100 protein-coding genes and 3 pseudogenes (2 of these 103 cut by a window edge) are annotated in these 115,343 nt (G+C 60.3%); 59 read left to right on the top strand and 44 right to left on the bottom strand.

Annotated elements, in window-relative coordinates; genetic code table 11:
- The 5 genes and pseudogenes from HJB89_RS04830 to HJB89_RS04810 form a co-directional block, all read left to right on the top strand.
- On the top strand, positions 1 to 20 hold the final stretch of the coding sequence (locus tag HJB89_RS04830) for a transporter substrate-binding domain-containing protein (protein WP_221116831.1). Its footprint begins 766 nt before the window's first position; the window shows 20 of its 786 coding nt (coding positions 767-786); the start codon falls outside the window, past its left edge; its stop codon occupies positions 18 to 20.
- A gap of 80 nt (positions 21 to 100) precedes the next feature.
- Positions 101 to 772 carry an amino acid ABC transporter permease gene (locus tag HJB89_RS04825; protein WP_221116832.1) on the top strand — a complete coding sequence of 224 codons (672 nt, stop codon included), beginning with the start codon at positions 101 to 103 and terminating at the stop codon, positions 770 to 772.
- Positions 769 to 1,428, top strand: coding sequence for an amino acid ABC transporter permease (locus tag HJB89_RS04820; RefSeq protein WP_207585072.1), 660 nt, complete (start codon positions 769 to 771; stop codon positions 1,426 to 1,428). Before HJB89_RS04825 ends, HJB89_RS04820 begins: the two co-directional genes overlap by 4 nt.
- Complete coding sequence (locus HJB89_RS04815; protein WP_207585073.1) at positions 1,406 to 2,131, top strand: amino acid ABC transporter ATP-binding protein; 726 nt, start codon at positions 1,406 to 1,408, stop codon at positions 2,129 to 2,131. The genes HJB89_RS04820 and HJB89_RS04815 overlap by 23 nt, the downstream gene beginning before the upstream one ends.
- A gap of 398 nt (positions 2,132 to 2,529) precedes the next feature.
- Positions 2,530 to 3,410, top strand: a pseudogene (locus HJB89_RS04810) (alpha/beta hydrolase).
- Positions 3,411 to 3,476: 66 nt separating this feature from the next.
- On the opposite strand, the gene HJB89_RS04805 reads toward HJB89_RS04810, so the two are convergent.
- Positions 3,477 to 4,586: a substrate-binding domain-containing protein gene (locus HJB89_RS04805; RefSeq protein ID WP_207585075.1), complete on the bottom strand. Its 1,110-nt coding sequence runs from the start codon at positions 4,584 to 4,586 to the stop codon at positions 3,477 to 3,479.
- A gap of 325 nt (positions 4,587 to 4,911) precedes the next feature.
- Here HJB89_RS04805 and HJB89_RS04800 point away from each other — a divergent pair, with 325 nt between their 5' ends.
- The 3 genes from HJB89_RS04800 (at position 4,912) to HJB89_RS04790 (ending at position 8,565) form a co-directional block, all read left to right on the top strand.
- Complete coding sequence (locus tag HJB89_RS04800) at positions 4,912 to 5,874, top strand: sugar-binding protein (protein WP_207585076.1); 963 nt, start codon at positions 4,912 to 4,914, stop codon at positions 5,872 to 5,874.
- An 81-nt stretch (positions 5,875 to 5,955) separates the two neighbouring features.
- Entirely contained in the window at positions 5,956 to 7,497 is a 1,542-nt protein-coding gene (locus HJB89_RS04795) for a sugar ABC transporter ATP-binding protein (protein WP_221116835.1), read from the top strand.
- Positions 7,498 to 7,539: 42 nt separating this feature from the next.
- Complete coding sequence (locus HJB89_RS04790; protein WP_221116836.1) at positions 7,540 to 8,565, top strand: ABC transporter permease; 1,026 nt, start codon at positions 7,540 to 7,542, stop codon at positions 8,563 to 8,565.
- Between the two features lie 316 nt (positions 8,566 to 8,881).
- Here HJB89_RS04790 and HJB89_RS04785 read toward each other — a convergent pair.
- Together HJB89_RS04785 and HJB89_RS04780 are read right to left on the bottom strand one after the other, a co-directional pair.
- Positions 8,882 to 8,992 (bottom strand): annotated as a pseudogene (locus tag HJB89_RS04785) (fumarylacetoacetate hydrolase family protein); the annotation flags it as partial.
- Between the two features lie 53 nt (positions 8,993 to 9,045).
- Complete coding sequence (locus tag HJB89_RS04780; RefSeq protein ID WP_221149102.1) at positions 9,046 to 10,188, bottom strand: AraC family transcriptional regulator; 1,143 nt, start codon at positions 10,186 to 10,188, stop codon at positions 9,046 to 9,048.
- Positions 10,189 to 10,855: 667 nt separating this feature from the next.
- On the opposite strand from HJB89_RS04780, the gene HJB89_RS04775 reads away from it, so the two are divergent.
- Positions 10,856 to 11,056, top strand: coding sequence for a hypothetical protein (locus HJB89_RS04775; RefSeq protein ID WP_207585080.1), 201 nt, complete (start codon positions 10,856 to 10,858; stop codon positions 11,054 to 11,056).
- 260 nt (positions 11,057 to 11,316) lie between these two features.
- Positions 11,317 to 11,553, top strand: a pseudogene (locus tag HJB89_RS33100) (Curdlan synthase); the annotation flags it as partial.
- A gap of 234 nt (positions 11,554 to 11,787) precedes the next feature.
- Here HJB89_RS33100 and HJB89_RS04770 read toward each other — a convergent pair.
- Positions 11,788 to 12,378 (bottom strand): TetR/AcrR family transcriptional regulator, encoded by a 591-nt coding sequence (locus HJB89_RS04770; RefSeq protein ID WP_221116838.1) that lies wholly within the window; start codon positions 12,376 to 12,378, stop codon positions 11,788 to 11,790.
- Between the two features lie 102 nt (positions 12,379 to 12,480).
- On the opposite strand from HJB89_RS04770, the gene HJB89_RS04765 reads away from it, so the two are divergent.
- The gene (locus HJB89_RS04765) at positions 12,481 to 13,551 is read left to right on the top strand and encodes a trans-acting enoyl reductase family protein (RefSeq protein ID WP_207585082.1); all 1,071 of its coding nucleotides are present in this window, start codon (positions 12,481 to 12,483) and stop codon (positions 13,549 to 13,551) included.
- Between the two features lie 193 nt (positions 13,552 to 13,744).
- Here HJB89_RS04765 and HJB89_RS04760 read toward each other — a convergent pair whose 3' ends face one another.
- The 9 genes from HJB89_RS04760 to HJB89_RS04720 all read right to left on the bottom strand — a co-directional run bounded on the left by HJB89_RS04760 (position 13,745) and on the right by HJB89_RS04720 (position 22,262).
- Positions 13,745 to 14,788 (bottom strand): ABC transporter ATP-binding protein, encoded by a 1,044-nt coding sequence (locus HJB89_RS04760; protein ID WP_207585083.1) that lies wholly within the window; start codon positions 14,786 to 14,788, stop codon positions 13,745 to 13,747.
- A gap of 20 nt (positions 14,789 to 14,808) precedes the next feature.
- A complete protein-coding gene (locus HJB89_RS04755; protein ID WP_221149100.1) occupies positions 14,809 to 16,527 on the bottom strand; it encodes a GH32 C-terminal domain-containing protein in 1,719 nt (572 codons plus the stop codon).
- 4 nt (positions 16,528 to 16,531) lie between these two features.
- Complete coding sequence (locus HJB89_RS04750; protein ID WP_207585085.1) at positions 16,532 to 17,425, bottom strand: carbohydrate ABC transporter permease; 894 nt, start codon at positions 17,423 to 17,425, stop codon at positions 16,532 to 16,534.
- Positions 17,418 to 18,356, bottom strand: coding sequence for a carbohydrate ABC transporter permease (locus tag HJB89_RS04745; RefSeq protein ID WP_207585086.1), 939 nt, complete (start codon positions 18,354 to 18,356; stop codon positions 17,418 to 17,420). The genes HJB89_RS04750 and HJB89_RS04745 overlap by 8 nt, the downstream gene beginning before the upstream one ends.
- Complete coding sequence (locus HJB89_RS04740) at positions 18,295 to 18,546, bottom strand: hypothetical protein (RefSeq protein WP_207585207.1); 252 nt, start codon at positions 18,544 to 18,546, stop codon at positions 18,295 to 18,297. Before HJB89_RS04740 ends, HJB89_RS04745 begins: the two co-directional genes overlap by 62 nt.
- 32 nt (positions 18,547 to 18,578) lie before the next feature.
- Entirely contained in the window at positions 18,579 to 19,871 is a 1,293-nt protein-coding gene (locus HJB89_RS04735) for a sugar ABC transporter substrate-binding protein (RefSeq protein ID WP_207585087.1), read from the bottom strand.
- Positions 19,872 to 19,907: 36 nt separating this feature from the next.
- Positions 19,908 to 20,912: a LacI family DNA-binding transcriptional regulator gene (locus tag HJB89_RS04730; RefSeq protein ID WP_221116840.1), complete on the bottom strand. Its 1,005-nt coding sequence runs from the start codon at positions 20,910 to 20,912 to the stop codon at positions 19,908 to 19,910.
- A 153-nt stretch (positions 20,913 to 21,065) separates the two neighbouring features.
- Complete coding sequence (locus HJB89_RS04725) at positions 21,066 to 21,386, bottom strand: hypothetical protein (RefSeq protein WP_207585089.1); 321 nt, start codon at positions 21,384 to 21,386, stop codon at positions 21,066 to 21,068.
- Between the two features lie 171 nt (positions 21,387 to 21,557).
- A complete protein-coding gene (locus tag HJB89_RS04720) occupies positions 21,558 to 22,262 on the bottom strand; it encodes a transcriptional regulator NanR (protein ID WP_207585090.1) in 705 nt (234 codons plus the stop codon).
- 180 nt (positions 22,263 to 22,442) lie between these two features.
- Between HJB89_RS04720 and oiaX the strand changes: the two genes are divergently transcribed.
- From oiaX to HJB89_RS04620, 20 genes are all read left to right on the top strand, one after another.
- On the top strand, positions 22,443 to 23,699 hold the full coding sequence (gene oiaX / locus HJB89_RS04715; protein ID WP_221149098.1) for a 3-oxo-isoapionate-4-phosphate decarboxylase OiaX: 1,257 nt from the start codon (positions 22,443 to 22,445) through the stop codon (positions 23,697 to 23,699).
- 5 nt (positions 23,700 to 23,704) lie between these two features.
- Positions 23,705 to 25,039, top strand: coding sequence for a four-carbon acid sugar kinase family protein (locus HJB89_RS04710; protein ID WP_221139566.1), 1,335 nt, complete (start codon positions 23,705 to 23,707; stop codon positions 25,037 to 25,039).
- Positions 25,039 to 25,800 carry a triose-phosphate isomerase gene (locus tag HJB89_RS04705; RefSeq protein ID WP_221131330.1) on the top strand — a complete coding sequence of 254 codons (762 nt, stop codon included), beginning with the start codon at positions 25,039 to 25,041 and terminating at the stop codon, positions 25,798 to 25,800. The genes HJB89_RS04710 and HJB89_RS04705 overlap by 1 nt, the downstream gene beginning before the upstream one ends.
- 34 nt (positions 25,801 to 25,834) lie before the next feature.
- Positions 25,835 to 26,281 (top strand): RpiB/LacA/LacB family sugar-phosphate isomerase, encoded by a 447-nt coding sequence (locus HJB89_RS04700; RefSeq protein ID WP_207585093.1) that lies wholly within the window; start codon positions 25,835 to 25,837, stop codon positions 26,279 to 26,281.
- 79 nt (positions 26,282 to 26,360) lie between these two features.
- Positions 26,361 to 27,188, top strand: coding sequence for a phosphogluconate dehydrogenase C-terminal domain-containing protein (locus HJB89_RS04695; RefSeq protein ID WP_221149096.1), 828 nt, complete (start codon positions 26,361 to 26,363; stop codon positions 27,186 to 27,188).
- A 98-nt stretch (positions 27,189 to 27,286) separates the two neighbouring features.
- Complete coding sequence (locus HJB89_RS04690) at positions 27,287 to 28,228, top strand: D-ribose ABC transporter substrate-binding protein (protein ID WP_221116846.1); 942 nt, start codon at positions 27,287 to 27,289, stop codon at positions 28,226 to 28,228.
- Positions 28,229 to 28,300: 72 nt separating this feature from the next.
- Positions 28,301 to 28,945, top strand: a complete 645-nt coding sequence (locus HJB89_RS04685; protein ID WP_207585096.1) for a DUF2291 family protein — start codon at positions 28,301 to 28,303, stop codon at positions 28,943 to 28,945.
- A complete protein-coding gene (locus HJB89_RS04680; RefSeq protein ID WP_207585097.1) occupies positions 28,942 to 30,492 on the top strand; it encodes a sugar ABC transporter ATP-binding protein in 1,551 nt (516 codons plus the stop codon). The genes HJB89_RS04685 and HJB89_RS04680 overlap by 4 nt, the downstream gene beginning before the upstream one ends.
- The gene (locus tag HJB89_RS04675) at positions 30,489 to 31,553 is read left to right on the top strand and encodes an ABC transporter permease (RefSeq protein ID WP_221131328.1); all 1,065 of its coding nucleotides are present in this window, start codon (positions 30,489 to 30,491) and stop codon (positions 31,551 to 31,553) included. The genes HJB89_RS04680 and HJB89_RS04675 overlap by 4 nt, the downstream gene beginning before the upstream one ends.
- A 1-nt stretch (position 31,554) precedes the next feature.
- Positions 31,555 to 32,589, top strand: coding sequence for a Gfo/Idh/MocA family protein (locus HJB89_RS04670; RefSeq protein WP_221131327.1), 1,035 nt, complete (start codon positions 31,555 to 31,557; stop codon positions 32,587 to 32,589).
- A complete protein-coding gene (locus HJB89_RS04665; RefSeq protein WP_221149093.1) occupies positions 32,586 to 34,436 on the top strand; it encodes a hypothetical protein in 1,851 nt (616 codons plus the stop codon). Before HJB89_RS04670 ends, HJB89_RS04665 begins: the two co-directional genes overlap by 4 nt.
- Positions 34,437 to 34,492: 56 nt before the next feature.
- Positions 34,493 to 35,497, top strand: coding sequence for a dihydroxyacetone kinase subunit DhaK (locus HJB89_RS04660; protein ID WP_221131325.1), 1,005 nt, complete (start codon positions 34,493 to 34,495; stop codon positions 35,495 to 35,497).
- A 3-nt stretch (positions 35,498 to 35,500) separates the two neighbouring features.
- Complete coding sequence (dhaL, locus tag HJB89_RS04655) at positions 35,501 to 36,172, top strand: dihydroxyacetone kinase subunit DhaL (protein ID WP_207585102.1); 672 nt, start codon at positions 35,501 to 35,503, stop codon at positions 36,170 to 36,172.
- A 46-nt stretch (positions 36,173 to 36,218) separates the two neighbouring features.
- On the top strand, positions 36,219 to 37,472 hold the full coding sequence (locus HJB89_RS04650; protein ID WP_221149092.1) for an ABC transporter substrate-binding protein: 1,254 nt from the start codon (positions 36,219 to 36,221) through the stop codon (positions 37,470 to 37,472).
- 192 nt (positions 37,473 to 37,664) lie between these two features.
- Positions 37,665 to 38,564, top strand: a complete 900-nt coding sequence (locus tag HJB89_RS04645; protein ID WP_221116855.1) for a carbohydrate ABC transporter permease — start codon at positions 37,665 to 37,667, stop codon at positions 38,562 to 38,564.
- Between the two features lie 53 nt (positions 38,565 to 38,617).
- A complete protein-coding gene (locus tag HJB89_RS04640) occupies positions 38,618 to 39,445 on the top strand; it encodes a carbohydrate ABC transporter permease (protein ID WP_259671144.1) in 828 nt (275 codons plus the stop codon).
- A 32-nt stretch (positions 39,446 to 39,477) separates the two neighbouring features.
- Positions 39,478 to 41,004, top strand: coding sequence for a DUF5060 domain-containing protein (locus tag HJB89_RS04635; protein WP_221116857.1), 1,527 nt, complete (start codon positions 39,478 to 39,480; stop codon positions 41,002 to 41,004).
- Positions 41,005 to 41,017: 13 nt separating this feature from the next.
- Positions 41,018 to 42,088: an ABC transporter ATP-binding protein gene (locus tag HJB89_RS04630; RefSeq protein WP_221116858.1), complete on the top strand. Its 1,071-nt coding sequence runs from the start codon at positions 41,018 to 41,020 to the stop codon at positions 42,086 to 42,088.
- 253 nt (positions 42,089 to 42,341) lie between these two features.
- A complete protein-coding gene (locus HJB89_RS04625) occupies positions 42,342 to 42,851 on the top strand; it encodes a GNAT family N-acetyltransferase (protein WP_221116859.1) in 510 nt (169 codons plus the stop codon).
- Between the two features lie 298 nt (positions 42,852 to 43,149).
- Positions 43,150 to 44,043: a protein-L-isoaspartate O-methyltransferase gene (locus tag HJB89_RS04620; protein WP_221149091.1), complete on the top strand. Its 894-nt coding sequence runs from the start codon at positions 43,150 to 43,152 to the stop codon at positions 44,041 to 44,043.
- 1,415 nt (positions 44,044 to 45,458) lie between these two features.
- Here the strand turns inward: HJB89_RS04620 and HJB89_RS04615 are convergent.
- On the bottom strand, positions 45,459 to 45,596 hold the full coding sequence (locus tag HJB89_RS04615; RefSeq protein WP_207585110.1) for a hypothetical protein: 138 nt from the start codon (positions 45,594 to 45,596) through the stop codon (positions 45,459 to 45,461).
- A gap of 1,210 nt (positions 45,597 to 46,806) precedes the next feature.
- Here HJB89_RS04615 and HJB89_RS04610 point away from each other — a divergent pair.
- Together HJB89_RS04610 and HJB89_RS04605 are read left to right on the top strand one after the other, a co-directional pair.
- Complete coding sequence (locus tag HJB89_RS04610; protein ID WP_221149086.1) at positions 46,807 to 47,886, top strand: YihY/virulence factor BrkB family protein; 1,080 nt, start codon at positions 46,807 to 46,809, stop codon at positions 47,884 to 47,886.
- An 87-nt stretch (positions 47,887 to 47,973) separates the two neighbouring features.
- Entirely contained in the window at positions 47,974 to 49,257 is a 1,284-nt protein-coding gene (locus HJB89_RS04605; RefSeq protein ID WP_221149084.1) for a cystathionine gamma-synthase family protein, read from the top strand.
- A 48-nt stretch (positions 49,258 to 49,305) separates the two neighbouring features.
- On the opposite strand, the gene HJB89_RS04600 is transcribed toward HJB89_RS04605, so the two are convergent.
- A complete protein-coding gene (locus tag HJB89_RS04600) occupies positions 49,306 to 49,719 on the bottom strand; it encodes a cupin domain-containing protein (RefSeq protein ID WP_221149079.1) in 414 nt (137 codons plus the stop codon).
- A 37-nt stretch (positions 49,720 to 49,756) separates the two neighbouring features.
- Positions 49,757 to 50,521, bottom strand: a complete 765-nt coding sequence (locus tag HJB89_RS04595; RefSeq protein WP_221116863.1) for an SDR family oxidoreductase — start codon at positions 50,519 to 50,521, stop codon at positions 49,757 to 49,759.
- 384 nt (positions 50,522 to 50,905) lie between these two features.
- Between HJB89_RS04595 and HJB89_RS04590 the strand changes: the two genes are divergently transcribed.
- Positions 50,906 to 51,364 (top strand): carboxymuconolactone decarboxylase family protein, encoded by a 459-nt coding sequence (locus tag HJB89_RS04590; protein ID WP_207585115.1) that lies wholly within the window; start codon positions 50,906 to 50,908, stop codon positions 51,362 to 51,364.
- 118 nt (positions 51,365 to 51,482) lie between these two features.
- Here HJB89_RS04590 and HJB89_RS04585 read toward each other — a convergent pair whose 3' ends face one another.
- From HJB89_RS04585 to HJB89_RS04575, 3 genes are read right to left on the bottom strand one after another with little or no spacing between them, the layout of a single operon-like run.
- The gene (locus HJB89_RS04585; protein ID WP_207585116.1) at positions 51,483 to 52,688 is read right to left on the bottom strand and encodes a thiolase family protein; all 1,206 of its coding nucleotides are present in this window, start codon (positions 52,686 to 52,688) and stop codon (positions 51,483 to 51,485) included.
- Positions 52,666 to 54,189, bottom strand: coding sequence for a class I adenylate-forming enzyme family protein (locus HJB89_RS04580; protein ID WP_221149077.1), 1,524 nt, complete (start codon positions 54,187 to 54,189; stop codon positions 52,666 to 52,668). Before HJB89_RS04580 ends, HJB89_RS04585 begins: the two co-directional genes overlap by 23 nt.
- Positions 54,190 to 54,217: 28 nt before the next feature.
- Positions 54,218 to 54,628 (bottom strand): thioesterase family protein, encoded by a 411-nt coding sequence (locus HJB89_RS04575; RefSeq protein ID WP_221116866.1) that lies wholly within the window; start codon positions 54,626 to 54,628, stop codon positions 54,218 to 54,220.
- 54 nt (positions 54,629 to 54,682) lie between these two features.
- On the opposite strand from HJB89_RS04575, the gene HJB89_RS04570 reads away from it, so the two are divergent.
- Positions 54,683 to 55,651, top strand: a complete 969-nt coding sequence (locus HJB89_RS04570) for a zinc-dependent alcohol dehydrogenase family protein (protein WP_221149075.1) — start codon at positions 54,683 to 54,685, stop codon at positions 55,649 to 55,651.
- Positions 55,652 to 55,691: 40 nt separating this feature from the next.
- On the opposite strand, the gene HJB89_RS33095 is transcribed toward HJB89_RS04570, so the two are convergent.
- Positions 55,692 to 56,237 carry a hypothetical protein gene (locus HJB89_RS33095; protein ID WP_246762856.1) on the bottom strand — a complete coding sequence of 182 codons (546 nt, stop codon included), beginning with the start codon at positions 56,235 to 56,237 and terminating at the stop codon, positions 55,692 to 55,694.
- 412 nt (positions 56,238 to 56,649) lie between these two features.
- Between HJB89_RS33095 and HJB89_RS04555 the strand changes: the two genes are divergently transcribed.
- From HJB89_RS04555 to HJB89_RS04545, 3 genes are all read left to right on the top strand, one after another.
- A complete protein-coding gene (locus tag HJB89_RS04555) occupies positions 56,650 to 57,105 on the top strand; it encodes an SgcJ/EcaC family oxidoreductase (RefSeq protein ID WP_221116868.1) in 456 nt (151 codons plus the stop codon).
- Between the two features lie 248 nt (positions 57,106 to 57,353).
- Complete coding sequence (locus HJB89_RS04550) at positions 57,354 to 57,614, top strand: antitoxin (RefSeq protein WP_207585121.1); 261 nt, start codon at positions 57,354 to 57,356, stop codon at positions 57,612 to 57,614.
- Complete coding sequence (locus HJB89_RS04545) at positions 57,611 to 58,021, top strand: type II toxin-antitoxin system VapC family toxin (protein ID WP_221139385.1); 411 nt, start codon at positions 57,611 to 57,613, stop codon at positions 58,019 to 58,021. The genes HJB89_RS04550 and HJB89_RS04545 overlap by 4 nt, the downstream gene beginning before the upstream one ends.
- 77 nt (positions 58,022 to 58,098) lie before the next feature.
- Here the strand turns inward: HJB89_RS04545 and katG are convergent, their stop codons facing one another.
- The gene (gene katG / locus HJB89_RS04540; protein WP_221149074.1) at positions 58,099 to 60,285 is read right to left on the bottom strand and encodes a catalase/peroxidase HPI; all 2,187 of its coding nucleotides are present in this window, start codon (positions 60,283 to 60,285) and stop codon (positions 58,099 to 58,101) included.
- A 141-nt stretch (positions 60,286 to 60,426) separates the two neighbouring features.
- Here katG and HJB89_RS04535 point away from each other — a divergent pair, with 141 nt between their 5' ends.
- Complete coding sequence (locus tag HJB89_RS04535; protein ID WP_207585124.1) at positions 60,427 to 61,341, top strand: hydrogen peroxide-inducible genes activator; 915 nt, start codon at positions 60,427 to 60,429, stop codon at positions 61,339 to 61,341.
- Positions 61,342 to 61,354: 13 nt separating this feature from the next.
- Here the strand turns inward: HJB89_RS04535 and panB are convergent, their stop codons facing one another.
- Complete coding sequence (panB, locus tag HJB89_RS04530) at positions 61,355 to 62,176, bottom strand: 3-methyl-2-oxobutanoate hydroxymethyltransferase (RefSeq protein WP_221149072.1); 822 nt, start codon at positions 62,174 to 62,176, stop codon at positions 61,355 to 61,357.
- Positions 62,173 to 63,066, bottom strand: a complete 894-nt coding sequence (panC, locus tag HJB89_RS04525; protein WP_207585126.1) for a pantoate--beta-alanine ligase — start codon at positions 63,064 to 63,066, stop codon at positions 62,173 to 62,175. The genes panB and panC overlap by 4 nt, the downstream gene beginning before the upstream one ends.
- Positions 63,067 to 63,343: 277 nt before the next feature.
- Here panC and HJB89_RS04520 point away from each other — a divergent pair, with 277 nt between their 5' ends.
- The 3 genes from HJB89_RS04520 to HJB89_RS04510 all read left to right on the top strand — a co-directional run bounded on the left by HJB89_RS04520 (position 63,344) and on the right by HJB89_RS04510 (position 66,852).
- A complete protein-coding gene (locus tag HJB89_RS04520) occupies positions 63,344 to 63,826 on the top strand; it encodes a ProQ/FINO family protein (RefSeq protein WP_207585127.1) in 483 nt (160 codons plus the stop codon).
- A gap of 220 nt (positions 63,827 to 64,046) precedes the next feature.
- Complete coding sequence (locus HJB89_RS04515; RefSeq protein WP_221149071.1) at positions 64,047 to 65,036, top strand: cytochrome-c peroxidase; 990 nt, start codon at positions 64,047 to 64,049, stop codon at positions 65,034 to 65,036.
- Positions 65,037 to 65,046: 10 nt separating this feature from the next.
- The gene (locus tag HJB89_RS04510; RefSeq protein WP_221131317.1) at positions 65,047 to 66,852 is read left to right on the top strand and encodes a methyl-accepting chemotaxis protein; all 1,806 of its coding nucleotides are present in this window, start codon (positions 65,047 to 65,049) and stop codon (positions 66,850 to 66,852) included.
- Here the strand turns inward: HJB89_RS04510 and repC are convergent.
- The 9 genes from repC to HJB89_RS04465 all read right to left on the bottom strand — a co-directional run bounded on the left by repC (position 66,834) and on the right by HJB89_RS04465 (position 77,296).
- A complete protein-coding gene (gene repC / locus HJB89_RS04505; RefSeq protein WP_221116876.1) occupies positions 66,834 to 68,132 on the bottom strand; it encodes a plasmid replication protein RepC in 1,299 nt (432 codons plus the stop codon). The genes HJB89_RS04510 and repC overlap by 19 nt on opposite strands.
- Before the next feature lie 213 nt (positions 68,133 to 68,345).
- A complete protein-coding gene (repB, locus tag HJB89_RS04500; protein WP_221131316.1) occupies positions 68,346 to 69,323 on the bottom strand; it encodes a plasmid partitioning protein RepB in 978 nt (325 codons plus the stop codon).
- 69 nt (positions 69,324 to 69,392) lie between these two features.
- Complete coding sequence (gene repA / locus HJB89_RS04495) at positions 69,393 to 70,601, bottom strand: plasmid partitioning protein RepA (RefSeq protein WP_221116878.1); 1,209 nt, start codon at positions 70,599 to 70,601, stop codon at positions 69,393 to 69,395.
- A 272-nt stretch (positions 70,602 to 70,873) separates the two neighbouring features.
- Positions 70,874 to 71,935 carry an ABC transporter ATP-binding protein gene (locus tag HJB89_RS04490; RefSeq protein WP_221116879.1) on the bottom strand — a complete coding sequence of 354 codons (1,062 nt, stop codon included), beginning with the start codon at positions 71,933 to 71,935 and terminating at the stop codon, positions 70,874 to 70,876.
- Positions 71,936 to 71,957: 22 nt separating this feature from the next.
- Complete coding sequence (locus tag HJB89_RS04485) at positions 71,958 to 72,812, bottom strand: sugar phosphate isomerase/epimerase (RefSeq protein WP_221116880.1); 855 nt, start codon at positions 72,810 to 72,812, stop codon at positions 71,958 to 71,960.
- 48 nt (positions 72,813 to 72,860) lie between these two features.
- Positions 72,861 to 74,099: an ROK family transcriptional regulator gene (locus HJB89_RS04480; RefSeq protein WP_221116881.1), complete on the bottom strand. Its 1,239-nt coding sequence runs from the start codon at positions 74,097 to 74,099 to the stop codon at positions 72,861 to 72,863.
- A 40-nt stretch (positions 74,100 to 74,139) separates the two neighbouring features.
- On the bottom strand, positions 74,140 to 74,982 hold the full coding sequence (locus HJB89_RS04475; protein ID WP_007635896.1) for a carbohydrate ABC transporter permease: 843 nt from the start codon (positions 74,980 to 74,982) through the stop codon (positions 74,140 to 74,142).
- Complete coding sequence (locus tag HJB89_RS04470) at positions 74,979 to 75,908, bottom strand: carbohydrate ABC transporter permease (RefSeq protein ID WP_207585136.1); 930 nt, start codon at positions 75,906 to 75,908, stop codon at positions 74,979 to 74,981. Before HJB89_RS04470 ends, HJB89_RS04475 begins: the two co-directional genes overlap by 4 nt.
- Positions 75,909 to 75,997: 89 nt before the next feature.
- Positions 75,998 to 77,296 (bottom strand): ABC transporter substrate-binding protein, encoded by a 1,299-nt coding sequence (locus HJB89_RS04465; RefSeq protein ID WP_221116882.1) that lies wholly within the window; start codon positions 77,294 to 77,296, stop codon positions 75,998 to 76,000.
- A gap of 346 nt (positions 77,297 to 77,642) precedes the next feature.
- Between HJB89_RS04465 and HJB89_RS04460 the strand changes: the two genes are divergently transcribed.
- The gene (locus HJB89_RS04460; protein WP_207585138.1) at positions 77,643 to 78,722 is read left to right on the top strand and encodes a Gfo/Idh/MocA family protein; all 1,080 of its coding nucleotides are present in this window, start codon (positions 77,643 to 77,645) and stop codon (positions 78,720 to 78,722) included.
- Between the two features lie 99 nt (positions 78,723 to 78,821).
- Here the strand turns inward: HJB89_RS04460 and HJB89_RS04455 are convergent, their stop codons facing one another.
- The 8 genes from HJB89_RS04455 to HJB89_RS04420 form a co-directional block, all read right to left on the bottom strand.
- Positions 78,822 to 79,961, bottom strand: coding sequence for an ROK family transcriptional regulator (locus HJB89_RS04455; RefSeq protein ID WP_221149070.1), 1,140 nt, complete (start codon positions 79,959 to 79,961; stop codon positions 78,822 to 78,824).
- Between the two features lie 584 nt (positions 79,962 to 80,545).
- The gene (locus tag HJB89_RS04450; RefSeq protein ID WP_221149069.1) at positions 80,546 to 81,616 is read right to left on the bottom strand and encodes a GDP-L-fucose synthase; all 1,071 of its coding nucleotides are present in this window, start codon (positions 81,614 to 81,616) and stop codon (positions 80,546 to 80,548) included.
- Complete coding sequence (gmd, locus tag HJB89_RS04445; RefSeq protein WP_221149068.1) at positions 81,609 to 82,712, bottom strand: GDP-mannose 4,6-dehydratase; 1,104 nt, start codon at positions 82,710 to 82,712, stop codon at positions 81,609 to 81,611. The genes HJB89_RS04450 and gmd overlap by 8 nt, the downstream gene beginning before the upstream one ends.
- A 96-nt stretch (positions 82,713 to 82,808) precedes the next feature.
- A complete protein-coding gene (locus HJB89_RS04440) occupies positions 82,809 to 85,013 on the bottom strand; it encodes a polysaccharide biosynthesis tyrosine autokinase (protein ID WP_207585142.1) in 2,205 nt (734 codons plus the stop codon).
- Positions 85,010 to 86,152, bottom strand: coding sequence for a glycosyltransferase family 4 protein (locus HJB89_RS04435; protein ID WP_221117627.1), 1,143 nt, complete (start codon positions 86,150 to 86,152; stop codon positions 85,010 to 85,012). The genes HJB89_RS04440 and HJB89_RS04435 overlap by 4 nt, the downstream gene beginning before the upstream one ends.
- Positions 86,146 to 87,246, bottom strand: coding sequence for a glycosyltransferase family 4 protein (locus tag HJB89_RS04430; RefSeq protein WP_207585144.1), 1,101 nt, complete (start codon positions 87,244 to 87,246; stop codon positions 86,146 to 86,148). Before HJB89_RS04430 ends, HJB89_RS04435 begins: the two co-directional genes overlap by 7 nt.
- The gene (locus HJB89_RS04425) at positions 87,243 to 88,193 is read right to left on the bottom strand and encodes a glycosyltransferase (protein ID WP_221149067.1); all 951 of its coding nucleotides are present in this window, start codon (positions 88,191 to 88,193) and stop codon (positions 87,243 to 87,245) included. The genes HJB89_RS04430 and HJB89_RS04425 overlap by 4 nt, the downstream gene beginning before the upstream one ends.
- Before the next feature lie 9 nt (positions 88,194 to 88,202).
- Complete coding sequence (locus tag HJB89_RS04420) at positions 88,203 to 88,430, bottom strand: hypothetical protein (RefSeq protein ID WP_207585146.1); 228 nt, start codon at positions 88,428 to 88,430, stop codon at positions 88,203 to 88,205.
- A 395-nt stretch (positions 88,431 to 88,825) separates the two neighbouring features.
- Between HJB89_RS04420 and HJB89_RS04415 the strand changes: the two genes are divergently transcribed.
- Positions 88,826 to 90,145 (top strand): O-antigen ligase, encoded by a 1,320-nt coding sequence (locus HJB89_RS04415; RefSeq protein ID WP_207585147.1) that lies wholly within the window; start codon positions 88,826 to 88,828, stop codon positions 90,143 to 90,145.
- Positions 90,142 to 92,268 carry a right-handed parallel beta-helix repeat-containing protein gene (locus HJB89_RS04410; RefSeq protein WP_221117629.1) on the top strand — a complete coding sequence of 709 codons (2,127 nt, stop codon included), beginning with the start codon at positions 90,142 to 90,144 and terminating at the stop codon, positions 92,266 to 92,268. The genes HJB89_RS04415 and HJB89_RS04410 overlap by 4 nt, the downstream gene beginning before the upstream one ends.
- An 85-nt stretch (positions 92,269 to 92,353) precedes the next feature.
- On the opposite strand, the gene HJB89_RS04405 is transcribed toward HJB89_RS04410, so the two are convergent.
- On the bottom strand, positions 92,354 to 92,572 hold the full coding sequence (locus HJB89_RS04405; protein WP_221149065.1) for a hypothetical protein: 219 nt from the start codon (positions 92,570 to 92,572) through the stop codon (positions 92,354 to 92,356).
- A gap of 257 nt (positions 92,573 to 92,829) precedes the next feature.
- Between HJB89_RS04405 and HJB89_RS04400 the strand changes: the two genes are divergently transcribed.
- The 5 genes from HJB89_RS04400 (at position 92,830) to HJB89_RS04380 (ending at position 98,434) form a co-directional block, all read left to right on the top strand.
- Positions 92,830 to 93,687, top strand: coding sequence for a WecB/TagA/CpsF family glycosyltransferase (locus HJB89_RS04400; RefSeq protein WP_221117630.1), 858 nt, complete (start codon positions 92,830 to 92,832; stop codon positions 93,685 to 93,687).
- Positions 93,688 to 93,702: 15 nt separating this feature from the next.
- Complete coding sequence (locus HJB89_RS04395) at positions 93,703 to 95,196, top strand: sugar transferase (protein WP_207585151.1); 1,494 nt, start codon at positions 93,703 to 93,705, stop codon at positions 95,194 to 95,196.
- A gap of 39 nt (positions 95,197 to 95,235) precedes the next feature.
- The gene (locus tag HJB89_RS04390; protein WP_207585152.1) at positions 95,236 to 96,288 is read left to right on the top strand and encodes a UDP-glucuronic acid decarboxylase family protein; all 1,053 of its coding nucleotides are present in this window, start codon (positions 95,236 to 95,238) and stop codon (positions 96,286 to 96,288) included.
- A 129-nt stretch (positions 96,289 to 96,417) separates the two neighbouring features.
- Positions 96,418 to 97,227, top strand: coding sequence for a glycosyltransferase family 2 protein (locus tag HJB89_RS04385; RefSeq protein WP_207585153.1), 810 nt, complete (start codon positions 96,418 to 96,420; stop codon positions 97,225 to 97,227).
- Between the two features lie 214 nt (positions 97,228 to 97,441).
- Positions 97,442 to 98,434, top strand: a complete 993-nt coding sequence (locus HJB89_RS04380) for a glycosyltransferase (protein WP_207585154.1) — start codon at positions 97,442 to 97,444, stop codon at positions 98,432 to 98,434.
- A 221-nt stretch (positions 98,435 to 98,655) separates the two neighbouring features.
- On the opposite strand, the gene HJB89_RS04375 is transcribed toward HJB89_RS04380, so the two are convergent.
- Positions 98,656 to 99,417, bottom strand: coding sequence for a response regulator transcription factor (locus HJB89_RS04375; RefSeq protein ID WP_207585155.1), 762 nt, complete (start codon positions 99,415 to 99,417; stop codon positions 98,656 to 98,658).
- A gap of 562 nt (positions 99,418 to 99,979) precedes the next feature.
- Between HJB89_RS04375 and HJB89_RS04370 the strand changes: the two genes are divergently transcribed.
- From HJB89_RS04370 to HJB89_RS04345, 6 genes are read left to right on the top strand one after another with little or no spacing between them, the layout of a single operon-like run.
- Positions 99,980 to 100,486, top strand: coding sequence for an acyltransferase (locus tag HJB89_RS04370; protein WP_207585156.1), 507 nt, complete (start codon positions 99,980 to 99,982; stop codon positions 100,484 to 100,486).
- Entirely contained in the window at positions 100,483 to 101,520 is a 1,038-nt protein-coding gene (locus HJB89_RS04365; RefSeq protein WP_207585157.1) for a Gfo/Idh/MocA family protein, read from the top strand. The genes HJB89_RS04370 and HJB89_RS04365 overlap by 4 nt, the downstream gene beginning before the upstream one ends.
- Positions 101,517 to 102,620 carry a DegT/DnrJ/EryC1/StrS aminotransferase family protein gene (locus tag HJB89_RS04360; RefSeq protein ID WP_221117631.1) on the top strand — a complete coding sequence of 368 codons (1,104 nt, stop codon included), beginning with the start codon at positions 101,517 to 101,519 and terminating at the stop codon, positions 102,618 to 102,620. Before HJB89_RS04365 ends, HJB89_RS04360 begins: the two co-directional genes overlap by 4 nt.
- Positions 102,610 to 103,329 carry a DapH/DapD/GlmU-related protein gene (locus HJB89_RS04355; protein WP_221149064.1) on the top strand — a complete coding sequence of 240 codons (720 nt, stop codon included), beginning with the start codon at positions 102,610 to 102,612 and terminating at the stop codon, positions 103,327 to 103,329. Before HJB89_RS04360 ends, HJB89_RS04355 begins: the two co-directional genes overlap by 11 nt.
- Positions 103,326 to 104,297 carry an NAD-dependent epimerase/dehydratase family protein gene (locus tag HJB89_RS04350; RefSeq protein WP_207585160.1) on the top strand — a complete coding sequence of 324 codons (972 nt, stop codon included), beginning with the start codon at positions 103,326 to 103,328 and terminating at the stop codon, positions 104,295 to 104,297. Before HJB89_RS04355 ends, HJB89_RS04350 begins: the two co-directional genes overlap by 4 nt.
- The gene (locus HJB89_RS04345) at positions 104,294 to 105,523 is read left to right on the top strand and encodes a DegT/DnrJ/EryC1/StrS aminotransferase family protein (RefSeq protein WP_207585161.1); all 1,230 of its coding nucleotides are present in this window, start codon (positions 104,294 to 104,296) and stop codon (positions 105,521 to 105,523) included. The genes HJB89_RS04350 and HJB89_RS04345 overlap by 4 nt, the downstream gene beginning before the upstream one ends.
- Before the next feature lie 72 nt (positions 105,524 to 105,595).
- Here HJB89_RS04345 and HJB89_RS04340 read toward each other — a convergent pair whose 3' ends face one another.
- The gene (locus HJB89_RS04340) at positions 105,596 to 107,104 is read right to left on the bottom strand and encodes an O-antigen translocase (RefSeq protein WP_207585162.1); all 1,509 of its coding nucleotides are present in this window, start codon (positions 107,102 to 107,104) and stop codon (positions 105,596 to 105,598) included.
- Positions 107,105 to 107,296: 192 nt separating this feature from the next.
- Positions 107,297 to 108,607 (bottom strand): polysaccharide biosynthesis/export family protein, encoded by a 1,311-nt coding sequence (locus HJB89_RS04335; RefSeq protein ID WP_207585163.1) that lies wholly within the window; start codon positions 108,605 to 108,607, stop codon positions 107,297 to 107,299.
- Between the two features lie 578 nt (positions 108,608 to 109,185).
- Between HJB89_RS04335 and HJB89_RS04330 the strand changes: the two genes are divergently transcribed.
- From HJB89_RS04330 to HJB89_RS04320, 3 genes are all read left to right on the top strand, one after another.
- Positions 109,186 to 113,691: a N,N-dimethylformamidase beta subunit family domain-containing protein gene (locus tag HJB89_RS04330; protein ID WP_221149062.1), complete on the top strand. Its 4,506-nt coding sequence runs from the start codon at positions 109,186 to 109,188 to the stop codon at positions 113,689 to 113,691.
- Positions 113,692 to 113,903: 212 nt separating this feature from the next.
- Positions 113,904 to 115,088, top strand: a complete 1,185-nt coding sequence (locus HJB89_RS04325) for a GTP-binding protein (protein ID WP_221149058.1) — start codon at positions 113,904 to 113,906, stop codon at positions 115,086 to 115,088.
- Positions 115,089 to 115,313: 225 nt separating this feature from the next.
- Positions 115,314 to 115,343, top strand: partial view of a DUF4082 domain-containing protein gene (locus tag HJB89_RS04320; protein ID WP_221149055.1) — the 5' portion only. It continues 5,319 nt past the right edge of the window; the window shows 30 of its 5,349 coding nt (coding positions 1-30); it begins with the start codon at positions 115,314 to 115,316; its stop codon lies beyond the right edge, outside the window.

Below are 115,343 nucleotides of genomic sequence, written 5' to 3'. Positions count from 1 at the left end.
ATCTCCCGTCGGATCTGTAAGGAAACCGGTTTCACGGACGTCATCCCGCACTGGCTGGCGGGATGACATCCGCTCCGTCACCGCAAGAGGGGAGAATTTCTTGAGCTACCATTTCGAATTCGGCTGGCTGCTTCAATATTACCCTGAGATCATCAAGGGCATACTGATCACCTTGGAGCTTATCGCGGTCGGCGGAGTGCTCGGCATTTCGCTCGGCATCTTCTGCGCCTGGGTGCGCGCACTCGGCCCGATCTGGCTGAAGCCTGCCATTGCCACCTATGTCGAACTGATCCGCAACACGCCGTTCCTGATCCAGCTGTTTTTCATCTTCTTCGGGTTGCCATCGCTCGGCTTCCGGCTTTCCGAACTGACGGCCGCCAACCTCGCGATGGTCGTCAACCTCGGCGCCTATAGCTGCGAGATTATCCGCGCCGGCATCCAGGCAACCCCGAAGGGTCAGTTCGAAGCAGGCGAAAGCCTTGCCATGACGCGCTTCGAAACTTTCCGCTATGTCGTTCTCGTGCCGTCACTGCAGCGCATCTGGCCGGCGCTGTCGTCGCAAGTCGTCATCGTCATGCTCGGCTCATCGGTCGTGTCGCAGATCGCTGCCGAGGATCTGACCTTTGCCGCGAACTTCATACAATCGCGAACCTTCCGCGCCTTCGAGGCCTACATCGTCTCGACAACCATCTATCTGATGCTGGCAATCCTGCTCCGGCAGGTGCTGGGGATCGTCGGCGGCTTTATTTTCCCGCGGAGAGAAGCACGATGATCGAGTTCACATTCTGGGATATCCTGCGCAACCTGTTGCTCGCCACTCGCTGGACGATCCTGCTTTCGCTCGTCTCGTTCGTCGGCGGCGGTGCGGTCGGACTGGGATTGCTGTTCCTGCGCATCGGCAAGCGCAAGGCATTCAAGGTGCTCGCGAAATATTACATCGAACTTTTCCAGGGCACCCCGCTGCTGATGCAGCTCTTCATCGCTTTTTTCGGTCTCGGCCTTTTCGGCATCGATGTGCCGGCCTGGCTTGCTGCTGGGCTGGCGCTCACCCTGTGGAGCGCCGCCTTCCTCGCCGAAATCTGGCGAGGCTGCGTTGAAGCGGTCGCCGGGGGGCAATGGGAAGCCTCAGCCAGCCTTGGCATGGGCCGGCTGCAGCAGATGCGTTACGTCATCCTCCCGCAGGCGTTGAGGGTCGCCATACCGCCCACGGTCGGCTTCTCCGTGCAAATCGTCAAGGGAACAGCGCTGACCTCGATCATCGGCTTCGTCGAATTGTCGAAAGCGGGCACGGTGGTCACCAATGCGACCTTCCAACCCTTCATCGTCTACGGGCTCGTCGCCCTTATCTACTTTGCCCTTTGCTGGCCTTTGTCAAAAAGCAGCCAGATCCTGGAAAGGAAGCTTAATGTCGCTCATCGAAATCACTGAAGTCCGAAAGAGCTTCGGAACCACAGAAGTGCTGAAAGGCATCAATCTCGATGTGGAGGTGGGCGAAGTCATCGCCATTATCGGCAAAAGCGGTTCGGGCAAATCGACCCTGCTTCGCTGCATCAACGGCCTGGAGACCATCACCGACGGCTCCATCTCCGTGGCCGGTGCGCAACTCATCGGTGACGAGATGCATCTCAAGGCGCTGCGCCTTAAGGTCGGCATGATCTTTCAGCAGTTCAACCTCTTTCCCCACCTGACCGTTGGCGGCAACGTCATGCTGTCTCAGACCGTGGTCAAGAGGACTTCAAAGCCCGATGCCGAAGCCATCGCCCGCAAGATGCTGGAGCGCGTGGGGCTGGCCCACAGGTTCGACGCCTATCCCGATGAGCTCTCGGGTGGTCAGCAGCAGCGCGTCGCCATCGCCCGCGCGCTCGCCATGCAGCCGAGCGCGCTTCTTTGCGACGAGATCACCTCGGCGCTGGATCCGGAGCTGGTTGCCGAAGTTCTGGCCGTCGTGCGCGAGCTTGCCGCTGAGGGAATGACGCTGCTGATGGTAACGCACGAGATGAAGTTTGCCCGCGACGTCTGCAGCCGCGTCGTCTTCATGCATCAGGGCCGGGTCCACGAAGTCGGCGTCCCGGAGGAAGTCTTCGCCAATCCACAGACTGCAGAACTGAAACAGTTTCTTGGCGTCAGCTAAGACGCAGTGACAACAGCCACCGTGGTGGACGCGCATTTCGCGTGCTGCGTTTGTGCCTCGATTACTCGTTCGGTGCGAACACCCTTACTGTTCCAGCTGCCGCCAACCCGATATAGGCGCCTTGCTCGCATCCCATATCGGCGAGCGATGCCGCCCGAGTTTCTCGGCAATGATTTCAATTGATGCCGGCCATGCGCTGCCGAGCGATCTTGCAGCGTTTATCCAGGTTGACGTGAGAGTAGGTGAGGTTCATTGCGCTTTCCTTGCGGGTGATAAATCATTACCCGTCGCAAGTCAGGCTTCATCCTTGACCCCACCCTTCAAAAGCAACCAATGAATCGCACCAACATCAATTTTGCTCCTCCTATCCTCTCGTGCAAACATCAGAAAACCTTCTCATGACTAATCCTGTCAGCGTCTATTCATTGCCCGGAACGGGCTTTTTCGATCTGGCTCCGGCTGCGGGCGGCGAGCCTTATCGCATATTCCTGTCCATTCCGACGGAGAGACCGCCGGCAGGAGGATGGCCGCTTCTGGTTATGACCGAGGCAATGCCACTTTTCCCTTCGCGGTGGCCAGCCTGGTCACGCAGGCACCTTATCCCACGGGCACGAATGTCGATTGGGGGGTGATCGCGGCGATCGGCTACCCGTCTGACGAGCCCTATGATGCGCTCCGCCGGTCTTGGGACCTCGGTCCTCCGCCGGTTAAATCCTATCCGCCCTTCGTTGAGGGCGGTCCTCCGGTTGTCATCGGAGGGACCGGTAAACTGGTGGATTTCATCGAGAACGAGTTGATACCGCGGATTGCGGAGATGGTGACCCTGGATCCGCTGGGCCGATCGCTTTTCGGGCATTCCTTCGGCGGCCTCTTTACCCTCTATGCCTTGTTCGAGCGTCCGGGTCTGTTTGCCAATTGGATTGCGGCCAGCCCAACCATCTATTGGGAGAACAGTGAAATCCTCAACAATGAGGCGCAGCGTCAACTCATCCCGGGAAATTCCGCCTTCCTGCATTTGTCCGCCGGAGAATACGAAGGCGATGAACTGGCACCCTTTCAGTATCGGAACGAGGATGCCGCCATACGCCTGGAGAAGAGGAAGATGGAGCGGACGATCCTCCTGGCGCAGGAGATGGCGGAGCGATTAAATAGCACGGCCGACGGGTTGCGTGCCGAATTCGAGCTTTACGCCGGTGAGACCCACATGTCCGTTCTTGCGACCGCCGTGAAACGTGCGGTCAGCATCGCGTTCGCGGTCGGAGGATCGACCGACAGGTGAGGTTCTTTGCAAGGGTTTCGTCGGTGATCTGTTCCCGGCCACCGCTGCCGGCCTTCGGTCCGGCGCCTATGGCGAGGTATGTACGCCATCGAGCATCTGCCGCGCCTCGGCCCTTGGCGCGGCGACGGAATGACGCTTGACGAGCGAGCATTCGAGCTTGGCAATCGGATAGCGTTTGCCGGGCATGGTTTCCGGGTTGAGATGTTCGATCGCCCATTGCCCCATGGCAAGATGTGGAAGGACCGAAGTCGTCAGCGGGGGGACGAGATGCCGTGAAATTTCCTCGTCGTCATAACCCACCACCGACATGTCCTGGGGAATGCGAAGCCCTGCATCCTTGAGCGCTTCATAACACCCGATGGCGGTGCGGTCGTTCTGACAGAAGATCGCGGTCGGCGGCTCTTTCAGAGCAAGCAGCTTCATCGTGGAGGCATAGCCGGCACCGGCCGACCAGTCGCCTTCGATGACCAATTCCGGATCGAAGGGGATATCGGCGGTCGAAAGCGCGCGCCGATATCCGGTCAGGCGGTCCTGTGCAGCCTGCATCCAGATTTCACCGGTGATCGTCGCGATGCGATGGTGCCCGTGCGTGATCAGATGCCGGGTGGAGCTCTGCCCTCCGGCGATCTCGCTCGGCACCACCGCCGGAAAGGCATGGTCAGCCGTATAACAATTCAGCAGGACCGTCGGGATGTTGAGCTTGCTGACGTAAGAAGGAAGCTCTACCTGGCGGGTATAGATCGTCATATAGATGAGCGCCGAAATGCCTCCGCTCGTCAACGCCTTGATGGCTTTCGGCTCCATGACGGGATCACTGAGTGTCTGGGTTACCAACAGGACATTGCCGGCGTTCCATGAGGCTTGCCGCGCGCCTTCGATCGCAACGATCGCTTCCGGGCTGGTGGCGAGTTGATCCACCGCGAAACCGATCACATTGTCCAGCCCCGAATAAGAGGCTTTCGTCGTATAAGTCGTTCCCGTGTAGCCAAGTGCGCGCGCCGCCTCCCATACGCGGTCGCGGGTCTGCTGTGAGATACGGGTGCCGGGTGTATCGTTGAGAACGAAGGACACGGCCGCCTGCGAGCAGCCGGCGGCGGCGGCGATATCCATCATCGTCACGCGGGCAGGCTTGTCCGCGGCGGGCTTATTGCTCTTTTGGGTCGTGGGTTGTCGCATTCGCGGAAAACTGTCTTTGCCTGGATTTGCCGTTTTGGTAATTACTATTAGCATCCATCTGAAAGCGCTGGCAATTGCATCAATTGCTGCAACGCCGCCAGTTAATGGTAATTTCCAGTACAAAATCGCGTCCGTGTCGACGCACGATGAAATGTTTTGATCTGGATTGATAATACTATTTACTAATTAAAATTCTTCTATACCGTCACGGAGCGATCGGAACCAATGCCACTCGTCGCTTTGCGGCGGCCCTGGGAGGGGGCGCATCCGGCCGGCCGTAAGTCGAAAACGGGCCCATGCACTGCGGCCCCTCGGGAGGTGTATTATGAAACAGCTGAAACGCAATGCAGCCTTGTTCTTCGCCGGGTTGATGCTGAGCGCGGCCCCGATTGCCGTATCCCATGCCGCCGACAAACCGACGCTTGCATTCGTCGTCAACGGAGCGTCCGACTTCTGGAAAGCCGCAGAGGCCGGTGTGAAGAAGGCGCAGGCCGAAATGCCGGACTATCAGATGGAGCTGAAATACCCTGAGCAGGCATCGGTTGCCGTTCAGCAACGCCTGATGGAAGACTTGGTCAGTGCCGGCGTCAAGGGTGTCATGGTCTCCGCGGTCGATCCCAAGACCCAGACGGAGGGCTTGAGCAAGATCGGCTCGCAGACGGCTCTCTTCACGACCGATAGTGACGCGCCGCAGACCAACCGCGTCGCCTATATCGGCTCATCCAATGTCGACGCCGGGATGCAGGCCGCCGAAATCGCCAAGAAGGCGATGCCGGACGGCGGCAAGTGCATCGGCTTCGTCGGCCTGCTCGGCGCCGATAATGCCAAGGAACGTATCCAGGGCATGAAAGACGGCCTGAAGGGCACGAAAATCGAGCTGACAGATGTACGCGGCGACGATATCGACCAGACGCGTGCAAAGAAGAACGTCGAGGATGCGCTGGTGGCGAGCCCCGACGTCACCTGCATGGTCGGCTTCTATTCCTACAATACGCCGCGCATCTATGAGGCGCTGCGCGACGCCGGCAAACTCGGCCAGATCACCGTCGTTGGCTTTGATGACGATCCGATCACGCTGGGCGGCGTCAAGGAAGGCACGATCGCAGCGACCGTCGTGCAGCAGCCGTTCGAGTGGGCCTATCAGGGTATGAAGCTGATGGCCGCCTACCTCAAGGGCGACAAATCCGGCGTACCCAGCAACGGCTTGATCATCATCCCGACGGTGGTCATCGGCAAGGATGACGTTGACAAGTATGCCGCCAGCCTGAAGGCTATGTCTGGAAAATAGCCCTCCTTCGCGGCGGCGGCACTCGCCGCTGCCGCGATAGGCGTCTTATTCCGACACAGCATTAGCTGCCATGGACAGGCGATGAACCATAGCTCCGACATCACGTCACCGGACCCGCTTGCAACGCCGTTCCTCTCGCTTTCCGGCGTTGGCAAGACCTATCCGGGCGTCGTGGCGCTTGAGGGCCTGTCGCTCGACATCATGCCGGGAGAGGTCATCGGCCTCGTCGGCGAGAACGGGGCTGGAAAATCGACGTTGATGAAAATCCTTGGCGGCGTGATCGCACCCGACCGAGGCACGATCCTGCTCGACGGTGCGGAGCTTCGTTCTCTGACGGTGGAATCGAGTATCTCATCCGGCATTGCCTTCGTGCACCAGGAACTCAATCTCTTTGAAAACCTCGACGTTGCCGCCAACATCTTCCTGGGTCGCGAACCGCTGAAGGCGGGACCTTTCAAACTCGTCGATCGCGATCGGCTGCGCGACATGGTGAAGCCGCTCTTGAAACGCGTCGGGGCTCATTTTTCCGCCGACACACCGGTGGCGTCGCTTTCCCTTGCCGAGCAGCAGATGGTGGAAATCGCCAAGGCGCTGTCGATCAACGCCAGGCTCGTCATCTTCGACGAACCCACTTCCAGCCTGCCGCTGGCCGAAACCGAGCGGCTTCTGAGCATTATCAAATCGCTGAAAGCCGACGGAATCAGCGTCATTTTCATCTCGCATCGCCTCCACGAGGTAGAGCGCGTCGCAGACCGGGTCGTCGTCCTGCGGGACGGTACGCTTGTGGGCACGCTCGCCAGGAACGACATCGGCCACGACCAGATGGTCAAGCTGATGATCGGCCGGGTGCTTGCGGCCCGGACCGCAAAACCGCAGCGCTCGCCCGGCTCGGTTGCGCTGAAGGCAAGCGGCGTGCGCACTGAAGCCTATCCCGGCCGTCCCGTTGATCTGGAGATCAGGTATGGGGAAATCATGGGGCTTGCAGGCCTCGTCGGGTCGGGCCGCACCGAGCTTGCAAGGGTATTCTTCGGTATCGACCGGAGCTACGGCGGAACCATCCTGCAGGACGGCCGGGAAATTTCGGTCCGTTCTGCCCGTGACGCCGTCGCTCGCGGCATCTTCCTGGTGCCGGAGGATCGCAAGCGCAACGGCATTCTTCTCGATTTTCCGATCGCCCAGAACATAACCCTTTCCGATCTTCCCAGGCTTTCCAGCCGCTTCATGCTTTCTGCTGAACGGGAGACGGCGGCGGCCGAAAAGCAGCGGGTTCGCCTCGGGATCAAGGCGCCCTCCGTTTCGACGCGAACCGGCACTCTGTCCGGCGGCAACCAGCAAAAGGTCGTGCTTGCCAAATGGTTGTCGATGAGCCCGAGGGTGATGATCTTCGACGAGCCGACGCGCGGCATCGATATCGGCGCGAAGAACGAGATCTACGGCCTGATGCGAGCGCTTGCCGATGCCGGAGTGGCGATCCTGATGATCTCCAGCGACATGGAAGAGGTGATCGGCGTTTCCGACCGCATCGCCGTCATGCACGAGGGCCAGATCGCCGGCATATTGGAAGAGGACGCATTCAGCCAGGAAAACGTCCTTTTGCTTGCGGTCGGCAAAAGGGTAAAATAGCGGCTGCGGCAATACAAATAGGTATCGGGGAATGGATCTCGAATGATCAAGAAAGATCTCGGACTGCTGCTGTTGATCGTCGTCGTCGGCATTGTCGTCGCCGTCATCAATCCGCGCTTCCTGCTGCCGATCAACCTGGCCAACACCGCCAACCTGATCGGCCTGTTCGGCATTCTGTCGATCGGTCAGGCCTTTGTCATCATTACCGGCGGCATCGAGCTTTCCGTGGGCTCACTCGTCGCTCTTCTCGGTGTGCTGTTCGTCGATTTCATCGCCGTCCAGGATATGTCGTGGATGCTGGCGCTGCCGCTCATTCTCGTGCTTGGCGCAGTCGTCGGTGCCGTCCACGGCTGGTTGATCACCCGGCTCAACCTGCAACCCTTCGTCGTCACCCTCTGCGGCCTGCTGATTTATCGTGGGGCAGCGCGCTTCTATACGGCCGACGGAACGGCGGGCTTTGCTTTTGGCCAAAATTTTCCGGACCTCGAATTCCTGACCGCCGGACGGTTCTACGGCGTTCCTAACACCTTCACTGCCCTCGTGATCATTGCCGTGGTGATGTGGATCATGCTGCATCGCTCCGTCTTCGGGCGTTATCTCTACGCGATCGGGAAGAATGAGGAGGCGGCCCGCTATTCCGGTATTCGGACCAGCCGCATGATCATGTCGGCCTATGTCATCTGTGGGCTGCTGACGGCGCTTTCGGCGATTTATTTCGCCATGTACACGCGCTCGATCTCGCCGGCGAGCCATGGCCAGTTCTACGAACTCTATGCGATTGCCGCGGCCGTGCTCGGCGGCTTCTCGCTCCGCGGCGGCGAGGGATCGATCGTCGGCGTCGTGCTGGGCACGGTCCTGCTCCAGGAGCTGCAGAACCTCGTCAATCTGCTCGGCATCCCATCGTCGCTGAATTTCGCCGTCATGGGCGGCGTGATCCTCATCGGGGTCCTGATCGACCAGCAATGGCACGCCATCCGCGCAAAGCGCCGCGTCGTTTCTGCCGCCCGGCAGACCGAAACCCGTCATTCGAACGAAGGCAGTTTGCCGGTGGCTGCCAATCAGGATTAGGTCATCCGCTGCAGATCACGCTCGCTCATCGCTATCAATGCCATCTGCAATCTCCGCCGTCATCAAAACGGGCAGAGTGTGGCATTCCAACTTTGCAGAAACAGGACATTCTAACTTTGCGGCTACAAATAATGTCAAAGCTGATTAGAGATGCGACGCCGCCAGCCAGTTAGAGATGCGACACCGGCACTGTGGATCAGCCCCCGATCCGACCGGCTGGGCCGGGTTGCAAGGGAGGAGCGGGGCGGGTGAGGGAATTGCCTCTTCGGCTTCAGCTTTGAGACTGTGAATGCCAGTTCATTCGGCTGCCTCCCTACGAGCCAATGCCGCCTGGCGTGCCGCTGACAATGACATCGCCCGACTCCATGCGCGTGAAACTGGAGCAATATTCGATCTGCCGTGCGATGTCGAAAATCATCTGACCGAGGTGTATCCTTGGGTGGATGTCAGACTGAGTTGAGGAAAGCTTAGCCCACCGCATCAACGTGCGAGCGTTAGCCAATCGCCGATCGTTGTCCCAAAACGTTGCATGGAACGTGTTGTGGGGATGGCGGGGCGCTCAGTTGCTATGGTCTTTCTCACTTCACGCGGGCTGAGCCCGAATTCATGGCTGAACGCGCGCGTGAAATTGGCTGCAACGTCGAAGCCGGCGGCCTGGGCAATCTCCGAGATCGGCCTGTTGTCGGTCGGGTTGGTAAGATCCGCATATGCCTGCAGCAATCGACGTTTGCGAATGTAGTTGAAGACGCCCCCGCTCGTTTCGAACAATTGGTAGAGCCGCGTTCGCGAGATGCCCAGCGCACGGCACATGACGTCAGGCGTCAAGCTATCTGAAAGAAGATTGAGGTGAATATAGCGATGCGCCCGCTCCATCAGCCCCATATTGGTCTGTTCCTGACCGCGATCCAAACTTGTGGATGATGCAGCGCATGCAACGACCATATCGCCGATCGTCCGTATGATCCGCGGCACCTCCTCCACCGTCAAATTGCCCAGGTTCGCCTCCAGGCCGTTGATATAGCTGACGAGCAATTCAGCGAGGCTACCGGAGGGGGCGATGTTGTTGGCGCTCTGCAGAAGAGGCGTATCACGGGTCAACAGTTCATAGGGCAAGAAGACGAGCACAGCGACTGAATCGGTCATCCGCCCGCGGTATGGGTAACCAAGAGACCTGAAAAATATCTCACCCGGGCCGGTCTCCGTTACATGGCGATTGGCCTCGGTCCAGGCCCGGCCGCTGCGAAGTACGCCGACGTTCCAGTGATCGATTGGGCTCGATCGCAGCATGGCCTGATCGCGAACATAGCTGCATGCCTGCGTCCGCTGCTGGACGATGAGGATATCGCCGAGATGCCAGCCGGTCTGTTCCGCGAGAAAACCGTCGTCCTCTGGTTGTCCGTCCAGCAGATGAATATCCACAAGCGGCGCCATATGTGATCGCCAGGACTGGAATTGTTCTTTCGGCGGCAGGTCTCGCGTCGAAAATCGCAAGGGCACCAATGCAGGCGGAACGTCCACCCGATGTTCTTTCTGCGAGGACGGTTCGCGCGGCCAGCGCCGCCGCTCGAGGTGGGCCGGCCATTCCTGTCCAGCAGCGGGGTCATCTCCAGACTCCGTAACCATCCAATTCCTCCAGCGCATAAGCCGATCCGGGCTGTTGAAACTGAGGCAAAAAATCGTTTTCGCGGCTGAAACGTCCGCGCAGCCCATCCGACAAAACCGAATCGACTGAAGTCCTACGTGCATAAGCTACTTATCATATTCCTTTACGAGCAGAAATGGACGGACCGATAATTTTCGGGATGCGGCGATAACGACAATTGCGTCCTGTTCCTGTATCTAAATGAGCAAGGGTTAGTTCCGAAGGACGTTCGGAAAGCCCAAATACTCACTTGCCAGTGCAATGCAGTTTCAAAGCACTCTCAACGTGAAACGACACTAATTCACAACAAAATATGCAAGCAGAGGAGGATAGGTCGTGAACTATCGGGGCAATATTCGTGCGCGCTTTGCGCGAGCATCGGCTTACGACAGGAATTCTTCTCCGCATAACCCTCAGGCGCCGGGAAAAATTCCTATCGCCAATAGTGCGGGTTTCCTCTGCTCACCTTCGTGCGAGACGCTCCTGATGCCGGAAATCGGCAAATAAGGACGCGAAGGGGTTGCGCGCAGGCCGAGGCCGTCTGTGTCGATGCGTAATGAGGCCGAGGCTTGCACGCAACCCTTACCATATCCACCCATTGGCGAATTTTGTAACGCTGCCCATTTCTATGGCAGATCGGAGGCTAAGATGACCACCGCATGTGATGAGAAACATATCGAATTGAAGCCGATTTCGAGCTGCAGACGAGAGGTCGAAGTCGCGATGGTGGAAATGCTCGTCACTTTGCAGAAACGTGGATGGTCGGCTGCGGAATTGGCATTGGAGCTCGCAGATGCCTCCGAAGATCTCGTCATGCTGATCGCGACCAAAAGGGTTCGACCGCATTAGAACCGGATGATTTTAGACCGACCCAGCCTAAAATCTGAATCCTGTTCTAGATTAAAGAGTTAGAGCATGATGTCATGAGAAAACCGCTCACACTTTTCGGCATCATGCTCTAGAAAAAAGATCGCGTGGAATTATGCTGTTTCTGACTGAATGAGATGGCAGCACTGTCAGGCGCGGCGCAGTGATTTCCCACTCCATCATCACCCATCACGTCAGTCGCCGCGCCGGAGATGGCTTGACCATATTGGTCAAAGCGGGAGAAACTCCCCGGCTTCGCCCCGTTCAAAGCGGAGCTCGGACAGGTCACTCAGCGACGAAGGAGCGTAAGTCGCAGCGGCGACAAGCAAGCCTATTACCTGCACCTGTATTTCGAACTCAGCGGCGCTGCTCGCGACAGAATGATTGTCAAACTCTACACCGGTCAATATTCGCGGGATATTCGCGACATCGACAAGGTTGCCGTCTCTCTTAATCTGTTGTTGCGGTCATTCGGGTGAACGCGCACCTTGTAGCCCGGCTCATGCGAGGGTTCGTCGCGTCTTTGACGAAGTTGGCCCCGCTTGATCGCCTTGAAGGGATCCGAACCGGCGGCCAAAAGCGCCGACAGTAGATGTTGCGGTACAAATTTTGGCTGTGCCGCACGTCGACGAATGTCGGGAACTCTCGATCCCGATGCGTGGCCAGTTCCTATTGACCCATTTCCCAATTCTGGGAAATGTGCCTCCAGTGAATCAATTGCGGCCAGCGGCGATCAGGGCGTGCGCGGCATCGCGGAGCAAACCCGTCGCCTCGCCGGGTTCGAAGACCTGCATGCTGACAAAAGCGCCGTTGATCAGCACCGCGAGTTGCCCGGCAAGCCGGTCGGGTGCAGCAACCGCCAGTCTCCCGGCGATGGCCATCAAGCGCCGCCGCATTTCATGCATATGGGCTTCGGCGACTTTGCGGGCGGGGTGACCGGCTTCCGGGAACTCGGCCGCCGTGTTGATCTGCGGGCAGCCCCGGTAATTATCCCGCCCGACCCTTTCGCCGATCCACTCGAAATGGGCGTCGAGTTCGGCTAAGGCGTCATCCGCATGCCGCTCGGTTACCCTATCCCAGGTGTTCCAGAAATCCAGGTCCTCGCGCTTCAGGAAGGCCGCGATCAAATCGTCCTTTGTGCCGAAATGGCGGTAAAGGCTGGTTTTGGCGACACCTGATTTTTCCACCACCAGATCGACGCCCACGGCGCGTACACCGCGCCGGTAGAAGAGTTCCGATGCAGTCTCGAGAATTCTATCCCGTACCTCATTCACGGCCGGGGCGTTCGCTGTGTTTTTCGTCATTCGCTCATCTCCAATTCAGCCACACTAGCAGAAAGCGGATTGACACGCTACAGACCTGTATGTTTTATAGCTACAGACAGGTCGGTAGCGCAGGAGAGAGCAATGACCATTCATCAAACCGACAACACTGGAACACTCCACGCCGTGGTGGCAGTCCTTGGAGCGAACGGCCATACCGGCCGGTTTGTCGTCGCCGAACTGTTGCGGCGCGGGCTGACGCCGATTGCGATCGGACGGAGTGCCAGACGATTGGCAGAGGCGGGCTTTCCGGAACGCGGCGTCGAATGCCGCGAAGCAGCGATAGAGGATGACGAGGCGCTGGACAGCGCGTTCGCAGGAGCGGCGGCGGTCATCAACTGCGCCGGCCCGTTCATGGACACGGCCGACGCGGTCGTGCGTGCCGCGCTCCGGGCCGGCATCCATTATCTCGACGTAACGGCTGAACAGCCGAGCGTACAGGCCACATTCGACCGGCATGAGGTTGCGGCCCGGGAAGCGGGCGTAGCCGTCATCCCGGCCATGGGATTTTACGGCGGATTGGCAGACCTGCTGGTGGCAGCCCTGATGGACGAATGGCTGCATGCCGACACTGTCGAAATCCGGGTTGCGCTCGACAGCTGGCTGCCCACGAAAGGCACGCGCGTGACCGGGGAGAAGAACACCGCGCAGCGCCTGGCCGTCAGCGGCGGGCAGCTTGGACCCGTGCATCAGCCGCCGGCCGAGAAGGTATCCGTTTTACCGGCCCCGTTCGGCCAGCAGACATTCGTCGAGCTTCCATTTTCGGAAGTGCCGCTGATCGCCCGCCACGTCCGGACGAAGGAGTTGCACACCTTTCTCAGCACGACAGCCCTGCGGGATGTTCGGGATCCATCGACGCCCCCGCCCCAGGCCATCGATGAAACCGGACGTTCGGCGCAGCGCTTCGCCGTTGAGGTGATCGTCACGCAAGGCGACCTGCGCCGCCGGATTCTCGCCCAGGGACAGGACATCTATGCCGTCACGGCGCCGATCATCTGCGAAGCGGTCCAGCGTATCTTGTCCGGTGATATCCGCGATACCGGCGCAAAGCCGCCGGCTGCCATTTTCCATGCCGCGAGTTTCCTGGGCGCTCTCGGCCCCAATCTGTCGGTTGAGACATCAGAAACCTCAGATTTTCAGAAGGGCCATCCATAAACGGCGTGAGGGACCGCAAGTCTCCAGCGTAATCACGGAGCCCGTTGCTGCACAAATCCTGCGGAGCCACCCGCTTTGATCTTCCCGAACGATCTATGGAAGAAGTCCCTCGCAAAAGTTGGGCATTTTGCGAGGGACCTCTGCGACACTCACAATCGGCACGCCGCCCAAAGCGACCCACAGGGCATTCATCTTAATTTAGGCGATTGCCGCCTGTTCCAAACAAATGCACCTTCGACAGGTCAGGGGCGATCGAGATTTGTTGTCCCGGCTTGAAGTCGACCCGTTCACGCAGAAGCAGCGTGATATCGGCACTTCCAAGCCTAGCGTTGATGTGGGTTTCCGATCCGGTCGGCTCGACGACGACGATGGTGGCCGGCACGCCGTCCTCGCGGATCGCCATATGCTCCGGGCGGATGCCATAGGTGACGGCGTCCGCCTCTTGCCGGCCGGGCGGCAGAGGCAGGCTGGTTCCGCCCAAAACGAAGCTGCCGTTCCTGACTTCACCTTCGAACAGGTTCATCGCGGGCGAGCCGATGAAAGAGGCGACGAAGGTGTTTGCCGGACGGTCGAAGAGCTCGAGCGGCTTGCCGATCTGCTCCACGCGGCCGCTGCGCATCACGACGATTTTGTCGGCCATGGTCATGGCTTCGACTTGATCATGGGTGACATAGACGGTGGTGGTCTTCAGTCGCTGGTGAAGCTCCTTGATTTCCGCCCGCATCGTCACACGCAGCTTGGCGTCGAGGTTCGAGAGCGGCTCGTCGAAGAGAAAGACCTGCGGGTGACGGACGATCGCGCGGCCCATGGCGACGCGCTGGCGCTGGCCGCCCGACAGCTGTTTGGGCAATCTGTCGAGGAGAGGTCCGAGCGCCAGGATGTCAGCCGCCTCCTTCACCTGCTTTTCGATCGTCGACTTGTTCTGGCCCTGGAGCTTCAGAGCGAAGCCCATATTCTCCGCGACGGTCATGTGCGGGTAGAGCGCGTAGCTCTGGAACACCATAGCAATATCCCGCTCTTTCGGCGCCACGTCGTTCACGACCCGGCCGCCGATGCGGATTTCGCCGTCGCTGATCTCCTCCAGCCCTGCTAGCATTCTGAGCAGGGTAGACTTGCCGCAGCCAGAGGGACCGACGAGCGTGACGAATTCGCCGTCCTCGATATCGACGGAGACGCCGTGGATCACCGGAACGGCGCCATAATGCTTGCGGGCTTCGTCTATCGTAACCGATGCCATGTCGTTTTATCCTCCAGCGATTAAAGACCGAGCTGCCAGATTTCAGCGGCGATTATATTTCCCTCGGATGCGGTCAGACGCGCAGCACTTACCCCCTTGACGCCGGGCAGCCGCTTGGTTCCCGTCCAGCGGCCATCGTCGGCGAAGACCTCGATCGAGCCTGCATCGAGGAAGATCCGGATGGTCGATGGGCGTGCGCCGGCGGCGATATAGCGGGGCGATGCCTTGGCATTCGCCACCGAGAAGGGAATGCTCAGCCCGGCCTCATCCAACTGAACCGCGACCGTCGCCTCGGAATGTTCGAGATCGAGGCGGAACGCATTGCCGGCTTGCCTGAGAGTGAGAAGGATTTCGACGGAGCCGTTGGCAAGATCGACGGTCCGGCCATCGAGAAAACCTCCGGCATCCAGTCGCCGTTGCCGCAGGCTTTCGACACCTGACACCGGCGGCGTGATCAGCGCCCCACTTTGCAATGCCAGCCGGCGCGGCAGGGTCATCGCCGTCGGCATGTCGATCTCTCTGGAAATATCCGTCCAGTTCGCAAGCCACGCGATGCCGATCGGGTCGCCCTCGTCGACGAAGGCCTGGAACGCGTAGGCGTCGGTGCCGAAGTCCAGTTCCTGTTCGAATTCCATTGAGAACCGTTGGCCATCGAAACGGCCGACAGTCGCAAGCGTCATGTTGCGCCGGCCCGTTGCCGGGTCGCGGCTGGTGAGCAGACCGAAGATCAGGGCCCAGCGCGTCGTCGGATCATTGGCGGGACCATCGAGCGGCACCATGCAGGGGCACTCCGCCGCCGTCATCCCGAAGCGGTTCTCACGGTGAAGCATGCCGAGGAAGTTCCATCCCGTCGCCGCAGCCGGGTCATCGGTTTGGTAGAGCAGGATAACGCCGCCCTCGCGGTCTCGCGTGCCGAGCAACATCTTCCATTGGCCGTCGGGCCCGAGGAAGACATAGGGATCGCGGAAGTCGGTCGTCAGACCGAGCCCGGCGGGACGCGCCGGCAGGATCAGGCTCGCCGGCTCGACATTGACAAGATCGCGGCTGGTGGCCGTGAACTGAACCTGTTCCTCCGGTTCCCGATCCTTCATATGCTCGGTGAAGAAAATGCGAAGGCCGGCTTCATCGCCGGGAAGAGCGATCGCGGAGCCGGAAAATGCCCCGCCCCGCTCGTCGGCCCGCGCAGCGAGTTCATCCGAAGGGAAAAGAAAGATCGGCAGATGCTTCCAGCGAAGATAGTCCTCCGAGACCGCATGACCCCAATGCATGTTGTTCCACCGAAGGCTGTGGGGATAGTGCTGGTAGAAGAGGTGCAGCTTGCCGCCGAACCTTCCAAACCCGTTGGGATCGTTCATCCAGCCGAAAGGCGGGCGGAAGTGATAGCTGCCGGGGACCTCGGGTGTGGCATTGGCAGGGCTGATATGCAGCAGCCGGACGCCTTCTTCGAGAACGTGGGGCTGAAGGAAGGCATAGAGGACCGAGACGTCGGTCGTCATGGGATCGTAGGAGAAAGCAGCCTCTCCGCCTCTTTCCAGCGTCAGCAGCCGAAACTCAAACTCATGCGGATTTGAAGTTTCGACAGCACAGGCCGGATTCCCATCGACATGTGCCGTCAACCTTCCCGGAGCGTCGCCATGCGACGCCCTGATCCAGGCATGAATCGTGGACCCCGCGGGCAGGAAGGCGCTGATCGTCTCCAGCTCCGCTTCATCGGACGGAGAAGTCGCTTGGCTTGTCATCAATTCAACCTTTCACGGCAGAGCCGATAAAGGAACTCACGAACCAGCGCTGGAATGCGAGGTAGAGCCCCAGGATCGGGATCATCATTAAAACGGAGGCTGCCATCGCACGATCCCAGTAGATGCTGTCCTGCCCGAAGAAGGTCGCGATGGCGACGGCGATCGGCCGGGCATAGTCCGTCTGCGTCACCAAGATCGGCCAGAGATACTGGTTCCAGGTCTCGATACCCATGAGGATCGACACGGTGGCGAGTGCAGGCAGGCTGAGCGGCAGGAAGATGGAACGATAGGCCCGGAAAAAAGATGCGCCATCCATCTCGGCGGCTTCCAGCAATTCCTTCGGCAGTTGCGCGAAGAACTGGTAGAGCAGGAAGATATAGAGGGGGCTGGCGATCCACGGCACGATCTGCACCGCGAAGGTATCGGACATTCCCGCCCGCGAGACCATGATAACGAGCGGCATGATGATGCTTTCCTGCGGGATCACATAGAGTGCGATCACGATCGACAGGATGACGGCGCGGCCCCTGAGCGATCCCCAGGCCAGGACAAACGCCGCCATCGAATTGACAATCAGGCCGGAACAGACCGTCGTGACCAGAATGATCAGCGAGTTGATGAGGTAGCGTCCGAAGGCGAGTTCACCCGAGAGGTGGCCGACCTCGGCATAGTTGTTAAGCGTGGGGTTCGAAACCCAGAAGGCCCGGAAGCTGCCCATATCGGCCAGAATTTGGAACCGGTCATCCTTGAGGCTTGCCACGACCAGGAGCAGCAATGGAGAGACGATCACCAATGCGATGATGAAAATGCACGTCGTCTGGATGATACGAAGAACCTTTACGGCGGAACGGGGCCGCGCTGTGCGGGCCTGCGGGATCGAGAGTGCGATATCAGACATCGAAGCGCCTCAGCAGCTGGCGCTGGATCAGCGCGATGACGAGAACGATCACGAACAATATGACCGAAACGGCGGATGCGTAGCCCATCTTCTGCTCTTCGAAGCCGGCGCGGACCATGTAGTGCACCACCGTTTCGGTGCTGCTTTTCGGTCCGCCCTGCGTGAGGATGGCGACCTGGGTATAGAGCTTGAACGCCTGGATGGTGGTGATCACCAGGACAAAGACATGGGTCGGCCGCAGGCCGGGCATGGTCACATGCCAGAAGCGCCGGAAAGCGTTCGCACCGTCGATCTTGGCGGCATCGTAGAGTTCGTCCGGAATGCCCTGGAGGCCGGCGAGATAGACGATCATCTGGAAGCCGTAGGCCTGCCAGGCCGAGAGCAGGACGAGCGAGAACATCGCCCATTGCGGATCGCCGAGCCAATCGATCGGCTGGATCGCTCCGCCTGAGAGAAAGCCGAGGATTTGGTTGAACGGCCCCGTGGGATATTGGAACAGGGTGCCCCAGATGACGCAGACCACGACCATCGAGGTGATCGCCGGCAGGAAGAACATGCCGCGCAGCAGATTGCGGAACGGCAGCTTTTGATGAAGCAGCAGCGCCGTCGCGAAAGCGAGGCCGCACTGCGCTGGAATGATCCAGAAGGTGAAGCGCGCGACGTTCCAAAGGGCGGTCCAGAAAAGATCGTCCTGGAAGATGCGGATGAAATTGTTGAACCAGACGAACCGGACGGGCGTCGGCCGCGGCACCAGAGGCTGGTTGGTCATTGCCGTCCAGAATGACAAGAGGAACGGCAGGATCAGAAAGAGGGTCAACAGGATCATGGCCGGCGCGAGCATGGCGGCTTCCTGCATCAGCCGTCCCTTGTTATGCCGGCGCGCCGGAGCCTTTCGGACGGATGTCGAAGATGTCGATTGTTGCATGACCATGCAACTCCTCCTTTCCAAGCCTAAAGCATGTCGCGCAAAAGTGAGCAGCGGCTTTGCCAGGCAAAGCGCTGAGCGCTTTTGCCGCAAACGACATGCGTAAAAACAAAGAGCTAAAGCGCGAGGAGCGAATCTGAAAGATCGCGACGCGCTTTAGATGCCGGTCGCGCCCTGCGATATCTGCCTGAGACATCGCAGGGGTTCGCCTATCGGCAGCGATCACGCTTATTGCCCGTCGCCGAATGGCGGATAGCCGTCATTGTCCTCGATATCCTGATCGATTTTCTTGGCGGCTGACGTCAGCGCCTCCTTGGGATCGCCGCCATTGAACACCTGGTCGACGGCCTGCATGAAGGCCGAGGTGATTGTGGGATAGGCAGGATGTGGCGGGCGGGCGACGGCCGTCTTCGATGCCTGCTCGAAGGCGATCGCCATCGGGCCGCCAGTGGCATAGAGCGGAGATTCGGCAGCGAAGCTCTTCAAGCCGGGATAGCCCGACTGGCTTGCGGCGAAGGTCCGGAACTCCTTGTCCTTCAGCAGGAAGCTGATGAACTTGCCTGATATCTCGGGATGCGTCGAGGTCTTGGTGACCGCCCAGATCCAGGTGCCATTCGGGCTCGCGCCCTTGGCGCCGAACTTTGGAAGCGGCAGCACGACGATGTTGTCCTTCATGGTCGCGGCGGCCTCCGCATAGACCCAGTGTCCGCCGAGCGCCAGCGCCGCCGGATTGCCTTCGGCAAAGAACTGGTTGGTTCCGGCCGACTGCGGCACGACCCAGCCGTTCTTGACCCATTTCTGCATCATGGCGAGAGCATCGACGCAGGCGTCGCTATCCAGCGTGCCCTCGGATTTCCAAGCCTTGCGGTCGATGAGATCGCAGCCGGCCGATTGCAGGATCGGGCCATAGGCATAGGTGATCCATTCGGTCTTGATGCCGTAGCCGCGGAAGGTATCGATCGGCCACTTCACGCCGTCGAGCTTGGAAAGCTTTTCGAGATAGGTTTCGAATTCTTCCCGAGTCCAGGCATCGTCGACGGATTTCGGGATGCGGGCGCCGATCGCTTCGAGATATTTCTTGTTGCCGTAAAGGACGACCGACGAGTCGGTCAGTCCGAGTGCATAGAGGTCCTTGTCGATCGGGTATGTGCCCTGGGCGATATTGGACTCCGTCATATCGTCGAGGAGGTCCTTGTCGATCAGCGGCTTGATGGGTTGAAGATAGCCCGACCAGACGTAATTGGCGAGGAACGGCGCATCGAGTTCCATGACGTCGGGCAGTTGTTTGGCCATGACGGCCGCGCTGAACTTCTCGTTATAGGCATCGTGCGGCGCATAGATGAACTGCACGTCGACATCGGGGTTGGCCGCCTCGAACCGCTCGGCGACCTTGCCATAGGCGGCGACAAAGCCGGGATCGCCCTGATGCATGACCTGGATTGTGGTTTTCTCGGCTGCCTGCGCCCATGGCGCGGTCAACGCCGAGGACAGGATCAGAGACCAAAGTAAACGTTTACCCATTAGAATTCCTCCTCAATTGGATGGGCCTATCTCAATTTATACGGATGCCCGCTCCACCAGCTGGAACGGCAGTTTCTGCACCCCGACCGGGACCCGGTCTTCGGCAAGCAGGATTTGCGCCGCCTGGCGGCCCATGGCGCGGTGCGGCAGCGCCATGGTGGTCAGCGGCGGGTCGAGACGCGAGGCGATCTCGACCTGGTTGTCGAAACTCGCAATGGCGACATCGTCGGGAATGGCCGCGCCTGTCCGGTGCAGCGCGGCATAGACCTCCATGGCCACGCGGTCATTGCCGCACAGGATGGCATCGGGGCGCCGGGCGCCGCTCATCAGCTCATGCACATGTGTGGCCACGAGGCTGTGCGCCCGGTCGCTGTAGATCGCCTTGCTGACGGCAGGCAAGACGATGGCGCCGGCTCCGTCGATGCCCGCATGATCGAGCGCCTGTCGGAAGCCGAGTTCACGAAGGTCCCCGGCGAGCAGCCCCGGCAGATTGATGAAGGCGATATTGCGCCGGCCGGCATCGATCAGATAGTTGGTAATCTCGAGCGCTGCCCCCGTTTCATCCGGCACCAGCGAGGTCACGCGGTCGTTGGCATCACGGCAGTTGATCATGACTCCGACCGTGTCGGCAAATTCGGGCGGCAGGTCGACGCTCTTGTGATACATGGCGGCATAGGCAATCGCCCGCGGGCGAAAGCGGCGCATCTCGTCGAGGATCGACGCTACGCTGCGATGGCCGCCGAGCGTCATGGCGAAGACGGCCATGTCGGCGGCGCGCACGGCGCCATCGAGCCCCCTAATGATTTCGGTCGCGAAAGGCGAGGTGATCAAGTCGTCCGCGACCAGGCCGACAAGTGGCATCCAGCCTTGCCGCATGCTGCGTGCGGCGAAGTTGGTGACATATCCGAGCTCCGCGGCGATCTCCTTGATCCGCTGGCGGGTGTCTTCCGACATGCGCGCCGAGCCGCCATGCAATGCACCTGACACGGTCTTAACGGAGACACCTGCACGGGCGGCTATGTCGTTGAGTGAGGCGGTCACGGGATCTCTTTTGGGTTATCGATTACCCAAATTGATATCGCGCGTTTTGCAGTAAGTCAAGTTATGATGGAATCGCTGACGCAAATGCCGCCTGCCGGGGGGTCGGCTCGCGCAATAACCCCGCCGAAGCGGGGTTTTTTGTGGTGAGGCCGATCAGTTGTTATGGGCCGCGCAGGCCTCATCCATCGGTGTGGCGTTGCTGGTGCCGCCCTGGGTCTGGAGATTGGCGGAGTTGTTGACCGGGTTGGGGCACTTGGTCTTGTCCATTTTCATCGTGCCGCCGGTCGTCGAATTGGTCATGGTGGAATCGGTTGCCATCGGCTTTTTAGTCTTCGGGTCGCTGGTTGCACCACCACCCTGATCGGCCTGGTTCTTGTCGATCGTGGCACCGGCCGGCGCCGGATTGGATTGGGCGAAGGCTGAAGTGGCCATGCCGAGGGCGAGAAGCGAAGCTGCTACGAGTTTCATACGCATGTGGTGTCCTCCTTGGGGATCTTTGCGTGCTTGGCCTATCCACAACCTCGCCGGCACAGCATTGTTCCGCTGCTGCGGATAAATGCACGCTACCGTTCGGAAGCCGGGCCGGCCGAGGGTTGAGCGTCAGCAGGAAGGTGGGCGGCGCACCGCTCACATACAGAGTTGAGGCTATTTCGCGTAAAGCGCGCGCGAGCGTTCGAGATGCTTGAGCAGCGCTATTTCCGAGCCGTCCACGTCATTGGCTTCAAGGCGGCCGACGATTTCGTCGTGTTCGGCGAGCGTGAACTTTTCCTTGCCGGTCCAGATCAGCATTTCGGTATGATATTCCTTCAGCCAGGCGAGCATGGCTTCGCTGACGGCGACGTAGATCGGGTTGCCTGAGATTTGGGCGATGCGGGTATGGAACTCCATATCGGCATCGATGAATTCTTCGGGCTGCCCGAGTGACCTGCGCTGGCGCTCGATGATCTCCCTGAGGTCGCCAATATCATTTGCCGAGGCGCGCTGCGCGGCCTCGCGCGCCATGCCGCGCTCGAAGAAGATGCGGGCGCTCTTCAGATGCTCCAGCGAGTCAGCCGATTGTGCCAGCATGATCTTGGCGGTGAGATCGACCTGGCGGAAGATCGACTTTGCCGTCAGCCTCAGAACCTTCGCCCGCTCGCCGTGCGAAATGTTGACGAGACCCTTGTTGGCAAGCGACTGCATGGCCTCGCGGATCGCCGGCCGGCCGACCCCAAAGCGCTCCATCAGCACCCGTTCGGAGGGCATTTCATCGCCGGGCTGAAGCTCGCCTGAGGTGATCAATCGCTCAAGTCGATCAAACACTTCGTCAGAGAGTTTGCGGCGGACGATCTGTTCGAGGGGCTGGGTCATAACATCTCGCTGGCTCAAATCGTCTCCTCCTAACAGTTTTCCGGACCAAGGACAAAGCTTGCGACTGGAAATTTGCACACTCAAAAAATTCGCTTTTCATTGGTTGGAATACTCATTATACCAGATCATGAGTTGACGCCATGGCAATCTGCATTGGCGAGAGGAGCAGCCGTCCGTTTCATGATGATTACCCTGACCTACCGCATCGAAACGGCCGGCAGCGTCGAGGCGATGGCGGACAAGATCGCCAGCGACCAGTCGACCGGAACCTTCGTGCCGGTCCCGGGCGAAACCGAGGAGCTGAAAGCGCGTGTCGCCGCCCGCGTGCTGGCCATCCGGCCGCTCGACGATGCGCGCCATCCGACCTGGCCTGAGGTCGCTGCCGGCACGCTGCTCCGACGCGCCGATGTCGACATCGGCTTTCCGCTGGAGGCGATCGGCACCGATCTCTCGGCCTTGATGACCATCGCGATCGGCGGCGTTTATTCGATCAAGGGCATGACCGGCATTCGCATCGTCGACATGAAGCTGCCCGACGCCTTCAAGAGCGCCCATCCCGGGCCGCAGTTCGGCATTCCTGGAAGCCGCCGCCTCACCGGCGTTGAAGGCCGGCCGATCATCGGAACGATCGTCAAGCCGGCGCTTGGGCTGAGGCCGCACGAGACGGCGGAACTCGTCGGCGAGCTGATTGCGTCAGGCGTCGACTTCATCAAGGACGACGAGAAGCTGATGAGCCCGGCCTACTCGCCGCTCAAGGACCGCGTCGCGGCGATCATGCCGCGCATTCTCGATCACGAGCAGAAGACCGGCAAAAAGGTCATGTATGCCTTCGGCATCTCGCATGCCGACCCCGACGAGATGATGCGCAACCACGACATCGTGGCTGCGGCCGGCGGTAATTGCGCCGTCGTCAACATCAACTCGGTCGGCTTCGGCGGCATGAGCTTTCTACGCAAACGCTCGAGCCTGGTGCTGCACGCGCATCGAAACGGCTGGGACGTGCTGACCCGCGATCCGGGCGCCGGCTTGGATTTCAAGGTCTATCAGCAGTTCTGGCGGCTGCTCGGGGTCGATCAGTTTCAGATCAACGGCATCAGGGTCAAATACTGGGAGCCGGACGACAGCTTCGTCTCATCCTTCAAGGCGGTCAGCACGCCGCTGTTCGACGCCGCCGATTGCCCGCTTCCGGTCGCGGGCTCCGGCCAGTGGGGCGGACAGGCGCCGGAAACCTATCGCCGCACCGGCCGCACTGTCGATCTGCTCTATCTCTGCGGCGGCGGCATCGTCAGCCATCCCGGCGGCCCGGCTGCCGGCGTCCGGGCGGTGCAGCAGGCCTGGCAGGCGGCTGTCGCCGACATACCACTTGAGATCTACGCGAGAGATCATCCGGAGCTTGCCGCCTCGATTGCGAAATTCAGCGACGGCAAAGGCGCGTGACCGATATGGATCGACTTCTCGTCAGCTATTACGGGGATGATTTTACCGGCTCGACCGATGTCATGGAGGCGCTCGCCTCGAACGGTGTCGAGACGGCACTCTTCCTCGACATTCCGACGCCGGGATTGCTCGCTCGCTTCAAACACTGCCGGGCGATCGGCATTGCCGGAACGAGCCGCTCCGAGACGCCGGACTGGATGGAGGAGCACCTTGCGCCTGCTTTCGATTGGCTGAAATCGCTCGGCGCTGCCATCTGCCATTACAAGGTCTGCTCGACTTTCGATTCCAGCCCCGAGATCGGCAATATCGGCAAGGCGATCGAAATCGGCCGCACGATATTCGGGCAATCCATTGTGCCAGTTATCGTCGGCGCGCCGCAATTGAAGCGTTATACCGCCTTCGGCAATCTCTTCGCCGCTTATCAGGGCCGCGTCTTCCGCATCGACCGCCATCCCGTCATGAGCCGCCACCCGGTCACGCCGATGGACGAGGCGGACCTTACGGTCCACCTGTCGAAGCAGACCTCCCTCCCCGTCCTGCTTGCCGATCTTGTCACGATCACCGCGGCGGACGCCGATCAACGGATAGACGCGCTAGCGTCGAGCCCGGACGGGATCCTGCTCCTCGATGTCGACTCCGAGGCAACACAGATCGCGGCAGGCGGGCAGATGCTGCGTGTCACCAGCCGCTCGGCAAGCTTTGTCGCCGGCTCCTCGGGGGTCGAATATGCCCTGCTCAGCGCATGGCGGCGGGCCGGCTTGATCGGCGCGAGCAGCGGCGAATTTCCCGATGTCGGCCCCGTCGACCGCCTCGCCGTCGTCTCGGGTAGCGTCTCGCCGACGACCGAGCGGCAAATCCGCACCGCTGTCGAGAACGGCTTCGAAAGCATTGCGCTCGATCCGCTGACGCTGGTCTCGAATGGCGAAGGCGCCGTGGATGGAGCGATACAGGCAGGCATTCAAAAGCTGAAAGAAGGCAAGAGCGTCATCCTCTACACGGCTCTCGGCCCCTCCGCGGACCGCGGCGCCGATATCGACCGGCTGCCTGGCGCGCGTCACCGGCTGGGAAGCGCGCTTGGCACAATCCTCTGCCGGTTGGTCGAGGCGGAAGGGCTGTCGCGTGCGGTCGTCGCCGGCGGCGACACCTCCAGTCACGCACTCCGGCAATTGAAGATCGACGCGCTGACGACGCTTCTGCCGCTTCCCCAGACGCCGGGGTCGCCGCTGTGCCTCGCCCATGGCGACTTTCCGCCGACCAACGGCCTGCAGATCGCGCTCAAAGGCGGCCAGGTCGGGACGGACGGCTATTTCGCGCAGATCCGCGACGGAAGGAAAAGCTGATGGTCGTCTGGGTCGGCACCAGTTTCAAGATGAACAAGACCGTTGAGGAAGCGCTCGCCTTCGCGCGCCACCTCGCCCAGGCAGACAGCGAACGCGACATCCGCGTGCAGCGCTTCGTCATTCCCGCCTTTACCGCGATGCGCGAGGTCAAGCGTGTGCTGGCCGAGACATCGGTCAAGGTCGGCGCCCAGAACATGCACTGGGAAGACGCCGGCGCCTGGACCGGCGAGATTTCGCCTCTGATGCTGAAGGACTGCGAACTCGATATCGTCGAACTCGGTCATTCCGAGCGGCGCGAGCATTTCGGCGAGACCGACGAAACCGTCGGCCTCAAGGTTTCCGCCGCGATCCGCCATGGCCTGACGCCGCTGATCTGCATCGGCGAGACGTTGCAGGAGCGCCGGGAGGGTCGGGCCGACGCGGTTTTACGGCGGCAGGTCGAGGCCGCCTTGAGGGGCGTCGACGCCGGGGCCGAGGCTCCGGTCCTGCTTGCCTATGAGCCGGTCTGGGCGATCGGCGCCAAGGGTATACCGGCGACCGCCGACTACGCGTCGGAGCGACACGGAAAGATCGCCGAGGTGGCGAAGTCCATTGTTGGACGTGCGGTGCCGGTTCTCTACGGCGGCAGCGTCAATCCGGAAAATTGCGAGGAACTGATCACCGAGGCGCATATCGACGGCCTGTTCATCGGCCGCTCCGCCTGGGGCGTCGACGGTTACCTCGACATTCTTCGCCGCGTCAGCGCGGCGATCGAAAGGTGATTTCCATGCCCGAGGGCGATGAAAGGAAACTGCTATGAAGATTGCAATTGGCGCCGACAGCGCCGGCAAACCGCTCCTGGATGTTATTGCCGCCCATCTCGCCGGCAAGGCGGATCTCGAAGTTCACGATCTCAGTCAGGCCGGCTTCTACGCCGATCTCTCCCAGCGTCTCGCGCAGACGATTGTCGACGGCGAACATCAGCGCGGCATCCTGTTCTGCGGCACCGGCATCGGTGTGTGCATTTCCGCAAACAAGGTGCCGGGCATCCGCGCCGCGCTGACGCACGATACCTATTCGGCGGAACGCGCGGCCAAATCGAACAACGCCCAGATCATCACGATGGGGGCGCGCGTCATCGGGCCGGAACTGGCGAAATCGATCGTCGACGTCTGGCTTGCATCCGAATTCGACCCTGACGGCCCATCGGCAGGCAACGTTGAGGCGATCGACCGGCTCGACGCCGAAAAACATGGGTCTTGAACAACTAAAGTAGTGATATGGTGATTGACTCATCATACCAGTTTATGATCCTATCCAGAACTGAAAAAGTGAGGAAAACATGACCAAGATTGCTCTCTTCGGCGCCGGCGGCAAAATGGGATACCGGCTTGCCAAAAATCTCAAAGGCTCACGCTTCCAGGTGCGCCATGTCGAGGTGAGCGACGCGGGCAAGGCGCGTTTGAAGAACGATCTCGGTCTCGATTGCGTGCCTGTCGAGGCCGCGCTCGACGGCGCTGATGTTGTCATCCTCGCCGTACCGGATACGGCGATCGGCAAGGTCGCAGCCGGCATCGTCGACAAGCTCGCACCCGGCACGATGGTGGTTGCGCTCGATGCCGCCGCTCCCTTTGCCGGCCACCTGCCGAAGCGCGACGACCTCACCTATTTCGTCACCCATCCCTGCCATCCGCCGATCTTCAACGACGAGACGGATATGCAGGCCAAGAAGGACCATTTCGGCGGCCTGTTCGCCAAGCAGCACATCGTCTCAGCGCTGATGCAGGGGCCCGACAGCGCCTATGCACTCGGCGAGGAAATTGCCAAGCTCATCTGGGCGCCGGTCATGCGCTCGCACCGGGTTACTGTCGACCAGCTCGCCATGCTCGAACCCGGCCTTTCCGAAACCGTCTGCGCATCGCTGCTCGTCGTCATGCGCCAGGCCATGGACGAATGCGTGGCGCGCGGCGTGCCTGAACAAGCAGCCCGCGACTTTCTGCTCGGCCATATGAACGTGCTCGGCGCGGTCATCTTCAAGGAGGTCGACGGCGTGTTCTCGGACGCCTGCAACAAGGCGATCGAGTTCGGCATTCCGGCGCTGATGCGCGGCGACTGGAAGAAAGTATTCGAACCGCAGGAGATCGCCGAGAGCATCCGGCGCATCACCTGAACCGGCCCGGGGAGGCAAGTCCCTCCCCCTCTACCGCCCCGGAGACGGGGCAACCGCTCCGGGGAGAACGGGGCTTCATTCACAACGGGAGGAAAAAAATGAAACTGACGCGCAGACTAACACTTGCAGCCTTTGCCGGCGCGCTGGCGCTCGGAACTGCCATGCCGGCCTTTGCGGCCGACCTCATCGCCATCATCACGCCGGCACATGACAACCCCTTCTTCAAGGCCGAAGCCGTCGGCGCCGAAGCCAAGGCGAAGGAACTCGGCTACGAGACCCTCGTCATGACCCATGACGACGACGCCAACAAGCAGTCGGAAATGATCGATACGGCGATCGGGCGCGGCGCCAAGGCGATCATCCTCGACAATGCCGGCGCGGACGCTTCCGTCGCCGCCGTCAAGAAGGCGAAGGATGCCGGCATCCCCTCCTTCCTGATCGACCGCGAAATCAATGCGACCGGCGTTGCCGTCGCCCAGATCGTCTCGAACAACTATCAGGGCGCCCAGCTCGGGGCGCAGGAATTCGTCAAGCTGATGGGCGAGAAGGGCAATTACGTCGAGCTGGTGGGCAAGGAGTCCGACACCAATGCCGGCATCCGCTCACAGGGCTATCACGACGTCATCGACGATTATCCGGAGCTGAAGTCCGTCGCCAAGCAGTCGGCCAACTGGAGCCAGACGGAAGCCTATTCGAAGATGGAAACCATCCTCCAGGCCAACCCCGATATCAAGGGCGTCATCTCCGGCAACGACACCATGGCCATGGGCGCGATCGCAGCCCTTCAGGCGGCCGGCCGCAAGGACGTGATCGTCGTCGGCTTCGACGGCTCCAACGACGTGCGCGACTCCATCAAGTCGGGTGGCATCAAGGCGACCGTGCTGCAGCCCGCCTATGCGCAGGCCCAGTTGGCGGTGGAACAGGCGGACGCCTACATCAAGAACAAGACGACGCCGAAGGAAGAGAAGCAGCTGATGGATTGTGTTCTCGTCAATGCCGACAATGCCGGCAAGCTCGAGACCTTCGCCCTGACGAACTGATCAGCGCCAATTGCGGAGGGTGCAGTGTTGCGCCCTCCGCAATGCATTTTGCAAGACGTCGAGGTTCATCGCATGTTGAGAATGAAGGGCGCCCTGCTAGCCGCCGTCGTGGCGGCGGCCTTGCCCGGCTGCAAGATCATCAAGACGCCGACTACAGAGGAGAAGGCGGCGGCAGCGGCCAAGACCGCTTTCGACCCGAATGCCAAGGTCGAGGCGATCTGGCAGCCTGACGTCGTGCCGTATTTCGAAAAGCGCGCCGGCGAGCTGAAGGACGTCATGCAGCTTGCCGCCTCCAACCCGGATGCCGCCGGCGAGAAATACGGCAATACTCGCAAGCAGAGCAGCTCGCCCTGGACCTATGCGGTGAAGATCACCGGCACGGTCGTTGCGGCCGACACGGCGTCGCGCGCGGCAACGCTCGATCTCGACGCCGATGGCGACGGCAAGGCCGATGCCAAGGTGCAGATCGGGCCGGCGCTGCGCGGCACCGCACTGCGCGACACGCTAGACTTCGTCAATTTCAATGAATTCAAGAACCAGATCGAATGGGCGCAGTTCGGTAAGGCGTTCAACGAGAAGGCCAATGCCGCTGTTCTCTCCGCCGTTCCGCGCGACGGCCTGGCCGGCAAGACGGTGACGGTGATCGGCGCCTTTCCGCTGCCGAAAAGCGGCGAGCTTCCGCTCGTGACACCTTCGGAACTGAAGGTGGGCTCATGACAGCGGCAGAGGCACAAGAGGACGACATCATCCTGCGCCTCGACGATGTGTCGAAGGTCTATTCGGGCATCGTCGCCGTTAAGCGCGCCAATCTGGAGCTGCGCCGCGGCGCGGTGAACGTTCTGGTTGGCGAAAATGGCGCCGGCAAATCGACGCTGATGAAAATCATCGCCGGCGTCGAGCGCCCGACGCTCGGCCGCATCATCCTGGATGGCAAGCCCATATCCTTCGACAGTCCGGCCGACGCGCAGGCCAATGGCATCGGCATGATCTTCCAGGAGCTCAATCTCTTCGCCAACATGTCGGTGGCCGAAAACATTTTCACAAGGCGCGAGATCACCCGCGGCCTGCTCGGCATCGATCACAAGGCGCAGGTCGAAAAGGCCAATGAATTTCTGCGGCGTCTCGATGCCGGCATCGAGGCGGATACGATGGTCGAGGATCTGCCGATCGGCCAGCAGCAACTCGTCGAGATCGCCAAGGCGATGTCGCTCGATGCCCGCATCCTGATCATGGACGAGCCGACCTCCGCGCTTTCGGCGGCGGAAGTCGAAATCCTGTTCAAGGTGATCGCCGAGCTGAAAGCCCACGGTGTGGCGATCGTCTATATCTCGCACCGGCTGGAAGAGCTGATGCGGATCGGCGACTACATCACGGTGCTGCGCGACGGCCAGATCACCGGCCATGCCATGGTGCGCGATATCGACACGCGCTGGATCGTGCGCTCGATGATCGGCTCGGACGCCAAGGATTTTGCAAAATCCGTTACCCATTCCATCGGCCAAGAGGTCTTCCGCGCCGAAAATATCAGCCTTCCCAGGCCGACCGGCGGGCTTGCCGTCAACGATGTCTCCCTGTCGGTCAAGGCAGGCGAGATCCTCGGCATCTACGGCCTGATGGGCGCCGGGCGCAGCGAATTCTTCGAATGCGTGATCGGGCGCCATGCGCATTCGACCGGCAGGATCTTCATCGACGGCAAGGAAGTGCGCGCCCGCGACACCACGCGGCGCATCCGCCGCGGCCTTGCTCTGATCCCGGAAGACCGGCAGCGGGAGGGATTGGTGCAGGTGCTCTCCATCGCCTCCAACCTGACGCTTGCAAGCCTTTCGCGCTTCACCCGGCTCTTCCATATCGACAGCAGCGCGGAAAAGAACGCCATTCAGGAGGCGATCCGCGATCTCTCGATCAAGGCGCCCAATCCGGATTTCGAGGTTACCTCGATGTCCGGCGGCAACCAGCAGAAGGTCGTCATCGGTAAGGCGTTGATGACCAATCCGAAGGTGCTGCTGATGGACGAGCCGAGCCGCGGCATCGATGTCGGCGCCAAGGCAGACGTCTTCCGCACCATGCGCCGGCTGGCGGCAAACGGGCTCGCCATTCTGTTTTCGACCTCCGACCTCGAAGAGGTCATGGCGCTTTCCGATCGCATCGCGGTCTTGAGCAACGGCCAGCTGGTCGCTGTCTTCGACAGGGATGAGGCGACTGAGGAAGCGATCATCGCGGCTTCGGCCAAGGGACACGGACATCAAGGGAAACTCGCGTCATGATGGCGGCTACATCTACCACTCTTGCGCCAAAAGGCGCCAACGGCTCCGCGCTTCTGACACTGATGAAGCTCAGGACCTTCATCGCGCTTTTCGCCGTCATCATCTTCTTTGCGATCTTCGCGCCGAACTTCACCTCGACAGCGAACATGATCCTGATGTCGAAACATGTGGCGCTGAACGCCTTCCTGGCGATGGGCATGACCTTCGTCATCATCACCGGCGGCATCGACCTCTCCGTCGGTTCGATCGTCGGGCTGTGCGGCATGGTTGCCGGCGGCCTGATCCTCTACGGCATCGAACTGCCAATCGGCTACACCATCTATTTCAACCTCTTCGAGATCGTGCTGATCACGCTGTCGATCGGCCTTATCATCGGTCTGATCAACGGCCTCTTGATCACCAAGCTCAACGTCGCGCCGTTCATCGCGACGCTCGGCACGCTCTATGTCGCCCGCGGCCTGGCGCTGCTGTCGTCTGATGGTCAGACTTTTCCGAACCTCGTCGGCCGGCCGGAATATGCCACGACCGGCTTCGACTTCTTCGGCGCTGGACGCATTCTCGGCCTGCCTGTCTCGATCTGGATCCTGATCGTGCTGGCGCTTGTGGCCGCCTATGTCGCCCGCTCGACGCCGATCGGCCGCCACATCTTTGCCGTCGGCGGCAATGAGCGAGCCGCGCGCATGTCCGGTATCCGCGTCGATGTCGTGAAGATCTTCGTCTACATGTTCTCCGGTCTTTGCGCCGCCATCGTCGGCGTCGTCATCTCCTCGGAACTGATGGCCGCCCATCCGGCCACGGGCGAGAGCTTCGAGCTCAATGCGATCGCGGCAGCCGTGCTCGGCGGCACCTCGATGTCGGGTGGCCGCGGCACGATCGGCGGAACGATTATCGGCGCCTTCGTCATCGGCATCCTTTCCGACGGGCTCGTCATGATGGGCGTTTCCTCCTTCTGGCAAATGGTCATCAAGGGTCTCGTCATCATCATCGCCGTGGTCGTCGACCAGGCGCAGCGCCGCCTGCAGCAGCGCGTCACCCTCATGCAAATGGCAAGGGCAGGTTGAGATGACCGAATTGAAAGGCGCGTTGATCGGCTGCGGCTTCTTTGCGATCAACCAGATGCACGCCTGGAGCGATGTCGACGGCGCCACGATCGTCGCGATCTGCGACCGCGATCCGGAGCGGCTGAAGATCGTCGGCGACCAGTTCGGCATCGAGCGCCGCTATAGCGATGCCGAGGCCTTGTTTACCGATGGCGGCTTCGATTTCGTCGATATCGCCACCACCGTCCAGAGCCACCGCGCGCTGGTGGAAATGGCCGCCGGCAATAGGGTGCCGGCCATCTGCCAGAAGCCGTTCGCCAAGACGCTGTCGGATGCGAAGGCGATGGTCGAGGCCTGCCGCAATGCCGGCGTCGCCCTGATGGTGCACGAGAATTTTCGTTGGCAGGCGCCGATCCAGGCGGTTCGCAAGGCGCTCGCTGCCGGCGCGATCGGCACGCCCTTCTGGGGCCGCTTCTCCTTCCGCTCGGGCTACGACGTTTTTTCCGGCCAGCCCTATCTCGCCGAAGGCGAGCGCTTCATCATCGAAGATCTCGGCATTCATACACTCGACATCGCTCGCTATATCCTCGGCGACATCCGCTCGCTGACGGCTCGCACCAGGCGGGTCAATCCAAAAATCAAGGGCGAGGATGTCGCTACCATTCTGCTCGATCATGAGAACGGAGTGACTTCGGTCGTCGACGTCAGCTACGCCACCAAGCTCTCGAAAGAGCCCTTCCCCGAGACCCTGATCGAACTCGACGGCGCCGAGGGCACGATTCGCTTGACCCAGGGCTACAGCCTTGAAGTGACCAACGCCAAGGGCACCACCACCACGGACGTCTCTCCGAAGCTGCTATCCTGGGCCTCGCGGCCCTGGCACAATATCCAGGAGAGCGTCTACGCGATCCAGCAGCATTGGGTCGATCAGCTCAAGCGCGGCGCGGAGCACTCGACGTCAGGGGCCGACAATCTGAAGACCTTCGCTCTCGTCGAGGCCGCCTATGACAGTGCGGCGCGGGGGCAGACGATCGATGTCGGGGCGATGCTGCGATGACCGCCGATTCGTTCCAGCTTTACGGCACCCGCGCCCAGGAAAGGCCGCCGGTTCGCCTGACGGCCGGAAAGTTGACCGTCGATCTCGCCGACGGCAACCTCCGCACCATCTGCTACGATGGGGTCGAGGTGCTGCGGGCGATTTCCTACCTCGTTCGCGACCGGGACTGGGGAACCTACGGCCCCGAGATCGCCGATCTCAGGATTGAGCAGGATGACGATCGTTTCGAAGTTGGCTATCAGGCCCGCTGCAAGGGACCCGACGAGACGAGGCTCGTCATCGACGTCCGCATCGTGGGACGGGCGGACCGGCTCGACTTCGAAGCCGAAGCCGAAGCCACGAGCGAGACCGGCTTCGAGACCAATCGCTGCGGCTTCTGCATCCTGCATCCGATCGTCGGTGTGGCCGGTTCAGCGGCGACGGTCGAGCATGTCGACGGCCGGATCGTCGAGACACGCTTTCCCGATGTGATCGAACCCTGGCAGCCGTTCCAGGATATGCGCGCTATTTCCCATGAGGTCGTGCCCGGAGTTGCGGCGGAATGCCGGATGGAAGGCGACATTTTCGAAATGGAGGATCAGAGGAACTGGTCCGATGCCTCCTACAAGACCTATGTCAGGCCGCTCGCCCTGCCCTGGCCCTATCGGATTTTCGCCAACCAACCGGTTCGGCAGAAGACGTCGCTGATGATCAGCGACGCCAGCCGTTCCGCAGCGGTCTCAGCCGGGACGTCGAGCGATGTCATAAGGCTCGAACTTGGAACACGGACCGGCACCATGCCCGATATCGGCGTGGTCGTTACGCCGCAGGAGGCCGATGCGACGCTCTCGGCCCGGTCCCTCCTGTCGGAGATCGCGCCGCGCGAGCTTGTCTTCCATTTCGATGCGAACGCTGGACATGGCGCCGAAGCGCTGCAGAAATTTGCCGCGATCGCTGCCGCCCATCGGGGCCGTACGACGCTGGAGATCGCGCTTGCCTGCAAGTCGTCGCCATCGAGCGAAGCGGCCGAGATTGCCCGCCAGATGCAGCGCGCGGACTTCGAACCGGAAGCGATCCTGATCTCGCCTTCCGTCGATCGGCAATCGACGCCGCCTGGCAGCAAATGGCCGGACTGCCCTCCCCTCGAAGAGATCTATGCCGCGGCCCGCGCCGCCTTCCCCGGCACTCGCATCGGCGGCGGCATGCTGAGCTATTTCACCGAACTCAACCGCAAGCGCGTGCCATCAGGCGAGATCGATTTCGTCAGCCATTGCACCAATCCGATCGTGCATGCGGCCGACGATCTCAGCGTCATGCAGACATTGGAAGCGCTGCCGTTCATCACGCGATCCGTCCGCGCGGTCTACGGCGACAAGCCCTATCGCATCGGCCCGTCGACGATCCCGATGCGGCAGAACCCTTATGGTAGCCGCACCATGGACAATCCTGCGGGCGGACGCATCCCGATGGCCAATCGCGACCCGCGCCACAACGGGCGTTTCGCGGAGGCTTTCGCGCTCGGCTACGCGATCCGGGTGCTGGATGCCGATCTCGAATGCCTGACGCTTTCGGCCCTGACCGGCCCTTTCGGCCTGATCGCCGGCCCGGATGAACCGGTCGAGCAAGGCGGGCGGCGGCCGCTGTTCAACACGGTGCGGACCTTGTCGGCCCTCGCCGGCGCGTCCTGGCAGGAATGCGTCTCGTCTTCGCCGTCCGAAGTGCTGTCCTTCATGGCGCGGGATGCCGCAGGCGCCAGGATCTTTGTGGTCAATCTGACCAGCGAAGAGCGAAGGGTCGACGGCGGCGCACTGGATAAAGAGCTGCGGCTCGCGCCTTTCGGAACGGTCGTCTTGCCGCGGGCGGATTGACGTCCGGCGCGCCAGCCGCATCTATGCAGTCGGAGCTCGTTCTGGGGAGGATCGGCGTGAAGACGAAGAAGCTTATCAATGCAGGCGCAGATGCCGTCGATGAGATGCTGCAAGGCGTTCTCGCGGCCCATCCCGGGCACCTTTATGCCGTGGACGACATGCCGCGCGCCATCATTGCCCGAAACGGACCGCGCAAGGGCAAGGTCGGGCTGGTGATCGGCGGCGGGTCCGGGCACGAACCGACATTCCTCGGCTATGTCGGCAAGGGGCTGGCGGATGCCGCCGCGATCGGCAATGTCTTCGCCTCGCCGCCCCCCGATCCGATCATCGCCTGCGCCAAAGCCGTCGACGGCGGCGCCGGCGTGCTCTTCATGTACGGCAATTATGCCGGCGACGTCATGAACTTCGACATGGCCGCCGAAATGCTGGCGCTTGACGAGATCGAGGTGCGCACCGTCCTGACCACCGACGATGTCGCGTCCGCCCCCGCCGATCAGAGGGACAGGCGGCGCGGCGTGGCGGGCAATGTCTTCATCTTCAAGGCCGCTGGTGCTGCCTGCGATCTTCTCTATTCCTTCGACGAGGTCGAGCGCGCCGCCCGCCATGCCAATTCGCGAACCTATACGATGGGTGTGGCGCTCGCGCCTTGTTCGCTGCCGCAGACCTTGAAACCGAATTTCCTGATCGGCGACGGCGAGATGGAGATCGGCATGGGCATCCATGGCGAGCCCGGCATGGCTCGCGAGCCGCTGAAGGCGGCCGACGCGGTGACCGACGAACTGATGGACAGCATCCTCCGCGAGATGAAGGCAGAACGGGGCGACCGTGTCGCCGTGCTCGTCAACTCGCTGGGCTCCACGCCGATGATGGAGCTCTACATCATGATGCGGCGCGTGAAGGCGCGGCTCGACGAGGCGGGGCTTGTCATCCATAGCTCGCTCGTCGGGAATTACTGCACGTCGCTCGAAATGGCCGGCGCTTCGGTGACGCTCATGCACCTCGACGACGAGCTTCAGCGGCTAATCGACCATCCCTGCGATTGCGCCATGTTTACGAGGTGATCGATGCTGATCACGACGAAAGACCTGCAGCACCTCTTTGCCTTGATCGCCGAGGGCATCGCCGCGCAGCGCGATCATCTCTGCGAGTTGGATGGCGCCATCGGCGACGGAGATCACGGCCTTGCCATGGACGCCGGCTGTGAAGCCGCCGCCAAGGCCGTCGGCGGGCTCGATGCCGCGCAGACTGCGCCGACGCCTGCCTTCAACGCTGCGGCAAAGGCATTTCTGAATGCGGTCGGCGCGTCATCGGGCCCGCTCTATGCCACCGCCTTTATGCGCGCAGGCGCTTCGGTCAAGGACAGGTCTAACCTGAGCGATGACAATTTTGTGCGGGCTTTCGCGGCGATGGCGCAAGGCATTCAGGAACGCGGCAAGGCGGAGCCCGGCGAAAAGACCATGGTCGACGCCTGGAAGCCGGCGGCCGATGCGGCGCTCAAGGCCTGGGCGTCGGGAACCGCCCTTCCTGAATGCTTCGACATGGCGGAGCGGGCAGCGCGCCAAGGCTGCGAAGCGACCCGGGATATGACGGCGGCCAAGGGGCGGGCATCGCGGCTGGGGAAACGAGCGATCGGCCATATCGACCCCGGAGCGGCCTCGGCCGTCATCATCATCACCGCGATCGCAAAATTCGTTCGGCAGCATGATGGTTATCTCATCATACCAGTTGACATGTGAATGACTATCTGCAACAAGGGGGCCGCTTATCAAGAGGAGGACGGTAATGCTGACCCTATCCGCGAAATTGAAGACTGCGAGCATCGTCGCGATCGCCATGGCGTCTTTCGCCGCGACGCCGGTTCTTGCCGAAGACATCACGCTCTGGACCCTCAACTTCGACAACAACGCCGCCAACGGCGCGCTCAAGAAGGTTGCGATGGATTTTGAAGCGGCAAACCCGGGAACCCATGTCGAGATCGTTCAGCGCGCCGTCGACGAGCATAAGACGGCGCTCCGCGTCGCGGCCGGTTCCGACAAAGGCCCCGACATTTATTTCAGCTGGGCGGGCCTCGGCCTTGGCGGCGAATATGTGAAGGCCGGTCTCTCCCTGCCGCTCGACAAATATTATGCCGAATATAAATGGAACGACGAATTGCTGCCCGCCGCTGCGGCTTTCGCCGACCTCTATCCGGGTGGCAAGCATGGCGTTCCCTTCACCTTCAAGGGCGAAGCCGTCTATTACAACAAGAAGCTTTTCGAACAGGCCGGCATCAAGGAAGAGCCGAAGACCTATGAGGAATTTCTCGCCGCGGCCGACAAGCTGAAAGCCGCCGGCATCCCTGCCTTCACCTTCGGTGGCACGGTCAACTGGCACGTCATGCGCCTGATGGACGTCATCCTCGAAACCAAGTGCGGCGCCGAAAAGCATGATGCACTGAAGGCTATGACGCTGGATTGGACCAAGGAACCCTGTGCGACGGAGGCCTTCGCCGAGTTTGCGAAGTGGACGAAGGATTATACGCTGCAGCCGTTCATGGGCATCGACAACAAGCAGTCCTACAGCCTCTTCACCGCAGGCCGCGCGGCGATGATGCTCGAAGGCGACTGGTTGGTCAGCCAGCTCAACGGCTCCGGCGCCAATCTCGACGATTACGGCATCTTCCCCTTCCCGACCAATACCGACCGTCTCTATGGCTTCGCCGAGTACAATTACATCAGCACCAAGAGCAAAAATCCTGACACCGCCGCGAAATTCCTCGACTATTTCCTGTCGACGAAGGTGCAGCAGGATCTGCTCGGCCAGCTGAGCTCGACTTCCGTCAACAAGAACGTGCAGTACGCCAACCAGAAGCCGCTCGAGGCGGAATGGCTGGGGATCTTCCAGAAATTCGGCAAGGTCTACATGAACGGCGATCAGGCCTTCCCGCTCGATGTCACGACGGAATATTTCCGTGTCATCAACGACGTCGCCTCCGGCAACACCGAGCCGGCCGACGCGGTCAAGCAGCTGCAGAGCTTCATCGCAAGCAGAAGCTGATTCCTCCCAAGCGCCAGTCGATCGATCCTTGAGTTGATCGGCTGGCACATTCTTTCGTGAGCTGGCGCAAACGCCCCGCCAGCGCATCGGTCGAAAATCGGAATCGATTTTCGAAAGGCACGATGCGCAGATTCAAAGTGCTGCAGCGTCCTTTGCGCGTCTGAAGCACGCGCGGCGCTGTAGGAGGAAAGCATGTCACTTCGACAATCGACACATGATCCGCGCATGCAAGCGGCCATCCTGCTCGTGCCGGCGTTGGCGATCTATGCGGTCTTTGCGCTCTACCCGATGCTCAACGTCGTCATCCTGAGCTTCCAGAAGTGGAACGGGCTGGATGCCAACCGGCAGTTCGTGGGCATTGCCAACTATTCGGCGATCTTCACCCGGGACCCGGTCTTCTGGGTTGCCTTCCGCAACACGGTGATCTGGACTTTGATGAGCCTGATCTTCCCGCCTGTCGTCGGCCTGTTGCTGGCGCTCAGCCTCAATCAGAAGATCTTCGGCCGCAATGGCCTGAGGGCGATCTTCTATCTGCCCGTCATCATCGCGCCGATCGCCGTCGCCACCATGTGGAAATGGATGTACGATCCCTTCTTTGGCCTGTTCGCCCAGCTGCTGACCTCCTGGGGCATGCAGAGCTGGATCAAGGACTGGCTCGGCAACAGGGATATCGCCCTCTATTCTGTCTTCGTCGCCTATCTCTGGCAGACGGTGGGTTTCTCGATGGTGCTGTTCCTGGCCGGCCTGCAGAGTGTCTCGCAGACGCTGGTCGAGGCCGCGCGCATCGACGGCGCCGGCCGCTGGGCGGTGTTCAAGCATGTGACGCTGCCGGCATTGCGCCCGACGATCACCATCGTTCTCGTTCTTTCGATCATCTCCTCGCTGAAGGCCTTCGATATCGTCTACGGCCTGACCGGCGGCGGGCCGGCGCAGTCCACCCAGATGCTGGCGCTCTGGGCCTTCACGCAGGCCATGCAGATCTTCGATTTCGGCCGGGGTGCGGCGATCTCCGTCGTCCTGCTGCTGATCACCATGGCCGTCGTCATTCCCTATTTGAGATGGACCCAGAAACACGAGGAGGTCGAATCGTGACAGCAGTGCCGAGCGATACCGCCGCCGTGCATCTCGAAGTCCAGCCGTCGTCGATGAAGCGCGATCCCGTTCTGATCGGCCTCTGGATCACGCTTGTCGTCGTCGCCCTCGTCTGGGTTGCGCCCTTCGTGTTCATCGTCTTTACCTCGCTGAAGACGCCGGCGGCGGTGACGAGCACCGGCGCCTTCATGCCGCCGACCGAGCTTGCCTATGACAATTACAGCGCTGCCTGGAGCCGCGGCAATTTCGCCAACTCCTTTCTGAACAGCGTCATCATCACCGTCATCAAGGTGCCGCTCGGCCTGTTCCTGTCGGCCATGGCCGCCTATGCTCTGGCCAAGATCAAGCTGAAGATCAGCAAGGCCCTGCTGCTCGTCGTCGTCTTCGGCACGATGATCCCCTTTCAGGTGATGCTGGCGCCGCTCTTCACCCTGGTCAATTCCTTCGGACTGATCGACACCTATCCCGGCGTCATCCTGCCCTATATCGCCTTCGGCGTTCCCTACCAGGTCTTCATCCTGCACGGCTTCTTCAAGGGCATTCCCAAGGAGCTGTCGGAAGCAGCCCTCATCGACGGCGCCACCCACTTCACCATCTTCCGGCGGATCTTCCTACCGGTGTGCCTGCCCGTGCTTGCCGCGCTGCTCATCCTCGATTTCGTTTCCACCTGGAACGAATTCGCCATGGCGCTGGTGCTGCTGCAGGACCAGCACATGTGGACCTTGCCGCTCGGCTTGATGTCATTCCAGGGGCAGTTCTCCAGCAATTACGGCCAGCTCAACGCGGCGATCGTCATGACCGTTCTGCCGGCGACGATCGTCTATCTCATGTTCCAGCGCTACTTCGTCTCCGGCCTCACCTCCGGCGCCGTCAAGGGCTGATCGCGAAATCTTATCTCACGAGGAGAGACAGAATGTCTGATGCAACAGTCGAAAAATGGGGTGTGTTCGAGGCCGCCTTCGAGGGGCCTGCCGGCGGCAATCCCTATCTCGACGTGGCATTCGATGCCGTGTTCACCCAGAAGAGCCGCGATGTGCGCGTGCCGGGCTTCTATGACGGCAACGGCACTTATCGCATCCGTTTCATGCCCGACAGTGAGGGTGAGTGGTCGTTCAAGACGCGCTCCAAGACTGCGGCCCTCGACGGCAAGACCGGTGTTTTGACCGCGACCGCACCTTCGGCCGGCAATCACGGCCCGGTGCGCGTGCGCAACAAATTCCACTTCGCCTATGCCGACGGCACGCCGTTCCTCTCCTTCGGAACAACTTGCTACGCCTGGACGCATCAGCCGCTCGACATGCAGAAGCAGACGCTGGAAACCCTCAAGACGGCGCGTTTCAACAAGATGCGCATGGGCGTGTTTCCGAAGGACTATCCCTATAATGTCAACGAGCCGCTGCATGCCTGCTTCGAACGCGGCACGGACGGCGGCCAAGATTTCGACCGGCCCAACCCCGCCGCCTTCCAGCATTTCGAAAAGCAGGTCGCGGCGCTTTGCGAACTGGGCATCGAGGCCGATATCATCATCTTCCACCCCTATGACCGCTGGGGCTATGCCGACATGTCGGCCGCGCAGGATTTCCGCTATGTCGAATATCTGGCCGCGCGTCTTTCCGCCTACCGGAACGTCTGGTGGTCGCTCGCCAATGAATATGATTTCCTCATCGACACCAAACCGATGGCGCAGTGGGACCGCTACTTCCACATCCTGGAGGAAAACGATCCCTACCAGCACCTGCGCTCCATCCACAATGGCGACGTGACGGCGAATTTCGATCATCGCAAGCCGTGGGTCACGCATAGCTGCATTCAGAACCCCGACGTCAAGCGCACCCAGGAATGGCGCGATGCCTATGGCAAGCCTGTCGTCAACGACGAGCCGGAATATGAGGGCGACATCCTGCAGTCATGGGGCAATCTCCATGCCGGGGAACTCGTGCATCGCTTCTGGATCACCATGGCGCGCGGCGGTTATGCCGGCCATGGCGAGACCTATTCGCATCCCGAGGATCTGATCTGGTGGGCCAAGGGCGGCGAGCTGCGCGGCGAGGCCTGGAAGCGCATCGGCTTCCTGCGCGATCTGCTGGAGGCCGACGTCAAACATGGGCTCGAGCCGCTCGGCATCATCGGCGAATGGCCCTGGTCGCGCGTATCGGGGGCGCGTGACGGCGACGGCGATTTCCGGCTGATCTATTTCGGCGAACATCAGCCGGTCGTCTGGTCCACCGGCCTGCCTGTCGATGGCGACGATTACGATGTCGATATCATCGACACCTGGGAGATGACGATCACGCCGGCCGAAAAGGTGGCAGCGCCCGTTCCGCATCCGACCCGCCACGGCTCGGTCGTGCGCGGCGGAAAGCCGGACGCGGCCTTCGGCGTCAAAATCCCGCGCAAACCGTATCAGGCGCTGCGCGTGCGCCGGCGCGGGAAGCACTAATCAAGGGTCCAAAATGTCTGGCTTGAGCATCAGAAACGTCAAGAAATCCTTCGGCACGGTCGATATTATTCATGGCGTCGACGTCGAGATCGCCGATGGTGAATTCGCCATTCTCGTCGGCCCCTCCGGCTGCGGCAAGTCGACCTTGCTGCGCATGATCGCCGGGCTCGAAGACGTCACCGCCGGCCAGATCAGCATCGACGGCCGGGTGGTGAACAATCTGCAGCCGAAGGATCGCGATATCGCGATGGTCTTCCAGAACTACGCGCTGTACCCGCAGATGACCGTCTCCCAGAACATGGGTTTCGCGCTGGAGCTTGCCGGCGCCAAGCGGCCTGAGATCGAGAAGAAGGTCGGCGAAGCCGCCGCCATTCTCGGTTTGCAGCCGCTTCTCCACCGCAAGCCGGCGCAGCTTTCCGGTGGGCAGCGCCAGCGCGTCGCCATGGGCCGCGCCATCGTTCGTGATCCCAAAGTCTTCCTGTTCGACGAGCCGCTCTCCAATCTCGATGCGAAACTGCGGGTGAAGATGCGGGCGGAGATCAAGGCCCTGCACCAGCGGCTGAAGACCACCATCGTCTACGTCACCCATGACCAGATCGAAGCCATGACCATGGCCGACAAGATCGTCGTGCTGCATGGCGGCCGCGTCGAGCAGATCGGCAGCCCGCTCGAGCTCTATGACAGGCCGCGCAACATCTTCGTCGCCGGTTTCCTCGGCTCCCCCGCCATGAATTTTCTCGAAGGGACGATCGACGATGGGGGAAAGCCGGCATTGGCGCTGTCCAGCGGTTCGCGCGTGGCGCTGTCGCGGGCGCCGGCCAATTCAGCCAACCGGCCGCTGACGCTCGGCATCCGCCCGGAAGACATCGCCTTCGGCGGCGAGAACGGGGTGGATGCCGTGATCAAGGTGGTCGAACCGACGGGATCGGAAACCCATGTCGCCGTGGAAGTCGACGGCCGGGAGCTGACATGGGTCGTGCGCGAACGTGTCGAGCTCGTCCCGGAACAGCCGGTGAAGCTTTCCTTCGAAACGTCCAAGGTTCATTTCTTCGACCGGCAGACGCAGCAGCGATTGAACGCCTGATGACAGTTTGCGCGCAATCGGCGAACGCGAAACCGGTGTCGAGTGCGCTGGACGATGCCTCATCGTGGCAGACGAAATGGTGACTTGTCACCTCGAAATCTCGCCGATAGGTTGTTGACTAGAGCATGAGGCCGAAAAGTGAGCGCGGTTTTCTCATGACATCATGCTCTAACTCTTTAACTGAGAACAGGATTCAGATTTTAGGCCAACTGGGCCTAAAATCATCCTGTTCTAGCGACGAGGTAGCCAAGACATGCACATCCGAAAAGCCGTCTCCTCCGACGCCGAGGAGTTGAGCGCTCTCTTGAACGAGATCATTCGGACCGGCGGAACGACAGCGCTCGAGACCCCGCTTTCGGCCGCCGAATTCGCGGACTGGTTCATCGAGGGCGAGTTTCCGCTTGTCTGCCATGTTGCAGAGCACAATCAGGCGCTTGTCGGCTTTCAATCGCTGAGCTTATACGGCGATCCGCCGAAAGGCGTCGCCGACATTGCGACCTTTGCCCGCATGAACCCAAAGACCGCGGGCGTCGGCAGCGCGCTTTTTCCCGCGACCCGGGCGGCAGCGAAAGAGCTCGGGCTGGAATTCATCAATGCGACCATCCGCGCCGACAATATCAGCGGACTTGGCTATTACGCGAAGATGGGCTTTGAGACCTATGACAGGCTGGTTCAGGTTCCGCTTCAGGACGGAACGCACGTCGACAGGATCAAGAAGCGTTTCAGCGTAAACGCCATGGGTCGCGCGACGCCGCACGGCTGAATGCCTCGACGGCGCTCTGGGAAGCTGTTGAGGCCAGAGGCCGCCCGGCTCGGAATGATGCTGGCTTGCAGGCCAGCTTTGAGGTGCGTTCGTTTATGGCCCGCCTGTATTAAGCGTATGACCTAACAATGTAGTTTTCTGCAATGGAAGCTAATTAGCGCTTAACTTCCGTCACGAATGCGGAGTCTTGAGGATCTGTCCGCTATCTGTATTAACCAGATATCGGCAGATATGGATCCGCTTGATGTAAAGGCGTAGCAAAACGGAACAGATCGGAAGCCATGTCCGGAGATGAGTCATGCCGACTGCGATATTTACGCTCGACGAACTGGCGGTGGTCCGCCGGGCTTACGCCCATCAGGTGGCGGCAACCGCCGGAATAACGAACCCGCGGATCGAGGCCGCCTTTGCCGTCGTGCCACGCGAAAAATTCCTCGGTGCGCCGCCATGGCAGATCGCCAATCTGGGTGGCGGATATCGCCCGCTGCTTTCCTCCGATTTGGTTCTGGCCTATCAGGATGTGCTGTTCGCCTTGCAATCCGACAAGGGCGTCAACAATGGCAGCCCGTCGCTGCATGCGCGGCTCCTGGCTGAACTGGACGTGCAAATCGGCGATCGCATCGCTCATATCGGTGCCGGCACTGGCTATTATAGCGCCATTCTCGCGGAGTTGGTGGGTGCGGCGGGTCATGTCTTTGCCGTCGAGATGGATCCGGATCTCGCGGGTCACGCCCAAGCAGCGCTTGCCGATCGGGCCAATGTCAGCGTCATCATCGCCGACGGCAATCAATGGCCGCAGCAGGAGGTGGATGCGGTCTATGTGAATTTCGCCGTCGGGCGTCCGGCGGCACCCTGGATCGAAAGGTTGCGACCCGGGGGACGTCTGGTGTTGCCGCTTGGCGTACCGCGCCAGGGCCGACCGTCGAGTGGCGGCCGTCATGCCTCTCATGGCGCCGCGCTTCGTATCGAGCGCGGCGCAAGTGGATTTGCGGCGCGCTGGATCAGTACTGCCTATTTCGTCTGCGCCGATGGTGGATTGACGATCGACGAGAACGAGATTGAGGCGCTGACGGCTGCATTCAAGCGCGGCGGCATCGAGTTCATAAAAAGCCTGCTCTGGAAAACGGACCCGCGGGTAGGGCGCTGCTGGTATATCGGCGACCAATGGGCGCTCTGCTATGACGATCCCTGAAGCATTCCTTCCAGAGTGCCGACTGCTGCATCTCCGTTGCGAACAGCGACGCAGCCCACCACGCCGAAGATCGCGATGCCCCTCGCCCCTTCGCCCGGCGCGATCAGTCGGCCGCAGGTTTGATCAGCGACGACATCGCAACACCCGAGCATCCGGCGGAGATGGTATGGGCGATGACACGTTCGGAGTGTCGACCTTAGATCCGGCCTTCCCGAAGCTTAGCGCAAGCTCGCCAACGGCGCCTCTCCCCAGTTGAAGCGGGAAACTCTGCTGTTGAAATTTGCTGTCGATGATCTTCGAGATCGAGCCGGAGGCGCCGAGTATTCGAGCCGCGGCCATGCGGCGAAAGTTCATATGAATTGCGCACCACCGCCGGCGGCAAGGCGGCAGCTTCGGCGCAGGTTGGCGACGCAGGCAATGAACTTTGCCGCCGGCTCCGCCGATCCCGTTTGAGGACCGGATCGATAGGAGCGGAAGAAATGGAGGATGTGGCCTGTCCGGCTACTCCAGTGGTTTGCCGAAACAGCGAAAGCCCGGCGCGGGAGAGGCACCGGGCTTCGATAGTGAGCGACAGCCTGGGAGGAGGAATGACTGTCTGTCGGACCCAAGCGGCTCGGAGGGGTGAAGCGCTTCGGTCCATCACGAGGTAGTGCCGCGACGCGGCAAATTCAAGCTTGGCGGCTGGGTGGCAAGACGGGTGACGCTGCAAGAGGGTCGAATTGGGCGCAGCTTTTGATTATTGCTCGCGGCCGGATTCGGCGGCGTTGTCCGCGGACAACTTGCGCTGCGCCGCCACTCATTCCCGAAGCGAGCAGGTCGCTGCGTCCTTTGAGGCGTTTGCGGGGAGCGCCTCAGGCTCAATTGGACGACAGCGTAAGGTGAAGTGTTCTCGAGAACTTGTTCTGTCTCGATGGTCACCGGGTTGTCCGCGGACAACCCATTTACGATCAATCCCGTATTCTCGACGCTCAGGCTTTTGCATAGCTGATCCTTCCTCACCTTTAGCGCGCGGCGCCGACGCTGCTCCTTGCATTTCCCTCGACGTCGGCGCACCCGCATCGCCCGTCGAGGCCCCGAGCGGCGCGCTTCAGGGTGAGGCTCTCGGGGGTAGTATCGGAATCTTCAACGCCTGAAATTGAGACGCAGGAAATCTACCGCCCCTTGTTGGGGGCGCATCCTCCAGCGTGCGCCTCATCTTGAGACACGCAGGCCGACAGCCGGAGCCTCGAAGGACGTGCTCAGCGCCGTTCCTTGCACTCCTTCGGCGTCGGCGCACCGGCCTCGCCCTTCGAGGCCTCTTGCGGGGCGCCTCAGGATGATGCTCTCGTGTGCGGTGGCGCGGGTTCTTCAACGCGCACTATTGGAGCGCAGATCCGCAGTGTCCCTTGTTGAGGACGGCACCCTCAGGGCGTTCCTCATCCTGAGGCGCGCAGGCCGACGGCCGGAGCCTCGAAGGGTCCGCTCCAGCGCTGCTCCTTGCATTCCTTCGACGTCGGCGCGCCCGCCTCGTCCTTCGAGGCGGTGCGCCTCGGGATGAGGCTCTCGTGGGCCACGGCACGGCATTCTCCAGCGCTCGTTGTTGGGCGCAGATTCCTGGCGTCTCCTATGGACGGCGGCACCCTCTAGGCGTCCCTCATCCTAAGGGGCACAGGCCGAAGGCCATTGCCTCGAGGGAGACGCCGCAGCGCTGCTCTTTGCATCCATTCGGCGTCGGTGCGCCCCTCGCATTTCGCTGCCATGCACACCAGTTGCGGGGCGTGTTGAATAGGCTTTGCGGCCATCGTCTGATTGGAAGTTGTCCGCGGACGACGGGCAATCAGGCAAGCGGACCTACATCCGAGTTCAGGGATTCGCCTGGTGACGCGCCAGGCCTCGTGCCGGGAAGAGCCTTTGGCCGAGGTCTGACCCGGCCGAGGCTCGGCTGTCGCACGCCCGTGACGAGGCGAGCGTGCATCGTCGGACGTGCATTTTTCATCGGTCGATGCTTGGAGATATCGAGCCGATTGCCCTTCCGCCATGTGACACCGCATCCATCGCGCGATGGCTGGTCGAGGCGCACGGCAGTCTGGCCGGCCTCGCCATGCGGCCGAACCGAATGACCATGAAGCAGGGGAGGGGCTGGTTCTCAAGCAGCGCCGACCCGGTCTGCAGACGAGACTTTCGGGGGCGTATCGTGAATGCGTTGTCCGGCTGCGACCGAGGTATTGAGATCTCGATCTCGATCGCGGGCAGGCAATGCTCCGGCTTCGGCGGCGGGCAACATGGATGATGCCGGGCAGAAGCACCTCCGCGTCCGGTTCCCGATATTCGCGGTCGATAACGAGAGCAGCTATTGCAGGGGATTGCCACTGGCGTTATTGTTTTGTCGATCGCTGAAGGCGCTGTGGTCGCAACATTGCAGACGCTTGGAGCCAGAATTCGCTGCCTTTGAGACCGAAACGATGGTTGTCGGGCAGGCTTGTCGAAAAGACCGCCCAGTCAGTAACGAAACTAAAGTGCGAATTCACTTCCATAACTGGAAGTGATAATAACGAGATCAATGGCTTAGAATTTTGTAAGCTGCACCATACCCCCCGCCACCAGGCGATAGATTCCCCCGCAGCGACCGGTTTGACAAGCCCGAATCGGTCAAAATTGCCGTTACTCGACAGGCTCGAGGAACGGAATGATTTTGCCCCCCGCTCGAATGGTCGCGGGAGGCAGCGGCTTGCATCCTTTAGCGGCACTCTGCGTTATCCCCGCACCAGAGCGGAGAGCATCCTCATGCCAGATGTGCTTCACCTCAAGAAGATGTCGATCGCAGCGGCGATGGTGGCTGCGGCGATCGGCGCACTTGCGTTGATGCAGGCAACGGAGCGCAGTTCCGTTCCCCCGAGTGCCGAACCCCGCCGCGCGGTTGACGATCATGGCCGCAGCGCCGCGACGCCCGAGGCTATTCCGCTCCGCGGACTTCGCGATGTGTTCTGGCGCGTCTACCATGAAGTCCTGAACGACCGGGTCACACTCATTGCCGCGGGTGTGGCCTTTTATCTGCTGCTGGCGCTGTTTCCCGCCATGGCGGCTCTGGTGGCGCTCTACGGGCTGGTTGCCGATCCGATCACCATATCCGAACATCTTCGCGAATTGGCCGGCCTCATGCCGCCGGGAGCGTTCGATCTACTTGCCGATCAGATCAAGGAACTCGTCAATAAGCGCGACAGTGCACTTGGCATCACCTTTTTCGTCGGTCTCGGCATCGCGCTATGGAGCACGCATAGCGGCACGCTGGCGATCTTCGATGCGATGAACGTGGCCTACGAGGAGAACGAAAAGCGCGGTCTTATCCGGTTGAACCTCATAGGCCTCTGCTTCACCTTGAGCGCGATGCTTCTGACGGTGGTCATGGTGGCGCTAGTCGCGGTCATGCCTGTCGTGCTCTCCTATCTCTGGCTCGATCAATTCAAGGAACACATGGCGCTCCTCCTGCGGTGGCCGCTGCTTCTGCTGGTCGTTGCGGTTGCCGTTACCGCGGTCTACCGCTTCGGCCCCAGCCGGGAGCCTGCCAAGCTCCGGTGGATGACGTGGGGCGCGGGTCTGACGACGGTCGCCTGGGCGGCCATGTCGCTTGTCTTCTCTTTCTATCTCGATCATTTCGCCAATTATAACGCGACCTACGGCACGCTCGGCGCGCTGATCGGCTTCCTCGTCTGGATCTGGCTGTCCGTCGTCATTCTCGTCATCGGCGCAGAACTCAACGCCGAGCTGGAGCATCAGACCGCGCGGGATACGACGACGGGCACGCCGCTCCCGATGGGCGCGCGCGGCGCCTATGTTGCGGACACTTTGGGCGAGACCGTGAGTTGACTGTTAAGGAGCGGCATCGATCATTGCATTCTCCGATGCGGTTTTGATGTAATTTATCCTTGGGCAATCCCGACAGAGGAGACGATCATGACGGCCCCGCATCCTTCCAAAACCCATATCGGCAATCATGCACTGCATCCCGAAACGCAGATGCTGAATTACGGCTACGATCCAGAACTCTCGGAAGGGGCGGTCAAGCCGCCGGTATTCCTCACCTCCACCTTCGTCTTCAACTCCGCCGAGGATGGCCGCGACTTCTTCGATTACGTCTCCGGCCGCCGCGAGCCGCCGGCGGGGAAAGGCGCGGGTCTCGTCTATTCGCGCTTCAATCATCCCAATAGCGAGATCGTGGAGGACAGGCTCGCCGTCTATGAGCGGACGGAAAGCGGCGCGCTGTTTTCCTCGGGCATGTCGGCGATCGCCACCACCCTGCTTGCCTTCGTTCGGCCGGGCGATGCGGTCCTGCATTCGCAGCCGCTTTACGGCGGAACGGAAACATTGCTGGCCAAGACCTTCCTGAACCTCGGCGTCGCCGCCATCGGTTTTGCCGACGGGGTCAGCGAGGGATCGGTGCAGAAGGCGGCTGAGGAGGCGATGGCCAAGGGCCGAGTCTCTGTCATCCTGATCGAAACACCCGCCAACCCAACCAACAGCCTGGTCGATGTCGCGATGATCCGGCGCGTGGCCGACACGATCGGCGCAAAACAGGGACATACGCCGATCGTCGTCTGCGACAACACGCTGCTCGGGCCGGTTTTCCAGCGGCCGATCGAACACGGCGCCGATATCTCGCTTTATTCGCTGACCAAATATGTCGGCGGCCATTCCGATCTGATCGCCGGCGCCGTTCTCGGGCGCAAGGGGATCGTCAAGCAGGTCAAGGCGCTGCGCGGTGCGATCGGCACGCAGCTCGATCCGCATTCCTGCTGGATGCTCGGCCGGTCGCTGGAAACGCTGCAGCTGCGCATGGAGCGGGCAAACAGCAATGCGCGGGCCGTCGCCGATTTCCTGCGCGATCACCCGAAGGTCGAAAAGGTTCACTACCTGCCCTATCACGATCCGGACTCGCCGCTGGGACGCACCTTCGCCGGACAATGCACCGGTGCCGGCTCCACCTTCTCCTTCGACATCCGCGGCGGTCAGCCGGCCTCCTTCAAGTTCCTGAACGCGTTGCAGGTCTTCAAACTTGCGGTCAGCCTCGGGGGTACCGAATCGCTTGCGAGCCACCCGGCCACCATGACGCATTCCGGCGTGCCCGCCGATGTCCGCCAGCGCATCGGCGTGCTGGAATCGACGATCCGCCTGTCGATCGGCATCGAGCATCCGGACGATCTGATCGCCGACCTGGAACTGGCGCTACAGGCGGCCTGATACGACGGGGAAATCGATGCCCGGCGGCGCCGGGCATCGTGGGTGACGTCACTTGTCGTCGGTCGTCAGTTCCGTCTCGTCGGTATTCAGCACGAAGACCGCAAGCAGGCGGGCCGGCTTTGTCTTGCTGGCATTCTTGCTGACGGCGTGATGATCGCCCGGAAATTCGGAAAAGCTTTCGCCGGCCTTATAGACCTTCTCCGGCCCGTCATTCACCTTGCTGGTGATCGCCCCTTCGAGAACGGTGGCGTAGATGAAGGCCGAGGCCGGGTGCGTATGGCCGGGCGACGAGCCGCCCGGCGCATATTCGACGAGCACCGCCCGCATGCTCTTGCCGGGAACATTGGGAAGCTTCTGGTCGAAAACGACGCTGACCTTCGCGTCGCCGCCTGCAGCATAAGCCTGAGTGCCGGCGGCAAGGACAATGGCGAACGCGGCCGCCGAGATCATTTTCCTGAGCATGTGTGGTCTCCTGCGTTGATGGGACGTGGTCTCGCTGTTAGGCGCTCTTTTTCTGCGGCGGCTGCCGGCTGAGCCAATCGTCGAAGCGGATCCGGCCGAGCCGCGCCTTGGGACCCGTTACCAGCGAGTTATCCTCAAGCTCGACGCCGAAATAGCGGGCGTGGGGATCGGCCGTCACCTGGCGCGGATCGTTCGTCGCTTTCAGGAGGCGCGTCACGATGTCGGTGAGGCGGATTTTCTCCGGTCCACCGATCTCGATCGTACCGCTCAGAGGCGCGGCGAGCGCCACCTCGGCCATGACATCGGCGACATCGTCCGAAGCGATCGGCTGCACATAGGCCGGCGACAGATGCACCATCTGGCCGACGGTGCCCGACTGGGCGATGCCTGCCATGAATTCATGGAACTGGGTGGAATGGACGATGGTGTAGGGTATGCCAGAACTTTTGATCAGCTGTTCCTGGGCCATCTTGGCGCGCATGTAGCCGCTGCCCTGAAGGCGCTCCATGCCGACGATCGAGAGCGCGATGTGATGCTTCACGCCGGCGGCGGCCCCTGCCTTGAGCAGGTTGCGGCCCGAGGTCTGGAAGAATTCGAGAACCGCCTTGTCCTCGAAGGAGGGAGAGTTGGCCAGGTCGAGCACCACTTGGGCGCCTGCAAGCGCTTCGGCGAGCCCTTTGCCGGTGATCGTGTCGACGCCCGAATTCGGCGAGGCCGGCAGAACGTCGTGTCCCTTGCTGCGCAATCTTTCCACGGTCTTCGAGCCGATGAGGCCAGTGCCGCCGATAATGACGATCTTCATGGGTAGTCTCCTTGACCTTGCGAGGATTTCCTCTGTTGACTTGAGGTGGCTGCCGAAATCGCGTCCTCGGCGAGGCAAGCGACGTCATCGATCTAGGGACCGTCGCCGCGGGGATTTTCCGGCGCGGCCGGCCGGAACCGACGGGCTGCAGAATGCGCCGGATCGCGGCCCCGAACCATTCTCCCCCAGTCGCGGTCACCCTATGCGTAGGCAGTAGCCGGGCTCGCCCTGCGCTCGATCCATCCGGCCGAAATGGAGGAGTTTCACGTCATCCGGGATCGGCCGAACCTACCCTCGGAGCAGATAGGCGAGCCTGATGGCACGGCGTATCCACTGTCGGGCAAGCCGTGGCTTGCGTCATCAACCCTCTCGATGGAGACGAGAATGATCAAGCGTTTGAACTTCATAGCCCATAAGAACAGCGGCGTTGACGGTCTGGTCGCCGTCGAAGCCTGGATCGCCAAGAGCTTCGACCCGAAGCTGCTCGAACTTGTCAAAGTGCGCGTTTCCCAGATGAACGGATGCGCTCACTGCCTGCATATGCACCGTCAGGACGCCCTGAAGCTCGGCGAAACGGACGACCGGCTGCTGCTTCTGAATGCGTGGCGCGAGTCGCAGCTCTTCACCCAACGGGAGCGGGCCGCCCTCGCCTGGGCCGAGGCGCTCACAGAAATCGCGAAAAGCCATGCGCCTGATAATGTTTATGAAGAGGCGCATAGCAATTTTTCGGATGACGAACTCGTGGCCCTTTCGATCGGCATTGCGATGATCAACGCCTGGAACAGGCTGGCGATCGGCTTCCGGCTTCAGCACCCCGCGGATCACAAGCGCATCGCCGCCTGACGGGATCGCAGCATGAAGAACGGACCGGGCGAAGAGCTTCGCCCGGCTCAGTTTGCTAAAAACCTGGTTTGTTACTCGGTGTCATGTTTGGTGGCGACGACACACGATACCCTTATGATCAGGAAAGCGTGGCGGTCTCGAACATGGCGGTCAGCCCGATGCCGCCGCCGATGCCGATCATTGCCAGGCCGGTCGCGCCGGCAGCTGAGCCGCTTTTATGGGCGCGGATCAGCTGGCTGTAGAGCCGGGTGACGAGGATTGCACCGGATGCGCCGAACGGATGACCCAAGGCAATGGCGCCGCCATTGCTGTTGACCGCGTCCGCGGAAACTTCGAGTTGATCCAGCGATGCCAGAACCTGGGCCGCGAAAGCCTCGTTGAATTCGATGGCATCGACGGCGGCGAGCGAGAGCCCGGGCTGACGCTGAAAGAGCTTTTTGGTCGAGGCAACCGGACCGATGCCAAGCAGGTTGGGGTCGACACCGGCCGCCGCGCTGTCGATGAAGGCGAGGCCCTTGTCGATGCCGAGACTTTTCGCCATCCCGCGGCTCATGACCAGCACCAGGCAGGCGCCGTCATTCACAGGGCAGGCATTGCCTGCTGTCACCGAACCGCCGGGGAGAAAGACCGGCCGGAGGTTTGCGAGCGCCTTGAGCGATGTGGATGGGCGCGGGCATTCGTCGCGTTCGACCAGTCCGTGGCCGGTGGAGATTTCGACGATCTCGGGCCGAAAGATGCCGGCATCGGCCGCCGCGGCGGCGAGCTGGTGGCTGCGGAGCGCGAATTCATCCTGTCTCTGCCGCGATATGCCGAATTGACGGGCGACGTTTTCGGCGGCAATTCCCATCTCAGGATCGCCGACGGCATCAGGCGAAAACCGGGCGCGCCCATAAAAGCGCGGTAGTGCCCCATTGGCTTTTGGTCGTTCGACACGCCATGGCGCGGTGCTGACGCTCTCGACGCCGCCGGCCAGAAAGCAGCAGCCCGCTTTCGCCTGGATCAGGCGGGCGGCCATGATGATCGCTTCCAGGCCTGAACCGCATTGCCGGTCGATCGTCACACCCGGAACCGCCATGGGCAGGCCTGCGGCGAGTGCCGCCAGCCGCGCGATGTTGCCACCACCGCCGGCGGCGTTACCGACCAGGACGTCGTCTATAACGTCGGGCGCAATTGCCGTTTCGGAAAGGATCCGACGGATGATCGGCGCGAGCAGGTCTTCCGCCGCAACTGTCGAAAGCGATCCGAAAGCCCGCCCGATCGGCGTGCGGTAAGCGGCAACCACGACCGGCTGCCAATCCTCGTCAGGCTGATAGGCGTAGGACAAGATCGTCTCCCGAGATCACAGCCGTTTCCACGTGCCCCCTGGCAATCTTGCCGCTGCTCGTCATCGGCCAGGATCCGATATGGTAGAATTGCCTGGGGATCTTGTACCTGACGAGCTTATCCGCGCAATAATCGGCCAGGATTTTTGGATCTGTCGCCTCTCCCGACACGACCGCGACGATCCGCTGGCCGTAATAGGCATCCGGCAGCCCGAAGACGACGGCATCGTCGACCCCCGGGCAAGCTTTTAGGGCGCTTTCGACTTCGGCGGGATAAACATTATTGCCGCCGGATATCATCATGCCGCCTGCCCTGCCGATCACCCGCAGCATGCCGTTTTCATCGAGTTCGCCGAGGTCCCCGACCGTCGCTCCCGCCTCGGTGACCCGGAATGCCTGACCGTCGTCACCCCAGAGATAGCCGTCGGCGATCAGGTCGCTCCTGACGAATATGGTTCCCGGCACATCGGTCCCGACGTTGTTTTCATCAGGGTCGCGAATGGAAATTTCCACGCCGGGATAGGCTTGTCCCACCCGATCGATCGGAAAATCGACCGCGCCGCCGACGAGCGTCGAGACCGTCATGAAACCGATTTCGGATGCGCCGTAATATTCCCTTATGCGCGCCTTCGGAAAAAGACGGCGCATGGATTCGACCCCGTTCACGTCCAATTTTGCGCCGGCGGTCAGGACATCGCGCAGGGATGTCAGAGCCGGTTTGGCGGCCCAGGCCCTGGCAATGCCCGCTATATGGGTGGGCACGGCGACCAGCCGCTCGATCTCTTCGGCCGAGAGCGTGCGCGCGACGGCCTCGGCATCCCATTTCCTCACCGAATAAAAGGTGCCGCCGGCATCCAAGGCTTCGACCAAGGCGTAAAGCGCCAGCCCATGCGCCAGCGCTCCCGGGCATAGGGTCGATGGCGCGTCTTCGAGCTCGAAAACGAGACGGCCCCGGTCGAGGCTGCTGCGCCATTGCTCGCGCGAGCGATAATAGGCTTTCGGCTCGGCGGTGGTGCCTGAGGTAAAGCCGATCAGAAAAATTCCCTCGGCATCATCAGGCAGGTCGCCTGCCGCTGCGCCAACATCAAAGGGTTCGGTTCCGGCGACGACGACGGGAACGCCGAACCTGCGGCCGATCTCGGCGTTCGGCCCGGCATCGTCGTCGACAACAAGCACGTCCGGCGCCAGCCGCTCGATGATGCGCTCGATCCTCTCCGGCGGCATCATCGGGTCGATCACTGCGCAGGCATTCGGGATGGCGGTGGCGGCGACAAAATACTCGGCGAAGCCGATATGATTGCCGAGGCTGAGCGCAGCAAGCTTCTCCACCCAGGGCAGCTCGAGCTTGCGGCGGCTCGAGCGCGGCAATTCCTGGAGAAAACGGTAAATCGCCTTGGCGCGCGAATAGAGCTCGCGGTAGCTCAAGGAGCGGCCGTCGATCACCAGGGCCGGTTTATCCGGCCTTTCCGTTGCATGTCGAAGAAGCTGCGCATGGATCGGCATGGACACCCGCTGGTTTGAAGATCTGCCGTCAGCCCAAAGCGGCTCTGGTCGCTTCCGGAATCGGCGTCGGGCGGCCGTCGGAAAGGCCGACGCAGACCCAGACAAGGCCGGCCGAGGCGCAATGGGCGCCGTCGCGCTGGCGAAAGAGCTCGAGCGCGAAGGAGAGGCTCGTGCGCCCGATTTTCCCGACGGCCACCTTCGCTTCGACGACATCGTCGACGTCGATGGGGCTGTGAAAAATGATTTCCGCCTTCTTCACGTGATAGGCGACACCCGAGGAGGTGTGGCGGAAGTGGCTGAGAATTTGCCGGTGCCGCAGGAATTCGACGACGGCATCCTCGCAATAATCGAGATACACCGAATTGTGGACATGACCATAGATGTCGATGTCTCGCATCGAGACCCGGAACGATGCTAAAGGCCTGTCGTCAACACTCATTCGATCACCGAAATTTCGAAGGCGTGTTCTAACCGCTGTTGTCTGGGGGATGCAATGCAATATCAGGCGGTCGTGCGAAAATTCGGGCCGGCCGAGGAGGTCGTTGAGATCGAGCGGGCCGCACTGCCGGTGCTGCGGCGCGACCAGGTGCGCGTGCGGCTGCTTGCGCGGTCGATCAATCCGTCCGATATCATCACCATATCGGGCACCTATGCCGGACGCACCACCCTGCCCTTCATTCCCGGCTTCGAAGCCTTCGGGGTGGTCGAAGCGTGCGGCGAAGAGGTCCATGGGCTTGTCCCCGGCACACGCGTGCTGCCGGTGCGCAGCGTCGGCGGATGGCAGGAATACAAGGATACCGATCCCAGCTGGTGCCTGCGTGTTCCGGACGAGCTGTCCGACTTCGAGGCTGCGACGAGCTATGTCAACCCGATGACGGCCTGGCTGATGCTGCACAAGAAGATCGGGCTGAGGCCGGGCATGCGCATCGCCATCAATGCCGCTGCCTCTTCGATCGGATCGATCCTGATCGGTCTGGCCAATGCCGTCGATGTTGAGCCGGTCGCGATCGTCCGCAGCGAGGAATCCCTCCAGCGCCTCCGCGGCCGCCTCGAGGCCGTCATCGTCGACAGGGCGGACGGCGACCTGGCAGCGGGGACGGCTGGCCGGCATGGGCTCGACGCGGTGCTCGACTGCGTCGGCGGCACGCGCGCCGGCCTCCTTGCCGTTGCGCTCAAACCCGGCGGGCATTTCGTGCATTACGGCCTGCTCTCGGGACAAAGCATCCCGCCGTCTTTCTGGTCGTCGCATCCAGATGTCGCTTTTTCCTTCTTCCATCTTCGCGAATGGGTTCATTCCGAAGCCATGGGCGACGTCCAGCGCGCCTATGCCGAGGTGGCGGCGCAGATCGCCTCGAAGGTCATCGCGACCGAGGTGCGGGAGGTTTTTCCCTTGGAAAATATCCGCCAGGCGCTGCAATCCGCCCTTCCCTTCCGGACGGGCGGTAAGGTGCTGCTCGCCTAACGCGCGAGCGCGCAAACCGCCGCCGACGGCCAACGCCCCTTCAAGATAAGGGTGGATCGACCCACGGCCGTTCCGACTTCGGCGTCGCCAGCCCGTGTCTGGCGAGCTCCAACGTCAGAATGCGAGTTTCAAGAAGGTTGAAGATGCGCAGGACCGCCTCGATCGCATCGAAGGGTTTCGTCAGGAAATCCTTGGCGCCGAGGGACAGCGCCCGCCTGCGCGTCGGCAAGGTCGCGTCGGCGGTGAGAACCAGGATCGGCTGCGCCGAGCCGTCATGCAGATCGAGCGCCACCCGTTGCCGCTCCTGCTCCTGTGCCTGGATCAGCTGCGCGACCAGGGCGGCAAGCTCGCTGCGCTGCCGTTCGAGATCGCCGAGCAGCGCCTGCTTTTCTGCCGCCTGACGTTCGAGATTGCAGGCGTCGGCGAGCTGGCCCGCCACCACCTCCAAGGTCTGCCGGTCGTCGGCATCGTATGCGCGTGCCCTCGAAGGACCGATGAGCGTCAGATGGAGAGCGGAACCATCCTGCGAGGCAAACAGGATGCCGTCGCTTTCCGAGCTCCTCGATTGCACGACCGTAAGCTGCACGGGCGCCTCTCCCTGCAAGGGCGGAAAGACGAGCCTGGCAAGCGGCGCTCCGGCGAAATCGGCAAGCCGGGACAAGACCTCTGGGGCGGCCGTTTCGAAGGCGTGTGTGTCGAGAAGGTTCCGCACTTCGATGATGAAACGCAGACGTGCCGCCCGCGCTGTAAAGGGCTCTCATCTCCGCGACATCAGGCGAATGCGCCGTATCTGTGTTATGCTCCAGACCCAACGGGACTGCTCCTGAAATGAATGACGCGGGCACGATAGTCATTCCGGTGGGAATGTCATCTATGCCGTTCGGCAAATCGGATCGGAGCCACCCGGCAGATGGGGCCGCAGCGCCGGCCGCTTAGATATTGGTCATGCGGTTGACCGATGCGATGTCCGCTGGAGCCGCCATAAAGGAAAGTCAAACATGCGTACGATCATCGCTGCCGCCCTCGTCCTCGGTTTCGTTCAGGTCCAGTCGGCGGCAGCGGCCGAAACGGCGACTTGCGCGCCAGTCAGCGAGGAGGAAGTGGCAAAGCTTTTCGACCGCTGGAATACGTCGCTGGCGACGCTGAGCCCGCAGGAAGTCGCAAAGAACTATAGCGAGGATTCCGTGCTTCTCGCCACCCTGTCCGACAAACCTCGCCTGACCCAGGCGGAACGGATCGATTATTTCGAGCACTTCCTGGCGAAGGAGCCCAAGGGCCACATCGACAGCCGCGACATCAAGACCGGCTGCAACTGGGCAGTCGATACCGGCACCTATACATTCGCGCTGAAGGACGGTTCGAAGGTGCCGGCCCGCTATACCTACACCTATGAGTTCAAGGATGGCACCTGGCTGATCACCTCGCACCACTCGTCGATGATGCCGGAGAAGTAAGGTTTCATCGACTTATTGGTCCGGCAGGGAGATCCCGTGTTCACCCCACACGGGGTCTCCTACTGCTGACTGCATATTCGTTGTGCGCGGCTTGTGCCTCGAGCATCTGTCATCGATCGATGGCAGATGCTCGAGGCACGGAGCCGGCATGACACAGGAGGGGTGTGCCTGGCACGCCTTCTCCTTCTTTTAAAAACATGGCGCACCGCGTATATACGTTCTAATATATACAAATCGCGGAGGCTCCTATGCCGCAATATGCACGAGTGTTTCAATCCGGCAATTCACAAGCGGTTCGTCTGCCGAAGGAATTCCGTTTCGACGTTGACCAGGTAGAAGTGACGCGGGAAGGCGATGCCATAATCCTGCGGCCGCGGACCGATCACGGCAGGCGCTGGGCGTCGTTGCAGAGCGCCTTGGAGCGCGGCTTCAGTGACGATTTCATGGCGGAAGGACGCGGGCAGCCGGAGGATCAGGAGAGGCCTGGGCTACAGGACCTGTTCAAGTGATCACCCATCTCGTCGACACCAATGCAGTGATCGCTTTGATCGGCCGGAAGTCCAACATACTCTTGAGCCGCGTGATTGAGAGCGACGAGGGATCGATCGGACTGTCGACGATCGTGATGCACGAGCTTTATTACGGCGCCTATGGGAGCGCGAAAATTTCCTACAATCTTGAGACCCTGCGCCTGTTCATGGCGGATTTCCCAGCCATTGGTTTCGAACGCGAGGATGCGCTGGCCGCCGGCGAGATCCGCGCGGCATTGGCGGCAAAGGGAAGGCCAATCGGTCCCTACGATGTTCTGATCGCCGCCCAGGCGAAGGCCCGGGATCTGTTTGTCATTACCAACAATGTCGGGGAGTTCCGGCGCGTGGATGGCTTGCGCGTCGAGGATTGGATGGTCGGGCGGTAGTTCCCGATGCGCGGCATTCCATAAAGAAAGAAATGCCCGGGTGCAGCCGAAGCTGCGCCCGGGGGAATGCTTACCGATCAGACGAGGTCGAAACGGTCGGCGTTCATGACCTTGGTCCAGGCCGCGACGAAGTCTCTCACGAACTTCTCCTTGGCGTCGGATTGGCCGTAGACTTCGGCAAAGGCGCGAAGCTGCGAATGCGAGCCGAAGATCAGGTCGACGCGGGTGCCGGTCCACTTGACTGCGTTCGTATTGCGGTCGCGGCCTTCGTAAACGCCTTCTTTGCCAGCTGCGGGCGACCACTGCGTGGCCATGTCGAGCAGGTTGACGAAGAAGTCGTTCGTCAGCGTTTCCGGGCCGGAGGTGAAGACGCCATGATCGGGCGTGCCGGCTTTCAGGACTCGCAGGCCGCCGACGAGGACCGTCATTTCGGGTCCAGTCAGCGTCAGAAGCTGGGCGCGATCCACCAAGGCTTCCTCCGGCTTCATGAACTGCAGGCGCTTGCCGTTCACATAGTTGCGGAAGCCGTCGATGCGCGGTTCAAGGGCAGCGAAGGAGGCAGCATCGGTCTGTTCCTGCGATGCATCCGTGCGGCCCGGCGTAAACGGCACGCTGACGGGATGACCCCCGGCGGCTGCCGCTTTCTCCACACCGGCAGCACCGGCGAGAACGATCAGGTCGGCGAGCGAGATCTTCTTGCCGCCGGTCTGGGCAGCGTTGAAGTCCTTCTGGATGCCTTCAAGAACGCCGAGCACCTTGGTGAGCTGTGCCGGCTGGTTGACGTCCCAGTCCTTCTGCGGGGCAAGGCGGATGCGCGCGCCATTGGCGCCGCCGCGCTTGTCGGAACCGCGGAAGGTCGAGGCCGACGCCCAGGCGGTCGAGACCAGTTCCTGCACGCTAAGACCGGTTGTCAGCACCTTTGCCTTCAGCTCGGCGATGTCCTTGTCGTCGACCAGCGGATGATCGACGGCCGGGATCACATCCTGCCAGATCAGGTCTTCGGCCGGCACTTCAGGGCCGAGGTAACGGACCTTCGGTCCCATGTCGCGGTGGGTCAGCTTGAACCAGGCGCGGGCGAAGGCGTCGGCGAACTGATCTGGATTTTCGAGGAAGCGGCGCGAGATCTTCTCGTAGACCGGATCGAAACGCAGTGCCAGGTCGCTGGTCAGCATGGTCGGCTGATGTTTCTTCGAGGCATCATAGGCATCCGGAATGGAGGCGGCGGCGTTCTTGGCCTGCCACTGATGCGCGCCGGCCGGGCTCTTCGTCAGTTCCCACTCGAAAGCGAAGAGGTTTTCGAAGAAGTAGTTGCTCCACTTGGTCGGCGTCTGCGACCAAGTCACTTCCAGACCGGCGGTGATGGCATCCTTGCCGACGCCGCTGCCGAACGAGCTCTTCCAGCCGAGGCCCTGATCCTCGATCGCGCCGCCTTCCGGCTCGGCGCCGATAAGGGACGGATCGCCTGCGCCATGCGTCTTGCCAAAGGTGTGGCCGCCGGCGATCAGCGCCACGGTCTCTTCGTCGTTCATCGCCATGCGGGCAAAGGTTTCGCGGATGTCGCGCGCCGAAGCGATCGGATCGGGATTGCCGCCAGGGCCTTCCGGATTGACGTAGATGAGACCCATCTGCACGGCGCCGAGTGGCTCTGCCAGCTGGCGTTCACCGCTGTAGCGCTCGTCGCCCAGCCAGGTTCCCTCAGGACCCCAGAACAGTTCCTCGGGCTCCCACACGTCGGCACGGCCGCCGGCAAAGCCGAAGGTCTCGAAGCCCATGGATTCCAAGGCGACGTTGCCGGTGAGGATCAGAAGGTCGGCCCAGGAGATGCGGTTGCCGTATTTCTGCTTGATCGGCCACAGCAGGCGGCGGGCCTTGTCGAGGTTGGCATTGTCAGGCCAGCTGTTGAGCGGCGCAAAACGCTGCTGGCCCTGGCCGGCGCCGCCGCGGCCGTCGGTGATGCGGTAGGTGCCGGCGCTGTGCCAGGCCATGCGGATGAACAGGCCGCCGTAATGTCCGAAGTCGGCCGGCCACCAATCCTGCGAATCCGTCATCAGCGCATGAAGATCCTGCTTCAGCGCCTCGAGATCGAGCTTCTTGAACTCCTCGGCATAATCGAAGGCTTGGCCGAGCGGGTCGGCGCGGCCGGAGTTGTGGTGAAGAATCTGCACGTTCAGCTGGTTCGGCCACCAGTCACGGTTCGACCGGGCGGCTGGAGCCTTGTGATGCGCAACAGGACATTTGCCTGTGCTGTCAGCGGGGTTGTCCATGATTGTCTCCTTCATTGCTTGATCTGTCTGCCATTCAAACGTTGAGCCGAGTGGGCGCCCCGCTCTCCCTTGCTGTCTTCATATCGGAAGCATATGATAATTTTAAGTTGGATTTACTGATTGCTGCGATAAGCTGAGCTTATGAAGAACCTGACCTTGAAACAGCTGCGTTATTTTGAAGCCCTGGCGAGGGATGGCCGCTTCCGGCGCGCTGCCGACGCCTGCGCCATCTCCCAGCCGGCACTCTCAATGCAGATCAAAGAACTTGAGCAGGAGTTGGGCAGCGCGCTTTTCGAGCGCAGCGCGCGTGAAGTAAAGCTGACGGCCTTCGGCCAGACCTTCGCTCTCAAGGTCCGCGCGATCCTGCGCGGCGTGGACGAGCTGGGGGAGCTGGCGCGCGCCTCCAGCGACTCCTTCCTGACGCGGCTGCGCATCGGTATCATACCGACCATCGCGCCTTATCTGCTGCCGGTCATCATAAACGATCTGAACAAAACTTTCGCCGGAATTCAGATCGAGGTGCGCGAGACGCAGACGGCAAAGCTTGTTCAGGAGCTTACCCAAGGCCAGTTGGACACGGCAATCGTCGCCTTGCCCGTGTCGGAACCGTCGCTGACCGAGCTCGAGCTCTTCAAGGAAGAATTCGTGTTGGTGCGGCGGCCAGAAGACGAGGGCAAGCCGGTGCCCGAACGCGAGGCGCTGCGCGAAATGCGGTTGCTGCTGCTGGAAGAAGGCCATTGCTTCCGCGACCAGGCCTTGTCGTTCTGCAAGATCGGGTCGGCCCGCCCCCGGGAAGTCATGGAAGGCAGCTCGCTCTCCACCCTGGTCCAGATGGTCAGCGCCGGCATCGGCATCACATTGATCCCGGAGATGGCGGTTCCTGTGGAAACGCGCTCGGCGCACGTTTCGATCTCCCGCTTCCAGTCTCCGCAGCCGTCGCGAACGATCGGCATGGTCTGGCGCAATTCGACCCCCATGGCCAAACAGCTCCTGCAGGTCTCCGAGGCGGTTCGCCGGTCGGCCGACATTATGCGCGAACGACAGGTCGCACGGTGATGGCCGGATGTCCTCAGGATCGCCGCTTGAACGTGTGCTCTGCTGCCGGAAACGTTCGCGATCGCACCTCGGCGGCATAGGCGGCGGCAGCCTCGGTGACCCGCTTGCCGAGCTCGTCGTAGCGTTTGACGAAACGCGGCGTGAAATCGTTGAAGAGCCCGAGAATGTCGTCAGAGACCAGAACCTGGCCGTCGCAGGCTGAGGAGGCGCCGATACCGATGCTCGGGATGTGCATGGCTGAAGTCACCTCTCGGGCGAGCGGTTCCACCGTGCCCTCGATGACAACGGCAAAGGCGCCCGAGCCGCCGATGGCGTGCGCGTCACGCCGGATCTTCGACGTCTCGTGTTCGGAATGGCCGACGGAACGATAACCGCCTGCGGTATTAATCTGCTGCGGCATCAGGCCGATATGCCCCATCACCGGGACCCCTCGCTTCGTCAGAAAGGCGATGGTCTCGGCCATCTCTTCGCCCCCCTCCAGCTTGACGGCATCACAGCCAGTTTCCTGCAGGATGCGGACGGCGTTGCGGAAGGCAACCTCTTTCGATTCCTGATAACTGCCGAACGGCATGTCGACGACGACGCAAGCCTTGCCGACGCCGCGCATCACCGCCTTGCCATGTGCGATCATCATGTCGAGCGTGACGCCAATGGTGTTCTCCATGCCGTAGAGCACCATGCCGAGCGAATCCCCGACCAGGAGCAAATCGCAATGCTCATCGAGCAGCCGCGCCATCGGCGTCGTATAGGCGGTGAGGCAGACGATCGGTTTGCCGCCCTTCATTGCTAAAATGCGGGCTGGCGTAAGGCGCTTTTGAATTCCGGCCGCACTCATCTGGTCACTCCCTTTCCCGGCAAGCCCCGCCCGCCGATCACTCTGTTACCCCCGAGGACCCGGTTGTCGAGAAGCCGTGTCGTGCCGAGCCGAACGAAGAGCGCCACGACGACGGGTTCTGTGATCGACGCGACCGGCTGCAGCGTCGAAGCATCCCTGACGGCAACGACCTCGGGCTTTGCCAGAGGCTCTCGACCGAGAAACGCCTTGAGCTTTTTCTCGAGTTCAGCTGGATCCGTCAGGCCGCCGGCGATGAGACGCTCCGCTTCGTCGAGGGTCTGAGGCACGATCACCGCGGCACGCCGCTCCGCCTCGCTGAGATAGACGTTGCGCGACGACAATGCGAGGCCGTCGCCGTCCCGAACCGTCGGCACCGATATCACCCGCACCGGCACGGCCAGATCATCCACCATGCGCTTGATGATGACGACCTGCTGATAGTCCTTTTCTCCGAAATAGGCGGTCTGCGGCTGCACGATGTTGAAGAGCTTGTTGACGACGGTGGCGACACCGGCAAAGTGCCCAGGCCTGACCGCCCCTTCGAGCTCGTGTCCGAGATCGGGAACGTCGACGACGGTCAGCATCGGCTGGGGATACATATCCTCGACGTCGGGCGAAAAAAGGAAATTGACCCCGACCTGCTTCAGCATGGCTGCGTCGCGTTCCGGATCGCGCGGATATTTGCTCAGGTCTTCGGCCGGGCCGAACTGCAGCGGATTGACGAAAATCGAGACGACGACGATGTCGTTCTCGGCGCGCGCGCGCGAGACGAGTTCCATATGACCGGCATGAAGATAGCCCATCGTCGGAACGAGGCCGACAGTCCTCCCCTGCCGCTTCAGCGCATCCAGCGTGTGGCGCAGCTCGTCAATACTCGAGAAAACCCGCATACATCCTCCCCGCGGCCGGTCACTCTATCTTGGGCGCGGATAAGGACTGTAATCGATGCTGGAGGTCAATGCATATTGCTCGATAAAAACGATTAGATGAAACGGCATTCCGAAAACACCGAGCGACATCAACCCAGGAAACGGCATTTCGCCACAGGGCTGCCGCACCGCTTCAGTGCGGCTTGCAGCCGGACCGACGATGTGCCACGTCCGTTACTCGCCCTTTTCGTCAAAATACCATCATAGTCGGTCGCTATGGACGTTATATGGAGGACGCATGGACAAGCCCTGGAAGATCAGCCGCGGACCGATTGCGGCAACCGAGCTCGACGTTGAGAAGGCAACCGCGATCAACATGCTGTTGATCCGGTCGGTCGCCGTCCTTCCGGCCAAAGCAGGAGATCCGATCCTTCCCTTTGCCGTCGGCCTTTTCAACGAACTGCGTCCGCTGCTGAAGCCCGAAGCCGGCGTGACGACGCTGCGTCGGGCGACCGCCGCCTATGTTCACTGCCGGCGCTACTATTTTGCAAGCGCCCAGCCCGATTCCATGCGCCACGGCCTCGAGGGCGAACCCGTCGAACCAATGACGCCCGAAGACCGGCTGGTCGCGCAAAAACGCTTCCTGAGTCTCAAGCAGAGCACCGGCAAGGCCGAAGCGCCCGAAGCGCCAGTACCGGTTCCCCTTCCCCTGCTGAGCAAGAGCGAACAGATCCGCGCAGCTCTTCTCGGCAAGAAGGGCGCGTCGGCCAGAGCAGGATGACATTGGGTTTGCCCATATCCGGCTTCCTTTAAGTCGTTCGTGCATCCGCAACATCGATATAAGTAGACCTGGTATTGTATTTCGCTGGGATAAATATCCGCATTGCAATGCTGGCTGGCAAAATCTTCACGTCGGCCTCAAATATATTTTGCTTTACATACCATTAATGCAATTGCGCTAATTTTAGCATCAGCCAGAAACGTTCTCCGGACCTGCTAGAATGACGCGTCTCCTGATTGCAGCTTCCCTCTTTGCATTGGCCGCAGTCCAGCCCAGCGCGGCCGCGGATCTTTCCGCCTATAAAAGACCGCTGACGGTCCCTTTCGAGGGGGTGACGGCCTATTCCCCGCAATTGGCGACGCTCGGCAAGATGCTGTTCTTCGATCCCCGGCTTTCCGGCAACAAGAACATGACCTGCGCCAGCTGTCATAATCCTTCCTTCGGCTTCGAGACGCCGGTGACGACGCCGATCGGCGCCGCCAATACCCCGTTGGCGCGCCAGGCGCCGACGGTTCTGAACGTTGCCTGGGTGTCGCCCTTCTTCTGGGACGGGCGCGCGCCGAACCTGGAGCAGCAGGCGGCAGGTCCGATCACCGCTGCCGCCGAAATGAACGGAAAGCTCGACGACGCCGTGATCGAAATGCAGGGCATACCCGATTACAAGAACTGGTTCGGTGAGGTGTTTCCCGACAAGGGCATCAGCAAGGAGACCCTGCTGACGGCGATCGCCACATATGAGCGGACGGTGGTTTCCAACTGGTCGCCGTTCGATCGCTGGGTGGATGGCGACGAGAAGGCGGTTTCGGACAGCGCCAAGCGGGGCTTTGAGTTGTTCACCGGCACTGTGGGCTGTTCCTCCTGCCACACGGGCTGGAATTTCACCGACAACAAATTCCATGACATCGGTCTGCCAGGCGACGATATCGGCCGCTACAAGATCGACGCGAGCAGCCCGAACAATAAATACGCCTTCAAGACACCCGGCCTGCGCAACACGCTCTACCGTGGTCCCTATATGCATGACGGAAGCCTGAAGAGCATGGACGAGGTGATCGCCCATTATGAAAGCGGCGGCGTCAACCGTCCGTCGCTCGATCCGGCGATGTCGCCCTTCCTGCTGACGGAAGAGGAGAGCAAAGATTTGATCGCCTTTCTGGGAACTTTGACCGCGGAAAAGCAAGACATCCCCTTGCCGACGCTGCCGAACTGAGGTGCAGGCAATGAAACTCTCGATACGCATGCAGATTCTCGTGCCGATGGTGGCAACGATCGTCGTCGGCTTCGGCAGCGCATTCCTGATCGGCTACCAGGCGGTCACCGGCCAGACCCGGGTCGCCGCGGTGGTGCAGGAGGCGGTGAACGCCAAGCTGGCCTCCGCTCATATCGAACAGCAGTTCCGGCAAGCCACATCGGTGGTCGAGCGGGTGCTGTCGATGACGAACTTCGTGCCGGCGACCGAGGTCAAGGCCGAGTTTGACGCGACCGACAGCGTGCTCTCGCAATCGCTCGATGAGCTTGGCCGCATCGATCTCGCCGCTTCGCTGACCGAGGGGGTACGATCGCTCCGCCAGGCGCATGAGGTCTGGGATAAGAATGTCAGGATCAGCCTTGGACTGCAGCAGGCGGAAGAGGTCCCGACGGCCGAAAAGCTGGCGCGTTCGCAGCAGGCGATCCTGACCGGAATTGCCGCCGTCAATGCCATCGTCGATCAGATTGCGACGGAGAGTGTGGCTGACGCCGGCAGCGCGTTGGAGACGAAGATCGAAATCGAATTGGCCTTGGCGGGCCTTGCCGCCATCATCGGTCTCGGCATACTGATCGCCATCGCCCGGCACGTGTCGCGCCCGATCCAGCGCATCACGCACTCCATGCAGGAGCTCGCGAGCGGCGAGACGGACAAGGCGATCCCCTATGCGGGGCGCCGCGACGAGATCGGCCTGATGGCGGGCTCGGTGGAAGTCTTCCGCCAGAACGCCATCGCCCGCACCCGGCTCGAAGGCGAAGCCGCGGAAAACCGGCGGCTGGCGGAAGCAAACCGGCTGGCTGACCAGGAGCAGGCGGAGGCGAGCGCGGCCGAGCGGCTGACGGTTGCCACGTCGGGTCTCGCGGCCGGGCTGAAGCGGCTCGCGGAGGGCGATCTCGCCTTCAAGCTCTTGGACCGGTTCGCGCCGGAATTCGAGCCCCTCCGAAATGATTTCAACGCCTCCGTCGAGCAGCTCGGCGGCACGCTCCTTTCCGTTTCCGAAAGCGTATCGATCATCAATTCCGGCACTCGCGAGATCAGCAACGGCTCCAACGAACTCTCCGGCCGCACCGAGCGGCAGGCGGCGACGCTCGAACAGACCGCCGCGGCGCTCAGCGCCGTGACTGCCAAGGTCAATGAAGCCTCCAAGATCGCCGAAGAGGCCCGCGGTGTCGCCGACAGTGCCAATCGCAGCGCCGTAGGCTCGGGCAAGGTCGTGGCCCAGACAGTCGATGCCATGGGGCAGATCGAGGAATCGTCCAAGCAGATCAACAACATCATCAGCGTCATCGACCAGATTGCCTTCCAAACCAACCTCTTGGCGCTCAATGCTGGTGTCGAGGCTGCCCGGGCCGGCGAGGCCGGCAAGGGTTTTGCCGTTGTCGCCCAGGAGGTGCGCGAACTCGCACAGCGCTCGGCCCAGGCCGCCAAGGAGATCAAGGACCTTATCGGGCGGTCGTCCGCCAAGGTCACCACCGGCGTCGAACTGGTCAACCAGACCGGCGCAGCACTTGGTGATATCGGCCGCTTCATCGTCGATATCAATCGGTTCATGGAAGCACTGGCAGGCGCGGCGCGCGAACAGTCTACCAACCTGTCGGAAGTCAATGCGGCCATGCACCAGCTCGACCAGGTGACCCAGCAAAACGCCGCAATGGTGGAGGAAACCACAGCCGCCAGCGTCACGCTTGCCGGCGAGGCCGAGCGCCTGCGCGAGCTGGTTACCCAGTTCGAACTGGGCAGGGCGGCGTCCGGCACGCGGGCCTATCGCAATGCTGCCTGAGCGGGGTGCGAGGGAGATGAGCCCCTCGTGCGCAACTGCGCCATCAGCACCGGACCGAGCGCGAATTCGCCGCGTTCGGCGCGTCGCGTCAGGTCCCTGAGATAACCGCCGGCGGAGTTGATGCTCTCTCCCCGCTGCAGAATGCAGGCCATGACGGCGGCGGTGTTCTCCGGTCCCATCACCTTCGCCGCTTCCTCATAGGCCGACGGGCCGACGCCCAGCATCGAGCGCACGACGACCGCCGCCATCATCAGGTCCCGCCAACTGGCGATCGCGGCGCCTGGCCCATAGTCGACAATGTCAGGGCAGGCCTGCAGAACCATGCCGAGCGGGAAAGATTTCAATCCCGCAGCATTCGTCCGGGCGATGGCCCGCGATCCCTCCCCGTCCTTCCCCACCATTCTGGGTTCGCACCTTTCCAGCCCTGCCCTCGGCTCGCAATCTCGGTTCGCCTTCTGCCCCGTTTCCAAGCCCGGTTCAGATTCAGATGTGGATTCAGGGTTCGAATTCTGTATGTGGCGCTCAATCTGGGATTCATTGGTGCTCGCTATCTGAATTTTATCGTGCGATTCCAATGTGTTGATGATGTTTCGGCGCGCCGTCTCGAGCTCTTCGAGGACCGGCGAGAGGTTTTCGGGCGTTGCTGCCCTCGGAATGCGCTGCAGGAGCGCCTGGAACATCGAAGAGGTGCGCTCCCAGTCACCGGGAACCGCTTCCGCGACGGCTGCGGAAACGAGCTTGGCGATATCGCGCCGGCAGATCGTCAGCCGCTCCTTCATTGCGCGCAGCATCTGTCGGTCAGCGGCGATGCGGGCGGCGATCGTTTCGATCTCGGTGGCGCGGGCAAGAAGCGGCGCCAGGCTGAAGCCATAGGCCTCGTCGAGCCCGCCTTCCCTGTGGCGCCTGATATAGCGCTTGCCGTTCGGGCTGTCCTTGCGGGAGATGAGGCCGGCTTCAACGAGACCTGCGAGATGCCGGCGCAATGTCGCGGCGGCCATGCCGCGTGCCCTGAGGCAAAGTTGCGCGTTCGAGGGAAAGACGACCAGTCCTTTCCCACCGGACAGCTCGTCGTCGGGAAAAAATGTCAGCAGGGCATCGAGCACCGTCAGCGCGCGGTCGCTCACGCCGAGACGCGCGCGGGCCTCGCAGACAGATCTGAACAGTTTCCACTTGTTGCGTCTCGTCCCGGGCTCGATCGCTTCGCCTCGCCGCTGTTTCAGCAGCATGGCAAGCGACATTGGCCGCCGCCCGAAGGGCGTCGTCACACATTCACTCTCCATTTCCTTCACCTTTCATCAGGCAAAAGAAATCCGCTCACCAAACGGCGCGTAGCTTCAAAGCGCTACAGCGTTCCTTGCGTGTCTGAAAAAGACACGGGCGGCGCTGCAGGACTCTTGACTGGGATTCGTGAAAATGCGATTCTCTGTCTTGCTTAAGGATAGGAGAAGGGCTTCCACGACCTGGTCGTTTGGGGGCCTTTTTCTTTTGCGGTTTCAGTCTCCTTGATTGCTCTCCTCGGCGAGGAATTGCTCATAGAGCACATCCAGCCTGCTGGAGAGAAATTTTCCGAAGCGGCCGGCATTCCTGGCTTTCATCGAAAGCGAAAATGCCTTGCCGTCATTCTTCATTTCTGCCTGAACTGCCTTGTCCCGCGGCTGCCATTTGACCTTGCCTGCCGCGGCTTGGGTTTTCTTCACCGGCCGGGCGCTTTTGTTCAGCGCCGTGTAGAGCGCTTCGAAACGTTTGTCGGAGGGCGATCCAAGAAAATCGTCGTCTTCCAGGATCTTGGCGATATCGGCCGCATTGGCCGACTTGCCGGCGAGCAGCGAAAGCTCCACCCAGCGTTCACGGCCGATGCCGGGCGCCGCGCCGATCGCCTGGACGACCTCCGGCGAGATGCGATCCATTACCGTTATCATCTTCGAAATCGACGCCGCATTGGCGGCGAGTGCGGTCGAGATGACCTCCCTATCGTAGCCAAGCTCCTCCAGCCGGCTGGCAAAGAGGGCGCGCTCGATGAAGGTAAGGTTGGCCCGGGCCGAATTCTCCTGCCCTTGGGCGATGACATGGGTCCGATCGTCGATCGCCTTGACGACGGCCCTGACATTGCGGCCGAGTTGGCGGGCCGCGCGCAGGCGCCGATGGCCGAAGACAACCTGATAGCGTCCGTCGATCTTGCCATGGGGACGCACCAGGATCGGCGTATCCTGCCCGCGGGCGCGGATCGCTTCGACCAGCGCTCGGAATTCCTCGTCGTCCTCGGACAGGCGGTCCTTGACGAAGGAGACATCGACGACATCCGGGTCGAGATCGACGACCGCCTCGCCCTCCAGGAACTTCTCCGCCTGTTTGGCCAGTTCATCCAGCGAGCGGACAAGCGACCGGCCTGCCCCGCGCATCGGATAGTTCGGCGCGCCTGCGCCCTCGTCAGGCATGTCGCCCAGCCCTTCCAGAAGATTCTTTCGTGCCATCACGTCCCCCGATTGCGGTCAATCAATTGATTCAGTTTAAGGAAACGATGAATTTGTCAGCCGACAAGTTCATCGCCCCCATGCCTGGTGAATGAGATCGGCAATCTCTGCGTTGACCGAGCCCATCGCCTCCAGCGCCCGATCGTAGGTTCCCCGGTTCATCGACGAACGCTCGACCTCGTAGAGCGTCTGCTTGGTGATCCCGGCATCCGAGATCGCCGTCGATTTGACCATCTGGTTCCGGAGCATGAACTCGTGGAACATCGTCGACATGAAGCCGACCATTTGCGCCTGCGGCACGTCGGTCGGCTCGTAGCGGGTGATCAGATAGCGGTACCAGGAGAGGTTCACTTCGGCGCCGGCCGCGCGGATCGGCTTCAGGATGCCGCCGAGCATCAGCAGGAACTGGCCCATCGACATGACGTCGAGCATCTGCGGATGGATGGTGATCAGCACGCTTGTTGCCGCCGTCAGCGCCGTCAAGGTGAGGTAACCGAGCTGTGGGGGGCAATCGATGACGACGACATCGTAGCGATCGTCGACTTCGGCAAGGGCGCGCGAGATGCGGGTGAAAAACGTCTTGCCCTCATTGGTCGATTTGTCGGCCATGGCGAGCGGCGTGTCGTATTCGTATTCCTGCAGATCGAGATTGGCCGGCACGATATCGAGGCCGGGAAAATTCGTCCTGTGGATGATGTCGGCGAGCGACTTCTTCTCGCCGTCGTAGCGGATCGCTTCGTAGATGGATGCGGCCTGGTCGAACTCCGGCTGGAACCCATGCAGGGACGAGAGCGATGCCTGCGGATCGAGATCGACGGCAAGCACGCGGTGGCCGGTCAGCGCAAGATGCTGGGCAAGATGGGCGGCCGTCGTCGTCTTGCCGGAGCCGCCTTTGAAATTGACGACGGCCAGCACCTGCAGCTTCTCATTGCCGCGGCGATGGGGAACATACATGCGGCTTTCGGAGCGGCCGTGGACATCGAGATATCGTCTCAGTTCCAGCATCTGCTCGGCGGTGTAGGAGCGGCGTCCGGAGGGCGACGTCTGCGGGCAGGGGCCTTTGCCTTCGAGATGGAGTTTCTTCAGCGTGCTTTGCGAGGCACCGACGAAATTCGCGACCTCCGCCAGGGAGAAGTTGCGCAGCGTTTTCTTCGCATTGGGCGGAAAGCGCTGCACGCTGAGCAGATGCAGCTTCTTTGAAATCACGTCGCCATGTTCGAGGATCTGATCCTCGAATTGCAACGGCGCCTTGTTCAAAGGCATCAAACTAGCGTTCATTGGCAGCAATCTCTCGGATAACGATTTTCGGGACCAAAAGCCCTTCTAACCGTTATTATCCGCGATTCTCCGATGCCAGCCAAGAATTTTAAGGTTAACGCATATTAACCTTTTCGGCGTTGGTTCAAGCACTTGGCCGGTGCTGCAGCAATTCCAAGTTACAGCGTCCTTTGCGCTGTAGTGCCTGAAGACTTAAGAGTTTTCGCGGCCGGGGGCGCGGAAAACGCGCCCCCGGCCGACACCCGGCCGAAGGGGAGGGGCAATCGGCCGGCTTAATTCACCGGGGTTTCGCCTGATGTGATGCGTTGCTCGCCGGCGGCAAACAGGTGAACGGCATCAGGGACCGGAGCAACCCTCAGCACCTCGCCGGGGGCCGCCCTGATCCGCTCCCGGAAGACGCAGGTGAGCGTCTGCGTTCCTAACCGGACGATAACCAGCGTTTCCGAACCCGTAGGCTCCACGACGACGGTCGTCACTTCGATGCCGTTGGAATCCAGCAAAATATGCTCGGGACGGATGCCATAAGTCACGGCATCATCCGGGCGGCGCTCGCTCGGCAGCAGCAGCCCGTCGGCGGTTCGGAACCCGTCTTGCGTCATGTTGCCGCTGATGAAATTCATCGCGGGTGAGCCGATAAAGCCAGCAACGAAAAGGTTGTTGGGGCGGTCGTACAATTCCAGCGGCGAGCCTGACTGTTCGATCACTCCGTCCTTCATCACGACGATCTTGTCGGCCATGGTCATGGCTTCGATCTGGTCGTGGGTGACGTAGATGGTGGTCGTCTGCAGCCGTTGATGCAGTTCCTTGATCTCTGAGCGCATCTGTACTCTGAGCTTGGCGTCGAGGTTCGACAACGGCTCGTCGAAGAGGAAGACGGCCGGGTCGCGCACGATCGCCCGGCCCATGGCGACACGCTGCCTCTGGCCGCCCGACAGCTGTTTCGGATATCTCTCCAGCAGACTTTCCAGGCCGAGGATCTTGGCGGCATTGCCGACCCGCTGATCGATCTCCGTCTTCGGCATTCGTTTCAGCCGCAGCGAAAAACCCATATTCTTTGCAACGGTCATGTGCGGATAGAGCGCGTAATTCTGAAACACCATGGCGATGTCCCGATCCTTGGGCGCAAGCTCGTTGACGATATGCCTGCCGATCTGGATCTGCCCTGAGGTGATGCCTTCCAGGCCGGCGATCATCCTGAGCAACGTGGATTTTCCGCAGCCCGAGGGGCCGACCAGAACGACGAACTCGCCGTCGCCGATGTCGACCGATACGCCTTTAATGGCTTTGAAAGCGCCGTAATCCTTGCGTGCATTGTTGACCGAAACATGGGCCATTGCAGTCCTCCTGAAATCGCTATCAAAGCCTGCTCAAGACATTTCTGAGATAATCGAGGCCGAGACGCTCGCCCTCCTTACGCGCCGACAAATCCTTGCCGGGCCAGCCATAGGCGGCGTCCTCGTGCTCGATCGACAGCGTGCCGTCGAAGCCGGCCCCACGCGCCTGGCGCAGAAAGCGCGGCCAGTCGATGAGGCCGAGACCCGGCAGCTTGTATTGCCACCAGCCCTTGCCGTGATACCCCACAGCCTCCAGCACATCTTTATCGATCGCCGTATCCTTGGCGTGCAGGATGGCGATGCGATCCTTCACTGCTTCCATCGCCTGATAAGGATCGACTCCGATGCGGATGAGATGCGACGGGTCGAATTCCAAGCCGAAGCGAGGATCCGAGATTCGCCGAAAAAGCTCCTGCCATCCTCTCGGCGTCGTGCCGATGAAATTGTCCTTCGGACCCGGCCAGTTTTCGATCGCGAAGGTCAGGCCGGCGGATTGCGTCTCTCCGATCAGCCTGATTGCGAATTCGGCGAAGTCGTCATAATTGGCGTCTTCGCTGGCGCTGTCGTCGCGGCCGGGAAAAATCACGAAGATCGGGACGCCGGCCTCACCGATTGCCTTGGCAAAATCGGCGGTTTTCGCCCGAAGCTCCCGGCGCTTGTCGCGGTCGGCGTCGAGCTGATTGCCGAAATAGGTGATCGAGGAGACGAAGAGGCCGCGGCTGCGGGCGAGGGCGACGGCGGCCTCAACCCGGTCGGGCGTTTTGATATGGCCGCCGACATCGATTTCGATGGCATCGAACCCCGCCAATGCGGCGAAATCCACCACTTCCTCCAGTGGGCGATCATTGAATGTCGAGGTGTAAAAGCCGATCTTCACCAAAATCCTCCCATCTTCACCAAATGCCTGGGGCCGTGCCGGCCGTTTTCAGCTGTTCAGGCGATCCATGTTTTTGAGCGGCGACCGGGTGCGTTGAGCCGCGTCGGCCGATGCGAGCATCAGTGCTGCCGCCATCGGCATGGCCGCCGCCCCCATCGCCGAGGCATCCTCGCCGAGCGAGGCGCGATGAAGCGAGGGCAGGTTGGTATCCTCGGGGTCGAGATGCTCGTGCACATAACGCAGCAACTCGTCGACGATGCGGATCGGCAGTCTGCCGCCGACGAGGACGGCGTCGGGATCGACGATCATGCCGATATGCTTGACGGCGACGGCCAGGTGCGCGCTCATTTCCTTCAGCCACTGCGAAACCAGGCGCCTGCCATGCGCATCCAGGCTCAGGAGGTCGTGCGGAACACTCACCTCGACGGCGTGCCGCGCAAGAAAATCGTAAAGGGAAAACAGCGAAAATATCTCGCCGAGAAGCTGGACCTTTTGGCTCTTTTCGTCTCTGCCGTCGGCAATTGGAAGCCAGCCAATCTCGCCGCTGAGGCCCATGGCGCCGCGATGACCGTTGCCGTCAAGCACGAGACCTCCGCCGGGGCAGGCATTGATGGCGATGTAGAAGAAGCTGCTGCTTTCGGCCCCCAGTCCATAATCGAGCTCGGCAAGGGCTGCGGCATTGGCTTCATTTTCGATGAAGACAGGATGCTGTGTCAGGTTTTCCAGTGCCGCGCGCACATCGAATGCCGTCCATTCCTGATAGGCCTTGGGCTTACCGAGCAGCGAAATCTCCCCAAGCCAATCCGGCATCGCCAGACCGATGCCGGCCAGGCGCGCGTCGTCGATCAGCCGGCTGCGCTGGAAATGCGAAATCGCATCTGATGTCAGCTGCAGGAATTCTACCGGCAGGATGAAGCGCTTTTCATGATGCACGCGGGCACGGACATTGCCGACGGCATCGACGGCCAGGACTGTCAGATGATCGCGATCGATATTGATGCCGATCGCAAAACAGGCGTCCGGATTGATCTCCAGTTCAATCGCCGGCTGCCCTCTCAGCCCATGCCGCCGACGGGCTTCCATGATCAGGCCCTCATCCAGCAAACGATCGACGATGCGGGCGATTGCCGGTTTGGTAAAACCCGTCTGCCGAGCGATTTCGGCGCGTGAAATCGGTGCCTGGCGATGGATGCAGCGCAGGACGACGGCCCTGTTGTGCTCGCCTGCATCTTCGACATTGGCGCCGGTCAAATCCGGGGAAAGCCTGGCGCCGAGCGTTTGGTTCATGGGGTCGTATCCTTCCTCACGCATGGAGATTGACCGTCCCTCATCCCTTCACCGCGCCGCTGGTCATTGCGCCGAGGATCAGCCTCTGGAGCGACAGGAAGGCCACGATCGCCGGAACGACCGAGATCAGGCAGGCGGCGGCGAGAAGCTGGATGGACGAGTCGGTCTGCATGCCGCGGAAGTTAAAGATTCCGACGCCGATCGGCATCAGGTCATTTTTGGTGAGTAGCAGGAAAGGCACCAGGAATTGCGACCAGCCGGCAATCACCGTGATGATGAAGACCGAGGCGATGCCCGGCGCCGACAAGGGCAGAACAATACGCCAGAACACCGAAAACCTGTTGCAGCCATCGATCATGGCGGCCTCGTCGAGGCTGCGCGGAATGCCGTCCACGGTGCTCTTTAAAAGCCAGGTCGCCAGCGGAACGCCGAGGGCGATATAGACCATGACGACGGCAAAATGGGTGTCCAGCATTCCGAGGCGGTTCATGTAGCGGTAGAGCGGCACCATGATGACAAGCGGCGAAATCATCTGGAAAAGCAGCAGACCCATCATCGACAGGCCCTTGCCGCGGAATTGAAAGCGGGAAAAGGCGTAAGCCGCGGGCAGTGCTACGATCAGCACGCCGAAGCCGCTCAAGGCCGCAAGCTTGAGACCGTTCCAGAGATAGACCGGGAAATAGCTGTTGTTCAGAACGGTGATGAAATTGTCGATGGTGGGATTCTGGGGAATATAGCGCGCCGCGCCGCGATAGATCTCGCGCTTGTCACGCATCGCCATCGACAGGAGATAGGTGAGGGGGCCGGCGAAGAAGATGAACATCACCAGCATGAAGAGATAGCTGAAGGCATCGCCGAGCCGCGTTCCGGTCCGTCCGCTCATTGCTCTTCCTCCTTCGGTAGGAATGACGCATAGACGAAAGCAAGCCCGAGGCTGATGATCAGCATGAGCACGGAGAGCACGCTGCCGCCTGATAGATCGTAGTTTCTAAAGACGATATTGAAAACGTAGAGCGAGATGACCTCGGTCGCGCGCCCCGGACCACCGCCGGTCAGCGTGATGATCGCATCGAAAGTATTCACCGTCTGAATCGTGATGAGGATCATATTGACGAGGATCGCCGCGCGCAGCTGCGGCAGGGTAATGAAGAAGAACTGCTGCGATGCGGTTGCGCCATCGACCTCGGCGGCTTCGTAGAGCGAGGGATCGATCGCCTTCAGCGCCGCATACATGACGACCATCGAAAAGGCCGTGCCGCGCCATATGTTGGAGATCAGCGTCGACCATGGGGCGATTGCGGGATCGGAAAGCCAGGCGACAACAGGCATGTGCATCAGCCGCAAAATGCTGTTCAATGCGCCGTAAGGCGCTTCGGAAAACAGCATCTGCCAGATGATGCCGCCGGCAATGCCGGGGACGACCCAGGCGATCAGCGCCGTCGTTCTCAGGATCGTGGTGCCGAACAGGCCGCGTTTTTCGCCGCGGATAACCACGACGGCAACGGCAATGCCCAGAATTTGCTGGCCGATAACGCTGCCGCCGACGAAAATCAGCGTCGCCCATAAAATGTCGGGCAGCTGCGGCGAACTCAAGGCATTGGTGATCGAGCCCAGCGTATATTGCTGATTGTCGCCGATCAGCGTCGCATTGGTAAATGACAGCCTGAAAACGTCGATGACCGGATAAAGATAGAAAATGCCGATGACGATGATCACGGGCATGATCCAGGGCAAGGGCGCGCCGGCGAAACGGCGCATGAACGTTCTGCTTTGAGGCGGGCTGTCAGCCTCGATGGCAATGGGGCTCATTAGCTCTCTGTCCGGGTTTGGCAAAGTCGGCGACGCCTGAAGGGCAGGCGTCGCCGCTGTCTGAAGCGTTACGATTGCTTGGCGCGGGGTTACAGGCGCTTGTAAGCCTCCATTGCCGCGTTGAAGGCGGCATTCAAAGCGTCCTCCGGCTTTTTGGTCCCGGAGAGCACGTCGCCCATCATGATCTGGATCTGGTTGGAGATCTCCGGATAGATCGGCACACCGGGGCGTGCCTGGCCGTCGACCAGAGCCGCGGCGAAGGTCTTGTTGGCCTCCGTGGAGAACACCTCATATTTGTCGAAGAGCGATTTGCGGGTCGGCAGCTGCTGCTGCAGCGCGTTTGCCGGCCCCATATAGACCTCGCGTGCGAGGTTGGCGCACATCTCGACCTTGTCCTTGTCCTTGCTGAAGGAGGCGATCGTCCAGCCGCCGGTGCCGGTCGAGCGCTGATCGGCACTGGGACCGGGGATTGGCGAGAAGGTCCAGTTCTTGAATTCGTCCGCGTCGAGCGTCGTCTTCAACTGCGCATATTGCCAGTTGCCGCCGATGAAGAGCGCCGTCGTCGCCGCTGCGGCCGCAGCATTCATGTCGTCGTAATTGGCGATCGTGCTGACGCGCTTGGGCGCTGCGCCGGAATCGACGAGATCCTTGAAGTAATTCAGCGCTTTGAGGAATTTCTCCTTGTTCTCGCCTTCGCCGAAGACCGGCTTGCCGGAGTCGTCGACGAGCTTGCCGCCGAGCGCCCAATAATTTGCGAGCCAGTCGAACGTCGTCCCTTCCCAGCGCCCGCCATTGAAGAGCACGCCTTCCATTCCTTCCTTGGTGGAGGCGAGCGCGGCCTTTTTCAGGTCGTCCCATGTCTGCGGCGCATCCGCGACGATCGACTTGTTGCGGTAGAGCACCCGAAGGTCCGTGTCCCACCACCATGCCCGGACCGTCTGGTCTTTGTCGGTGATGCCGCTGCGGATGAAGGGGAAGAGGTCAGCCACTTCTTCCTTCGAGAAGTAGGGTGTGAAGTCCGCAAGCACGTGATTGACCATGAACTGTGAAAGCACGAAGGAATCGACGGCGGCGCAATCGGGCGCATTGCCGGCCTTGGCCTGCTCCAGCATCTTGGCTTGTTCGGTGCCGATGTCCGACGACATGAACTGCATCTGCAGTTTCCAGTCGGGATGCTTCTTGATGAAATCGACGAAGAGCTTCTGATAGCCCTCGGCGATCGCCGGATCCGCATTGTTCGGACTGTCGTTCGTCAGACGGACGACGAGGGATTTCGGGGCATCGGCCAAGCCGATCCTGTCCTTGGTAGCGAGTTCCTGGGCAAATGAAACGGATGCTGAAAATAACATTGTGCTCAGCGCAAATGCGCTGACGGTGGCGCTCTTCATGATGGGTCTCCTCCCCATTTGGAACGAATACAGCCTGGCGGTCAGTTGACCTCTCCTCATTTCCGTGCTGCATTAAATAGATTAAGTTACTTTGATTTGATGTCAAGCCAGAGCTTTTGGGAGGATCGAAATGCTGGCGACATTCAACAGCAGCTAGCGCGCACGCTGGTTTTCGGAAGGGATATGCGCCAATTAAAGTGACGGAGCGCGTGCCTTTCGGACACGTGGCGCATCCATCCGCAATTTTCCTGAAGAAGAGCACGAGGCGATCGCGGATGGCCGCGATGGCAAGGCAAAGGTTTTGTCCGGCTGCGCGGTAGCCGGAAGCGAACTCATGGAGGATAAGATGCGGTTACTCATTCTCGGCACAGGCGGCATGGCCAACCAGCACGCCGCGAGATTCAAGGCGATCGAAGGCGTCAGCGTCGTTGGAGGCGTCGATGTCGTTGCGGAAAGGCTTACTGCCTTTTGCACCGAACATGGCATCGCCAATCAATTCACTTCCCTCGAAGAGGCTCTCGCCTGGGGCGAGTTCGATGCGGTCGCCAATGTCACGCCTGATAACATCCACCACCCGACGACGCTTCAGGCGATCGCCGCCGAAAAACACGTCTTCTGCGAAAAGCCGCTTGCCACCGATGCGGTCAAGGCGATGGAGATGACCGAGGCGATCGAGCGATCGGGCAAGGTCGGCATGGTCAATTTCACCTATCGCAACTCGCCGGCGCTGCAGAAAGGTCGGCAGATGGTGCTCGCCGGCGAAATCGGCGCGGTGCGCCATGTCGAGGCCTCCCACCTTCAAAGCTGGCTGGTCGGTCGACACTGGGGCGACTGGAAGAGCGAAAGCAAATGGCTGTGGCGGCTGAGCAAGAAGCATGGATCGAACGGCGCACTCGGCGATATCGGCATCCACATCGTCGATTTCGCCTCATACGGCTCGGGGCTCGACGTCGCCCATGTCTTCGCGCGGCTGAAAACCTTCGACAAGGCGCCAGGCCACAAGATCGGCGAATATGATCTCGATGCGAACGACAGCTTCACGATGAATGTCGATTTCACCAATGGTGCGATCGGCACGATTCAGGCCACACGCACGGCAGCCGGCCAGATGGATCAGTTGCGCCTCAGGGTCTACGGCGAAACCGGCTCGATCGAGATGATTTACGATACGGGACAATCGACGCTGCGCGCCTGTCTCGGCGAAGACGTGCATACTGCGACCTGGAGCGACGTGCCGTTCGATCCTGTCGAGACCAACTACCAGCGTTTCGTCCAGGCCGTGCGAGCCGGCAGGACGCAGGAACCGTCGTTCCGCCGCGCCGCCAATATCCAGAAGATCCTCGACAAGGCGCTGGCATCCGATCTCAGCCATGCCGACGAAGCGCTAGAACAGGATGATTTTAGGCCCGGTCGGCCTAAAATCTGATTCCTGTTCTACATTAGATAGCTAGAGCATGATGTCGTCCGAAAACCGCCCAGACTTTTCGGCATCATGCTCTAGCGTGATGCATGATACGCAATGGCGTCAGGCGGAAGCTGGCGGCAGCAGTAAAGTGTTGAGGAAGGGCAGGAGGGCGGCACCGAGTGCCACCCCGCCGCCGCTGAAGCTCGCCGGTTTCATCGGCGAAATCCATGGTGTCAGCAACGGCCTCGTCGAGGTGTCGCGCCGCTCGATGGAAAGTTGATGGATCAGGGCTTCGATCACGCCTTGTGGCAAATCGCTCCCGATCATGACGACGCTGGGCGCAAGAAAGCCGGCCATGGCGATGATCGGGTCGAGCAGATGGCCGGCGGCCTCGCGTATCCATTGCGACAATGATGGCGAGGAGAATTCTTCCCCGTCCAGCAAGCGCGTGAATTCCTGGTCGCCGATCCTCGACCGCAGGGACTCGAAACCGACGACGGTGTTCAGCTGGACATTGTCGGGGCCGGTCAGCATTTCGCCGATGCTGCCCGCCCTGCCGTGGACGCCGGAATAGGGAATGCCGCGAATGAGAAAACCAGCCTGAACGTCGTCATCGATGATGATCATCGCCAGCCCGCCCTCCCGCGTAGAGCTGCCGATCGTGCGCTCTGCGAGTAGGCTCGCGGTGCACTCGTTCTCGGCATAGGGACGGGCGATCGCCGACAGTGCGGCGATTTGATCGCTTTGCTCGTCCGTCCAATCGTTGGCGGCGATGCCAAGGCCGAGGATCGGCATGGCGGCGTGGCGATCGGCGATGTCCTTGACGGCGGCGTGCACCGCGCCGACCCTGTCTGTGGGGCCCAGGCTGAAATAGACCCGATCATGAGCCTGGCCGCTGAGATCGATGAGCACGATCTCGCCGCGCCGCTGGCGGAGTTTGACGCCGATCGAAAAGGCGCCTTCCGGACGCAAGGCGAACTCGGTGGCGGTCGCCCCGCAACCGGGACCGCTGCGGCGATGGGAGGTGACAAGCTTCTGGTCGGCCAATCGGCGAAGAATATTGGTGATGCCGGGGCCTGACAGGCCGCTATGCCGGCCAAGCTCCATCCGCGTCAACGGACCATGGCGGCGGATGGCTTCCAGAATGACGCGAATATTTCGATCGGCGATTTCACCGGACCTGAGGCCAATTGTTTTGGCGCGCGGGGCACCCATGTCCTGGGTTTGAAGCCGACGCGGCCCTGATCGAAGATACCGCATGATCGTCTTCCCTGGAGCATGATGCCGAAAAGTGTGAGCGGTTTTCTCATGACATCATGCTCTAACTATCTAATGTAGAACAGGATTCAGATTTTAGGCCGACCGGGCCTAAAATCATCCTGTTCTAAAGCACCATTTCGATTGTGTACCACGCTTCCGGTCGATGCTCGTAACAATTTTTCCTGTGGATGCGCGTAACTAACTGATTCTATTGCTCCAGAAACCACCCTGTCTCAAGGCGCAGCCCGGCAAAGTCGGAGCTGGTTTGGCAAACTGGCTCGAGCAACGGTTTGCATGTGGGTGCGGCCGCGCCTGCCGACTTTACCGTAGCAATCGTCGTCCGACAGCCCGGCCGAAGGCGATCTCGTGGAGCCATCCGACGTGGTTATCCGTTTAATAGAGCGACAAGCGATATCGGCATCTCGACCGCGAAAAAATCCATTGCCGCACCGATAATCAGCGCCCACACGACTATCAGGAAAATGAGCGCTACAATCCTGATTTCTACCGGTCGCATTGTTTGCTCCATCCCCGCATATGCGTCCCCCCCGAGACAAAAGCTCATTGTGCCTCGCGCAAATTCGCTATGCGCGAGGATGATGTGCGACCGAAGAGAGCGTGGACGCATGCAGCGCCGAAGTCTCGGCTCTCTCAATACAGATGTCGCTTTGGCCGACCAGGTCGCCGGAAATAATCCTGTTGCTGCGTTCGAGATAATGACCGTCACGGAAAGAGCGATAGGCGTCTTCGATACCCTCCTTCAGACCGATCTTGGGAGACCAGCCGAGCGCGCGAAGCTTGTCGATGCTCAAGAGTTTACGTGGCGTTCCATCTGGCTTGGTGAGGTCGTGCTTGATCTTGCCTTCGAAGCCAACGACCTTGGAGACGAGTTGTCCCAATTCGAGGATGGAAATGTCTTCGCCGGAACCGACATTCACATGACTTTCGGCGGAATAGGTCTTCATGAGATGGAGGCAGGCGTCGGCACAATCGTCAACATGCAGGAATTCGCGCCGCGGCGTGCCAGTACCCCAGATGCAGATCTCTTGCTGCTGGTTGACCTTGGCTTCATGCGCCTTGCGTATGAGCGCCGGCATGACATGGCTTGACCCGAGGTCAAAATTGTCCTCGGGACCATAAAGATTGGTCGGCATGGCCGAGATGAAATCTCTACCGTGCTGTTTGCGATAGGCGTGGCAGAGCTTTAATCCGGCAATTTTGGCGATCGCATACCATTCATTCGTGGGCTCAAGCGATCCAGTCAGAAGGGAGTCCTCCACGATCGGCTGGTCGGCGAATTTCGGATAAATGCAGGACGAGCCCAAAAACATCAGTTTTTCGACGTGAGTTCTATGGGCTGCGTGGATGACGTTCGCTTGGAGAATCAAGTTGTCGTAAAGAAAGTCGGCCGGATAGGTAGCGTTCTCCAGAATGCCGCCGACCCTCGCCGCAGCCAGGAAGACGGCGTCGGGACGATTCTTACTCATCCAGGCCTCCACCTGCTCCTGCCGTCTGAGGTCGACCTCGGCGCGGGTGGCCGTCAAAATCTCGCAACCCTCGGAAGCGAGACGCCGCACGATCGCAGAGCCCACCATGCCGCGGTGGCCCGCGACATAGACCCTTTTTCCGGCAAGGCTGTAGATCACCTCAGGCATGAGCAAAGCCTTTGGTTGCGCCTAGCGACGGAACATTTCGTGCCATGACTTTCAGATCCTCGCGAACCATCTCCGCAACCAGCTGATCAAGGCTGGTCTCGTGTTTCCAGCCAAGCTTGGTGTGCGCCTTCGTCGGATCGCCGATCAAAAGATCAACTTCAGTCGGACGAAAGTAAGCTGGATCGATCTCCACCACACACTGACCGGATGTCTTATCGTATCCCTTTTCCTCAACCCCGTTCCCACGCCAATCAATTGGCATGCCCACCTTGGCAAAAGCCTTATCGACAAAGGAACGAACCGAGTGCGTTTCGCCTGTCGCCAGGACATAATCCTCCGGTTCGTCCTGTTGCAGCATCAGCCACATGCCGCGGACATATTCTCGTGCATGTCCCCAGTCGCGCTTGGCATCCAGATTGCCGAGATAGAGCCTTTCCTGCAGGCCAAGATGGATCGCCGCCGCCGCCCGGGTGATCTTGCGTGTCACGAATGTTTCGCCGCGGATTGGGCTTTCATGATTGAACAAAATGCCGTTCGAGGCGTGCATGCCGTATGCCTCGCGATAATTGACCACAATCCAATAGGCGTAGAGCTTGGCCGCCGCGTAGGGTGATCGGGGGTAGAAAGGCGTCGTTTCGCTCTGCGGGACTTCCTGGACTTTGCCGTAGAGCTCTGAGGTGGACGCTTGATAGAAGCGGGTCTTTTTGGTCAGCCCCAGGAGGCGAATTGCTTCAAGTAGCCGAAGAGTGCCGGTTCCATCCGCGTTAGCCGTGTATTCCGGCGTCTCGAAAGAGACTTGAACGTGGCTCTGTGCGGCGAGATTATAGATCTCGTCCGGCTGCGTTTCCTGAACGACACGGATGAGATTCGTTGAATCGGTCATGTCCCCGAAATGCAGAATAAAGCGAGGATTCTCGATGTGGGTATCCTCGTAGAGATGCTCGATACGACTGGTGTTGAAGGACGATGAGCGTCGCTTGAGGCCGTGAACGATATAGCCCTTCTCCAAGAGCATTTCGGCCAGATACGCGCCGTCCTGACCTGTTATACCGGTAATCAGCGCAACTTTTCGGTTCTCTCTCATTCTCGTATCCATGGGTCCTCCAACTTGGATGCCAATGCAGAAGCAAATTATGCTGTGTAGTTCGTGCAATTTCAAAAAATGAGCATTTAATCAGTGCGTGTGATGTATTCACACTTTGAGTTTGTAGTATTTCATCAGGGATTTTGAAAAAAGCTCCGAGTCGCTGAAATTATACAGTGCGTGCTTTTCGGGATTTACCTTGTTGATCGCGACAACGATTTCCGAGTTCCGCGAGCTTTTCATTTGCTGCAGGCTGAACTCGACGGCGCGGCGGCTCGTCTTTCCCCATCCAACGATTGCCAGTGTTCTTTCCGCCAGGGCAGTCAAATGCACGGTATCTGTCGAGGCGAGCACAGGCGCGCTGTCGAAGATGACAACCTGGCCGGCCGCGACCGCCATCTCGATGATTTCTGCGAGGCCGTTCGGACGGACGCGCCGCTGGAGACTGAAATTTCCAGACGGAATGAAATCGATACCGCTTGGATGGTGGTAGACGATGTCGCGGAAATCGGCTTGACCATTCAGGAATTCGTTCAATCCGTGCGTTAGCTCCGACCTGAAAAACGAATCGAGTTTTCCCCGCCGAAGGTCGCCATCGACCAGCAGCACCGGAATCGCGGCGGCGGCAAGTTCGATAGCCAGCGATCGCGCGACAAGCGACTTGCCGTCCCCGCTGTGAGCCGACGTAACGACGATGCTGTTCGGCAACTTACCGCCATTGGACTGCTTGAGTGAAAGCACCACGGTACGGATTGCTTCGTCAAACATCGGGACCGGTATATGTGTGAACATCGTCTTCGAATGTTCCCTTCGCGCCAGACGCGGGATAAGTCCAGCCGGTATCGTGCGCGCCATTCCAGATATCTGGTCGAAGCTCCGGACCGTCCGGTCCCACATTTCGATCACGAAAGCGGCCGTTATGGCGGCCGAGATTGCGGCCAGGAGGGCGCCCACCAGATAGGAAAGCCGTCCACGTCCCTGTGATGCAAGCGGCACTGTAGCCGGTGTTAAAACTTCCAACTCCGCCCCCGGCAGCAGGGCCCTCGCGGCGAGGTCACGGCGCTGGTTCTCAAGCTTGTCGAGTGCCGTTTGTTCCTTTTCCGCGATCTTCTGAAGTCGCAACAATTCCGTCTGCACCAGCGCATCGCGTATGCGTTTTTCATTAGCAACAACCAACCTGGATTGTACTGCTTCAGCTTCATGATCAAGTGCGACGAGCTTGATCCGCATTGTCTGGAGATATTGTTTGGTCGCAAGTTCGAGATCGGCACGGGATTCTTGGATCTCTCCACGTAGCTCCACCACGGCGTCGGCATTGCCGTCATATGTCTCGAGAAGACGGGCGAGATCCTGTTCCTGTCCGCGAAGATCGCGTTGCTTTATGGCAATGCTGTCGGGGACGACGATGTTCTGCGCTGCGACCGAAGCGTTATCGGCTGTTTCCAGCGTCGAGATCGCCGCCTCTACCTCAACCCGGCTTTCTTCGATTTTCCCTTCTCGGCCAGTGAGTTCCAGAAATGACTTGATCCGTTCCTCCTGAGCGTCCTCTTTCGAGACGACGTCCATCGATTCTTGATAGTTGCGGGCAGCGTCTCGAGAAGTGTCAGCGCGAACCTGCTGTTCCGTGATGCGCTGTCGTATCCACTCTTCCGCCGCATCCAGGCGGCCACGGACACTCTCCTTCCGCTCATCGAGGTAAATGCCGATGACCCGGTTCGGAACCGCGGCTGCGAGTTCAGGATCAGTCGAATTGAAGCTGATCTGGATAACGTCACTCTTATCTTCATGCCACACGCCGAGCGCCCTAAAATATTCCGGGATGATGGCGTTGATGTTGTCCCGTAAAGGCGAGGTGGGGTTTTTTGTGTCGAACAGGGCGCGCACCTTTGTCCGGATCCTTTCGATGAACGAGGTCTCCCGCAGCGCTGGATTGAATTCCTCCCGCACGTCAAGCTGCAGTTCGCGGACAACTCGCTCTGCGATACTTCTGGATAGAAGCCGCTCAGTCTCCGATTTCGCGTCAAGTAGATCACTGTGGTTGGCATCGTCCGTATCAAGCGATGTTGCGAGGGGCTGGTGGACAATCAACCGGGCCCAGCCCTGGTAGGTGGGCTTCAGCCCAAAGATCATAATCGCCGCGGGCGCCATGAGCAGCATGGTTATCGTGATGATCATGATCATTCTTCGGCGAACGAGACGGTAAATGGATGCCAGATCGAAGTTGTCCGCCTTGGTCTCTACCTGAAAGCGTGGGTCATAGCGCATCGGCGAGATCGGAAGATTGCGGTCCGGCGGAAGAGTGGAAATCGTCATCGTGCGCCAACCATTGCTTGAGGTTTCGCGGAAACGGTTTCGTATAGTTTCTCGAGCGACCGCATGTAGGCCTTCATGCTGAAATGGTTGAGGTAATGCGTGCGCCCCCGGACTGAGAGGCGGATGCAGGTTTCTGGATCGGTCACCAGTTTCGCCATGGCTGCAGCCAAGGCATTCGGATCTCCGACGGGCACGAAAATCCCGGTTTCACCGTCGGTAATGACTTCGTCATGCGCTCCGACACGCGTGGTGACGACCGCGAGCCCGTGGGACAGCCCTTCGAGCAGGGCCATTGCCAGACCTTCGGCGTGCGAAGGCAGAACCAGGATATCTGCACGCGCACACAGGGCTCGCGCCTCACCGGCGTCGAGCCAGCCGGGCATCTCTACCAGATCGGAAAGCGCCATGGCGTCAGCCTGACGGCGATAATCCTCGACAGGTCCGTCGCCTGCCAGTACAGCCCGCCACTGGAGTTCTTTCATGAGCGGGTGGCTCAGGGCCAACAAAAGCTCCGTGACGCCCTTGCGTTCGCTCAACCGGCCGAGGAATACGATCAGCGGTGTCTGGCCGACGCGAATATCGTGCGCCCCGGGATCGGGGACGCAATTATGGGCAACGACCGTGCGACGCTCGTCAACGCCCAGAAGTGTGGTCAGCGTCATGCGATCGCGCCGGCCGAGCGCCACAACGCAATCGGCATTCTGAAACATCCGACGGATGAGCCGTTGCTGGCGCGGCGAGCGTTGCGCAAAGTCGCCGGCATAGTCGTAGTCGTGCAGGTGCAATATGTGGCAGCACCCGAACAAACGGGCAGCCTCGGTCAGGATCAGTTTTCGGGAGGTGCTGCCGCGGCCGGCGATATGGATATGGTGAATGCGGGCCGGCGCGACAATCCGGTCCTTTGCCATCGTCAGGATGGCGCCGAGCAGGCGTGCGGGTGACGTCACCTTGGACCATCGAGCCCCTCTGGTATCGGTGACGAAATGTTCGGTGCCGGTCTCGTTCGCTGTCTCTGTTATATAGCCGACCAGCCTGCCAATGCCGCCGCCGTTCTCGCAGCCGCCCGGAACATAGTGGCGGACGCTGGCCGTGCTCCGTAGTGCCATTCGACTTCTGTCCGTCACGGCCTCCATCAGCATGACCCGATCACCTCCCGATAAACGGCCGCGGCCTGGGCGCCGACCCGTTCAGGCGAATTCGGTCCTTTGGCCCATTCGAGCGCATTGGCGCCGAAATTGTTTCTCAGTTCGCCGTTGTCTGCCAATGTCCTGATTGCTGCCGAGAGCTCTTTGGCATCTCCGGGAGGGACCACCATTCCCAACCCGTTGGGCTGAACGGTGCCCCGCAACTCGCCGACATCCGTGACGATCACCGGTTTGCCAAATGCGGCAGCAAGGTTGAGTACACCGCTTTGGGATGCTTCAGTATAGGGAAGCACGACAATGTCGGTGTCCAGGAAAAGCTGGGCGACCTCTGCATCCTCGATAAAACGATTGCGAATGTCGTAGCGGCCGGCATCCCCCATAAGCGGCTGGAATATCAGCGGATTGTCGCCACGGCCTGCGACCGTGATGCGCAGGTTGGGAAGGGCGTCCTTGAGCATCGCCTCGGCCCGAACCAGATGTTCCAGGCCCTTGTAGGCGAAAATCCGTCCGAAGAGCAGGACGCGTATGGTACCATCCGCTTCGCGCGGTGCCATCTTCTGTCGCCGCGCGAGTTCCGCATAGCGAAGGATGGAGGGATGCGACAGGACATGGACACAGTCCGGCGATTTTGAATATCGATCGAGGACAAGCCGCTTCAGTCCCTCGCCGTGGACGACAACATGTCCGGATTGTTTCACCATCAATTCGGGGGCCCAGTCGGGCAGCGTACGCGTATCGGAATCGCCGGGATGGATTTCCACGTCATGAACGGTCGTCACAAGCGGGATCGGGCGCCAGAACGGCACGGCAAGGTTCAGCCAAAGCGTAGAATTGCTGAGGAGATGGATGAGGTTTGGCTGTTCCCGCCGGATCAGACGCGTAAGCTGGTAGAGAAACCAGGGATTGGAGAGAGAACGGTGTCTCGGCCAGTCCAGAAGGTGCAGATCGACAGCCGGATCGAAAGAAGAGGCGAGATGTGCATAGCGCCGGCGAGGCACGGCAAGCACAACGTTCAGGTGTTGGGCAACGCCGCTGGCGAAGGAGATGGTATAGTCTTCCAGTTCGGAAACCAATAGCAGCGCCTTCATTTCGCTGCCTCCGACAAGCCGACGTCCAGGCCGAGCCGTGACAGGCCGCGCGCAGAGCGCAAACTATCGCGCGTCCGTCGGAGCAGGTTCGGTTCGCCGGCAAAGAAGAGGCCTTCGACGGCAAGCCTGAACCGGGTGCGTGTATCGGCTCCCTGCAGCTTTGCCGACGCGATGCGATAGGGATGGTGATCCGTCAGACGTAGTCTTGCCGGCAGTTGATGGGTTGAGAGAAACAGGTTCGTCGCTTCAACGGTACGCTGCCAGTGCGTCATCCGCCTCCTTAGCGTGGTGGCATCCTCGGTCGAGCGATACCAGTTGTTATTGTGGATGCGGTAGAATCCAAGCGGATCCGGCATGGCAATGACGTCCCCCAGAAACGGATAGATCCCCACGAGCCAGGCGTCGGCCGATATGCGGAATTGTTCGGGAATGCTGCCGGCAGCATTCCATGCGCTACGCCGTACCGCGACGGCTGACGTCATCGGAAAAGGCCACCAGCCAGCCGATCTGGTGAGTAGCGGCGACAAAGCGCCCGAACACAGGGTTCGAGGGATCGGCTTGGAAGTCGGCGTGCCATCGACAAGCGTTGGCTGCAGTCGGTGATAGACGAGCGATGCTTGCGGGTTTGCGCGGAACGCTGCAGCCGTCGCCGACAGCTTGCTCGGCGCCCACCAGTCGTCAGCATCCAGAAAACAGAGGATCTCGCCCGTGCTTGATCTCACAGCGGTATTGATCGCAGCCGCCTGTCCTGCGTTCTCCTGGAAGATCACCTTTACTCGGTTGTCATACACTTCCAGAACAGACCGCGACTGGTCGGTAGAGCCGTCATCGACGACGATTATCTCGACGTTGCGCGCGTCCTGGCTCAACACGCTGTCTATCGCCCGCCCAACGAAGCGAGCGTAGTTGTAATTATTGATGAGGACACTGAGGGCCGGCCGCTCCATGGCGCGCGCTCAGGCGGGTTGCCGCGATGCGCTGCTGTGCAGCAGCGCAAAGTTGCTTGAGAGGTCGACCTTTAGGTAGCCATCGAGGCTTGGAGCCTCGGTGATGGTGATATTCAAAATACCATGTCGGCCGAACAGCATCTCGCGCAGAGCCGATGAGATCGCCGCTGACAATGCCACGACGAGCAGAGCGCCGGTCGTGTTGCATAGAGAACTAGGATCATGACGCAGAAACATAGTAATCCTAACCTTCCAGGCTTCGACTGCAGAGATAGCCTCTGTCAGAATTGTTGCCTCATTGCAGTGGAACCGCGGCTTACCCACCACGCTTCACGAGACATTCATCGCCACGGTACCGGTGAACGGACAAGCGCAACATCTGCTCTTAAGGGCAATTCGCAGGCATGAAGACCCACCTTTTGGGTAAATGCCGGCTGAAAGCTTAGGCGCAACATCGTCTTTGGGTGGAGCGAAGGTGCATTAGGCGTAGCCCGCCCTTCACTAGAACAGGTTGACCGGGGATGTGGCCGGATGATTGCTTGAGAGCAGCGCAGCCACAAAGGCCGACACCTGTTTTTTTGATCTGCCGCGATCAACAGCCGCTTGTCTGTTCAAGTCAGTCGGGACGGATAATGAGAGTAGATAGCCTCAGAACTGCCAGCGGACCAACCATCAGTTGGCGGGCCATAGAATGCTGGGGCGCCGGCATATCCCTTTTTCTTCAGGCAGGCGCTCTTCTGCCACTTATCCTGGCTGATGCGGACGGAACGCTCAGCGAATCTGCCAAATCTATACTGCGTCTTCCTTGCTTTCCTGTTTATGCATTTACAATCGTGATCCTGATACGCAATTTTCCGCAGTTTCTAACGGCGCTCAGACGAAATCTGATTCTTCCCCTGATGCTCGTCTTGCCGTTTTTGTCTGCCCTGTGGTCAATATCACCGCCAACGACCTTGAGGCGCGCAATCGGCCTTTTGTTTTGCATGCTTCTTTCCTATGTCCTGGCGATACGTTTCACGCCAAGGCAGCTGCTGTTCCTGCTATTTGTGACGCTTGGAGCCTGTATCGGCCTGAGTGTGGTTATCTCCGTGGTGTCACCAAGCCTCGCCAGTATGCCGGACGGTGCTATGCGGGGCGTCTTCATTCACAAGAACGTCCTGGGCTGGTACGCGGCTCTGATGATCTTGGTGGCGACGGCGGTGCTGATCGACGGCACGCTCGGTCTGCGGCGAACCGCGTTCATCTTGTTGGCGGCGGGTGTGATCTGCCTTGCAAGCTCCGGATCGATGACCGCGATCATTGCAACGTCAGTGGCGTATTGCCTGATCGGCTTTTATTCCCTCCTGCAAAGAAGCAGCAGCATTGGCCGCGTCGTCATCGTCCTGTTTTTCGTTCAGCTGTCTGTCGGCATTCTGATTTCGCTGCACGAATTCCTGGTTCCGGCCCTTGTAGCGCTCGGCAAGGACGCGACTTTGACGGGTCGGGTGCCATTGTGGGAGCTGGTTGACCGCGAAATATCCGATCGTTGGTTGCTTGGCTACGGTTACCAGGCTTTCTGGACAGTCGCGAACCCTGAAGCGACGCACATCTGGTTAAAAATCGGATGGCCGGCGCCCCACGCGCATAATGGATACCGCGATATCCTGTTGAGCTTTGGCATCATTGGAATGATTCCGTTCGCTCTGATGCTTCCCTACGCAATTCGCCAGGGCGCGTTCCTTCACTGTCATGATCCGCAGTACGGGTGGCTCTGGCTCAATGTCCTTACGATCATGATTCCGGTGATGAATCTGACCGAGAGTATTTTTTTCGTTCAGAATGACGCCATCTTCATCCTGTTTACCACAGCCATCATCATGTTTTCGCTATACGCGCCCGTCGTTTCGACCAGCCGTTCGCCAGCTTGGCAGGCGCCCGCGCATGGCCTTACGAGCGGGTTGCAGACATCATGAGGCGGCGTTTTGGACGGATCCTGAGCATTTTGCCTGTCATGCTCTTTCCCCAGCCCGGCAATCCGGCGCCAGTTGGGACAGAGATAGATGGGCCCGAGCGCCTGCAGGTGCTCGTCAGGGAGGCGACTTGCGCGGAAGCTTCCGCGACTTTGTCAGCCAAGTTGAAGGGGACTTCTTTAAGCGACGAATTGAGCAGCAGCACCGGGGTGCGGACGATATTTTACGTTTCTCCCGATGGCAAAGACACCTGGAGTGGCCTCCTTCCGACCGCAACTCAGCAGGGTGGCGACGGCCCTTTCGCCAGCATTGAAAGAGCCCGTGATGCTGCCCGTGAGAAGGGCGGCACCAACACCATCGCGCTGGGTAAAGGCGATTACTACCTTACTCAGCCGATCGTCTTTGATGCCCGCGATACGGGCTTGATCCTGACGGCAAGATGCAATGAAGCGCCGATTTTGCATGGGGGGCCGCGCGTGCGCGACTTCGCGCAGCAAGCCGATGGTCGCTGGACGGCGCCGCTGAAGTTGCCGCCGGATGAAGGGGTCGGTGACCTTTTCGTCGATGGGATACGCCAAACCAGAGCTCGATTCCCCAACGCCCCCGCTGATGGCGATCCACGCAAGGGATGGTTGTTTGCCGCAAAGTGCCAGCCTACCGTCGACGCGTCGGAAGGAAACACGGGCTTTTGTTTCCATGCCGGCGATCTTCCGGCAGTGGGTGATACAAGTGGACTGGTCGTGGACATCGTTGGGGGGTATCAACCCGGAAGCCAGTGGGGCAATGATACGCTCCCCGTTGTATCCATCGATGACGCCGGCCGGACTGTCCATACGAAAGGCACAGGCTATTTCTTTACCGCAGAAGGCAGCCGCTATTTCCTTGCCGGAGCCAAGACCTTGCTCGATGCTCCCGGAGAGTGGTGGTACGACCTTGTCGCGGGCGAGCTTCATTATATCCCTGTCGATCAGTCGTTGCCCAATTCCGTCGTCGTTGCTGGCATCCTGCCGACATTCTTCAAGTTGGATGGGGCCAGCGGGATGGTTGTATCAGGGTTCGAGTTTAGAGATGGAGCTCCCGAAGGCAGCGGCAAGTTCTATACGGAAACCAGAGGATTTGGCGCCATTCGGATCGAACACGCTGATGGCGTCAAGATTGTCGGCAACAGCATCGAGAATGTCGGCGTCGGGATCCATGTGACGGAAAGCAAGGATGCGTTGATTGCCGCCAATGTGATTGCGGATGTGGCTGGCAACGGGATCTACGTCGGCACAAATTATGGCACCTTCGGCAAGTCGAACGGCGCCAGGATCCTTTCAAACCATATCCATGACATCGGAAAGGTTTACATTGAAACCGCCGGAATATGGTTTCAGGCGGCTGACAATGTCAGGATCGCCGACAATCTGATCGAAAACACGGCGCAGTTCGGAATCGCCGGCGGTTCGCTGTGGGGTTCCAATGACGCCGTCTATAACGCTGTCATCGAGCACAACGTGATCCATAACGCCAATCAGCAGACGGCAGATGGCGGTGCCATCAAGATGATGGGCGAGCAGGCCGACCCTCTGAACAGCACCATCCGCTCCAATCTCGTGACCGGCACCGGTCATCTCATGAACAGGGCCGATGGGACGTTCTGGCCTCCCGGATATGAAAATACCGGTGAATGGCCGTCCCCTATCAGCTGGGCGATCTATACGGATGGGAAGGCGAGCGGGCTGCGCATCGAGGGAAATACGCTCTCGGGCAACGTCGCGGCGATCGGTATCAATGGCGGTTGGAGCAACCTGGTGGCGGGAAACGTCATCACGAACGGATCGGGCGCTGCTTTTCGCGTTGATGACGGTACCGGCAGGGGTTGGCGTCCACCGTGGGCACGCCCCAATCGTATTGAGGAGAACGTTGTATCGGTTGACAGTGACAGCGGCATTGTCGCGTACGTCAACGCTCCCGATCTTGGGCTTGGATTTGTGCAATTCGCGCGCAACCGCTACAGCGGCAACTTGAACGACAAGAGCTTCCGAATAGATCCGAGGATCATGCGTTCGGGAGAATTTGGCAGTCTAGGCGATCTTCAGAAGGCTGGGGCGGACACCGGGAGCGTGGCCGCGCCGCCCGAGTAACAAAAGGCGCGCGCCCCGCGACGAGCGGTGTTCTGCGGCGATAATGTTCGCCGGGATCTGCCGATCCGTCGAATGATCAATCGCGTCAAGGCGAAGGCCTTTTGAGGGTCAGGCGAAGCCAGATCGCCTCGAAGATCTGCTGGCTCCTGTCAACCAGCGTCGGCATTTGCCGGGCATGTTCGATCCGCACATCAAAGATGATGGCATTGCCAGCTCGTACGCGCAGGCTCTTCTCTAGCAAGGCCTTTACCAGACCCTTGAGATGAGATTTCGGTCGAACCTTCAATGTCGCCGGCGAGTTCATTCCGATTCTGGCGATAGAACACGATCCTCCCCGGCTTTGTTCGCGCGAGCGAATATCTTCTGCAGCTCTTCGGTCATCAAAAAGAGCAACATGGCAAGCCATGGGGTACGTAGACTTACTTCGAATATCGTACGCCATCCCGGCGTAAGACGTAAACGTGAAGTCTCTTCTACGTCCAATAGCTGGAGCGGCAAGTATGGAGGCAATCGACCTGCCGGGATATTCTGATGACAGTTTCAGTCGCGAAAGCGTAGGTCATGAGAAAACAATCAGTAGGCAGCAGCCCAACTTCAGTTCTTCATCCAGGGGGCTCTTTAGGATGGACGAATGTCCTTGGTGTTCGCGTCTCGGCAGTCAATCTCAAAAGCGCGACGGGATTTATTCAAAAAGCGGTCGAAGACGGCAGGAAGGAATATGTATGCGTTCGCGACGCACACGGCATCGTCCGATGTCAGGATGATCCCGAGCTCCGGTCGATCCATAACCGGGCGTTCCTCGTAACCCCCGACGGCATGCCGCTTGTTTGGGCGCTGAGACATGCTGGTCATGCCGAAAGCGACAGGGTCTATGGACCAGATCTCATGCTATCCGTTTTCGATGCCGGCAGCGCCAAGGGCTTGCGCCATTTCCTTTATGGCGCAACGGCCGAAACGCTCGAACAACTGCAGGCGCGCCTTCTCGCAAAATATCCGCAAGCGCGGATCGTCGGCTCCTATGCACCGCCTTTTCGCAAACTGTCGACGCGGGAGGAAACGGATATTGCTGACCGGCTCAACCGGTCGGGCGCCGATATCATCTGGGTCGGGCTGAGCAGTCCCAAACAGGAACTCTGGATGGCGCGCATGCGCGATCGTCTGGAAGCATCGATGCTCATCGGTGTCGGAGCTGCGTTCGATTTCCACGCCGGCCTCAAGCGGCAGGCTCCGAGGTTCATTCAAAGAAGCGGCTTCGAATGGGCGTTTCGTCTTCTGTGCGAGCCGCGGCGGCTGTGGCGGCGCTATGCGCTCGTCGTGCCGACCTTCATCTCACTGTCAGCATTCCAGAGACTGGGACTTCGGAAGTTTCCGATCGAAGACGCCATTTCTGAATCGGGCGCGTCGGGACAAATGCAGTAGAGGGGTAAAAGCGTCATGTCCATATTTGTGCCGTCAGCTATGACACCGGGTCCGTCGAAGGCATCCACACCAAATGACATGACATCGCGGGCGATTCCGGCAGGGTCCGTGCCGCCCATAGCAGCCAGGACTGCCGATGCCTTTGCGCCGGCTGGACTGAATATGCCCGTCGCACTAGGGCGCCAGCTTCCTCGGCTTGCAACGTCGTCCTTCCTGGTCGCCGGCGACATTGCCAGCTATCTGACTGCCTATTTCGTTCTCCTGTTCTTTCTTCCCAGTGGTTCGGAGGGCACGCTCGTGGAGCGTGCGTTCACGATCGCCGCACTGGCTGCGATTGTTCTTTACGCATCGGCCGGCCTCTATCCTGGATATCGGCTGCATGACCACGAACATCTGCGGCGGCGCACTATGGCTGCCGTCAAGGTGGCTGTCCTGGCGGCATTCGCAGCGATTGTCCTGCCGGAGGGGGAACGACTGCTGCTTGCCATTATTGTGTTCCTCGGTCTCGGGCTGATTGTTCAGCCATTTGTGCATTGGCTTGCACGTGGCCTGTGCTGGAGACTTGGAATTTGGGGGGAGCGCGCGGTTGTCATAGGGGGGCGCAACCTTGCTCCCGCGCTCGTGGCACATTTCAACGACCACTGGCAGTATGGCATCAGGCCGGAGCCCTCTTCCTCCGATACTTTGGAGGCATTGCCGGGTGGCGGGCCATCCATTGCGGTAATTGCCGGCGACACAGGCTCGCTTGTGTCCGACTTGCCGGCGATGCGTCGGAAGTTCGCCGAAATCATTTTGCTGTCCGACACGCCGAGCCTTAAGGTAAGTGGATTGCGACCTGCGGATATCGGCGGAGAGATCGGTATTCGCCTCACCACCGGTGGGAGTTCGATCAACTCGGATCCGGTTCGCCGGATCCTCGATCTCGCAATCGCCGTCCCTGCAACGATCGTGGTCGCGCCATTCATCGCGATGGCAGCGGCCGCAATCTATGCCATCGATCCAGGCCCGGTCTTCTTTCGGCATGCCAGGGAAGGACGGTCCGGCAGGCCGGTGCACGTCCTGAAACTGAGGACGATGTACCAAGACGCGGAAAAGCGCCTCGAAGCACTATTCCGAGACAACCCTGCCATGCGCGCCGAGTGGTTGAGCCACTTCAAGCTCAAGGACGATCCGCGCGTCCTTCCGATTATAGGACATATGCTGCGCTCATCGAGCATCGACGAGCTCCCGCAATTGGCAAACATCATTGCGGGCGAGATGGCCTTTGTGGGACCACGCCCGTTCCCGGAGTATCACCTTTCGGCGATGGACGGCGAATTTCGGGACAAGCGCCGTTCCGTCACGCCGGGGCTCACGGGCCTTTGGCAAATTTCTGAACGAAGCGATGCGGACATCGAGCTGCAGCAGCAACTCGACGAGTTCTACATCGACAACCGGTCCCTGTGGTTCGACTGCCAAATTCTTCTCGGCACAATCCCCGCGGTCTTCAAGCGCAGGGGAGCCTGCTGACCACTTCCACGAGGCAACCATCAACAACGGAGCACACCAATGCACGGACACAAGAGAATTATGGTTACCGGCGGCACCGGGTTTCTGGGATCATTCCTGTGCGAAAGGCTTTTGCGAGAGGGCAATGACGTCCTCTGCGTGGACAATTACTACACCGGTTCGCGCGACAACGTGCTGCACCTTCTCGACGACCCGCGCTTTGAGATTCTTCGCCACGACATTACCTTCCCGCTGTATGTGGAGGTCGACGAGATCTACAACCTCGCCTGCCCGGCATCTCCGGTCCACTATCAGCACGACCCCGTGCAAACGGTGAAGACCAATGTGCACGGGGCCATCAACATGCTCGGCTTGGCAAAACGCACCAAGGCGAAGATCTTCCAGGCCTCCACCAGCGAAGTTTATGGCGATCCGGCCGTGCACCCTCAACCCGAGGAGTATCGAGGCAGCGTCAATCCGATAGGCCCGCGGGCATGTTATGACGAAGGCAAGCGGTGTGCCGAAACATTATTCTTCGACTATCATCGCCAATACGGTGTGGAAATCCGCGTGGCGCGGATCTTCAATACTTATGGGCCGCGTATGCAGACCAACGACGGCCGCGTCGTCTCCAATTTCATCGTTCAGGCGCTTCAAAACGAGCCGATCACCATCTTCGGCAAGGGCACGCAGACGCGCTCCTTCTGCTATGTAGACGATCTGATCGAGGGCTTCATCCGCCTGATGGGTACGCCGGCCGGCGTCACGGGTCCGATCAATCTCGGCAACCCAGGAGAATTCCAGGTCCGGGAACTGGCCGAAATGGTCATCGAGATGACCGGATCGAAATCAAGCATCGTTTACAATCCTCTGCCGATTGACGATCCCACACAGCGCAAGCCCGACATCAGCCGGGCAAAGCAGGACCTGGGCTGGCAGCCGACGGTGAACCTGCGTGAGGGGCTCGAGAAAACGATCGCGTATTTCGAGTGGAAGCTTTCTGGCGGAGCCAAGAGCGTGCCTGGCGTCCGGTCCTCGCGAACGGCTTACACCTATCTGCCTACTCCGGCCGTCGGCCTTCCTGTTGCGCAAGCTGCGCCCCTGGGAACGTGAACAGAAACGGCAAGCGAAAATCAAGGCTCGGTTTCTTCAATAGACCGAGCCCCAAATCGCGGTTTGCAAAATGAGCGGCAACCGTCGGACGTGCAAATCGCTGCAAAAACAACAATGAGGAAATGAGGCATGCGCGTTGCCGTTGTTACGCCATACTACAAGGAGCCTAACGAGCTCCTTGAGCAATGCCGGGCGAGCGTTCTCGACCAAACCGTTGCATGCGACCATGTTTTTGTTGCCGACGGGTTTCCGAACGCTATCGTCGGTGGCTGGCGCGCAAAACATTTCATTCTGCCGAATGCTCACGGCGACGCCGGCAACATGGCTCGCGTGATCGGCAGCCTCAGCGCCTTTGCCCAGGGCTATGACGCGGTGGCGTTTCTCGATGCGGACAACTGGTACAGATCCGACCACATCCAGCGCTTGCTTGAGCTTCACCGCCGTACCGGTGCTGCGGTTTGCACATCGAGACGTTCGATGCACCGTGCGGACGGCACCTACATGTTCGACGACTCAAAGAGCGACGGTCGCACGCACGTGGATACGAACTGCTTATTTCTCACGCGACCGTCCCTGCCGATCATTGCGCGCTGGGCTCACATGCCGAGGGAACTCTATCCAGTCGGAGATTCCGTCTATTGGAGCTCGATCCGAAGCTCTCGGCTGTCGCTCTCTCATGAACCGACCGCGACGGTATGCTACCGGACGACTTGGGAAGCCGACTACAAGCGAATGGGAGAACCTGTTCCTGCAGGCAGCAAGACCCTCGCGTTCACCGACCAGCCATATCACTGGTTCAAGTCTCTCCCGGCTCGGGACCGCTGGCGCATCTGGCAGGATTTCGGCTTTCCCCTCAGGCGCCGCACGGTGGCAAAGCTGGTCGGCCAATATGCGCTGTCAAGGCTTTCCCCCACCTCTTATCTCGGCGCCAAAATATGAACACCCAAAGTCTTGCCGAGCCGGCAATATCCCGTCTTCTTGCCCGGTCCGCCTTGTTGGCAACTGTCTGGCCTCGCGTGAAATCAGCCAGGCGAAAACATTCTCAACGCATGCGAGAATAATCGGAAAACAAATTACGCATAACAAAGAAACGATGCCGCGTCCGAAAGATTTGTCAAACCAGGAGTGACGCAGTGCTTACGGAGGAAGAAGTTTGCAACGTGTTGATGTCGTAGTCCCCTGCTATAATTATTCCCATTTCTTGCAGGAATGCGTTGAAAGCGTCCTTTCGCAGGCGGGCGTCGATGTGCGCGTGCTCATTATAGATGACTGCTCGCCAGACAATACGCCGGAAGTCGGGATGGCCCTGGCATCCCGCGACACGCGGGTCACTTATCGGCGGCACACTGCAAACATGCGGCACATCGCTACCTACAATGAAGGGATCGATTGGGCAGGCGGTGACTTATTCCTGCTTCTTTCTGCGGATGATTATCTTCTGCCGGGCGCGCTGGACCGCTCGGCGGAGCTGATGCGCAAGTATCCGGATGTGGGGTTGGTGTTCGGGAACGCGCTCATAGCTGAGCCAGATGGTACTACGAGCAAGCGCGCGGATCCTCTCGGCGACAATAACGTGCACCCCATGCAGGTCTTGTCCGGTCGGCAATTCATGCGGTTGAGTGGAGCGCGCAATCTCGTTCCAACGCCGACAGCTGTTGTGAGGACGGCGCTGCAAAAGCAGGTCGGCGGCTATCGCAAGGAACTGCCGCATGCCGGCGATATGGAAATGTGGCTGCGACTCGCATCACATGCCGGCGTTGGCTACATCAATGACGACCAAGCAGTCTATCGCCAGCATGCTTCGAATATGTCGCTGCAATACTATGGGGAAAATATCCTCTCCGACCTTCTACAAAGAAAAATGGCTTTTGATATCCTGTTTAACCAAGCGGCCGATAGCCTCAGGAAAGATGAGATGTTGCGACGCTTTCTTGCCAGAGATCTCGGAAAACAGGCGCTTCGACAGGCTGGTATTGCATTCAACAACTTCGACGTTGCGACGGCCGTGGCTATTCAGCGTTTTGCACTGGAGGTTTCTCCTGAGGTGCGAAATTCGTTGCCCTGGATCAAGTTGATCTGCAAGCAAACGATCGGGCCAAAATGCTGGTATGCCTTGAATTCTGTGCGGCGAAGAGTTGCGGCGTGAATGGGCAGGATCGGGCCGGGTCAGTTCATCCGCAAGTATGGTAAAAACAGGCCGTGGTTGAGCGCCCGATTGCTACTCATGCCAAAATCGCGGGAAGCGTAATAGATCGCCTTGGTATAAGAAGACCCGGTGACGCATTCGCGCCACCGGGGGTGATTTGAGCAAGAATGTGGTTGCAAGAAAAGATTTGTCCAAGCCCTAGTATCATCACTACGTATTGTTCACGCTAGTGCCGGAATTCCACTCTGGAACAAGTCGTTAAGCTTGAACACGACTTCCGTCCTGTTGGTTGCCTTGACCTTTTTCATGATGTTGCGAACGTGTACCTTGACGGTGCTTTCTCGCAGGTTGAGCTCATAGGCAATGATCTTGTTCGCCTTTCCGCGCCGCAGTGCCGCGACGACTTCGGCCTGGCGGTCCGTGAATATCCCGGCCAGCGGGTGCGCTGTCGGGTTGTTCGACTGCAGCAAGTGACGCATGGCGAACAGGGCGCTTGCGGGCACGAAGAGTCCTCCTGCTACCGATAGCGCAATCAGCTCCATGCACACGCTAATGCTGACGGAGGCAGGAATATAACCCTTGGCTCCGTAGTCGATCGCCCTGACGATTTGAGCGAAATCGTCACTATCAGACAATATGATGACCGGTGTCGACACGAATTCCGACGAAAGGCTCTTGATCTGCTCCGAAACGACAGGGTCGTCGACCGTCTTGCCACCGACGTTCAAGAGGATTGCCGAAAGCGGAGGATATTCTTCGCGCTTTTGCTTCCACTCTTCAATCGATCCGAACGCCAGAATCACGAAATCCGCCGTGTGGGCGGCCATGCATTGCGCAAGGCAGTGCCGATCAAGTTCCCTCCTGTCAAGAATGACTAGTGAGTGCTTTGACTTTGACGGTCGGGTAAACGCCGTCGAGCCATCTTCTATCTCTATCGGAAGAGATACGGATTCCTGCCTGTGGCTTATATTTATTGTATCCAACGCCCCATCCTCCCAGCCTTTTTTACGCGGTACTTCAAAGTCGAATATCAAACTCCTCTGCAAATATGGGAGTTTAATTAGCAAAAGTGCTAATTTAATACCACAGTTTCGGGGATGTTAAACTAATTAATAGTGGTTACCTCAGCACATAGGTTCCATGGAAAGATACAAATGGTTGAATCTCTAAAACTGATCAATCTGAGTCTAGTTCATTTGTATGTCGATCCATGGGGTTGCTACACATATTCAATTTAACTCGCTAAACCCATGTAAACTATGCCCGTCTTCGACGTGGAGGATCAGGATCGATCGTTGCGTGACCTGTCGCTGCTGATGATCGATGGCCATAGACGTTCGCATGCGATCGTCATCAAATTTCGTAAGCAGATACGCCTTTAGGTGGATGAGCTTCCACGTTTTGTTTCTTTACTAAAAGGAAGAAAACAATTCTTTTTGAAGCGGAAGAAATATTTGCTCTGACGAAACGAAACCTTGGATGCATTCTTGCGATTGCCGGTTTCACCCAAGTCAGGGTTTGTTGAGGAGTAGGGGGCGAGTTGGGATGATTGCATCGAACGTCAACCTGGGTGACGGCTGCGTTATCCACCATCGGGATCTTGTCAATCTCTACGGCTGCACGATCGGCGCGGGAACGCGCATCGGCACCTTCGTTGAAATCCAGAAAAACGTCCTCGTCGGAAAAGACTGCAAGATCTCCAGCCATTCCTTCCTGTGTGAAGGCGTGACGCTGGAGGACGGCGTTTTTATCGGTCACGGGGTCATGTTCACCAATGATACTTACCCGCGCGCCGTCAATTCGGACGGCAGTCTGCAGACGGAGGCTGACTGGGTTGTCATCCCCACTCTGGTCAAGCGCCACGCGTCGATCGGCAGCAACGCCACCATTCTGCCTGGCGTGACCATCGGAGAGGCCGCACAAGTCGGCGCGGGCGCGGTTGTAACGAAGGATGTGCCTGACGGCACCATTGTTGCCGGCGTTCCGGCGAGGATCACCGGTCGCGTTCATGACCGGTCAGTCAACATGCAAGAGTTGGGAGGAATGCGATGATCGGCATTGCTGTTATTGGGTATGGGTATTGGGGTCCGAACCTGGTTCGTAACATCTCGGAAGCGGCCGGCGCGAACCTCCTTTCAGTTTGTGATCTGAACGTCGAACGGTTGGCGGCTGTTAAAAGCCGGTATCCCGCAGTAACGATCACTGACAATTTCGAGGAAGTTCTGCGCGATCCGAGGGTGGATGCAATCGCCATCGCAACGCCGGTCTCGACCCATTTCAAGCTCGCAATGCAGGCTATGATGGCCGGAAAACATGTCTTCGTCGAAAAGCCGATGGCATCGACGACGGAGGAAGCCGCGCGGATGGTCGAGGAAGCCGCGCGCAGACGCCTGGTGCTGGCCGTGGATCATACCTTCGTCCACACCGGCGCCGTCCGCAAGATGCGCGAACTCGTCGAAAGCGGCCTCGGCGACATGTATTATTATGACTCCGTCCGGGTCAATCTGGGGCTCTTCCAGCACGATGTCAGCGTCATCTGGGATCTCGCGGTGCACGACCTGTCCATCCTGGACCATGTCCTGCAGGAAAGGCCGGTGGCTGTTTCTGCGACGGGCATGAGCCATGTACTCGGCGAGCCGGAGAACATCGCCTATCTGACGCTCTTCTTCGAGAGCAAGCTCATCGCGCACATCCACGTCAATTGGCTAGCCCCTGTCAAGGTCCGCCGCACGCTGATCGGCGGCAGCAACAAGATGATCGTTTATGACGATCTGGAGCCCAGTGAAAAGATCAAGGTCTATGACAAGGGCATCACCATGTGCCCGAATTCCGACGCGTATGGCGAGAAGGTGCATCAGATGATGGTCGGTTACCGCAGCGGCGACATGTGGGCGCCCAAGCTCGATATGACCGAAGCGTTGAAACGCGAACTGGATCAGTTCGTCGATTGCATCGAGCACAATTCGCGGCCCATCACTGATGGCCAGGCCGGGCTGCGCGTCGTCCGCATCCTTGAAGCCGCAAGCCGGTCGCTTGCCCAGCGCGGTCGCATCATCGAGCTTGAAGAGGCGAGGCGCATCGCATGATCCCGTTCCTGGACCTCAAAGCACAATATCAATCGATCAAGAGCGAAATTGACGCCGCCGTGCTCGGCGTGCTTGCCTCGGGGCAATACATACTGGGCGAGGAGGTCGCCCGCCTCGAGCAGGAATTCGCGGACTATTGCGATGTCAAACATGCGATAGCCGTCAATACCGGGACGAGTGCCCTGCATCTGTCGCTTCTTGCGGCAGGCGTCGGCCCCGGCGATGAAGTCATCACCGTGCCATTTACCTTCGTCGCGACCGTATCGGCGATCTGCTACGCAGGTGCACGACCAGTATTCGTCGATGTCGAGCCCGTGACGCTCACGATGGATCCAGCTCAGCTCGAGGCAAAGATCACACCCAGAACCAAGGCCATTGTTCCCGTCCATCTCTATGGTCAGATGGCCGATATGGACGCGATCAGGGCGATTGCTGACCACTACCGGATACCGGTGATCGAGGATGCCTGCCAGGCGCACGGAGCGCAATACAAAGGCGCGCGTGCCGGCAGCATCGGCGCATCCGGCTGTTTCAGCTTCTATCCCGGCAAAAATCTCGGGGCCTGCGGCGAGGGGGGTATCGTCGTCACGAACAGCGACGATCAGGCCAAAACGATGCGCATGTTGCGCGACTGGGGTCAGGAACAGCGCTATCACCATCTGCTGAAGGGCTTCAACTACCGCATGGATGCCATTCAGGGTGCGATCCTGCGCATCAAGCTCCGGCATCTCGAAGCCTGGACCGAAGCGCGGCGCGCCCATGGACGCCGCTACTCGTTGCTGCTTGGCGGTTCGGCGAATTTGAGGACGCCTGTCGAAATCACCGACCGGCGCCACGTCTATCACGTCTATGCCATCAGAAGTCGCGATCGCGATGAGCTTCAGCGCGTATTGAGCGCGGAGGGCATTCAGTCCGGGTTGCACTATCCGATTCCCGTTCATCTGCAGAAGGCCCATGCCGACCTTGGTTACCGACCCGGCGATTTCCCAATCTCGGAAGTCGCCGCACGGGAGGTCCTGTCGCTGCCGATCTATCCCGAGATGCCGGCGCGGCACGTCGATCAGGTGGCCGCCGCGCTGGAGTACGCCTATGTCAGCTAGTCGTGCCGACGAGGCCCGGGTCGTGCAGGCGGTCCATGGCCGTCATGAAAGGCCGGCGGACCCTGCCTACCAAGCTGGGTTGGCCGAAGAACTCAGGCAATCTTATGGGCGCGCTGGCCTGATTGAGCTCTACGGTCGTTTCGCGGTCGGTGACGGTGTCATCGATACGCTGATGCGAAAAGCCATCTGGCAAGCCATTGCGCGGAACTGCGGCACAGGATTGCAGGTTGCAGGCGGTGCCGGTTTCAAACATCCGGAAACTTTCGAAATCGGCGATGGCGTGTTCATTGGCGCCCAGGCCTATATCCAGGGACGCTTTGACGGTACTTGCGTGATCGGCGACAATGTCTGGATCGGGCCGATGGCTTATTTCGACGCTCGCGATCTGGTGATCGAGGATTCTGTCGGGTGGGGACCTGGCGCCAAGGTGCTTGGCTCGACCCACACGGCACTGCCGATGGATGTGCCGATCATTCGCACGGATCTTGAAATCAAGCCGGTACGCATCTGTGCAGAGGCCGATATCGGGACGAATGCGACCATTCTACCCGGTGTGACCATCGGGAAGGGAGCGATCGTTGGAGCGGGGGCAGTTGTCGTTTCAGACGTCGAGCCGTTCTCAGTTGTCGCAGGTGTACCTGCGAAATTCATACGTTGGCGTTCGGATAATGATCCGATGACGAACATGTCGCGTGAGGGAAGATCATGAGAAATCAACGGGTGCTCATTACCGGCGGAGCCGGCCTGATCGGGTCGCATATTGCCGATCTCGTCGCATTGGAAAAACCGCGTGAGATCATCATCCTCGACAACTTCGTGCGCGGACGCCGGGACAATCTCAGCACGGCAATAGCCAGCGGGTCCGTCAACATCATCGAGGGAGATATCCGCGACAGGGCGCTTCTGGCCAAAATCTTCGAAGGCGTCGACATCGTCTTTCATCAGGCCGCAATCCGCATCACGCAATGCGCGGAAGAGCCACGACTGGCTTTCGATGTCCTTGCAGAGGGCACGTTCAACGTTCTCGAATCTGCCGTCAAGGCAGGTGTCTCGAAGGTGGTTGCTGCTTCCTCGGCTTCCGTGCTGGGGCTGGCCGAGAGCTTTCCAACGACCGAAGAGCATCATCCCTACAATAACCGGACGATCTACGGCGCGGCGAAGACATTCAACGAGGGGCTGATGCGCAGCTTTGCGGAGATGTATGGCCTGCGCTATGTCGCGCTCCGCTATTTCAACGTCTACGGCCCGCGCATGGACGTCTACGGCGCCTATACGGAAGTTCTGATCCGTTGGATGGAACGTCTAGTGGCCGGAATGCCGCCCCTCATCTACGGGGACGGTAGCCAGACGATGGACTTCGTCGATGCCCGCGACATCGCCCGCGCAAACATTCTGGCCGCGAAAAGCGATGTCACGGACGAGGTGTTCAACGTCGCCAGCGGCAAGGAAATAAGCCTGCTGGAACTCGCGAAAATGCTAAGCGACATTATGGGTTCCTCACTCGAACCGCAGCACAAGGAAGCCCGCACGGTCAACGGCGTGACCCGTCGGCTCGCCGATATCAGCAAGGCCGAGCGGCTCCTCGGCTTCAAGGCGGAGATCTCTATGGAGCAAGGGCTTCGTGATCTTGTTGCCTGGTGGCAAAAGCAGACCGATGCAGGGGGGCAGGCAGCATGAGTTCATCTCAATCCACAATTCCGGCCACAATTCCGGTCGCCAAACCCGTCCTCGGCGAGGAAGAGGCTGAGGCTGCGCGCCGCGTTATTCTGTCGGGATGGGTGACGCAGGGGCCGGAAGTCGCGGCTTTCGAGCGTGAATTCGCTGCCTTTGTGGGCGCCGTGCATGCCTGCGCCATGTCCAATTGCACGACCGCGTTGCATCTGGCGCTGAAGGCGGTCGGCGTATCCGCCGGCGATGAAGTCGTCACGGTCAGCCATTCTTTCATCGCGACCGCAAACGCGGTTCGATACTGCGATGCAGTGCCTGTTTTCGTCGATATCGAAGAAGATGGTTACAACATCGAAGCCAGTCTGATCGAAAGAGCGATCACACCCCGCACCAAGGCAATTCTCTGCGTGCATCAACTCGGCATGCCTTGCGATCTCCGCGCCATCGTCGAGGTCGGCAAGCGCCATCAGATACCGGTCATCGAGGATGCCGCCTGTGCGACGGGAAGCGAAATCCTGTGGGATGGACGTTGGGAAAAGATCGGCAAAGCGCATGGCGACATTGCCTGCTTCTCGTTCCACCCCCGGAAGGTCGTCACGACGGGAGATGGCGGCATGTTGACCACGGCCAATCCCGAATATGACCGGAAGTTCCGGCTCTGGCGCCAGCATGGCATGAGCGTCACCGATGCCGTTCGTCACGGCTCGAAACAGGTCATCTTCGAAGACTATGACGAGTTGGGTTACAATTACCGGATGACCGATCTTCAGGCTGCCGTCGGACGCGAGCAGTTGCGGCGGCTGCCGGAGTTGGTTGCCCAGCGCAGGCTGCTTGCCGAGCAATATTGCGAACAGCTGTCGACGATTGCCGGGCTATCTTTGCCGGTCGAGCCGCGCTGGGCTCGCAGCAACTGGCAGAGCTTCTGTGTGAGATTGCCCGATACGGCCGACCAGCGGGCCGTCATGCAAACCCTGCTCGATCAGGGTATCTCGACCCGGCGTGGTGTGATGAACATTCATCTGGAGGGAGCCTATTCCGATGAGAGTTCCCACCGCGCTGCCACGAGCCTGACGCGGGGCGTATCTGCGCAGCAGCAAACGATCATCCTGCCGCTTTATGCCCAGATGACGGTGTCTGACGTGGACCGGGTTGTTGAGGCACTTCGCGCAGCCCTTGCGGAAGCGATCATCGGAGCCGCCAGCGTGCAACGTGCCATGGATGTCGCTGTCGCCTGAACCCGCAATTTGCCTGACGCAACAATCGGCATACCGAACAATGCGCGTGTCTCCGGATGCGCGCATTGTTCGTTATGCCGATTTCGTGAGCCATCCGCGGATGGTTGCTGGCACGGACTCCGGCGGAAGCAGGTCGATCAGCATGCGCAGCGAATAGAGCCCGCAGAGAACGACGGCGACGAAGCCAATCACCGTCGCCGGCCATAGCGGCATAATTGAGAACGTCAGGAAAACCACTGCCGATGCGGGCAAGAAAAGCAGCGCGTGTCTGCGATTGGCGGCGGACCAGCGAAAACCGGTCAGCTTCCGCACGATCCCATAGATCAGGATGCTGTGCCAGACATAGAGGCCAAAAAACGCCATGCCGGCTCCTTGCGTACCGAGCAGCGATACGAAGAGCCAGGCAAGCCCCACGTGCACGACTGCCGCCGCAACTTCCGTCCAGAAGAAAATCGCCTGGGTACGCTTCGCCACGACGATGAAACCCATCGGCCAGGAAATAATCCGCAGCATCATTCCAAGGCAGATCCAGCGCAGAAGCTCGACTGCCCCGTGAAATTCCGCCGAATAGAACAGGCTCATCATGAGCGGCGCGAGCGTCAGCGTGCCGAGCAGGCCGGGGCCAGCGAGCAGCATGCTGATTTCGGCCTGTTCATTGACCAGCCGATTGCATTCGGCATTATTGTCGATCGTTGCGGTCAGGCGCGGATAGAAATCCGTTCCCATGGCCTGCAGGATGAAACCGGCGTAAAGACCGCCGAGGCCCCAAGCTGCTTGATACAATCCCGCCGCCATGACGCCGCCCTCCTTCAGCACGATGATGCGGATGGCATAGGCCGCACCAAAGGTCAGAAGTCCGCTTGCCATGAAGACGAAACCGAGCCGGAGCAGCGCCGACACCTCCCCGCTGAACTGGCGCGTCGACATGGGCGAGGGATTCGGGAAGATCCGCCGGCTGTACCACCAGGTCGGAAGGATGGAGGCAGCTGCAATTACCACGAGCGACGGTGCGATCGCCTGGATCCCGAACAGGTAGATCAGCGGGATACTCACGGCTGTACCGAAGAGCCCGGCAAGCACGTTGATGCGAGCAAGATCCGCAATGCCGCGCATGCCTTGGATCAATGCACTCTGCCCCGCAGATACCAGCCGGAAGAAAACGGCGAGCGACAGCAGCACAATGCCGCCGACGTGCTGGTAATCACCAAAGGTGAAACCTGAGACAGGATATGCCAAAGCGGCCAGAAGAAGCGCGCCAAGCAGCGCCAGCACCACCGATATACGTCTCAGTACGGTCGCCGACTGGGCAATCCTCGCTGCGTCGCCGGTGCCGGCAGCCTCCGCGACCTGACGCACGCCACTGCCGCCAACGCCCAGACCCGCGATAGACTGCGCGATATCGACGATCGAGCTATAAAGGCCCATAAGCCCGATGCCTTCCGGCCCGAGCAGAACGGCCATCGCCTTGTTTCTGATAATGCTGAGTGCGACATTCACGAGCGAAGCGCCGCCCATCAGCATCGTCGACTTGAGGATCTGAGTGTAGGTCTGGCTGGTGGGTGGGGTGATGCGCAAAGTCATCGGAAGCCCCTAGAGCATGATGCCGAAAAGTGTGCGCGGTTTTCGGACGACATCATGCTCTAACCCTTAATTTGAAACAGGATTCAGACTTTAGGCCGATCAGGCCTAAAATCATCCTGTTCGAGCCGTTTATCCCGTGCTGGCGTTCAACGGCCCGCCGCAGGCTCGATTGCAGCACATGCTTTTCGCGTATCACCGGCTTACCTGACTGACATGCGCCTCGGTCTGAACAGGCGGGGCAGCGGCGTCTTCGGACGGCGCATCGGCGATGCGGCCTCGGGTTACCCTGATCACGTCGCCCGGCGCTAGCTCGGTCGTTTCGGAGGCCTGGAATTGATTGACTTGTCCCTTGTCCCGCCGGTTCACGACGAACGTCAGAGGGAGTTCTTCACGGCGGTCATTCACGTTGGCGCCGTTCGAAAATTCTTCGAGAAGCAGTTGTTGCGTGGTGTCGCGCTTCAATTTGAGCTGATCGAGATTGGCTTTTTCCGCCTGCACCTCGGAAGCGACCTCGCTGCGGCGAGTGTCGGAAAGTCCCTCGAGATTGCGCGTCGTCTCGTTGATCGCCTGGCGGCCCCGCATGATGGCAGTCACGAGGTCGAGCCGGTCGGAGCGATAGGTGGTGAGCAATCGTTCCAGATCCATCTGGCGTGAGGTGATCGTAAGCCCCTTCTGGACCAGCGTCTTCACGCTCGTCAGTTGCTCTTCGACCGACTGGATATTGTCATCCGAACCTTTCAGCTTTTCTTCCAGTGTATCGATTTCCGCCGTCAAGAGATTGCGCAATTCGACGAGCGCCACCGACTGCTTGTCCAGCGCGTTTGCACGGGCCTGAAAAATGACCCGCTCCTCCTGGTCGATACTCTCGGCATATTGCCGATCGGCAGCGGGCGGCGGATCGAAGGCGATCTCCTTCGCGTCGGCCATCTCCGCTTGCAGCCGCGCGAGCTTTGCCGAACCGCGCAGCAGCGAATGGTCGATTTCCTGCAAATCGCCGGCAAGCCTGATCGTCTGCGATTGCTGCTGTGCCGCAGCCCGCAACGGGCCGCCGCTCATGGCCAGGGATTGCAGGACGCTGAGGCCGGAGCGAAACTTGTATTCTCCCGGCGCCACCACGTCTCCGACGACGTAAATGGACGGATAGTCGAGGATATCGATGGTCACTGCAGGTGCCTGGGCCAGACCCATCTTCGCCTGAAGGCGCTTGGCAATCTCGTTGGTGAGGCTCGCATTGTCCAGATTTCCAACCGACAGCGCCCCCAGAAAGGGTAGGGAGACCGTACCTGCATCCGAAACCGTATAGTCGCCTCCAATCCCATCCCATCGCTCAAACTGGCCTTTGGACTGGATCCATTGGACGATCGTCAGGCGGATTCTCGTTTGTGGAGCCAAGGGGGCGCTGTCGGCAACAGCGGGCGACACAGCCCCGGCGAGAAAGACGAGTGCGCTGACGACAAACGTCGCGCGAAAGAACACGCTAGGGGCGCGGTGCGATAGATTCATGTATATGTCTCGCCTGCAAAACATTCTTACACGGACGCTGATACGATACCTTGAACTCTGCTCGAACGCCGGAAGCCAATTCCGAAGCTGCTTCGCCAGTGTGCAGTCTGGCGAAGCCTTGAGGAAGGTGGAGGTCGCCTGCTTTGCCACATCAATATTGATGAGGTGGGGAGGGTGCGGAGACTAAATTGGGTAGAAACATATATCGTCGGTGCGCCACACAGACGTCGTCACAGAAAATCAATAGGTTCTGCACGCAGAAATAGGCGCGCTCGCTTCGGTAAAGCGCAACCCCTCCGGCAGCGTCTTTATGCTCCGGATCGCCGATTTTACCGCACGATGCCCCGCCGCTTCGCCACCTCTGCGGCTTCGAGCCTTGCCCAGGAAACGGCGAATCTCTGTCCTCAGGCATCTGATACGTAGCGTGGGCGATGCAACACGGCCGCTTGCCCAAAGGATGCCGCCGGTAGAGCGAAAGGCGTAGGATATACTCTGCTAATTTCGACTATACTTCAGAGCTTCGCCTTTAAGCGATCCTCATAGATTCGACCCTGACAATCTCGCGAGAGGTACCTGCCATGTATCGCAACGCTCGCCGGTGGACTTCGCGCTCACTCCTGCTGGATTCGTTGGTTCCCCGATGGTTGACTGTCGGCGGAAAGGAAAGGCCGCGCAAGCCTGCCGGAAAGCACGGGGACGATGCTCAACTCGCGGCAGAGGTGCAAACGGCGGATGGAAACAAGCAGGCCCCCCTCGTCGGCGATCCCCATAAGGACGCGGCGCTCAACGAGCATGAGGTTGGGCAGAGCGCGGGCGTGAACGGCGACGCTGACGGTCGGGCCGACGACAGCCTCGTAGCGCCGCCCTTGCCTGACGCTTTCGCAATCAATCGCGAAATCGGAGAGCGAAGCGGTGATAGAGCCGCGTCCGTATTGTCAGTTCATATGCCGGATTTTGCCCATTTCGAGGGGAACGCGAACGGAGTTGCATTCGGGGCGGCATCACCCCTTTTACGCACCTACGCTGGGATGAACCTCATAGGCGACGATCCTTTGGCGCCGTATCTGCCGCAAAGCCCTTCACCGACAGCGTCGAGCCACGGTTCTGCCACCGTCGCTAGCGAGCGTGCACACTCGGGCAAAGTCGTCATTCTGGAATCGACGCCAACGGCGCAGACGACCGGGCAGCATGCTGGAGCAAATGCGCTGGCGTTTGGCATGCCCTTTGGTGTGTGCGGGTGCGGCTACTATACGTCCCCCACACGGATTCTCGATTGGGCCCATGGCGGCGCCTTGCTTCAGCAAGATGGTCAGTTGCCGGGAACAAGGCTGACCGAAGGACCGGACTATGTGGAGTCGATCAAGAAGGCCATCGGAGCCTCGGTCAGCGACCCGCTTCTCGATCGTAGCCTGTCTCCTCTCTCGGGCTGGCGCGGAACCGCAAATTGGACAGAATCAACGGCCCTGAACGGATCATTGCCAGGCGGCGGAGAGACCGGAAAGGGCACCACCACGAAAGGTGTCGGCGTCCTTTCCGGCTCGGTGACGACGCCGCCTCAACCTTCTGCGCAGCGCTCGTTGACGACGCAAAATCTGGCGGCCGCTGCGGCGACGGCCAGCAACGCGATCGTGCTGGAAAACCAGAAGCAGGGTAATCCGGAAAGCGAGTGGGGCATCGACGGTGCCGGCAGCACCAACATCGAGGGGTTTGCGACTGACATCAGCGTCGACAACGGCAAGACCGTCAGCTTCAAGATCAACACCAATTCCACCAACTACCGGATCGATATATACCGGCTCGGCTATTATGGCGGCATGGGCGCGCGCAAGGTTGCGACCATGCAGCACACCGGATTGCAGACCCAGCCCAATCCGTTGCGCAATGCTACGACCGGCACGGTCGATGCCGGCAACTGGGCAGTCTCCGCCTCGTGGGCGGTACCTGATGATGCCGTCTCGGGCGTCTATATCGCCAAGCTCGTGCGCCAGGATGGCACCTCCGGCGAAAATCAGATCCCGTTCATCGTGCGCGACGATGCCAGCCACAGCGACATCGTTTTCCAGACCGCCGACGAGACCTGGCAGGCATACAACGGCTGGGGTGGTGCAAACTTCTACGGCGGCAACGGTCCGGCGACGGGGCAGGGGGCGGGTCGTGCCTATGCGGTCAGCTACAACAGGCCGATTGCGACCCGCGGCGGCGTCGGCACCTATGCCGGTCCGCAGGATTACCTGTTCGGCGCCGAATATGCGGGCATCTCCTGGCTGGAGCAGAACGGCTACGATGTTTCGTACATGTCGGGTGTCGACGCCGACCGTTATGGCAGCCTGTTGCTCAATCACAAGACTTATATCGATGCCGGGCACGACGAATACTGGTCGGGACAGCAGAGGACCAATGTCGAAGCCGCACGCGATGCGGGCGTCAATCTGATGTTCTGGAGCGGTAACGAGGTCTACTGGCGCACGCGTTGGGGCAATGCCTACAGCGCCGACGGAACGCCTTATCGCACCCTGATCTCCTACAAGGAGACATGGGGACCGCCCGGTACCAGCCTCGACCCTTCCGACCAATGGACCGGCACCTTCCGCGACCCACGCCTCAGCCCACCTGCTATCGGCGGCGGCAATCCTGAGAACTCGCTAACGGGTCAATTATTCAAGGTCGACGATGTCGGTAGCAATCTCGGCGCGATCACGGTCGGATATGACGACGCCAATCTGCGCTTCTGGCGCAATACGAGCGTCGCCAATCTCCAGCCTGGCCAGACGGCAACGCTCACCAAAAACTATCTTGGTTACGAATGGGACGAAGCGCCTGATAACGGCTTCGATCCGGCCGGCCTCGTCAAGCTGTCGTCGACGACGCTTCCGGTCAGCTCTTACTTGCTCGACTACGGAAACACGACCGGCAATGCGACCGCGACCCACAATCTGACGCTCTATCGTGCGCCGAGCGGTGCACTGGTGTTCGGGGCCGGCACAGTCTACTGGACATGGGGCCTGAGCGACAATCACGATAACGAGGCGACCGCAACCGATCCCCGCGTGCAGCAGGCAATGGTGAATTTGCTGGCCGACATGGGTATTCAGCCTGGGACACTGCAATCCGGGCTCGCCGCCGCAACCGGTTCTACGGACCATGTTGCACCGACTTCCGTTATCACGGGGCCGTCAGCGGCGACGGTTGGCTCCACAGTCACGATTACAGGTACCGCCACCGATACGGGCGGCGGTGTCATCGCCAGTGTCGAGGTTTCGACCGACAATGGCGCGAGCTGGCATCCGGCGACAGGCGATGAGAACTGGACTTATACTTGGTCGCCGCAGGTCGCGGGCAGCTACACGATTCGGTCGCGGGCCGTCGACGATAACATCAACCTTGAAACACCCTCGACAGGACGCACGGTCACCGTGACCGGGGCAAGTTTTACCTCTCTCTTTGGCGCGGCGACGCCGGCGGTCGTCAATACCGACGATACGTCAGCCGTCGAGCTCGGTGTCAAATTCCAGACCTCCGTGGCAGGCACCGTCACCGGTATTCGTTTCTACAAGGGCAGCCTGGACACCGGTACGCATACAGGCTCACTGTGGTCGAGCACGGGTACGCGGGTTGCGACCCTCACCTTCACAAACGAGACCGCCAGCGGCTGGCAGACTGCCTATTTTACCAGCCCAGTGAGCCTGACGCCCGGGCAGACCTACACGGCATCCTATCACACCAATACCGGCAATTACTCGACAACCACCGACTACTTCATCGCCAATGTGACGAGCGGACCGCTGACGGCGCCAGCCAGCGGCAACGGCGTATACACCTATGGCAGCGCCAGCCTGTATCCGACGAGCACCTTCCAGTCGACGAACTATTGGGTCGATGTGATGTTCACGACGCCGAGCTCGAACACGACACCGACGGCAGTTGCCGATGTGGGTAATGCGACCGAGAAGGGCGGGGTGGCCAACGGTTCTGGCGGCGTGGTTGCGAGCGGCAACGTGCTGACCAACGACACCGATCCGGATGCCGGTGACACCAAGACCGTCACGGCAGTGATCTTTGGTGCGACATCAGGCACGCTCGGCACGGCACTGAGCGGCACCTATGGCAGTCTCGTGCTCAGTGCATCGGGCGCCTATAGTTATGCCGTCAACGAGAGCAATACCGCCGTCCAGGGGCTGCGCCAGTCGACCAACACGCTGAGCGATGTCTTCAGCTATACGATGCGCGATACCGCCGGCGCGACGGCCACGGCAAGTCTTACCGTCACCATCCATGGCGCCAACGATGCGCCGGTGCTGGCCGTCCAGACCGTCGCCCAGAATGCGACCGTGGGCTCGGCCTTCTCCTTCGTGCTGCCGACGACGACCTTCACCGATGTCGACAGCGGCGAGACGCTGACCTACTCGGCAACGGCTGCCGATGGCACGGCGCTGCCCGCCTGGCTGAGCTTCAATGCCACGACGCGGACTTTTTCCGGCACACCGACGGCATCGGGCACCTATGGCGTCAAGGTGACGGCGACAGATCTTGGCGGCCTTGCCGCCAACGAGAGCTTCAATGTCGCCGTGTCGGCGACGGCAACGACCTACAGCCTGTTCTCCGCCTCCAGCACGCCGACCCAGACGAACCTCAACGATGGTCAGCAGCTCGAGCTTGGCGTCAAGTTCCAGTCGAACGTTGCCGGTGACGTTACCGGCATCAAGTTCTATCGCAGCGCCAACGACAACGGCCAGAACGTCGTCGACCTGTGGACCACGACGGGCACCAAGCTCGCCACCGCCACCTTCGCCAGCACCACAGGGAGCGGTTGGCAGACGGTGAACTTCACAACGCCCGTTACCATCGCCGCCAATACCAACTATGTCGCGTCCTACCACACCACCGGAGGCTACGTGGCAACGGATGCCTTCTTCGCCACTGCCGTCACCAACGGTCCGTTGACGGCCCAAACAAGCGCGGTCGCCGGTGGCAACGGTGTCTATGCGTATGGCGGCTCCGCCACCACAGGTCTCTTCCCGACCAACTCCTTCGATTCATCGAATTACTATGCCGACGTTGTCTTCCGGCCGCAGCTCGCCGGGTGAAGAAAGGACAAGGTTACGGACCGATTTCGAATGAGGGTAGAACAGGATGATTTTAGGCCCGGTTGGCCTAAAATCTGAATCCTGTTCTAATTTAAAGAGTTAGAGCATGATGTCATAAGAAAACCGCTCACACTTTTCGGCATCATGCTCTGATACGACGCAAATGCTGGTCGCGGCGAGAGGCGCTCCGACCCCACATTCGAGGAATGCCGATGAACAGGATCGAGCGGCTCCCGGTAACCGTGCTGGCCGGCTTCCTCGGCGCTGGTAAGACGACGCTCCTCAGCCACGTCCTGAATAACCGTCAGGGCCTGCGGGTCGCCGTCATCGTCAACGATATGAGCGAAGTGAACATAGACGCCAGTCTCATTCGAGACGGCGGCTGCAACCTGTCGCATACGACGGAGACATTGATCGAGCTCAGCAATGGCTGCATATGCTGCACCCTGCGCAACGATCTCCTGACGGAAGTACGACGGCTGGCCGAAGACCGGCGATACGACTATCTGTTGATAGAAGGTACCGGCATTGCCGAGCCGCTCCCCATCGCGGCAACCTTTTCCTTCCGCGACGAGAACGGCGTCTCGCTCGCCGATTTTGCCAGGCTCGACACAATGGTCACCGTGGTCGACGCTGCAAACCTGTTAGCCGACTACAGCAGTGCCGATCTGCTTGCCGACCGCGGCCTGCAGCGCGACGGTGAGGACCGGCGCACACTCATCGATCTGCTGGTGGATCAGATCGAGTTTGCCGATGTCGTCGTGATCAACAAGATCTCGGAGGCGACCGAAGGGATCCGCGCGGAAGTTCGCAAGATCATTTCTGCACTCAACCCGGACGCACGCCAGGTGGAGACGGATTTCGGTGAGGTTTCGCTCGCAACCCTCCTCAATACGGGCCTCTTTGATGAAGCAAAGGCGGCAGCGCACCCGTTGTGGCACAAGGAACTGTACAGCCCTGATAAGCATGTTCCGGAGACGGAGGAGTACGGGGTCTCGAGCTTTGTCTATCGCACGAGGCGCCCCTTCGACCCCAAGCGGTTTCGAGCATTCCTGGACGAGCCGTGGCCGGGGGTGATCCGCGCCAAAGGCCATTTCTGGCTTGCCACGCGCCCGCGTCACGTTGGCCTGATGTCGGCCGCTGGCGTGCAACGGCGCTGCGAGCCCATGGGGCTTTGGTGGGCAGCCGTGCCCCGGCAGGATTGGCCAGGCCATCAGCAGTTTCGTCAGCACCTTGAGAGCCGGTGGGACAGCGCTTGGGGCGACCGCCGGCAGGAATTGGTTTTTATCGGCGTTGGTATGGACGAGACAGGTGTACGGACCGCGCTGGACGGATGCCTCGCCAGCGCCGATCCGCGCGGCTGGGCCACCCTCGAAGATCCGTTTCCGGCCTGGTAGCACGGGGCGCAGGACAACGCTCGAGTTGACCACCTCGACCAGCCGGACCAGCAGAATGATACGGAATCAGAATTCCTTTCAACCAGCGTCGGCCACTTGGCAGAACGGTGGGCAGCTTTGAAGCTTGTCGGCCGGCGTGCGGTGAGGATCATCCTATGGGCGTAGGGGGGTACCTCCCTCATACCCCGGATTGCTGTCGTACGTTCCCTTAGCAAAGGTGCCAGAATGAACGTCATGCTACAGCGGGCGAAGAGC

The sequence above is a fragment of the Rhizobium sp. NZLR8 genome, from assembly GCF_019685025.1.
Lineage (GTDB): Bacteria > Pseudomonadota > Alphaproteobacteria > Rhizobiales > Rhizobiaceae > Rhizobium.
This window is presented reverse-complemented; position numbering and strand designations above follow the sequence as displayed.

Excerpts from the sequence above, each read along its gene's own strand:
- HJB89_RS04820 (WP_207585072.1), top strand. The coding sequence starts at position 769 with ATGATCGAGTTCACATTCTGGGATATCCTGCGCAACCTGTTGCTCGCC.
- HJB89_RS04815 (WP_207585073.1), top strand. The coding sequence starts at position 1,406 with ATGTCGCTCATCGAAATCACTGAAGTCCGAAAGAGCTTCGGAACCACA.
- HJB89_RS04805 (WP_207585075.1), bottom strand. The coding sequence starts at position 4,586 with ATGCGACAACCCACGACCCAAAAGAGCAATAAGCCCGCCGCGGACAAG.
- HJB89_RS04800 (WP_207585076.1), top strand. The coding sequence starts at position 4,912 with ATGAAACAGCTGAAACGCAATGCAGCCTTGTTCTTCGCCGGGTTGATG.
- HJB89_RS04795 (WP_221116835.1), top strand. The coding sequence starts at position 5,956 with ATGAACCATAGCTCCGACATCACGTCACCGGACCCGCTTGCAACGCCG.
- HJB89_RS04790 (WP_221116836.1), top strand. The coding sequence starts at position 7,540 with ATGATCAAGAAAGATCTCGGACTGCTGCTGTTGATCGTCGTCGTCGGC.
- HJB89_RS04780 (WP_221149102.1), bottom strand. The coding sequence starts at position 10,188 with ATGGTTACGGAGTCTGGAGATGACCCCGCTGCTGGACAGGAATGGCCG.
- HJB89_RS04775 (WP_207585080.1), top strand. The coding sequence starts at position 10,856 with ATGACCACCGCATGTGATGAGAAACATATCGAATTGAAGCCGATTTCG.
- HJB89_RS04770 (WP_221116838.1), bottom strand. The coding sequence starts at position 12,378 with ATGACGAAAAACACAGCGAACGCCCCGGCCGTGAATGAGGTACGGGAT.
- HJB89_RS04765 (WP_207585082.1), top strand. The coding sequence starts at position 12,481 with ATGACCATTCATCAAACCGACAACACTGGAACACTCCACGCCGTGGTG.
- HJB89_RS04760 (WP_207585083.1), bottom strand. The coding sequence starts at position 14,788 with ATGGCATCGGTTACGATAGACGAAGCCCGCAAGCATTATGGCGCCGTT.
- HJB89_RS04755 (WP_221149100.1), bottom strand. The coding sequence starts at position 16,527 with ATGACAAGCCAAGCGACTTCTCCGTCCGATGAAGCGGAGCTGGAGACG.
- HJB89_RS04750 (WP_207585085.1), bottom strand. The coding sequence starts at position 17,425 with ATGTCTGATATCGCACTCTCGATCCCGCAGGCCCGCACAGCGCGGCCC.
- HJB89_RS04745 (WP_207585086.1), bottom strand. The coding sequence starts at position 18,356 with ATGGTCATGCAACAATCGACATCTTCGACATCCGTCCGAAAGGCTCCG.
- HJB89_RS04740 (WP_207585207.1), bottom strand. The coding sequence starts at position 18,546 with ATGTCTCAGGCAGATATCGCAGGGCGCGACCGGCATCTAAAGCGCGTC.
- HJB89_RS04735 (WP_207585087.1), bottom strand. The coding sequence starts at position 19,871 with ATGGGTAAACGTTTACTTTGGTCTCTGATCCTGTCCTCGGCGTTGACC.
- HJB89_RS04725 (WP_207585089.1), bottom strand. The coding sequence starts at position 21,386 with ATGCGTATGAAACTCGTAGCAGCTTCGCTTCTCGCCCTCGGCATGGCC.
- HJB89_RS04720 (WP_207585090.1), bottom strand. The coding sequence starts at position 22,262 with ATGACCCAGCCCCTCGAACAGATCGTCCGCCGCAAACTCTCTGACGAA.
- oiaX (WP_221149098.1), top strand. The coding sequence starts at position 22,443 with ATGATGATTACCCTGACCTACCGCATCGAAACGGCCGGCAGCGTCGAG.
- HJB89_RS04710 (WP_221139566.1), top strand. The coding sequence starts at position 23,705 with ATGGATCGACTTCTCGTCAGCTATTACGGGGATGATTTTACCGGCTCG.
- HJB89_RS04705 (WP_221131330.1), top strand. The coding sequence starts at position 25,039 with ATGGTCGTCTGGGTCGGCACCAGTTTCAAGATGAACAAGACCGTTGAG.
- HJB89_RS04700 (WP_207585093.1), top strand. The coding sequence starts at position 25,835 with ATGAAGATTGCAATTGGCGCCGACAGCGCCGGCAAACCGCTCCTGGAT.
- HJB89_RS04695 (WP_221149096.1), top strand. The coding sequence starts at position 26,361 with ATGACCAAGATTGCTCTCTTCGGCGCCGGCGGCAAAATGGGATACCGG.
- HJB89_RS04690 (WP_221116846.1), top strand. The coding sequence starts at position 27,287 with ATGAAACTGACGCGCAGACTAACACTTGCAGCCTTTGCCGGCGCGCTG.
- HJB89_RS04685 (WP_207585096.1), top strand. The coding sequence starts at position 28,301 with ATGTTGAGAATGAAGGGCGCCCTGCTAGCCGCCGTCGTGGCGGCGGCC.
- HJB89_RS04680 (WP_207585097.1), top strand. The coding sequence starts at position 28,942 with ATGACAGCGGCAGAGGCACAAGAGGACGACATCATCCTGCGCCTCGAC.
- HJB89_RS04675 (WP_221131328.1), top strand. The coding sequence starts at position 30,489 with ATGATGGCGGCTACATCTACCACTCTTGCGCCAAAAGGCGCCAACGGC.
- HJB89_RS04670 (WP_221131327.1), top strand. The coding sequence starts at position 31,555 with ATGACCGAATTGAAAGGCGCGTTGATCGGCTGCGGCTTCTTTGCGATC.
- HJB89_RS04665 (WP_221149093.1), top strand. The coding sequence starts at position 32,586 with ATGACCGCCGATTCGTTCCAGCTTTACGGCACCCGCGCCCAGGAAAGG.
- dhaL (WP_207585102.1), top strand. The coding sequence starts at position 35,501 with ATGCTGATCACGACGAAAGACCTGCAGCACCTCTTTGCCTTGATCGCC.
- HJB89_RS04650 (WP_221149092.1), top strand. The coding sequence starts at position 36,219 with ATGCTGACCCTATCCGCGAAATTGAAGACTGCGAGCATCGTCGCGATC.
- HJB89_RS04645 (WP_221116855.1), top strand. The coding sequence starts at position 37,665 with ATGTCACTTCGACAATCGACACATGATCCGCGCATGCAAGCGGCCATC.
- HJB89_RS04640 (WP_259671144.1), top strand. The coding sequence starts at position 38,618 with ATGAAGCGCGATCCCGTTCTGATCGGCCTCTGGATCACGCTTGTCGTC.
- HJB89_RS04635 (WP_221116857.1), top strand. The coding sequence starts at position 39,478 with ATGTCTGATGCAACAGTCGAAAAATGGGGTGTGTTCGAGGCCGCCTTC.
- HJB89_RS04630 (WP_221116858.1), top strand. The coding sequence starts at position 41,018 with ATGTCTGGCTTGAGCATCAGAAACGTCAAGAAATCCTTCGGCACGGTC.
- HJB89_RS04625 (WP_221116859.1), top strand. The coding sequence starts at position 42,342 with ATGCACATCCGAAAAGCCGTCTCCTCCGACGCCGAGGAGTTGAGCGCT.
- HJB89_RS04620 (WP_221149091.1), top strand. The coding sequence starts at position 43,150 with ATGCCGACTGCGATATTTACGCTCGACGAACTGGCGGTGGTCCGCCGG.
- HJB89_RS04610 (WP_221149086.1), top strand. The coding sequence starts at position 46,807 with ATGCCAGATGTGCTTCACCTCAAGAAGATGTCGATCGCAGCGGCGATG.
- HJB89_RS04605 (WP_221149084.1), top strand. The coding sequence starts at position 47,974 with ATGACGGCCCCGCATCCTTCCAAAACCCATATCGGCAATCATGCACTG.
- HJB89_RS04600 (WP_221149079.1), bottom strand. The coding sequence starts at position 49,719 with ATGCTCAGGAAAATGATCTCGGCGGCCGCGTTCGCCATTGTCCTTGCC.
- HJB89_RS04595 (WP_221116863.1), bottom strand. The coding sequence starts at position 50,521 with ATGAAGATCGTCATTATCGGCGGCACTGGCCTCATCGGCTCGAAGACC.
- HJB89_RS04590 (WP_207585115.1), top strand. The coding sequence starts at position 50,906 with ATGATCAAGCGTTTGAACTTCATAGCCCATAAGAACAGCGGCGTTGAC.
- HJB89_RS04580 (WP_221149077.1), bottom strand. The coding sequence starts at position 54,189 with ATGCCGATCCATGCGCAGCTTCTTCGACATGCAACGGAAAGGCCGGAT.
- HJB89_RS04575 (WP_221116866.1), bottom strand. The coding sequence starts at position 54,628 with ATGAGTGTTGACGACAGGCCTTTAGCATCGTTCCGGGTCTCGATGCGA.
- HJB89_RS04570 (WP_221149075.1), top strand. The coding sequence starts at position 54,683 with ATGCAATATCAGGCGGTCGTGCGAAAATTCGGGCCGGCCGAGGAGGTC.
- HJB89_RS04555 (WP_221116868.1), top strand. The coding sequence starts at position 56,650 with ATGCGTACGATCATCGCTGCCGCCCTCGTCCTCGGTTTCGTTCAGGTC.
- HJB89_RS04550 (WP_207585121.1), top strand. The coding sequence starts at position 57,354 with ATGCCGCAATATGCACGAGTGTTTCAATCCGGCAATTCACAAGCGGTT.
- katG (WP_221149074.1), bottom strand. The coding sequence starts at position 60,285 with ATGGACAACCCCGCTGACAGCACAGGCAAATGTCCTGTTGCGCATCAC.
- HJB89_RS04535 (WP_207585124.1), top strand. The coding sequence starts at position 60,427 with ATGAAGAACCTGACCTTGAAACAGCTGCGTTATTTTGAAGCCCTGGCG.
- panB (WP_221149072.1), bottom strand. The coding sequence starts at position 62,176 with ATGAGTGCGGCCGGAATTCAAAAGCGCCTTACGCCAGCCCGCATTTTA.
- panC (WP_207585126.1), bottom strand. The coding sequence starts at position 63,066 with ATGCGGGTTTTCTCGAGTATTGACGAGCTGCGCCACACGCTGGATGCG.
- HJB89_RS04520 (WP_207585127.1), top strand. The coding sequence starts at position 63,344 with ATGGACAAGCCCTGGAAGATCAGCCGCGGACCGATTGCGGCAACCGAG.
- HJB89_RS04515 (WP_221149071.1), top strand. The coding sequence starts at position 64,047 with ATGACGCGTCTCCTGATTGCAGCTTCCCTCTTTGCATTGGCCGCAGTC.
- HJB89_RS04510 (WP_221131317.1), top strand. The coding sequence starts at position 65,047 with ATGAAACTCTCGATACGCATGCAGATTCTCGTGCCGATGGTGGCAACG.
- repC (WP_221116876.1), bottom strand. The coding sequence starts at position 68,132 with ATGGAGAGTGAATGTGTGACGACGCCCTTCGGGCGGCGGCCAATGTCG.
- repB (WP_221131316.1), bottom strand. The coding sequence starts at position 69,323 with ATGGCACGAAAGAATCTTCTGGAAGGGCTGGGCGACATGCCTGACGAG.
- repA (WP_221116878.1), bottom strand. The coding sequence starts at position 70,601 with ATGAACGCTAGTTTGATGCCTTTGAACAAGGCGCCGTTGCAATTCGAG.
- HJB89_RS04490 (WP_221116879.1), bottom strand. The coding sequence starts at position 71,935 with ATGGCCCATGTTTCGGTCAACAATGCACGCAAGGATTACGGCGCTTTC.
- HJB89_RS04480 (WP_221116881.1), bottom strand. The coding sequence starts at position 74,099 with ATGAACCAAACGCTCGGCGCCAGGCTTTCCCCGGATTTGACCGGCGCC.
- HJB89_RS04475 (WP_007635896.1), bottom strand. The coding sequence starts at position 74,982 with ATGAGCGGACGGACCGGAACGCGGCTCGGCGATGCCTTCAGCTATCTC.
- HJB89_RS04470 (WP_207585136.1), bottom strand. The coding sequence starts at position 75,908 with ATGAGCCCCATTGCCATCGAGGCTGACAGCCCGCCTCAAAGCAGAACG.
- HJB89_RS04465 (WP_221116882.1), bottom strand. The coding sequence starts at position 77,296 with ATGAAGAGCGCCACCGTCAGCGCATTTGCGCTGAGCACAATGTTATTT.
- HJB89_RS04460 (WP_207585138.1), top strand. The coding sequence starts at position 77,643 with ATGCGGTTACTCATTCTCGGCACAGGCGGCATGGCCAACCAGCACGCC.
- HJB89_RS04455 (WP_221149070.1), bottom strand. The coding sequence starts at position 79,961 with ATGCGGTATCTTCGATCAGGGCCGCGTCGGCTTCAAACCCAGGACATG.
- HJB89_RS04450 (WP_221149069.1), bottom strand. The coding sequence starts at position 81,616 with ATGCCTGAGGTGATCTACAGCCTTGCCGGAAAAAGGGTCTATGTCGCG.
- gmd (WP_221149068.1), bottom strand. The coding sequence starts at position 82,712 with ATGGATACGAGAATGAGAGAGAACCGAAAAGTTGCGCTGATTACCGGT.
- HJB89_RS04440 (WP_207585142.1), bottom strand. The coding sequence starts at position 85,013 with ATGACGATTTCCACTCTTCCGCCGGACCGCAATCTTCCGATCTCGCCG.
- HJB89_RS04435 (WP_221117627.1), bottom strand. The coding sequence starts at position 86,152 with ATGCTGATGGAGGCCGTGACGGACAGAAGTCGAATGGCACTACGGAGC.
- HJB89_RS04430 (WP_207585144.1), bottom strand. The coding sequence starts at position 87,246 with ATGAAGGCGCTGCTATTGGTTTCCGAACTGGAAGACTATACCATCTCC.
- HJB89_RS04425 (WP_221149067.1), bottom strand. The coding sequence starts at position 88,193 with ATGGAGCGGCCGGCCCTCAGTGTCCTCATCAATAATTACAACTACGCT.
- HJB89_RS04420 (WP_207585146.1), bottom strand. The coding sequence starts at position 88,430 with ATGTTTCTGCGTCATGATCCTAGTTCTCTATGCAACACGACCGGCGCT.
- HJB89_RS04415 (WP_207585147.1), top strand. The coding sequence starts at position 88,826 with ATGAGAGTAGATAGCCTCAGAACTGCCAGCGGACCAACCATCAGTTGG.
- HJB89_RS04410 (WP_221117629.1), top strand. The coding sequence starts at position 90,142 with ATGAGGCGGCGTTTTGGACGGATCCTGAGCATTTTGCCTGTCATGCTC.
- HJB89_RS04405 (WP_221149065.1), bottom strand. The coding sequence starts at position 92,572 with ATGAACTCGCCGGCGACATTGAAGGTTCGACCGAAATCTCATCTCAAG.
- HJB89_RS04400 (WP_221117630.1), top strand. The coding sequence starts at position 92,830 with ATGAGAAAACAATCAGTAGGCAGCAGCCCAACTTCAGTTCTTCATCCA.
- HJB89_RS04395 (WP_207585151.1), top strand. The coding sequence starts at position 93,703 with ATGTCCATATTTGTGCCGTCAGCTATGACACCGGGTCCGTCGAAGGCA.
- HJB89_RS04390 (WP_207585152.1), top strand. The coding sequence starts at position 95,236 with ATGCACGGACACAAGAGAATTATGGTTACCGGCGGCACCGGGTTTCTG.
- HJB89_RS04385 (WP_207585153.1), top strand. The coding sequence starts at position 96,418 with ATGCGCGTTGCCGTTGTTACGCCATACTACAAGGAGCCTAACGAGCTC.
- HJB89_RS04370 (WP_207585156.1), top strand. The coding sequence starts at position 99,980 with ATGATTGCATCGAACGTCAACCTGGGTGACGGCTGCGTTATCCACCAT.
- HJB89_RS04365 (WP_207585157.1), top strand. The coding sequence starts at position 100,483 with ATGATCGGCATTGCTGTTATTGGGTATGGGTATTGGGGTCCGAACCTG.
- HJB89_RS04360 (WP_221117631.1), top strand. The coding sequence starts at position 101,517 with ATGATCCCGTTCCTGGACCTCAAAGCACAATATCAATCGATCAAGAGC.
- HJB89_RS04355 (WP_221149064.1), top strand. The coding sequence starts at position 102,610 with ATGTCAGCTAGTCGTGCCGACGAGGCCCGGGTCGTGCAGGCGGTCCAT.
- HJB89_RS04350 (WP_207585160.1), top strand. The coding sequence starts at position 103,326 with ATGAGAAATCAACGGGTGCTCATTACCGGCGGAGCCGGCCTGATCGGG.
- HJB89_RS04345 (WP_207585161.1), top strand. The coding sequence starts at position 104,294 with ATGAGTTCATCTCAATCCACAATTCCGGCCACAATTCCGGTCGCCAAA.
- HJB89_RS04340 (WP_207585162.1), bottom strand. The coding sequence starts at position 107,104 with ATGACTTTGCGCATCACCCCACCCACCAGCCAGACCTACACTCAGATC.
- HJB89_RS04335 (WP_207585163.1), bottom strand. The coding sequence starts at position 108,607 with ATGAATCTATCGCACCGCGCCCCTAGCGTGTTCTTTCGCGCGACGTTT.
- HJB89_RS04330 (WP_221149062.1), top strand. The coding sequence starts at position 109,186 with ATGTATCGCAACGCTCGCCGGTGGACTTCGCGCTCACTCCTGCTGGAT.
- HJB89_RS04325 (WP_221149058.1), top strand. The coding sequence starts at position 113,904 with ATGAACAGGATCGAGCGGCTCCCGGTAACCGTGCTGGCCGGCTTCCTC.